77 protein-coding genes and 5 pseudogenes (1 of these 82 only partly in view) are annotated in these 115,343 nt (G+C 44.6%); 46 read left to right on the top strand and 36 right to left on the bottom strand.

The window, feature by feature from the left end; translation table 11 throughout:
* The 5 genes from PTE_RS11350 to ada form a co-directional block, all read right to left on the bottom strand.
* A protein-coding gene (locus PTE_RS11350; RefSeq protein ID WP_036846401.1) for a restriction endonuclease subunit S crosses the window boundary here: on the bottom strand, positions 1-183 show its 5' portion. Its footprint begins 1,113 nt before the window's first position; the window shows 183 of its 1,296 coding nt (coding positions 1-183); it begins with the start codon at positions 181-183; its stop codon lies beyond the left edge, outside the window.
* 2 nt (positions 184-185) lie between these two features.
* Positions 186-2,600, bottom strand: coding sequence for a type I restriction-modification system subunit M (locus PTE_RS11345; protein WP_036846399.1), 2,415 nt, complete (start codon positions 2,598-2,600; stop codon positions 186-188).
* Positions 2,601-3,124: 524 nt separating this feature from the next.
* The gene (locus PTE_RS11335; protein WP_036846397.1) at positions 3,125-4,369 is read right to left on the bottom strand and encodes a cytochrome P450; all 1,245 of its coding nucleotides are present in this window, start codon (positions 4,367-4,369) and stop codon (positions 3,125-3,127) included.
* Between the two features lie 45 nt (positions 4,370-4,414).
* Positions 4,415-5,317: a DNA-3-methyladenine glycosylase family protein gene (locus PTE_RS11330; protein ID WP_036846597.1), complete on the bottom strand. Its 903-nt coding sequence runs from the start codon at positions 5,315-5,317 to the stop codon at positions 4,415-4,417.
* Positions 5,318-5,334: 17 nt separating this feature from the next.
* The gene (gene ada / locus PTE_RS11325; RefSeq protein WP_110742878.1) at positions 5,335-6,417 is read right to left on the bottom strand and encodes a bifunctional DNA-binding transcriptional regulator/O6-methylguanine-DNA methyltransferase Ada; all 1,083 of its coding nucleotides are present in this window, start codon (positions 6,415-6,417) and stop codon (positions 5,335-5,337) included.
* Between the two features lie 152 nt (positions 6,418-6,569).
* Here ada and PTE_RS11320 point away from each other — a divergent pair, with 152 nt between their 5' ends.
* From PTE_RS11320 to PTE_RS22845, 10 genes are all read left to right on the top strand, one after another.
* Entirely contained in the window at positions 6,570-7,502 is a 933-nt protein-coding gene (locus PTE_RS11320; RefSeq protein WP_036846395.1) for an alpha/beta hydrolase family protein, read from the top strand.
* Between the two features lie 664 nt (positions 7,503-8,166).
* Positions 8,167-8,472: a hypothetical protein gene (locus PTE_RS11315; protein WP_036846393.1), complete on the top strand. Its 306-nt coding sequence runs from the start codon at positions 8,167-8,169 to the stop codon at positions 8,470-8,472.
* Between the two features lie 700 nt (positions 8,473-9,172).
* A complete protein-coding gene (locus PTE_RS11310) occupies positions 9,173-9,463 on the top strand; it encodes a hypothetical protein (RefSeq protein WP_036846391.1) in 291 nt (96 codons plus the stop codon).
* 587 nt (positions 9,464-10,050) lie between these two features.
* Positions 10,051-11,151 carry an amidinotransferase gene (locus tag PTE_RS11305; RefSeq protein ID WP_051477372.1) on the top strand — a complete coding sequence of 367 codons (1,101 nt, stop codon included), beginning with the start codon at positions 10,051-10,053 and terminating at the stop codon, positions 11,149-11,151.
* Positions 11,152-11,158: 7 nt separating this feature from the next.
* Positions 11,159-12,118 carry a fatty acid desaturase family protein gene (locus tag PTE_RS11300; RefSeq protein WP_239002472.1) on the top strand — a complete coding sequence of 320 codons (960 nt, stop codon included), beginning with the start codon at positions 11,159-11,161 and terminating at the stop codon, positions 12,116-12,118.
* A 62-nt stretch (positions 12,119-12,180) separates the two neighbouring features.
* The gene (locus tag PTE_RS11295; protein WP_198539114.1) at positions 12,181-13,035 is read left to right on the top strand and encodes a 2OG-Fe(II)-dependent halogenase WelO5 family protein; all 855 of its coding nucleotides are present in this window, start codon (positions 12,181-12,183) and stop codon (positions 13,033-13,035) included.
* Positions 13,036-13,367: 332 nt separating this feature from the next.
* Positions 13,368-14,249, top strand: a complete 882-nt coding sequence (locus tag PTE_RS11290; RefSeq protein WP_036846386.1) for a DMT family transporter — start codon at positions 13,368-13,370, stop codon at positions 14,247-14,249.
* Between the two features lie 257 nt (positions 14,250-14,506).
* The gene (locus PTE_RS22850) at positions 14,507-16,102 is read left to right on the top strand and encodes a serine hydrolase domain-containing protein (protein WP_051477371.1); all 1,596 of its coding nucleotides are present in this window, start codon (positions 14,507-14,509) and stop codon (positions 16,100-16,102) included.
* A gap of 142 nt (positions 16,103-16,244) precedes the next feature.
* On the top strand, positions 16,245-17,840 hold the full coding sequence (locus PTE_RS11280; protein ID WP_036846383.1) for a serine hydrolase domain-containing protein: 1,596 nt from the start codon (positions 16,245-16,247) through the stop codon (positions 17,838-17,840).
* A 122-nt stretch (positions 17,841-17,962) separates the two neighbouring features.
* Positions 17,963-19,561: a serine hydrolase domain-containing protein gene (locus PTE_RS22845; protein ID WP_051477370.1), complete on the top strand. Its 1,599-nt coding sequence runs from the start codon at positions 17,963-17,965 to the stop codon at positions 19,559-19,561.
* A gap of 152 nt (positions 19,562-19,713) precedes the next feature.
* Here PTE_RS22845 and PTE_RS26515 read toward each other — a convergent pair whose 3' ends face one another.
* The 4 genes from PTE_RS26515 to PTE_RS11255 form a co-directional block, all read right to left on the bottom strand.
* Positions 19,714-20,730: a hypothetical protein gene (locus PTE_RS26515; RefSeq protein WP_051477369.1), complete on the bottom strand. Its 1,017-nt coding sequence runs from the start codon at positions 20,728-20,730 to the stop codon at positions 19,714-19,716.
* A gap of 629 nt (positions 20,731-21,359) precedes the next feature.
* On the bottom strand, positions 21,360-22,550 hold the full coding sequence (uxuA, locus tag PTE_RS11265; protein ID WP_036846380.1) for a mannonate dehydratase: 1,191 nt from the start codon (positions 22,548-22,550) through the stop codon (positions 21,360-21,362).
* 88 nt (positions 22,551-22,638) lie between these two features.
* Positions 22,639-23,397 (bottom strand): FCD domain-containing protein, encoded by a 759-nt coding sequence (locus PTE_RS11260; protein ID WP_036846377.1) that lies wholly within the window; start codon positions 23,395-23,397, stop codon positions 22,639-22,641.
* Between the two features lie 119 nt (positions 23,398-23,516).
* Positions 23,517-24,497 (bottom strand): TRAP transporter substrate-binding protein, encoded by a 981-nt coding sequence (locus PTE_RS11255; RefSeq protein WP_036846374.1) that lies wholly within the window; start codon positions 24,495-24,497, stop codon positions 23,517-23,519.
* A 297-nt stretch (positions 24,498-24,794) separates the two neighbouring features.
* Here PTE_RS11255 and PTE_RS11250 point away from each other — a divergent pair, with 297 nt between their 5' ends.
* From PTE_RS11250 to PTE_RS11220, 7 genes are read left to right on the top strand one after another with little or no spacing between them, the layout of a single operon-like run.
* On the top strand, positions 24,795-25,301 hold the full coding sequence (locus tag PTE_RS11250; protein ID WP_036846371.1) for a TRAP transporter small permease: 507 nt from the start codon (positions 24,795-24,797) through the stop codon (positions 25,299-25,301).
* Positions 25,302-25,328: 27 nt separating this feature from the next.
* Entirely contained in the window at positions 25,329-26,630 is a 1,302-nt protein-coding gene (locus PTE_RS11245) for a TRAP transporter large permease (protein ID WP_036846367.1), read from the top strand.
* Between the two features lie 37 nt (positions 26,631-26,667).
* Positions 26,668-28,125, top strand: a complete 1,458-nt coding sequence (locus tag PTE_RS11240) for a fructuronate reductase (protein ID WP_036846364.1) — start codon at positions 26,668-26,670, stop codon at positions 28,123-28,125.
* A 20-nt stretch (positions 28,126-28,145) separates the two neighbouring features.
* Positions 28,146-29,570 carry a glucuronate isomerase gene (gene uxaC / locus PTE_RS11235; protein WP_036846361.1) on the top strand — a complete coding sequence of 475 codons (1,425 nt, stop codon included), beginning with the start codon at positions 28,146-28,148 and terminating at the stop codon, positions 29,568-29,570.
* The gene (locus tag PTE_RS11230) at positions 29,567-30,511 is read left to right on the top strand and encodes a sugar kinase (RefSeq protein ID WP_036846360.1); all 945 of its coding nucleotides are present in this window, start codon (positions 29,567-29,569) and stop codon (positions 30,509-30,511) included. The genes uxaC and PTE_RS11230 overlap by 4 nt, the downstream gene beginning before the upstream one ends.
* Positions 30,512-30,528: 17 nt before the next feature.
* The gene (locus tag PTE_RS11225; RefSeq protein ID WP_036846358.1) at positions 30,529-31,158 is read left to right on the top strand and encodes a bifunctional 4-hydroxy-2-oxoglutarate aldolase/2-dehydro-3-deoxy-phosphogluconate aldolase; all 630 of its coding nucleotides are present in this window, start codon (positions 30,529-30,531) and stop codon (positions 31,156-31,158) included.
* 51 nt (positions 31,159-31,209) lie between these two features.
* Positions 31,210-33,258, top strand: coding sequence for an RNA-binding domain-containing protein (locus PTE_RS11220; RefSeq protein ID WP_036846356.1), 2,049 nt, complete (start codon positions 31,210-31,212; stop codon positions 33,256-33,258).
* 428 nt (positions 33,259-33,686) lie between these two features.
* Here the strand turns inward: PTE_RS11220 and glpD are convergent, their stop codons facing one another.
* The 6 genes from glpD to gntX all read right to left on the bottom strand — a co-directional run bounded on the left by glpD (position 33,687) and on the right by gntX (position 38,824).
* Positions 33,687-35,180, bottom strand: a complete 1,494-nt coding sequence (glpD, locus tag PTE_RS11215) for a glycerol-3-phosphate dehydrogenase (RefSeq protein WP_036846354.1) — start codon at positions 35,178-35,180, stop codon at positions 33,687-33,689.
* A gap of 247 nt (positions 35,181-35,427) precedes the next feature.
* The gene (locus tag PTE_RS11210; RefSeq protein WP_036846352.1) at positions 35,428-36,186 is read right to left on the bottom strand and encodes a DeoR/GlpR family transcriptional regulator; all 759 of its coding nucleotides are present in this window, start codon (positions 36,184-36,186) and stop codon (positions 35,428-35,430) included.
* A gap of 18 nt (positions 36,187-36,204) precedes the next feature.
* The gene (glpG, locus tag PTE_RS11205; protein ID WP_036846349.1) at positions 36,205-37,059 is read right to left on the bottom strand and encodes a rhomboid family intramembrane serine protease GlpG; all 855 of its coding nucleotides are present in this window, start codon (positions 37,057-37,059) and stop codon (positions 36,205-36,207) included.
* A gap of 9 nt (positions 37,060-37,068) precedes the next feature.
* The gene (glpE, locus tag PTE_RS11200) at positions 37,069-37,407 is read right to left on the bottom strand and encodes a thiosulfate sulfurtransferase GlpE (protein ID WP_036846345.1); all 339 of its coding nucleotides are present in this window, start codon (positions 37,405-37,407) and stop codon (positions 37,069-37,071) included.
* Positions 37,408-37,505: 98 nt separating this feature from the next.
* The gene (gene nfuA, locus PTE_RS11195) at positions 37,506-38,081 is read right to left on the bottom strand and encodes a Fe-S biogenesis protein NfuA (protein WP_023044402.1); all 576 of its coding nucleotides are present in this window, start codon (positions 38,079-38,081) and stop codon (positions 37,506-37,508) included.
* Between the two features lie 59 nt (positions 38,082-38,140).
* Entirely contained in the window at positions 38,141-38,824 is a 684-nt protein-coding gene (gene gntX / locus PTE_RS11190) for a DNA utilization protein GntX (RefSeq protein ID WP_036846342.1), read from the bottom strand.
* A 39-nt stretch (positions 38,825-38,863) separates the two neighbouring features.
* Here gntX and bioH point away from each other — a divergent pair, with 39 nt between their 5' ends.
* From bioH to PTE_RS11175, 3 genes are all read left to right on the top strand, one after another.
* Positions 38,864-39,640, top strand: a complete 777-nt coding sequence (gene bioH / locus PTE_RS11185) for a pimeloyl-ACP methyl ester esterase BioH (protein WP_036846339.1) — start codon at positions 38,864-38,866, stop codon at positions 39,638-39,640.
* A gap of 131 nt (positions 39,641-39,771) precedes the next feature.
* Entirely contained in the window at positions 39,772-40,104 is a 333-nt protein-coding gene (locus PTE_RS11180) for a type II toxin-antitoxin system RelE/ParE family toxin (RefSeq protein ID WP_036846336.1), read from the top strand.
* Positions 40,097-40,402 (top strand): helix-turn-helix domain-containing protein, encoded by a 306-nt coding sequence (locus PTE_RS11175; RefSeq protein WP_036846333.1) that lies wholly within the window; start codon positions 40,097-40,099, stop codon positions 40,400-40,402. Before PTE_RS11180 ends, PTE_RS11175 begins: the two co-directional genes overlap by 8 nt.
* Positions 40,403-40,568: 166 nt before the next feature.
* Here PTE_RS11175 and PTE_RS11170 read toward each other — a convergent pair whose 3' ends face one another.
* The 5 genes from PTE_RS11170 to greB form a co-directional block, all read right to left on the bottom strand.
* Complete coding sequence (locus tag PTE_RS11170) at positions 40,569-40,808, bottom strand: FeoC-like transcriptional regulator (RefSeq protein ID WP_036846329.1); 240 nt, start codon at positions 40,806-40,808, stop codon at positions 40,569-40,571.
* 9 nt (positions 40,809-40,817) lie between these two features.
* Positions 40,818-43,130, bottom strand: a complete 2,313-nt coding sequence (gene feoB / locus PTE_RS11165; protein WP_036846326.1) for a Fe(2+) transporter permease subunit FeoB — start codon at positions 43,128-43,130, stop codon at positions 40,818-40,820.
* A gap of 47 nt (positions 43,131-43,177) precedes the next feature.
* Positions 43,178-43,411, bottom strand: coding sequence for a ferrous iron transporter A (gene feoA / locus PTE_RS11160; protein WP_036846324.1), 234 nt, complete (start codon positions 43,409-43,411; stop codon positions 43,178-43,180).
* Between the two features lie 269 nt (positions 43,412-43,680).
* On the bottom strand, positions 43,681-46,005 hold the full coding sequence (locus tag PTE_RS11155; protein ID WP_036846321.1) for a Tex family protein: 2,325 nt from the start codon (positions 46,003-46,005) through the stop codon (positions 43,681-43,683).
* A 259-nt stretch (positions 46,006-46,264) separates the two neighbouring features.
* Entirely contained in the window at positions 46,265-46,738 is a 474-nt protein-coding gene (greB, locus tag PTE_RS11150; protein WP_021323370.1) for a transcription elongation factor GreB, read from the bottom strand.
* 291 nt (positions 46,739-47,029) lie between these two features.
* Between greB and PTE_RS11145 the strand changes: the two genes are divergently transcribed.
* Together PTE_RS11145 and PTE_RS23695 are read left to right on the top strand one after the other, a co-directional pair.
* Entirely contained in the window at positions 47,030-47,290 is a 261-nt protein-coding gene (locus tag PTE_RS11145) for a type II toxin-antitoxin system ParD family antitoxin (protein WP_036846318.1), read from the top strand.
* A pseudogene (locus PTE_RS23695) lies at positions 47,290-47,574 on the top strand (type II toxin-antitoxin system RelE/ParE family toxin). Before PTE_RS11145 ends, PTE_RS23695 begins: the two are co-directional and overlap by 1 nt.
* Positions 47,575-47,823: 249 nt before the next feature.
* On the opposite strand, the gene PTE_RS11140 reads toward PTE_RS23695, so the two are convergent.
* Together PTE_RS11140 and PTE_RS11135 are read right to left on the bottom strand one after the other, a co-directional pair.
* Positions 47,824-48,984, bottom strand: coding sequence for an FAD-dependent monooxygenase (locus tag PTE_RS11140; protein WP_036846315.1), 1,161 nt, complete (start codon positions 48,982-48,984; stop codon positions 47,824-47,826).
* A complete protein-coding gene (locus tag PTE_RS11135; RefSeq protein ID WP_051477367.1) occupies positions 48,981-56,201 on the bottom strand; it encodes a non-ribosomal peptide synthetase in 7,221 nt (2,406 codons plus the stop codon). The genes PTE_RS11140 and PTE_RS11135 overlap by 4 nt, the downstream gene beginning before the upstream one ends.
* Positions 56,202-56,878: 677 nt before the next feature.
* On the opposite strand from PTE_RS11135, the gene PTE_RS27255 reads away from it, so the two are divergent.
* The 16 genes and pseudogenes from PTE_RS27255 to pttC all read left to right on the top strand — a co-directional run bounded on the left by PTE_RS27255 (position 56,879) and on the right by pttC (position 86,481).
* On the top strand, positions 56,879-57,034 hold the full coding sequence (locus PTE_RS27255) for a GreA/GreB family elongation factor (protein ID WP_081738206.1): 156 nt from the start codon (positions 56,879-56,881) through the stop codon (positions 57,032-57,034).
* A 145-nt stretch (positions 57,035-57,179) separates the two neighbouring features.
* Positions 57,180-57,899, top strand: a complete 720-nt coding sequence (gene ompR / locus PTE_RS11130) for an osmolarity response regulator transcription factor OmpR (protein ID WP_036846312.1) — start codon at positions 57,180-57,182, stop codon at positions 57,897-57,899.
* Entirely contained in the window at positions 57,896-59,227 is a 1,332-nt protein-coding gene (envZ, locus tag PTE_RS11125; protein ID WP_036846309.1) for a two-component system sensor histidine kinase EnvZ, read from the top strand. Before ompR ends, envZ begins: the two co-directional genes overlap by 4 nt.
* Before the next feature lie 214 nt (positions 59,228-59,441).
* Positions 59,442-60,482: a phosphate ABC transporter substrate-binding protein PstS gene (gene pstS, locus PTE_RS11120; RefSeq protein WP_036846307.1), complete on the top strand. Its 1,041-nt coding sequence runs from the start codon at positions 59,442-59,444 to the stop codon at positions 60,480-60,482.
* Positions 60,483-60,580: 98 nt separating this feature from the next.
* Positions 60,581-61,537, top strand: a complete 957-nt coding sequence (gene pstC / locus PTE_RS11115) for a phosphate ABC transporter permease PstC (RefSeq protein ID WP_036846305.1) — start codon at positions 60,581-60,583, stop codon at positions 61,535-61,537.
* Between the two features lies 1 nt (position 61,538).
* A complete protein-coding gene (gene pstA, locus PTE_RS11110; protein ID WP_036846302.1) occupies positions 61,539-62,423 on the top strand; it encodes a phosphate ABC transporter permease PstA in 885 nt (294 codons plus the stop codon).
* A 32-nt stretch (positions 62,424-62,455) separates the two neighbouring features.
* Entirely contained in the window at positions 62,456-63,226 is a 771-nt protein-coding gene (gene pstB, locus PTE_RS11105) for a phosphate ABC transporter ATP-binding protein PstB (RefSeq protein WP_422615328.1), read from the top strand.
* A gap of 14 nt (positions 63,227-63,240) precedes the next feature.
* Positions 63,241-63,960 carry a phosphate signaling complex protein PhoU gene (gene phoU / locus PTE_RS11100; protein WP_036846295.1) on the top strand — a complete coding sequence of 240 codons (720 nt, stop codon included), beginning with the start codon at positions 63,241-63,243 and terminating at the stop codon, positions 63,958-63,960.
* 152 nt (positions 63,961-64,112) lie between these two features.
* Positions 64,113-64,949, top strand: coding sequence for an ABC transporter substrate-binding protein (locus PTE_RS11095; protein WP_036846292.1), 837 nt, complete (start codon positions 64,113-64,115; stop codon positions 64,947-64,949).
* An 80-nt stretch (positions 64,950-65,029) separates the two neighbouring features.
* On the top strand, positions 65,030-65,767 hold the full coding sequence (locus tag PTE_RS11090) for an amino acid ABC transporter permease (RefSeq protein ID WP_036846289.1): 738 nt from the start codon (positions 65,030-65,032) through the stop codon (positions 65,765-65,767).
* Between the two features lies 1 nt (position 65,768).
* Positions 65,769-66,512, top strand: a complete 744-nt coding sequence (locus tag PTE_RS11085) for an amino acid ABC transporter permease (protein ID WP_036846286.1) — start codon at positions 65,769-65,771, stop codon at positions 66,510-66,512.
* 371 nt (positions 66,513-66,883) lie between these two features.
* Positions 66,884-67,045, top strand: a pseudogene (locus PTE_RS26510) (ISKra4 family transposase); the annotation flags it as partial.
* A gap of 258 nt (positions 67,046-67,303) precedes the next feature.
* The gene (gene pttA / locus PTE_RS11080) at positions 67,304-67,507 is read left to right on the top strand and encodes a phototemtide A NRPS accessory protein PttA (protein ID WP_231398182.1); all 204 of its coding nucleotides are present in this window, start codon (positions 67,304-67,306) and stop codon (positions 67,505-67,507) included.
* 99 nt (positions 67,508-67,606) lie between these two features.
* Positions 67,607-68,393: pseudogene (locus tag PTE_RS24540) on the top strand (IS30 family transposase).
* A gap of 77 nt (positions 68,394-68,470) precedes the next feature.
* A complete protein-coding gene (pttB, locus tag PTE_RS11070; RefSeq protein WP_036846283.1) occupies positions 68,471-79,345 on the top strand; it encodes a phototemtide A non-ribosomal peptide synthetase PttB in 10,875 nt (3,624 codons plus the stop codon).
* Entirely contained in the window at positions 79,327-86,481 is a 7,155-nt protein-coding gene (gene pttC / locus PTE_RS11065) for a phototemtide A non-ribosomal peptide synthetase PttC (protein ID WP_131601488.1), read from the top strand. Before pttB ends, pttC begins: the two co-directional genes overlap by 19 nt.
* A gap of 105 nt (positions 86,482-86,586) precedes the next feature.
* On the opposite strand, the gene PTE_RS11060 is transcribed toward pttC, so the two are convergent.
* A complete protein-coding gene (locus PTE_RS11060) occupies positions 86,587-88,050 on the bottom strand; it encodes an ArnT family glycosyltransferase (RefSeq protein WP_036846279.1) in 1,464 nt (487 codons plus the stop codon).
* 190 nt (positions 88,051-88,240) lie between these two features.
* Between PTE_RS11060 and yihI the strand changes: the two genes are divergently transcribed.
* The 3 genes from yihI (at position 88,241) to ltaE (ending at position 91,801) form a co-directional block, all read left to right on the top strand.
* Positions 88,241-88,753, top strand: a complete 513-nt coding sequence (yihI, locus tag PTE_RS11055) for a Der GTPase-activating protein YihI (RefSeq protein ID WP_036846275.1) — start codon at positions 88,241-88,243, stop codon at positions 88,751-88,753.
* A 193-nt stretch (positions 88,754-88,946) separates the two neighbouring features.
* Positions 88,947-90,320, top strand: a complete 1,374-nt coding sequence (gene hemN, locus PTE_RS11050; protein WP_036846273.1) for an oxygen-independent coproporphyrinogen III oxidase — start codon at positions 88,947-88,949, stop codon at positions 90,318-90,320.
* 422 nt (positions 90,321-90,742) lie between these two features.
* Positions 90,743-91,801 carry a low-specificity L-threonine aldolase gene (gene ltaE / locus PTE_RS11045; protein ID WP_036846271.1) on the top strand — a complete coding sequence of 353 codons (1,059 nt, stop codon included), beginning with the start codon at positions 90,743-90,745 and terminating at the stop codon, positions 91,799-91,801.
* A gap of 294 nt (positions 91,802-92,095) precedes the next feature.
* On the opposite strand, the gene PTE_RS11040 is transcribed toward ltaE, so the two are convergent.
* From PTE_RS11040 to glnA, 10 genes and pseudogenes are all read right to left on the bottom strand, one after another.
* A complete protein-coding gene (locus PTE_RS11040; RefSeq protein WP_036846269.1) occupies positions 92,096-92,392 on the bottom strand; it encodes a hypothetical protein in 297 nt (98 codons plus the stop codon).
* Between the two features lie 1,229 nt (positions 92,393-93,621).
* Positions 93,622-93,900, bottom strand: a complete 279-nt coding sequence (locus PTE_RS11035) for a hypothetical protein (RefSeq protein WP_070974558.1) — start codon at positions 93,898-93,900, stop codon at positions 93,622-93,624.
* Between the two features lie 451 nt (positions 93,901-94,351).
* A pseudogene (locus PTE_RS24535) lies at positions 94,352-95,116 on the bottom strand (IS5 family transposase).
* A 152-nt stretch (positions 95,117-95,268) separates the two neighbouring features.
* Entirely contained in the window at positions 95,269-95,769 is a 501-nt protein-coding gene (locus tag PTE_RS11020; RefSeq protein WP_036846263.1) for a contact-dependent growth inhibition system immunity protein, read from the bottom strand.
* Positions 95,769-98,720, bottom strand: coding sequence for a DUF637 domain-containing protein (locus PTE_RS22830; RefSeq protein ID WP_051477364.1), 2,952 nt, complete (start codon positions 98,718-98,720; stop codon positions 95,769-95,771). The genes PTE_RS11020 and PTE_RS22830 overlap by 1 nt, the downstream gene beginning before the upstream one ends.
* A gap of 1,221 nt (positions 98,721-99,941) precedes the next feature.
* Positions 99,942-101,183, bottom strand: a pseudogene (locus PTE_RS27250) (filamentous hemagglutinin N-terminal domain-containing protein); the annotation flags it as partial.
* Between the two features lie 61 nt (positions 101,184-101,244).
* Complete coding sequence (locus PTE_RS11010) at positions 101,245-102,924, bottom strand: ShlB/FhaC/HecB family hemolysin secretion/activation protein (RefSeq protein ID WP_036846262.1); 1,680 nt, start codon at positions 102,922-102,924, stop codon at positions 101,245-101,247.
* Positions 102,925-103,755: 831 nt separating this feature from the next.
* Positions 103,756-105,180, bottom strand: coding sequence for a nitrogen regulation protein NR(I) (gene glnG / locus PTE_RS11005; RefSeq protein ID WP_036846261.1), 1,425 nt, complete (start codon positions 105,178-105,180; stop codon positions 103,756-103,758).
* Between the two features lie 9 nt (positions 105,181-105,189).
* On the bottom strand, positions 105,190-106,239 hold the full coding sequence (gene glnL, locus PTE_RS11000; protein WP_036846259.1) for a nitrogen regulation protein NR(II): 1,050 nt from the start codon (positions 106,237-106,239) through the stop codon (positions 105,190-105,192).
* Between the two features lie 135 nt (positions 106,240-106,374).
* The gene (gene glnA / locus PTE_RS10995) at positions 106,375-107,784 is read right to left on the bottom strand and encodes a glutamate--ammonia ligase (protein WP_036846256.1); all 1,410 of its coding nucleotides are present in this window, start codon (positions 107,782-107,784) and stop codon (positions 106,375-106,377) included.
* 426 nt (positions 107,785-108,210) lie between these two features.
* Here glnA and typA point away from each other — a divergent pair, with 426 nt between their 5' ends.
* The gene (gene typA, locus PTE_RS10990) at positions 108,211-110,049 is read left to right on the top strand and encodes a ribosome-dependent GTPase TypA (RefSeq protein ID WP_036846254.1); all 1,839 of its coding nucleotides are present in this window, start codon (positions 108,211-108,213) and stop codon (positions 110,047-110,049) included.
* Positions 110,050-110,104: 55 nt separating this feature from the next.
* On the opposite strand, the gene PTE_RS10985 is transcribed toward typA, so the two are convergent.
* Positions 110,105-110,674: a disulfide bond formation protein B gene (locus PTE_RS10985; protein ID WP_036846250.1), complete on the bottom strand. Its 570-nt coding sequence runs from the start codon at positions 110,672-110,674 to the stop codon at positions 110,105-110,107.
* Between the two features lie 14 nt (positions 110,675-110,688).
* Positions 110,689-110,841 (bottom strand): DUF5993 family protein, encoded by a 153-nt coding sequence (locus PTE_RS26505; protein ID WP_036846581.1) that lies wholly within the window; start codon positions 110,839-110,841, stop codon positions 110,689-110,691.
* A gap of 174 nt (positions 110,842-111,015) precedes the next feature.
* Between PTE_RS26505 and PTE_RS26845 the strand changes: the two genes are divergently transcribed.
* Positions 111,016-111,141, top strand: coding sequence for a hypothetical protein (locus PTE_RS26845; RefSeq protein ID WP_269149774.1), 126 nt, complete (start codon positions 111,016-111,018; stop codon positions 111,139-111,141).
* A gap of 469 nt (positions 111,142-111,610) precedes the next feature.
* Here the strand turns inward: PTE_RS26845 and PTE_RS10975 are convergent, their stop codons facing one another.
* Positions 111,611-113,065: a carbon starvation CstA family protein gene (locus tag PTE_RS10975; protein WP_036846247.1), complete on the bottom strand. Its 1,455-nt coding sequence runs from the start codon at positions 113,063-113,065 to the stop codon at positions 111,611-111,613.
* Between the two features lie 155 nt (positions 113,066-113,220).
* Between PTE_RS10975 and yihX the strand changes: the two genes are divergently transcribed.
* From yihX to fabY, 3 genes are all read left to right on the top strand, one after another.
* The gene (gene yihX, locus PTE_RS10970) at positions 113,221-113,838 is read left to right on the top strand and encodes a glucose-1-phosphatase (RefSeq protein WP_036846244.1); all 618 of its coding nucleotides are present in this window, start codon (positions 113,221-113,223) and stop codon (positions 113,836-113,838) included.
* A gap of 47 nt (positions 113,839-113,885) precedes the next feature.
* On the top strand, positions 113,886-114,323 hold the full coding sequence (dtd, locus tag PTE_RS10965; protein ID WP_036846241.1) for a D-aminoacyl-tRNA deacylase: 438 nt from the start codon (positions 113,886-113,888) through the stop codon (positions 114,321-114,323).
* Between the two features lie 72 nt (positions 114,324-114,395).
* The gene (gene fabY, locus PTE_RS10960; RefSeq protein ID WP_036846238.1) at positions 114,396-115,313 is read left to right on the top strand and encodes a fatty acid biosynthesis protein FabY; all 918 of its coding nucleotides are present in this window, start codon (positions 114,396-114,398) and stop codon (positions 115,311-115,313) included.
* Positions 115,314-115,343 lie beyond the last annotated feature (30 nt).

Below are 115,343 nucleotides of genomic sequence, written 5' to 3'. Positions count from 1 at the left end.
TGATACAAGTTCATTTGCTTTGATTTCCTTTTTAGAGAATTGGGTTTCAAATAAATCTCCAAAATCAATAACCTTCCAATCCTCTGGAATCATCCCCACTTCTGTCTGCTTATAGCCAACCGGTACGCTGTGCTTTGAGGCATTTAGCGAATGAATTTCCACAGCCTGATCCCTATCTACCATTATCACCACGCCAGCCCCATCGCTTTCAAATGCTCTGCGACTTTGTCGCTTAATGTTTCCACGGACTGGGTTAACGTTGGCAGTGGTTCGGCATAGCGCTCTTCCAACTCTTTAACCCGGTTAGCTAACTGTTGGATAATATGCTCAATTTCGGCTTTGATATTGGCTTGCAGTGTCGCCAGCCATTTATCTTGTACGACTAACATCTTGATTTCGTCGTCTGTCAAAGTGGGGTAATGTTTAGCCACGGTGATATCCAGCTTGTCCTGTGCTTCTTTGAGCACTTTTTTTGCATCGGCTTCCTGCTCAAACAGAGATTTAGCCTGTTTAAGCACAGCTTTTTCTTCTTGATCGTTGGTCATTTTCAAGCGAGCGGTAACGCTGGCTTTTGTCACTTTATCTTTATCGTTCAGAGCATCATTCAGTAAGCCGTCATCACCGGAGTGCTCTTCGATAAAGCTTTCTAGTTCTTGTGTGGCGGTATCCATATCCGCTTGAAGTTGGTTGATGTGGTTCTGCTGTTGCTGGAAGTAATGAGTGACAATCAACGCTGGTGGAATAAGTTCTGCTTTATATTTAGTTTTATTGATAACCAAATCTGGGGTTTCCTTCAGCTTTTCACCTTTCTTCGTCATCAGTTCACGCAGCACTTTACCTGCACACCAGCCATCCTGTATCAGCACATAGATATCGTCTTGCATGGTATCTGCCCAGTAGTCCATCAGAATCTGATAGACATTGTATTTGTCCAGCAGATCGGTATTGGCGTACTTTTCCAGCAGCACTTCAGAGGTTTCATCAATCAACTGCTTGGGATTATCACCCCTGCGGATCTCCTGCAATGCAATTTGAGCGATCCAGGATTTGAAAGGCAGCAGGCTGCGGGCAGCGAAATCTTTAAACTCCTGATGTTCCAGAATGGTCGATTTGATCTTATTGGCAGCGATCAGCGCCTGACTATAGCCTTCGCGGGCATCGCTAAACAAAGTGGCGCGGATGCTTGGGAATACCTGCCAGTAATGTTGTAGCGCATCAATATCACGGTTTGGTATTCCACCTTGCAGATGGGCACTGAGATCGTGCAAATCTTCCGGTTCGCTGGAATCGATATAACGCGGAATATTCAGGTTATAATCGTTATCAGCAATCTCGTTCAGAGGCACCATGCGGCTAAAACGTGGCAATTTTCGCTGGTGATTGAAGACATCCACAATTTTGTGAATGTCCTGACTACGCAGACGGTTTTTGTTGCCATCCTTCATAAAGCCTTTACTGGCATCAATCATAAAGATGCTTTTGCGACTGTGCGCATGCTCTTTATCAATCACGATGATGCAGGCTGGGATGCCGGTACCGTAGAACAGGTTGGCAGGCAAGCCAATGATGCCTTTGATATAGCCCTGCTTAAGCAGGTTTTCGCGGATACGGGCTTCTGCGTTACCACGGAACAACACGCCATGAGGCAGAATAACCGCGCCCTTACCAGTGCTTTTCAAACTTTTAATGATATGCAGTAAAAAGGTGTAGTCGCCGTTCTTCTCCGGTGGAATTCCCCAGGTAAAACGGTCAAATTCATCTTCTTTCGGGTTAATCCCACTGGTCCAATTTTTGTTGGAGAAAGGCGGGTTAGCTACCGCAAAGTCAAAGGTCTTGAGTTTACCGTTGGCGTCTTTCCACTGTGGATCGCTGATGGTGTTGCCCTTCCAGATTTTTGCGGTGGCATTGTCATGTAGAATCATGTTCATGCGCGCCAAAGCACTGGTGGCGTTATCCATCTCCTGACCGAAGATCGACAATCCGCGGGGTGCTTCATCGCTGGCTTTTAACAACAGAGAACCAGAACCACAGGTGGGATCGTAGACCGTTGCATCCTGAGGTGTGTTGGCATTGATGCCAAGAACTTTGGCCAGAATACGCGAGACTTCTGCCGGAGTGTAAAATTGTCCTTTGCTTTTCCCTGATTCTGTAGCGAAGTGGCGCATCAAATATTCATAAGCATCGCCCAGTAGATCGTCGCCGTCTGCACGGTTGGCTGAAAGGTCGAGACCTTCAAAAATCCCGATCAGCTTAGACAGGCGATCGATTTTTTCCTTATCTTTGCCAAGCCGGTCTTCATCGTTGAAGTCCGCAACATCAATAACACCTTTCAGATCGTTTTCTTCGGCGAGTGCATTGATAATTTTGTTAATCTTATCGCCAACCTCTTTGTCGCCCTTCAGTGCCACCATATCGTCAAAGCTTGCTCCCTTCGGCACTACAATCATGCCGTAGGGGTTGCCTTTGTATTTGTCAGAGACATATTTCATGAACAGCAGGGTGAGTACGTAGTCTTTGTACTGGCTGGCATCCATACCGCCACGCAGTTCATCACAGGAGGCCCAAAGGGAGGAATAGAGTTCAGACTTTTTGATTGCCATTGTTGTGTCCGTTAAATTGCATATCTTACTGAATTATTTGCCAAAGCTTTGGCGTACGTAGGTCTACTCCTTTGCAAAAGTCTTTCTACGGTGTACTGATCACGAGGGCTTCTTGCAAGGGTGAGTTTGATGCTGTTGTAGATTCCTTGTTCGCTTATATTGCACCTGATAATACAGGCGTGATAGATAATCTAGCTAAATTAGATAAAAAGAGGCTGGATATCAAGAAGTGTCTATGCATAGGGTTGAAGAGAGGAGAATGTTTCGTTATGTCACCTGCCTTGGGGATAGGAGAACTATTTGTAAAGTCGTTCTAAATGGCTGCGTCAAATAATAGATCATTTGAGGGAACTCAATCCGGTTTGAGCGATCTAATCAACGGCTAAAAAGAAAACATCAACCCAACCGGACTGAGTTATACCAATCATAGCATTTACTATCCCGTGATGAACGACGACTGATGCAAAACTCAGGATAATCACTGCACTCTGTAGATAGCTCCTGCCTATGATAAATAGTAATATCTATCCTTTCAAATAGCCGAAAGACGTTGTCAGTGGCAACACATCCAATGCTCGCAACATCCGGTTATTTTGTTGCCATTGCCCTGGTGCGGCCATGACAAATGGCGGCAAAATACGGAGCATAGCTTCACATGTACTTTCTGCTTGAAATTGAGCCAGTAATTGCCCAATACACTGGTGTATACCAACACCAAATCCCAAATGTCGCTGACCGTCTTTTCTTCCCATAATAAAACGTCCTGCGTCATTGAATTGTTGCTCATCACGATTTGCTGCCCCGAGACAAAGTAATACGCTATCCCCCTCTTTCAGTGTTCTACCGTGGAACGATAGAGGCTTAAGAACAGTACGGCGTGCCATTTGTAGAGGTGACTCATAGCGCATGGTTTCCTGAACGGCGAGTCGTATCAATGCCGGATCCTCACGGAGACGTTGTTGAAGGGTTGCATCCATTGCGACCTCCTGAATCAGGTTACCAATAAGCGCCTCGCCCGTTTCACTTCCGCCTATTATGAGCGTGATGCAATCTGTACTGAAGAAGTGCCTCAATGCATCGTGGTCTTGGTGATACCCTAATGAGAGGGCTGTAAAAAACAGCGATTCTCGGCCTGCAAAATGCATGTTCAACAACTGGTTGAAGAGATCATCTAATGTTTTCATTGCTTTCATCATCGATTGCAGGCTTGCAAATGTAATCTCACTGGGGTCCAACAATAGACGGATACTTTGCTTTTCTTGAGCGATGATCTCCTGTTGTTCACTTGTCAGGTTAAGCCAACGAGCAAAAGTGCGGGGCCAAATCAGATTGGCTAACTGCGCGATACCATCAAATTGGTTGTTCCCCTTTAGCGCTTGAACAACCCGTATTATTTCCTCTTGAATCAGTTGCTTTAGCGATTGGTAACATGTGCCGCTGAACAGTGACTGTAATGCCTTCCTATGCACATGGTGGGCATTCCCCTCCTTGAACAGTAAAGACCTCTGTAATAAGTTTTGTAGTGATTGGTTTAACATGATTTGTTGGCGCTGAAGCTCAGTCAGCAAATGCTGTAGAATATCAGCGTTACCTAAGCGAGGTTCTTTCATCGCATAGCTGACATCCTGATAACGAGTGAGTACCCAAGTATGTCCAAGCCGCAAGATAGGCTGATGCTGTTGCATATGCCGATAGATTTGATACAAATTCTGAGAAAATGTTGGAGAAGCAGGGTTAAATCGTATCTTATTTTTAGTTGCAATATTCATCAAAGTGCCTTCCTCCTCTGAGTTGAACGGTCATATCTATCATTATCAATACCCTGCACTCAACTCTTGCCGCCATAAATGTGCGGCTAATAGGGCTTTCCAGGGAACGAAATTTGCCAGCCATTTTTCTGCTTGTTCTGCGGAAACTTTCTCATTCTGGTTGATTAGCCTCTGGATATTACGTCTTACTGCGACATCACCATGTAATGAACCGTTCAGGTAATTAAATCCCCGCAATAGGGCATAATTAATGGTCCACATACCAATGCCTTTTATCGCCAGCAGATTATGGGTTAATTGTTGAATATTCTGTTCACTATCAGAGATTTCTAATATTAATTCGCCAGATTCAATTAATTGACTTAAAAGGAGTAGCGCTTTGGCTTTGCTGACAGAAAACCCACATTGGCGTAATTCATCTTCTGAACGGTTGATTATTTGTCTGGGGGTTGGAAAGCACCATAACCCGGAAGAATGCTGAACCCCCATTGCCTGAATAAATCGTCTGCGAATAGATATAGCAGCACTGACGCTGATCTGCTGACCAATAATAGCCCAGCTTAATGCTTCAAATGGGGTTGCTGACTGATAAATTCTTAAACCTGATTGTTTGGAAATAAGTGAACCAATAATCGGATGTTCTTTATATAAAAGCTCAAATAGATGAACAGGTTGTAAAAGCCCTAACATATGAGAGGCTAAAGCCGGCAGGCGATCATCTGCGTTTGTTATTGTGTCGCCATCAATATCGAGTTGTATCTGTGCGATTGTCGAATCAATCGCTATGATTAATTCAGCCGGTTTTCCATCCCAGCAGATCCCTTTTCTGACCTTATTCTGTTCGACAATTTCAGCGATATTTTGTTTATCCCTTTGGTGAAAAGCGAAAAAATCGTGGGTATGATAATTATCGGGTAATGTGATTTTTGTTGATAAAGTGGTTTTCATTTTAAAAATCTCAAATGTCACAGCAATTGTTTTTTCTCATATGCCAGCAGTACTTTTTTACGTTCAATCCCCCAACGATATCCCGATATTGAGCCATCAGTACGTACTACCCGGTGGCATGGAATCGCCACAGCAAGTTTGTTGACGGCACAAGCATTTGCTACCGCCCGAACAGCTTTAGGATTACCAAGGTAATCAGCTAATTCCTGATAACTTATTGTTTGACCCATTGGGATTTTCTCTAGTGCCAGCCAGACTTGTTTTTGGAATGTACTGCCTTGAATATCCAGGGGCAGGTTAAATCTTGGTTTAGGCTGTGCAATAAAGCCGACGACGTAAGCCATCGTTTTTTCAAAATGACTGTCTCCACCAATCAGTTCCGCTGCGGGAAACATATCCTGTAGTTTATGGATAAGCTGCTCCGCATCATCACCCAAGGATATAGCACATATTCCTTTATCGGTCTGCGCAACAAGAATTTCCCCAAGGTGACAGGTGCCGATAGCAAAACGGATAGTATAGCCTTTGCCCCCTTTTTTATATTGAGAAGCGCGCATGCCTAATATATTTTCAGCCTTTTCATAAAAACGGCTATTAGATCCATATCCGGCATTGTAGATAGCATGAGTAACGGAATCCTTTGCTGCGATGAGGTTATGGCGCAGCCGTTTTTCTTGGTGTAAGTTGGCATATTGTTTGGGTGTCAGGCCCGTCTGTTTTTTAAAAAGCCGGTGAAAATGAAACTCACTGAGTTCAACCTGAGCAGCCAAGACTTTTAAACTGATAGGTCTATCTGATTCTTCAATTAATCGGCAGGCTTGAGCAACTTTTTGAATATTCTGCTCGTCAAGCGATTCTGAGTTTGGATGACAGCGTTGGCAGGCTCTGAAACCAGCTTGTTCTGCTGCCTGCCATGTATCCTTGAATAGAATATTTTCAGGTTTGGGAAAACGGGCAGGGCAGGATGGGCGGCAATAGATACCTGTCGTCAATACGCAATAAACAAACGGAATATCGGGTTCAGGGCTTTTATTGAGAATGTCTTGCCAACGGGGATCATCTAATGTTCTCTTTGCCTGAGGGCATTTATCGCTTTTCATTACGTATCTCCAGGAAGTTGGCGTTGTAGTCATTATAGTTAGGAATTAAGGTAAGAAAACTCTGAACCTTGCTTTCAAATTCTAAAAATTTTTCTGACGGGAACAATATTGACAGTTTGTGGTCTTTAATATGTCAGCTAAAGGAGAGATTAATGAAAGCATATGGTTTTAATTTACGACAGCGAATCCTGGCGTCTGTTCTGGTTTTTTTATGTTGTATAAGCTCTGTTTACTCAGATTCGCATAAACAGTTTTTCCGTCATGATGGTAGTGAAATAACTTACTATCTCAAGCAAAGAGGTGGAAACAACTTATTGGTACTGATACAAGGTTCTGATTGTAACAGTATCGCTAATAATAAATTTGTGAATGAAACATTCAGTGATATTTATCCGGATACTGATGTCTTAACTGTAGAGAAATATGGCATTAATGCCTCTCTCCCCTGGTCTGATGCGGTGGAACGTTCGGATTGTCCTAAGGCTTACATAAGATCAGATACGCCAGAACAGCGGGTAAAAGATTATATTCAGATTATTGGTTATCTAAAGAATCAAGATAAGTATAAGAAGATCATTGTTTTAGGGGGAAGTGAAGGGGCTATAGTCGCCAATTTAATGACATCACAAGTTAATTATATTGATAGAACGATTGCGCTGAATGGGGGTGGTCAGTATTTCGCTGATGATGTTATTCATAGTATGAAGAGTGAGGTCCCACCAGAGCATATCAATGAGGCTATTAAGGGATTTAGAGCGTTCCAGAAAGAAATACGTACCGATCATCATGTTGGTGAACTGGAAATGAGTAATCATGGCGTTAACTGGTGGAAAGTCTCGCTCGGTATTAATCAATATAAAGTATTAAGTCAGACGAAAAGACCTATTTTGATTATTCAAACACTGAATGATAATTCCGTCAGTGTGAGTGCAGCTATAGAAATGGAAGCGCAATTAAAGAAAAATAATATTACCTTCTATCAATACCCGGGACTAAGCCATAGATTTAAAGATAGAGAGGATGTTTTGCAAGTCACTCCTATCGTTGAAGACATCAGAAATTGGTTATCCAGGGCTTCTGGATAAGCGTTTGTGATTTAAAGGGTGTTAGTCAGGCCGTCTTGTAATAAAGCGTGGTATAATTAATATTGATACCACGTTCTGATAGTATTATCTTGGGATTGTATTCGTTATTAATTCTATATTTATTTTGAGTCCAAAAAACTTATCTTACGACAGATAATTGTATTTAATGCAAAAATTAAATTAGATATAAATAACAAAATGGTCATTGATAGGCTGTAATCAATTTAATAATATAACAATTGCATGATCTTTATTTTATCTTCTTGTTATAATCACAGAGTGAGATGTGATATATAATATTGCCAATAAAACACCACATTATTAATTTCCCGCTTGTAATTCCCATGAAATATAATATTAAAATGTTATGAGCTATTTGTTGTTTGTTAATAAAATATTGATTTTAAATAATTAAATTTATTTTTGTATTTTATTGACAATACATTAATGGCATCTATAGTTATATGTATTAGATAAAGCGTTAATATGGCATCAAAAATGCTGTGTATATTATCTAAATGCTGGATAAATTCCTGATGGGCACTTATTTTCTAGTGGAAATGGTCACAATCTTATATTGCAAAAATGAATAGCTTATTGTTTGTATCCTGAAGTCATATAAGTTATTTATCAATTAGTTACATTAAATTTTGGAGTTTATATCATGATAATTAAGAAAGATATTTTGTTACATGAAGAGCTGCTTGTAGATGATGAACTGAAAGTGGGTAAAGTAGAGAAGGTCTTAGTTGATATTCTGTCACCCAGTTCAGTTATCGTTAGTCTTAATATTTTAGGCGTGGTTGAAGATTTTCATCTATTACTGGTTGATGGTGACAAAGATAAAGAGAAGATTGTGCTGCTCTATCTGTCTCTTTTACGTGTTCTTCATGAAAAATTAGATATAAAAGTAAAAGTCGCAAAAAGTAAGCTGGCGAAGCTGAAATATATAGTAGGTGTAGAGATTTAATAAGTATTGATTAAACCTCTGAATGAGTGCGTGGAATCACAGATTCTGTAGAATAATTTAATTTAGTTTGAAAGATATAATCAGATAGAGCTGGTTTTATTCAAATTATAAATATGTTTTCTACTAAATGCACTTAGTCAAAGGCAGAATGGTAATATTATCGTTCTGCCTTTTTCTATTTGGATTTATCATTAGGGAATAAAATAATAATTTTTGGTGGATTTGTATAGTAAGTAAAATATAACTCCACGAACAATACATTGTTTATAATTTCTATGATTTATTTTTTAATTCTGTGATTGTACCAATAATTTTACCTTTTTAAGGAAGATAATAAATATCTAGGTAGATTATTATAATTTATACATGTAACTATTAGATGTGGAAAAAGTTAATGATATATCAATGTTTTAATATGAAAGATCTGCATTTCTGTTTTTTGTGACAATGTAGACGTATTTTTAAATTAAGCTATCACTTTTATTTGACAACGTATGAATGGCATCTATAGTTATATGTGTTAGATAAAGTATTAATGTAGTATTAAAAATGCTAACTACTATATCTGATGCGTAGATGACCTATCAAGCATATTGATTTTATAGTAGAAGTGTCCTCTATCTTATATTCCACAAGTAAACAGTTTGTTGTTCTGTATCTTGGGTAATATAAATTCATTTATTACATTATGGAGTTTGAAATGAGCGAGCAAACGCTAGATTCGAGTCAAGTAGCTGCTGTCGAATTTGATAATCAAAAAAATCCAAGAGTTATTGTAACTACAAACCTAGTGGGCCAGACAGCCAAGAAAAAGTATAGTATATATTGGGAAGACGATAGCGATCCTAAAGCCAATGATCATTCGTTAGTAGTTTATAACATATTGTTAGCGGCTATGTCTAATCAGAATCTTCATATATCAGGAAAATATGAGTCCTCTAGTATTTTAGGAGTTGACGGTATGATAAAAACTTTAACTATAAAAGCATAAAATCCGTAATAATTAACTAAAAGCAGGCCAATAATATTATTGGCCTGTCTTCCTCTATTGGAATCCATCATTAGAAAATAAAACAAAAATATCTCATAAATAAACCCTATTTTATTTACATATGGTAATATTTTATAAGTAAATAATAATGTAGCAAACAATAACATGTGCTCTATTTCACAGTGCTTAAATCTAATACCTTTACAAATTTGAATGTCTATATATTATTGTGGGCAGGTAAATTTATAGCGTCAGTTTAGGTTTATAAAAGCACGGTGGAATTATAATGTTGTTGTCGTATATTATTGCAGTGATTTAATATTTCATAATGAAAAAATAAAATTTTTAACTGTGTATTACCGTTTTTAATAAAAAAATTATAATTTGTTTCTGGGTTTATTAAACCTGAAAAAATCATAGCCATTTAATTTTTCAAACTGTAGGGATAAGTAGAGCCATCATATTAATCATTACTCATATTTAAACTAAATTCTTTCTGAGAAGTCACCATTGATGGCGATAGGGTCGCAATTAATACAGTTGTTACAGTTTTAAGGCGACATAGTATTAAAATATCAGGAGACGACATGCTTGATTCAAATTTAATAGATAGTAACAATAAAATTTCTTCCCCAGTTAATTCTTTTAACGAATGGGATCCTCTTGAAGAGGTGATCGTCGGTGTTGTTGATGGTGCCAGATTCCCTTCCTGGCATATGTCTCTGGAGTCTGTACTACCAGAAAATCAAGTTGCTACTTTTCAACGGCATGCTGGCCGGTCATTTCCACAAGAGCAAATTGAAGCAGCTTCCAGGGAATTAGAAGAGTTTGTTCATATTCTTGAAAGCGAAGGGGTAACAGTACGTCGGCCAGAACCTCAGGATCAATCTCTGGTATTTGGTGCACCGGGCTGGAGCAGCACCGGGCTATATTGTGCAATGCCCCGTGATGTGCTGTTAGTTATTGGTGATGATATTATTGAATGCCCGCTGGCGTGGCGCTCCCGTTATTTTGAAACGGCGGCGTATAAGACTCTACTTAAAGATTATTTTAAACAGGGCGCGAAATGGAGCTCTGGCCCAAAACCACAGTTGATCGATGAACAATATAATTTCGAATGGGATCAACCTAATGGCAAAGATCGTGTTCCTCTTGCTGTGACCGAGTTTGAACCGACATTTGATGCTGCGGATTTTATCCGGTGTGGGCGCGATATCATTGCGCAAAAAAGCCATGTCACGAATGAATTTGGTATCGAGTGGCTTCGTCGTCATTTAGGTGATGATTATCGTATTCATGTTTTTGAATTTAATGATGATAGTCCTATGCACATTGATGCCACATTTGTTCCTATGGCGCCAGGGAAACTATTAATTAACCCGAAAAAGGTGTTAAAAGTTCCTGAGCTGTTTAAAGGATGGGATGTGCTGCATGCGCCTGAACCGGTTATTCCTGACAACCATCCTCTGTATATGACCAGTAAATGGATCAACATGAATATTTTAATGCTGGATGAGAAGCGGGTGATTGTTGAAAAGCAGGATGAACCCATGATCGCGGCGATGAAACGTTGGGGCTTTACGCCGATTCCATGTAATTTCAGGAACTTTAACTCCTTCGGTGGCTCCTTCCATTGTGCAACAGTGGATGTAAGGCGGCGCGGAAGTTTACAGTCTTATCTTGACTAGGAGAGTAATGATGGCTATCTGGAAATATTCCGCTTGGGATGCAGTCATGTTTATATTAAGCATTTCGCATACGGTAGCCACGGTTACACTCGTCATGTATTGGGATCATTTCACTATTATGGGGTGGTTAGTCAACATTGTGCTTCTTACACTGATGACAACTTACAACATAATAGTGATATCGCATTTTTTCACCCATACTCCCTGGTTCGTTTCTCGTGTAATGAATGGGTTTGTGTCGATACTGAATTCAATGAATATTGGGCAGTCTGTACAGTCTTATCACCTGTCCCATGTTCGTAATCACCACAAATATAATAACGATCGGGGAGTAGGTGAAGGCGGACCTTTGGATACCTCTTCTACCTTTATAAATGGCAAAGAAATTGGGGAGCATAGTACTCTTTGGAACTATTCTGTCCTTGGTGCAGCATCTACCTTTTATAGTAGTTTTGTGCGTATGTGCTGGTCTCTATTTATCTGGCACAAACCACTTAGTAAAGCCGATAAAGGGTATGAAAAACTTCTTTCTAATGCCAGAACCAGTAAAATTAAAGAGTTATGGCAATTGAGGTTAGATAGATTGTTCCAGGTGGTGTGGATTATTATCTTATTCACTTTGTCCTGGAAGTGGGCTTTATTTTGTTATTTACCCTCTCTCTATTTTGCCTTTGTCCTGGTTAATATTCAAAACTACTACGAACATTATGGTGCACAGCCGGAGAACAGATTTGCAAACTCAGTGAGCTATTATGGACGTATCTATAATTTATTCATGTTTAATGATGGTTATCACCAAGAGCATCATATCTCAGGTGGCACCCACTGGAAGCTGTTACCTGATTTACGCAGGAAATATTCAACCCAGCTCGCTGCGCAGAAGAGGATTATTAGTCCAGTACCTGCGATATTAGGTTTTTTACATAGGCGTAGATCTCTGCTGCACAGATTTATAAGGCAAAAATAATCCTGGTTAATCAGGACAGGTTTGATGGATAGCCCGACGAATTTACTATTGGGGAGTCTGTTATGATGCAAGAAAGATCCGGCATTAGAGGAACAAAGCTGGCAGAATCAGAATTTACTGTACACGAAACGTTGAACGATATATCAATGGATGCGGTTTCTGATCTTTTGAATGGTCACCTTGCGGCTTGTCGAGTTCGTCATTTTCTTCCACCAGAACAAAGAAAGAAAATAGTTGAAAATTTTTGGCGTTCTCCAGCTCGCACTCCCCGTTACGGCAAAGGTATTGATGGTGTTGAAGGGTATTTTATTGGGGCATCTCATATTGAAAAAGATACCCGTCAATATATAGAAGAAGCCGAAAATTTCCGTCCGACAATTAGTGAGATGTTTCAGGATACAATCAATCCAATGGATAATTTTATTAAGCAATTCACTAATAACTCACAGGTAACACGTCCTGCCATGTATCATGGTGTCGCTGCGGGTAATGTAAAAATTGTGTATTGGAATAATTTCGGCGAATTCCTTTTATTACCTCATGATGATCTTGCACCGTTGAGTGATCCGCGCCAGAGTGATTTTGAGATCCAACAAATTAATCGTGTCATGGCGGTAAATTTTTACGCTGACGTTCCTCAAAATGGGGGGCAATTAAAAGTATGGAACATTCAACCCGATGACCAATCACGTCGTGCCCTTGGTTTAACTTACAGCGGTTATCCATATCCACCTGAATTATTGGAAGATCATGCAAGTATGGTGATTAATATCGAGGCGGGGGATTTGGTATTGTTGAATGGGAATTTAGTCCATGCGGTATTGAATGGTAATGCTACCTCTTCACCGGAACGGCGTTTACTGGTGACCTGTTTTATGGGATTACAGCAAAATGGTGATCTTATTTGGTGGACATAGGTATGTTCATGACGTTGAAAATTTTTCATGGCTATTTGACCATAGTGGAATATTCGTCTACATTTAGAAACGACTAATGTAAGTGTTAGAAGATGAAGACAATGCTATTACCCGCATGCACACTGATTTCACCTGCCAGGCTAGTATTAGCCGAAGCATATGTGTGCATGCGTTTTGCTTTCATTTCTCCTCCTGCTGCTCCACCACCCCCGTTATTATCCATAACTGTGTAATATGCCCATCTTTGAGAGAGGGTTTATATTCAAGTGTTGCCAGATTTGGCTGGCTGCGTTGGTTTGAGTACGTTAAATGTCAGACAGGTGTAAATTCCTATGATTTCTAAAGCTCAATGGATCTCTTATAGCTCGACTTTGCTGTTTGTCTTATTGTGGAGCAGTGGTGCGATTTTTTCTCGATGGGGACTTGATCACAGTACCGCATTTGCCATTCTCACGATGCGCTTTGCTATTGCGCTTATTTTTTTGATATTTCTGGGATTATTATTCAGGCGTAATCGCCATTGTCTGCCTGTACACGGCACACGCAAACAGATAGCCGGTACCGGTGTTTTATTAATTGGCGGCTATTCTATTTGTTATTTTTTTGCTTTGGATAATGGGATCACGCCTGGGGTTTTGGCGACAGTGATGGGAATTCAACCGATTATCACACTGCTGGTGATCGAACGCCGTTTTTCGATTGTACGTTTAGCGGGTTTATTATTAGCGTTACTGGGCTTGATATTAGTGGTGTATCAAAGCCTGGTGTTGTCTCGGTTTTCCTTTGCAGGTATTACTTTTGCCTTAGCAGCATTGGTTTGTATGAGCTTTGGTGCGATTTTACAGAAACGAATTCATCAAGCGCCTTCAGCGGTTTTACCTCTGCAATATAGTGTTAGCTTACTGCTTTGCTTACTGTTTGTTCCTTTCCAGCCTTTTGAATTTCAACTGGTGCCTGGTTTTATTATTTCATTATTATGGCTTGGGTTAGTGATTTCCGTTGTCGCTCAACTATTACTTTACCGGCTTATTCAGCGTGGTAATTTGGTGAATGTAACAAGTTTGTTTTATCTTGTTCCTGGTGTTACCGCCATAATGGATTATTTATTTTTGGGAAATTCGTTACCGGCTCTAAGTCTGCTGGGTATGGCTGCTATTTTGTCAGGACTTGTATTGGTCTTTCGTACCAAGAAAATATCTCTTTCCACTCAATAAAGCTGTGTCGCCGGGTCGCAATTAGCCCGGCAATAGCCTTTTCCTTGATGCCATTATTAGTTCCAAAATAATTGCCAATATGATTTCGCTGATCTGGATGAGTGTCCGCAGTCACTTTGTATTGCTCCTTATATATTAAATGATAATGGCTATCACTTGGATATTGACTATTTCCGTCTTACAGTATTGCTCGCATGCGTAATCTAACAGACTGCATATATATGCTCTGTTTTTATAACCTTGAAATAAGGAAATTAATGATGGAATCGGCTATATCTACAGATAATATTAAATTATTTATCGATGAAATAAATAAATTGGTTGATATTGAAAATAAAAAAAAGGGTGGAGCCCTCGCGGTTGCTATCACCCACGGACATGAAACAATTTATCAGCGCTATATTGGGCAAGCTAGTTTTGAACATGCAGTAGCCGCACATTCCGGAACTAAATTCTATTTAGCAAGTGCTTCAAAACAATTTACCGCTTTTTGCATTGCGTTGTTGGAAAAAGAGGGAAAGCTCTGTGTCAATGATAAGGTTAGACAATATTTGGATTATTTACCTACAGATTTCTCTGACATTACCATTGCACAGCTTATCCACCATATCAGTGGGTTACGGGATGAGCTTTTGCTTTATAATCTGGCGGGTAAAAATACAAATTTTGACCACAGGAATATTGATTTAGCGAGCAAGCTAATTCAACGGCAACAAGTGCTTAACTTTACTCCGGGGGAATACCATCTGTATTGCAACACGGGTTATAATCTGCTGGGGGAAATAGTCAAAGTGGTTTCAGGTAAATCACTGAGAGAATATGCCGAAGAAAATGTTTTTGCCCCATTAAAGATGAAAGATACCAGTATCTATGATGACGCCTCCGAGATTATCTTTGATCGGGCGATGGGTTATTCCTATAAAAATGAGTCGAATCAGTGGGTAAGAGATGACCTCAACGATTCGGTGGCCGGTGCAGGGGCCGTTTATTCTACGGTGAATGATTTATGTCACTGGATGAGAGCGTTTTATTCGCCATCTATTGTTCAGGATCTACTGCCTCAGTTATCCCGTACACCACATTTAGCCAATGGCAATATTAGCAATTATGCTTACGGCCTTGTTATTGACCAACGTGAAGGACAAAAGGTAATACAACATAGTGGTAACTACGTTGGCTTTAGAGTTAATATTTACATGTTGCCTGATGCCAAATTGGGTATTGCTATTACTACCGCAATGAGTATTGATGTTGTTAAAATGGTTAATCAATGTCTTGATGTATTGTTTAATCCTGACGGTGCTAAACCAGAAAAACAGCCTTGTCGGACCAGTAATGTCGATATTACCGGTATTTTTAGAGGGGTGAAACCCTATCCTTATATTATTACCAAAGAAGATTCATATTTATTGGGTGATTTATTGAAAGAAGGTAACCCGATTGTCTTTAACCATGATGGTACATTTCAACAGGAGGGTGGTAAAGACAAATTCAGACCTATTATTAAAAACGATCGTGTTGTAGCACTGGAACAAACTGATGAAGATAGAAATACTTTTTATTTAGATAAGAAGATTGATGAAGGTAGTATCGATATTCAGCAGTTATCAGGGAGCTATTATAGCCACGAAACAGAGGCGATTCTTACTATCACAGCTTCTGGAGATGGAATTTATATTGATGGAATTATCTACCCAGGGAAAAAAGAAGTCTTACGGCGGGTTTACGGGAATTGTTATTTCTCTCCCAGTACTAAATTCGTTATTGATTTTGCATTAGATTCTAACACGAATAAACCTCACCTTTTTATCAGTAATTCACGTTGCTGGAAGATAGAATTTGTCCCGATTTAATTGGCATTGTTGCAAATCAGATAAGAATTGAGAATAGTGTTTTTATGGCAGGATGGTGTGGATTTTATCGGGATCCTAAAGATATTATCTACCAGACTGCATCTGTATGCCCTGTTTGTATAGCCTTAAAGTAAGGAAATTAATGATGGAATCAAATATATCTACAAATAATATTAAGTTGTTGCTTGAAAAAATAAACGAACTGGTTGATATTGAAAATAAGAAAAATGGTGGAGCCTTTGCTGTTGCTGTCACTCATGGAAATAAAACCATTTATGAGCGCTATATTGGGAAATCCAGCATTGAATATGCAGTTGCTGTACATCCCAGAACTAAATTCTATCTGGCGAGTGTTTCAAAACAATTCACCGCTTTTTGTATTGCTTTGCTGGAAAAAGAAGGAAAGCTTTCTGTCAATGATAAAGTAGGGCAATATTTAGATTATTTCCCTGCTGGTTTCTCTGATATTACCATTGCGCATCTTATTCATCATACCAGCGGGTTACGGGATGAGTTTTTGCTTTATAGTTTGGCGGGTAAAAACGCAGATTTTGATCACCGCCGTATTGAGTTGGTGAGGAAATTAGCTCAACGGCAACAAGCGCTTAATTTTACTCCTGGGGAATATTTTCTGTATAGCAACGCTGGCTATAATTTGCTGGCGGAAATAGTCAGAGTGGTTTCAGGTAAATCGCTGAGAGAATATGCCGAAGAAAATGTTTTCATCCCATTAAAGATGAAAGATACCTTTTTCTATGATGATATCACCGGGATTATCGTTGATCGGGCAATGGGCTACGCCTATGATGAAAATTTAAACCGGTGGAAAAGAGATGATCTTAATGATGCAGTGGTTGGGGGTTCAGGGCTTCATTCTACAGTGAATGATTTATGTCGTTGGATGAGAGCGTTTTATTCGCCATCCATTGTTCAGGATCTATTACCTCAGTTATCCCGTACGCCAGATTTAACCAATGGCAATCGTAATAATTATGCTTATGGTTTTATTATCAACCAACGTGAGGGGAAAAAGATAATACGACATGGTGGTAGTTATAGTGGCTTCAAATCAGAAGTTTTGATTTTGCCTGATGATAAATTAGGGATTGCTGTGACTTCTGCAACAAATACTGATGCCTTTCAATTTATTCAACAGTGTATTGATGTATTGTTTAATGTCGACGGTGCTAAACCAGAAAAACAGACTTGTCGGACCAGTAATGTTGATATTACAGGTATGTTCAAAGGAATAGAACCTTATCCTTATATTATTACCAAAGAAGATTGCTATTTATTAGGTAATTTATTCGAAAAAGGCAACCCGATTATCTTTAATTCTGATGGTACATTCCAAGAAGAGGGAGGACAAATCCGGTTTAGACCTGTCATTGAAGATGACAGTGTTATTGCACTGGAACAGATTAATGAAGATGGCAATGTTTTTTATTTAGATAAGAAGATTGATAATGGTGGTGTCGATGTTCAGCTACTGTTAGGGCGTTATTATAACCACGAAACAGAAGCGATTCTTACTGTCGTGGCTTCTGGTAATGAACTTTATATTGATGCGATCATCTCTCCTAAAAGTAAAGAAGTCTTACGGCGGGTTTACGGCAATAGTTATTTTTCTCCCAGCACTGAGCTTATTATTGATTTTGAGTTGGATCCTGATACGAATGAACCTCGTCTTTTTCTCAGCGATAGTCGTTGCTGGAAGGTAGAATTCGTCGCAGTTTAATTGATATGGCTGAAAATAGCGTTTATCTGGCAGGATGGTGTGGATTCTATTGAGATTATAAAGATATTTTCTACTAAAATTCATGTATATACCTTTTTGTATAATTTGAAATAAAGGAATTAATGATGGAATCGAATATATCTACAGATAATATTAAGTTATTTATCGATAAGATAAATAAACTGGTTGATATTGAAGATAAGAAAAATGGTGGGGCCCTTGCTGTTGTTGTTACCCACGGAAATAAAACTATTTATGAACGCTATATTGGTAAAGCCAATATTGAACACGCGGTTGCTGCACACCCCAGAACTAAATTCTATTTCGCGAGTGTTTCAAAACAATTTACGGCTTTTTGCATTGCCTTGTTGGAAAAAGAAGGAAAGCTCTGCGTTAATGATAAGGTCAGACAATATTTGGATTATTTCCCCGCCGATTTCCCTGATATTACCATTGCGCATCTTATTCATCATACCAGTGGGTTACGGGATGTGTTTTTGCTTTATAGTTTGGCGGGTAAAAACGCAGACTTTGACTACCGCAATATTGATTTAGTGAGAAAACTGGTTCAACGGCAACAAGCACTTAACTTTACTCCTGGGGGATACCATCTGTATAGCAACACTGGCTATAATCTGCTGGCGGAAATAGTCAAAGTGGTTTCAGGTAAATCACTGAGAGAATATGCAGAAGAAAATGTTTTTGCCCCATTAAAGATGAAAGATACTTTTTTCTATGATGATATAACCGAGATTATCTTTGATCGAGCAATAGGCTACGCTTATGATGAGAGTTTGAACCAGTGGAAAAGAAATGATCTTAACGATGCGGTGGTAGGGGCTTCAGGGCTTCATTCTACGATAAATGATTTGTGTCGCTGGATAAAAGCATTTTATTCGCCATCTATTGTACAGGATTTGTTGCCTTATTTATCCTGTGCGCCAGATTTAACGAATGGCAATCGTAATAATTATGCTTACGGTTTTTTTATCAGCGAACATGAAGGACAAAAGATGATACGACACGGTGGCGATTATGGTGGCTTTAAATCTGATGTTTGCATTTTGCCTGATGTCAAGTTAGGTGTCGCTATTATCACTGCAACAAATATTGAAGTCACTAAATTGATTGGTCAGGGGCTTGATGTGTTGTTTAACACCGACATGATTGAGCCAAAAAAACCGTATTGCCAAATCAGTCATATCGATATCACTGGTATTTTCCGAGGGGCGGATCCTTATCCTTATATTATTACCAAGGAAGATTGCTATTTATTAGGGAATTTATTCGGAAAAGGTAACCCGATTATCTTTAACTCTGATGGCACATTCCAGGAAGAGGGAGGTAAAATCCGATTCAGACCTATCATTAAATATGATCGTGTGATAGCACTGGAAGAGATTAATAGGAATGGCAATACTTTTTATTTACATAAGAAGATTGATAAAGGTGGTGTCGATATTAAGCAGTTATTAGGGAACTATTATAGCCATGAAACAGAAGCGACTCTGACTGTCGCAGCTTCTGGTGATGGGATTTATATTGATGGTGTTGTCTATCCTGGAAAAAAAGAAATTTTACGGTGTATTTACGCGAATAGTTATTTCTCACCAAGCACTAAATTTATTATTGATTTTATATTTGATCCTGAAACGAATAAGCCTGATCTCTATATCAGTGATTCACGTTGTTGGAAGGTGAAGTTCGTCTCAGTTTATTGATGTAGTTTCTGATAATGGTTGATGGACTTCAGTGCATTTTCCTTTGGAAAAGGAAAGAAGCTAAGGTAATAGCAACTAACCGCCCTTCCTGAAAATGCACTTATTAGTTTAGTCGAATCCATTTGTTATTAATCATCCAAGGTGTTAAGAATTTATTTCTTCAATAAAGCAACTTCATCCGCATTTTTCTGGCACAGCAGAGTAAGATTAGTAATAGAACGGGTAAGATCATCTATAATACTCTCCAGCTTTTTAATATCCATTTCCAGTTGATTATTTTTTATATCCAATGCACTTATTTTTGTCAATTTAGCATATAATTGCTGACCATTCACCGCCTCCGTACTGTTACTGGAAATATCCCCGGCAGCAACATTCACAATCTTACGTTGATTACCCGGTCTTCCTACAGAAACAACATTCGATTTGCTGGCAACAGAATTTGCACCTAATGCAATGCTCCCACTTGCTGTTACAGAGGTGTTTTGGCCAATCGCAATTCCCTGAGATGCACTAACATTAACTTTTTGCCCCACGATAATAGAAGACGAAGAGTTGGATCTAGAGTCTGATCCTAATACAATACTTCTACTTCCTGTTACAGAGGCGTTTTGACCAATCACAATTGCCTGAAGCCCACTGGCAGAAACCTTTTGCCCCAGAGCAATAGAAGACGAGCCGCTGGATACAGAGCCTTCCCCTAATGCCACACTCGCATTTCCTGTTGCAGAGGCGTTTTGGCTAATTGCTACTGCCTGACTCCCCCTGGCAATGGCTTTTTTCCCCAGAGCAATAGCAGCCGAACCGCTGGATATAGAATCTGATCCCAATGCCACACTCGCATTTCCTGTTGCAGTGGAGTTTTGACTAATTGCTACTGCCTGAACCGCACTAGCAACAACCTTTTGCCCCAGGGCAATAGACGCTGAACCACTGGATACAGAATCAGCGCCAATCGCAATTGGCCATATGATTTTGTCATCCTGATCCTCTTTTCTACCCGCCAGTTGATTTTGCCCAATAGCAATAGCGGCCTCACTAATTGATTTAGAAATTAGTGGTGAAGCACCAATTGCTATAGCGTGTATTGCTGGTGCTTCTGCATTCCCAACAACAACTGAATCTTTACCAACTGTTTGATCAGTTGTATTCATATTCTCTGTAGACATATATACCTCTTAATTTAGAAATTAAATTATTATAACTTATTGCTAGATTAATAATCTCAGTAATATAATTTAGTATTTTTCATTAAAAATAATCAAATAATACATAATAATTTCTTTTCAAATTTTTCATCATGAAATATTAAACAAACTTAACGATAAAATATCACTATACCCTCCCATCTTTTTACGCGAGCCTAAATTAACACTGCAATCGTTAAGTTGAAACATTATACGAAAAATTAAATTTGTAAACAAATTAAAATCATGTGGTTATGAAATATATTTCGTGGGGTTTATTTAATGTATCAAACAGCTTAATTAACTATGATAACTTGTTGAGCCAGTTAAATGAAAACTAACCGACACTATGTTATTTGTATATATTTCATTACCCTCAACACAATTATTTATATAATTTACCCGAGTAAATGCAGTTAGTATGAAAAATCGAAACTTATTCTTACTTATTGGAAAACAGAGAACTTGCCAAGATTTTTCTGCCGTTAGCAAATTAATTAAAATAATAAAGTAAAGTTTTATTTCAATATCCTGATAGTAACGTCAATGTGGATAAATATAAAAAGTAACCCTTTATAGGGTTACTAATAAATATATCCAGTAACTTGGGTTTATTGTTTTTTCTCAAAGAACGCGCGTTTCAAACCTAATTCCAGCCCACGAAATTCTGCCAAACCTTTTAATCGGCCAATACAGGAATAACCGGGGTTCGTCTGTTTTTTCAGATCATCAATTATTTGGTGACCGTGATCAGGACGCATTGGGATCAAGCGGTCATCTCCGGCTGCTTTGCGGCGATATTCTTCACGCAGGATTTCCATCACCACACTATACATATCTACATCACCTGCCAGATGAGCGGCTTCATGAAAAGTTTTACTGTTTTCTTCCCGTTGGGTGGAACGCAGGTGAGTAAAATAGATCCGGTTGCCGTAGCGCTGAATCATCTCAACGAGATCATTATCACCACGAACGCCGTAGGAACCGGTACACATCGTGATGCCATTAGCTGGGCTTGGTTCAATGGTTGTCAGCCATGCAATATCTTCAATAGTGGAAATGATACGTGGTAAGCCCAGAATAGGACGAGGTGGATCATCCGGGTGAATTGCCAGACGTAAACTCTGTTCTTCACACACAGGAATAATCTGGTGCAGGAAATAAGCCAGATGCTCACGCAGTTTATCGTGGCTAATATTTTTGTAGAGATCTAATTGTGCCTGAAATGCTTCCAACGTATAGCCTTCTTCGGCGCCCGGTAGACCGGCAATGATATTAGCAGTGAGTTTATCAATATCAGCATCAGACATATTGTCGTAATAGACTTTTGCCTGAGCTTGTTCTTCAATGGTGTAATCGGCTTCTGCGCCAGGGCGTTTGAGGATGTGGATCTCAAATGCGGCAAAGGCAATTTGATCAAAACGCAGGGCTTTAGAGCCATTTGGGAGTAGATACTCAAGATCGGTACGTGTCCAGTCTAACACCGGCATAAAGTTATAACAGATGGTGTCTATGCCGCATTCAGCCAGATTTTTCAGCGAAGTTTTGTAGTTATCAATCCATTGCTGATAGTGACCTGTCTGAGTTTTAATTTCTTCATGAACAGGCACACTTTCAACAACCGACCAGATAAGCCCTTTATTTTCGATTAGGGTTTTACGGGCCAGGATTTCATCTTTGCTCCAAACTTGCCCGTTAGGAATATGGTGTAATGCGGTGACGATACCCGTTGCACCAGCCTGACAGATATCATCTAAGGAAACAGGGTCATTTGGGCCGAACCAACGCCAGGTTTGTTCCATTATTATTTACCTTTGCATAAATTCAGAATGAAAAACAGCCACCAGAATAACTGGATATAAAAACGTATTTATAAATTATCCTGCTGAATTAATTACGCTGCTTTGCTATTTCAAAGGGATATGAATTAAACAGATAACCATCGAAATAGGGATCATCAATATCAGACAATTCCAGCAAACGTAATTTCACATTCTCCAGGTGTTGCCACATTGCCTGTTTGGCTGCCGCCGGATCTTTCTTGATCATAGCGGCCAAAATGATCTGATGATCATGCAGCCATTCTTTACGGTAATCTTTGTCGGTGATTCGGCTATGGAGTTTTAGCCACATGGGATTATTTTCCCGCCATGCCCAGGATTGTTTAAGTAGTTCAACTAACATGCTGTTATGTGTCGCTTCCGCAATTGCCAAATGGAATTCTCTGTCGCCGGATTCATCTTCACCGGCAGCCAAATCTTCCGACTCTCTTTTCAGTGCCCGGCGCATATTAGCAATATCGTTGGGTGTGACTTGCATTGCGGCAAATTCAGCAATATTACTTTCCAGTAATTGACGAGCCTGTAATAGTTCAAAAGGTCCTGCCGCGTTGACTGAGCATGAAGACGACGACACGTGAGGGAGGTTAATAATATAAACCCCGGAACCTTTGCGAACTTCAATCAGGTTTTCCAGTTCGAGCATGATCAAGGCTTCACGGACAATGGTTCTGGAAACCCCTAATAAATCAGCAAGCTCTCGCTCTGGTGGTAAACGATCCCCGATACGATATTGCTGGTTGGCAATCATCTGCCTTAATGAAACGCCAACTTCTTGGTAAGGGCGTTTTGGCTCAAGTAAATGCTTCATTACATCGCTACCATTACGATAATTATTATTGTATTGCATAGATCATAGTCAAAAACAGGAATTGGTCAACCAAAAACGCCACTTAAGGGTGAAGGCCGTTTGACTTTCACCAGGGATGATTATCTTACTGCGCGAATGCGTTCTACCATACGGTAAAGCATTGGATCAGTTTTCTTGATGTTGTCGTACATAGGTTTGACGGCTTCTTCAAACGATTTTTTATCAACATCAACAAACTTGACCCCAATTTTTTCTGCGTTCTGGCGCTCCTTTTCTTCTGACTTTTCCCATAATTTCGTCATATATTCGGAAGAGTTGGCTGCCGCATCCATGAGGATTTTTTGTTGTGCTGATGACAGTTTATTTAGCGATTTATTAGAAATCACCAAGACATCCGGCACCATAGTGTGCTTATCCAGTGAGAAATACCTTGCAACTTCACTGTGACGGCTCAGGTTGAAAGAGGGAATATTGTTCTCTGCGGCATCCACGACCCCCTGTTGCAGGGCGGTATACAGTTCGCCGTAAGCCAATGGTGTCGGATTACCACCCAGGTTTTTCACCATTGAAATGGCGGTTGGGCTAGGTTGTACTCGGATTTTCATGCCTTTTAAATCCGCAGGAGTACGAATCGGCTTTTTGGCGTAAAAGCTGCGTGCACCGGCTTCATAATAGGTTATACCGACAAACCCGCTGTTTTTGCTGGAAGCGAGGATCTCTTTACCAATCTCACCGTTTTTGATTTTTTCGTAGTGTGCTTTATCACGGAACAGATAAGGTAAATTAAAAGCGGAATAGGCAGGTGTAAACGCTTCCAGTTCCGCAGCATTAGATTTGACTAAATCCAGCGCCCCATTTTGCATCAGCTCCATCGATTCCCGCTGGTTGCCCAATTGTGCATCTGGGTAGATCCGAATACGAACATCACCATTTGTTTTTTGGCGAACTTCATCAGCAAACTGAGTCATTGCCTTGTGTACTGCGTGATCGCGGTTATGGTTATGACTGAGTTTTAATGTTGTCACTGCCATGACTTGTGATGCTCCCAAGGTGAATATTGCGCCGATGACAGTAGATAAAATACGCTTAGAATTGTTCATTGTTCGTTCTCCAATTGCTGTAAATAGGTTACGGGCACAGCTGAACTGACGGTCAAACCATAAGCATCACTTTGGTTTTCGTCAAAAAGTAAAAATCATTTGGTTGACCAAGATCTCAAAATAATCCGGTTTTTTGGTCAACCAATCAGTTTGTGATCCCGCTCACTGGATGTTTTTTTGACCTTAATCTTATAATCCGGGTGACGTAAAGTGCCCTTTACTTATTTGGTCAGGCAGTTTTCTGACATCTGGTCAACCAGAAATGGCATCCGTAAAGGCCTATAAGGACAAAGCCCCATGAAAAACCTTGTGGATTGCATCAATAAAGGTTTGGCATTTTTTACCATCTGCCTTTCCACTTTTTTGGTGTTTTGTGTCATATGGCAGGTGGTTTCCCGGTATGTGCTTGGTACGCCGAGTACGGTAACGGATGAACTTGCCCGTTATCTGTTTATGTGGGTCGCCATGGTTGGCGCGGCATATACCACAGGCCAACACCGTCACTTAGCTATCGACCTGTTAATGATGAAACTTAAAGGGGCAGGTAAAAATATTGTGGGTTTGGTGATACAGGCGGCGATAGCGTTGTTTGCTGCGGTCGTACTGGTGTATGGCGGATCAGTACTGGCTATCTCAACGCTTGAAACCGGGCAAATTACACCGGCGTTAGGGCTACAGATGGGATATGTCTACTTATGTTTGCCAATCAGTGGAGTGTTGATGATTTTCTATGTGCTGGCAGACATTGTTTCTCTAATTCAGAATTTTTCAGGTAAAGACACCACGGTTTCTGAAAGTCATTAACATCACCAAACAGAAGAGGATAAGCTTATGGATTGGCAAGTGGTTTTAGCTTTGTTTGGTAGCTTTGCTGTGTTGTTAGCGCTTGGTATACCGGTATCCTTTGCGATTAGTTTGTCGTCATTACTGGCAATTATGATGACGTTGCCAATGGAAGCGGCAATTACCGTTGTCGCTCAACGTATGGCTGTGGGTGTCGATAATTTCTCTTTACTGGCGATCCCGTTTTTTATTCTGGCGGGAAATATTATGAATCAGGGGGGGATCGCTGCCCGGTTGATTAATCTGGCAAAAGTCATTGGTGGCCGTTTGCCTGGCTCTCTGGTTCACGTCAATATTATGGCGAACATGTTTTTCGGGGCGATTTCAGGTTCAGCGGTGGCATCGGCTGCGGCAGTCGGTGGAACGATGGCGCCAATGCAGAAAAAAGAGGGCTATGAGCCGGAATATTCTGCCGCTGTCAACATTGCTTCCTGTCCTGCTGGTTTGTTAATCCCGCCCAGTAATACCTTGATTGTTTATTCACTGGTTTCTGGTGGTACATCGATTGCCGCCCTGTTTCTGGCAGGTTATATTCCCGGCATTCTGATGGGAGTATCCCTGATGATTGTGGCGGCGATTATTGCCCGGCGCCGTAATTATCCGGTATCGCCAAAGCCGACATGGAACGAGTTTTTTACTACCTTGGTCCGCGCCTTGCCTTCCCTGATGCTGGTTGTGGTCATTATGGGCGGTATTATTGCCGGTATTTTTACCGCGACAGAGGCTTCGGCGATTGCGGTGTTGTACAGCTTTGTTTTAGCCGTACTGATTTATCGTGAAGTCAGTATCACTAAACTGCCAAAAATCATTCTCGATTCTGCTGTGACCACCTCGATTGTCCTGTTGCTGATTGGTGCATCAATGGGCATGTCATGGGCAATGGCGAATGCTGATTTGCCCTATTTGATTGCTGATGCGCTGATGGAAGTTTCTGAAAACTCGCTGGTTATTCTGCTGGTCATTAATCTCATTCTGTTGTTGATCGGGATCTTCATGGATATGACCCCGGCGATTCTGATTTTTACCCCGATTTTCTTGCCGGTGGCACAGAATATGGGGGTTGATCCGGTACACTTCGGTATCATTATGACTTTCAACCTGGCTATTGGTATCTGCACGCCGCCGGTAGGGAGTGCGCTGTTTGTTGGCTGCTCTATCGGTGAGGTCAGCATTAATAAGGTACTGAAGCCTTTGGTGCCTATGTACTGTGCTTTGATTATCGCTCTGATGCTGGTGACCTTTATGCCACAACTGAGCTTGTGGTTGCCTCAGATGTTACTGAGTTACTGATTATTCAGATAATCTGCGTCGTTAAAGGAATTATTCCATGATCCGTAATATCGCCAACGGTGAAATCAGTTCTGTTGCTTCTTTTCCTGCCTATGATCGCCAGAAACTGGTTACTCGCATTGTTCATCTGGGATGTGGCGCTTTTCACCGGGCGCATCAGGCGGTTTTTACTCATCACATGCTGGAAAAAACCGGCAGTGACTGGGGCATTTGTGAAGTCAGTTTGTTCTCCGGTCAGACACTTATTCAGCAACTTAACGATCAAGATTGCTTGTGTACCATTGCGGAAAAAGGGGCAGAACAAACTGAGCTGAAAATTATCGGCTCGATGATTGATGCTTTACACCCTGAATTTGTTGGTCAGCAAGGTATTCTGGAAACTATGGTACAGCCGCAGGTGGCGATTATCTCGCTGACAATTACCGAGAAAGGCTATTGTACCGATGCCGCCAGTGGCAAATTGGATGTGAATAATGCGCTGATTCAACAGGATTTAGTTAATCCAACCGCGCCAAAATCGGCTATTGGATATATTGTTGAAGCGCTTCGCTTACGCTATAAACGTGGCTTATCGCCGTTGACGGTGATGTCCTGCGATAACGTCAGAGAAAATGGCAAAGTGACCCGTGAAGCGGTGATCGGTTTTGCCCGTTTACGAGATGAAAAACTGGCGCAGTGGGTTGAGGGGAATGTGACGTTCCCATGCACTATGGTTGACCGCATTGTTCCAGCGGCTACGCCAGAATCGCTGGAGGAAATAGCTGAACAATTGGGTGTTTATGACCCATGCGCAATTGCCTGTGAGCCTTTCCGCCAATGGGTGATTGAAGATAATTTTGTGAGTGGCCGTCCAAACTGGGATGTGGCGGGAGCACAATTTGTTGAAGATGTGGTGCCTTTTGAAACCATGAAATTGCGAATGCTCAACGGCAGCCACTCATTTTTGGCTTATCTGGGCTATTTGGGAGGGTATGCGCATATTGCTGACGCAATGATGAACCCCGATTACAGGCAAGCCGTTTTGGATCTGATGCTGAAAGAGCAGGCTCCAACTCTGACGATGCCGGCAGGAACGGATCTTTTCCAATATGCGCACCTCCTTATTGAGCGTTTCAGTAACTCCAGACTTAAGCACCAGACCTGGCAGATAGCAATGGATGGCAGCCAGAAATTACCCCAACGTATGCTTGATTCTGTCACTTATCATCTGGCGAATGGCCGTGATTATTGGTATCTGGCCTTGGGCATTGCTGGCTGGATGCGTTATATCAGCGGTAAAGATGAGCAAGGCGAATTGATTGATGTACGTGATCCGTTGGTTGACCAATTTAAATCTATTTATCGGCAACATGGATTATCTGTTGATGCAGTTCCCGCATTGTTGGCTGTTTTTGGCAACCCATTGTTAGCCAACCCGCATTTTGTTCGGGTAGTGAGTAACGCTTACCAACAATTATTAGACTACGGCGCACGTTGCGTTGTGGCGATACGCTGATCTGGGCACCGGAAAAAGACATGAAAAATTTTATGTGTGAAGATTTTCTGCTGAACAATGAAACAGCCCGTCAGCTATATCATGAACACGCCGCAGCTATGCCGATTTATGACTATCATTGCCATCTTAACCCGCGTGAAATTGCCGAAAATCGCCGGTTTGATAACCTCGGTCAGATTTGGCTGGAAGGGGATCACTATAAATGGCGGGCAATGCGTTCCGCAGGGGTTGATGAATCACTGATTACCGGCAAACAAACCAGTGATTATGAAAAATATCAGGCGTGGGTGAAAACAGTGCCACTGACGTTGGGAAATCCGCTTTATCACTGGACTCATCTGGAGTTACGCCGTCCGTTTGGTATCGCCGGGAAATTATTCGGGCCGGAAACTGCTGATGAAATCTGGTATCAATGCAATGAAGAGCTGGCGACACCGGAATTTTCAACTCGTGGCATTATGCGGCAAATGAATGTGCGTATGGTTGGAACGACGGATGATCCGGTGGATTCTCTGGAATATCACCGTCAAATCGCCGCAGATGACAATTTCGATATCGAAGTATTACCCAGTTGGCGTCCTGACCGTGTATTTAAAATCGAGCTGGCAGGTTTCACGGATTACATCAAACAGCTTGAGGCGGTGGCTGACGTGTCGATCTCTGCTTTTGCTGATGTGTTGTACGCGCTGGAGCGTCGTCTTGATCATTTTGCCGCGCATGGTTGTCGGGCTGCTGATCATGGCATAGAGAATCTGTGCTATACAGCGGTTCCTGATGAAGCTGTATTGGATAGGATCCTGCAAAAACGGCTGATAGGCGATATTCTCTCTGAACTCGAAATTGCGCAGTACACAACGGCGGTTCTGGTATGGCTTGGTCGTCAATATGCAGCTCGTGGTTGGGTAATGCAGATGCATATCGGCGCTATCCGTAATAATAATACTCGTATGTTTCGTTTGCTTGGTGTGGATAGTGGCTTTGACTCCATTGGTGATAGCAATATCGCCTGGCCGTTATCCCGCTTGCTGGATAGTATGGATGTGACAGATGAATTGCCGAAAACAATTCTCTACTGCCTAAACCCTCGGGATAACGAAGTGATTGCCACGATGGCAGGCAACTTTCAGGGGGGCGGTATTGCCGGTAAAGTGCAGTTTGGTTCGGGCTGGTGGTTCAATGATCAGAAAGATGGCATGTTGCGCCAGCTTGAACAACTTTCCCAACTTGGGTTGTTGAGTCAGTTTGTTGGTATGTTGACCGATTCCCGTAGCTTTCTTTCATACACACGACATGAATATTTTCGTCGAATTCTGTGTAACTTGTTGGGGCAATGGGCAGAAAACGGAGAAATTCCTAATAACAGAGCAACGTTAGGGCAGATGGTTGAGAATATTTGCTTTAATAATGCCCGCCGTTATTTTGCCTTGCCGGGAGAAAACCAATGAAGCGGATTGCATTTCTTGGTGAATGTATGATTGAGCTTAATGGCGCGCCTTTCAGTGCTCTACATCAGACTTTTGGTGGTGATGCGCTGAATAGTGCGGTTTACTTAGCACGGGCAAGCCAGCAAAAGATTGCTGTGAATTTTGTTACTGCGCTGGGAATGGACTCACTCAGCGAAGGTATGATCAAACGTTGGCAGGATGAGGGTATCCATACGCATCTGGTGTTGCGTGATCCGGCTCATCAACCAGGGTTGTATCTGATTCAACTTGATGAGCAGGGAGAACGCACTTTTCTGTACTGGCGTAATGATTCCGCCGCTCGTTATATGGTTCGCCATCCTGATTTCTTTTCTGTTATTCAATCGTTGCAGCAGATGGATGCTATTTATCTCAGTGGCATTAGCCTGGCTATCTTGCCTGCCGATGATCGTGAAATATTACTGAATCAATTGGCTGAACTGGCTGCGCAAGGAAAAACGGTGGTTTTTGACAGTAATTACCGTCCGGCATTATGGGAAAGTGTGGTAGAAACCCAAGCCTGTTATCAGAAATTACTCTCTTTTACCTCATTAGCACTGGTGACAGATGACGATGAAGGCAATTTGTGGGGTGATAAATCAGTGACAGAAATCATGACCCGCCTCAAATGGGCAGGGGTTAAAGAAGCTATTGTTAAAGTGGGTGCAGCCGGTTGTTATTATCAGAATTTGGTGCAGAGTACGCCGATTGAGCAGATCCCAACTGAGCCGGTTGGTAAAGTGGTCGATACCACAGCGGCGGGAGATGCTTTTAACGCCGGGTTTTTGGCCGGCTATTTGACAGATTGCTCAGTACAACAAGCGGTAAAAATGGGGCATGGTCTTGCGGGTATCGTTATTCAGCATAAAGGGGCGATTATTCCAATCAGTGCTACTAAAACGATGATTGACAGCTTCTTTTAAGGGCAGGAGAAAAAGTGATGAAACAAATGATTGAGCAGTTACGCCAATTAAAAATTGTTCCTGTGATTGCTGTTGATCGTGCGGAAGATATTATTCCGCTGGGTAACGCACTGGCTGACAATGGTTTGCCGGTAGCAGAAATTACTTTCCGTTCCGCAGCGGCGGCAGAAGCGATTCGTCTGCTAAAAGAATCTCGGCCGGATATGCTGATTGGCGCAGGAACTGTTCTGAATCGTGAACAAGTGGTTGCTGCCAAAGAGGCAGGGGCGACTTTTATCGTTTCTCCGGGGTTTAATCCAAATACGGTTAAAGCCTGTCAGGAACTGAATATTCCGATTATTCCAGGTGTGAATAACCCAAGTGCTATAGAAGGTGCAATGGAATTGGGGCTGAAACTGCTGAAATTCTTCCCAGCAGAACCTTCCGGTGGTTTGCCGATGATTAAAGCGATATTAGCACCTTATACTGAACTCCAGATTATGCCTACCGGAGGTATTGGGCTGGAGAATATCCGTGATTATCTTGCGGTGCCGCGTATTGTGGCGTGTGGTGGCTCATGGATGGTTAGTAAAGCGCTGGTGGATAGCCAGAATTGGCAAGAAATTGGTCGCTTGACTCGCGAGGCGGTGGATTGGGTTAATGCTTAAGGCATAATCGTCCCTGCGTTTTGAGAAAATATGTAGGCAGGAAATTATTTGATGAGTGTAACTTTACAGGAAATCCTTGATCTTCAAACGTTGGTCGAAACGAGTGAAGTTGAGTTCAAACTAGCCAACGGCAGAGATGGCAAAGGCGAATTGCCCCGTGATTTTTGGCCAAGTTATAGTGCTATGGCGAATAGCGGCGGAGGTTGGGTTATTCTTGGTGTGAAAGAAAAAAAAGGTAAATTCACTCCGGTTGGTGTTGAAAACGTAGAAAAAATAAAATCCGATTTATTTAATACTGTTAACAATCCATCTATGGTCAGTATTAATTTGCTAACCGATAACTGTGTTCAATCTGTAAAATTACAGGGAAAAAATGTTGTTGCTGTTCGTATCCCTGCTGCGCTACGTAAACAAAAACCTGTATTTATAAAAGGGGAGCCTTTAAAAGGCACCTATCAGAGAAGAAATGAGAGTGATCAGCTTTGCGATGCTGAGACAGTGAAACGTTGGTTGGCAGAGCAGGTTGAAGACGAGCGAGATGCTCGTGTTTTGACTGGCTTCGATATGTCTGACCTTAATATGGATAGCCTGAAGACTTTTCGACAACTACTTGCTAGTGCAAAACCTAACCATCCTTACTTGGAACATGAGCTTCCTGAATTTCTGCGTTTAATACGAGCATGGCGTAAAGATCGAGCAACTGGACAAGAAGGTTTAACACTTGCTGGTGTTTTGATGTTTGGCAACTGGGATGCCATTATGGAGGCTGCTCCACATTACTTTGTTGATTATCAGGAAAGACCAGAGGCTAAAACTGAATTACGTTGGATTGATCGTATTTATCCGGATGGTACGTGGTCTGGGAATTTGTTTGATTTCTATCGTAGAGTCTACCGGAAATTAATCACTGATCTTAAAGTTCCTTTCGGGATCAAACATGGTCAGCGTCAAGATGACACACTGGTCCATATTGCGTTACGTGAAGCATTGGTTAATACATTAGTGCATGCAGATTTTACAGGAAGGGTCTCCATATTGGTTGTAAAACGACCTGATATGTTTGGCTTTCGTAATCCTGGATTAATGAGAGTACCGATTGAATTTGCCATTAAAGGTGGAGATAGTGACTGCCGGAACAGAATCATGCATCAAATGTTTTTGCTAATTGGTTTAGGAGAACGGGCGGGGTCTGGGTTACCTAAAATATATAGCGGATGGTCTTCTGCTGATTGGCGTCGGCCTAATTTACATGAGCGTCAGATACCTGAGCAAACCTTGTTGGAGCTACCTACTGCTAGCTTGATCCCTGAAAATATCTTAATGCAGTTGAGACTCAGGTTTGGAAGCGAATTTGAACAATTAGAAAATCTTGATCGAGTGATTTTAGCTACAGTTGCTGTAGAAGGGTGGATTAATCATCAACGGGCTTGTGAGCTAACAACTCTACACTCCCGGGAAGTCACTTTGGCTTTCCCCCGGCTTGAATATAAAGGCTTTTTGGTTGCATCAGGTGAAAAACGTAATAAGTCCTACACATTACCGGGTATGTCGTTACCGAACCCAGAAGAAATTTTTTCATCTGTAATAATAAATAGTGTTAATAATGGATTGGGCTTGCTTCATATGGACTCTAGCTTGCCTCATATGGACTCTAGCTTGCCTCATATGGACTCTAGCTTGCCTCATATGGACTCTAGCTTGCCTCATAAGGACTCTAGCTTGCCTCATACAGCTTCAGATGCTCAAATCACTCGGGATGAGTTAGGGCGGCTCACTTCTTCTTCGTTTAGCTTGCCATTTGTTGATCACTTAGAGTACATAAAGTTAGATTTAAGAAAAAAACTGCAAGAAATTGCTAAACCCGCTTATGAGAATCGACGATTAGAACCGGAGCAAATGCAACTGCTCATCACGAAACTTTGCTATTCTCACTATATCTGTATTGATGTGTTGAGTACGTTATTAAATCGTTCAGCGAAAAATCTTAGACAGCGTCATATAAAACCATTGATTGATAAACAATGCTTGATTATGGCATTTCCCCAAACACCGAATCATCCTAATCAGGGGTACACTGCCAGAATGTCATCACAGGGGTAACACCTTTTGCTAAATTAGGTGGCGATTCTTTAAGGTACAGTCCTACCTAAATAATATGGATGGAAATTATGGCAGAAAGGTACGGGAGGATATTTAGTTTCCTGTATATGGAAAAATAGGTTTATATATGCAATATTTTATTATTATTTTATTTTCATAGGATGAGAAATATATACATCATAAGAAAGAGACTTAAAACCTCCATGATTGTTTGTCTGTAATTACTCTATTAACCACTCAGTTATTTTTTTGAGTGATTAATAAAGTAGATTGAATATTGGTATTTTAATGTTTCTGTTAAATAATAAATTTTTATTAATGACTGGCAGATTCGACTAATAAGTGCCATTTGATTGAGCATAAATAGAGAATAAAAACAGGCGTAGTATATATTTTGCGCCTGAAGTTTACGTCAATTTAATTTTTGTTCACAATGGCTTCGCATTCTCTGCTAGCCATACTGCAATGCGCTGTTTCTGCTCTTCATTCAGCCACATGCCCAATTTGGTACGGCGCCATATCGCATCATCCAGTTCAACAACCCATTCATTGTTAACCAGATAACAAAGTTCTGCTTCATACAGACCTTGGCCGAAGAATTCACCGAGATCCGCCAGATTGTTAGCACCTTGCAGAATCAGTTCGCTGTTACTGCCGTAGGTACGAGCATAACGCACAGCAACACCTTCCGGTAACCAGTTGTAGCGTTTACGCAGTAAGCGGGCGTAACCGTCGCGGTCGCAGCCTTCCAGATTACCACCCGGTAATTGACCATTTTTGCTCCAGGCTCCTCCGGCATTTGGATAGTATTGAATCATCTTCTCCATTGCGTGCTCCGCCAGCTTACGGTAAGTGGTCAATTTACCGCCGAATATAGACAGCAATGGTGCTTTGCCCTGCTCATCATGAATATCGAGTGTGTAGTCACGGGTAATTGCCTGAGGCGAATCAGATTCGTCATCACACAGTGGACGTACACCGGAATAGGTCCAGACGATATCGTCACGGCTAATTTGCTTCTTAAAGTGATTGTTATAGACTTCCAACAGATAGTTTATCTCTTGATCGTCGATCTTCACCTCTTTTGGATCACCGTTATATTCCACATCGGTTGTACCAATAATGGAGAATTCATCCATCCAGGGAATAACAAATACGATACGATTATCTTCGTTTTGCAGAATATAAGCTTGCGGCTCATCATGCACTCTTGGTACCACAATATGGCTGCCTTTGATCAGACGAATACCATAAGGTGATTTCAGTTTCAGACCATCGTCAAAGAATTCTTTAACCCAAGGACCGGTGGCGTTAACCAGACCTTTTGCACGCCAGGTATGAGTTTTACCTGTCCGCAGATCTTCGGCTTCAACCATCCAGCCATCTTGTTCACGCCATGCACGGGTAACTTTTGTTCGGGTATGCACTTCTCCACCGTGTTTTTTGACTTCTTGAGCGTTAAGAACAACTAAACGGGCGTCATCAACCCAGCAGTCGGAATACTCAAAGCCGCGGACTAATTCTGGTTTCAGTACGGAATTAGCACCGAATTTCAGTCCTTTACTGCTCGGCAGGCTGACACGTTTGCCTAAATTGTCATAAAGGAACAAACCAATGCGGATCATCCATGCCGGGCGCAGGTGTGGCTGGTGCGGTAGACGAAAACGCATCGGGAAAGCGATGTGTGGTGCAAGATTTAATAAAACTTCACGTTCTGCCAGCGCTTCGCTGACCAAACGGAATTCATAATGTTCCAGATAGCGCAAGCCACCGTGGATCAGTTTTGAACTGGCGGATGAAGTGGCTTTGGCTAAGTCTTGTGCTTCCAGCAGCAGAACAGAAAGTCCTCGGCCAGCGGCATCTGCCGCGATACCGGTGCCGTTGATCCCACCACCGATCACAATCAAGTCTTTGGTTTCCATGCATCCCCCGTAAAAATGTTCGAAACAGTTCTTTAATGTTCGTTTTCGCTCGTGATTGTAATCGGAAATCCATAAATAGCCAACTATATTACTAAGAAAAAACATATTCGCGTGATATAGATAACAAATATTGTCACACCCATATAATTCACATGGCATTAATAAGGAAGCTAAAAGATGGCATAACTGTGGAGTGGCAAGAAGAGAAGATAGGGGATAGTGGTATCCCCAAATATAGAAAAAACTATTAGCAAAGTTCGAGCTGCACGTTATGTTGCTCAATCACTTTATGGATGCTTGGAGGGGGAAGCTGGTCAGTAAATAGGTAATCAATGAGGTTCATATTACCCAAATTGACCATAGCATTGCGGCCAAATTTAGAATGGTCAGTGACTAACATAACGCAACGGGAGTTTTCGATAATGGCGCGTTTAATACGTACTTCATGGTAATCAAACTCCAGCAGTGAGCCATCCATATCGATACCACTGATGCCAAGAATGCCATAATCGAGCCGAAACTGGGAGATAAAATCCAGTGTGGCTTCACCGATAATCCCCCCATCACGGGTACGAATCTCCCCACCCGCCAGGATTAAACGGAAGTCTTCCTTTGTCATCAATAGGGTTGCTACGTTGAGGTTGTTAGTGACAATCCGCAGATTTTTATGATTTAGCAGTGCGTGAGCGACGGCTTCTGGTGTCGTGCCGATATCAATAAACAGTGTTGCGCCGTCCGGGATATGGCTGGCAACATGTTGGGCAATACGGGCTTTTTCTTCTGACCACATGCTTTTGCGGTCATTATAAGCGGTATTGACTGAACTTGATGGCAATGCGGCACCGCCGTGATGTCGCTGTATTTTGTTTTTGTCTGCCAGGTCGTTCAAATCACGGCGGATAGTCTGGGGGCTGACATTAAAGTGTTCAACCAACTCTTCAGTACTGACATAGCCCTGAAGACGTACCAGCTCAACTATTGCATCATGCCGTTGAGTTTGCTTCACGATAGTCCCCTATTGTTCTTAAGAATGCCGGTTGTGAGTGTTATTTTTGAAGGTATGACGGTTATCCCACAGCGCCATCAGTAAGCCGATAATTAAACCGGAAAAATGGGCCGCGTTGGCAATGGCGAGTCCAAATGTGTCGAAATAGCCAATAATCAGCCAGAGGATCGAAAAAGCCATCAAACCGCGGGGAACGCTAATGCCGCGCTCAGGTGCACGTTCGCCGGTTAACCAGACATAACCAATTAAGGCGTAAACAACACCGGAAAGACCGCCAAAATGAGAGCCACTGAATAATGATTGTCCCCAGCCACTGAAAACAGCGGAAACGATAGTGATAACAAACAGCTTTCCTGTACCAAGGCGCTTTTCTGTTTGTCCGCCAAGATACCACCACCACATGAGATTAAAGATGATATGCAGTAGTGAGAAATGCAGTAAACCGTGAGTCACCCAACGCCATAGCTCCAGATGTTGACTGTTGTCTGGCCAGGCTAGCCAGGACATAACCTGATAATCCCCGGTGAATTGCATCCAGAGATAAACGGCGATATTCAGGATCAGAACGGTCATTGTTAACGGGCCAGCCTGACGACTCAAATATTGCCAATTCAGATTGTTATGATATTTCAATGAGTGATTCACATTGCCGGATTGCCAACTGGCCGCCTGATAACGTTCGTTCAGTGGGTCACGGGTAAATTGCTCCAGCTCTTGTTGAACGATGGCGAGTTTAGTGTCATCTTCCAGCCACAGTTCTACGTGCTGCCCATCGTGACTCGGACGCATGGTCAGATGTACTTGATGGGTTGCCATATAATCGATAAAAGCTTGTGCCAGGCGCGGGTTTGAAATAGCGATTACGTGGATCATGAGGTGTTGTTATGCCAGATTATGTAATAAGGAATCAACAGCTTGAGGATAGTCTCTTTGCCAGGCTTCAAAGCCACCATTAATGCTGTAAACCGCTTCAAAACCCATGTTCAGTAAGTACTGAGCGGCGCTCTGGCTGCTGTGACCGTGGTAACACATGACCATGACAGGTTGCTCGAAATGGGTCTGCAACATAAATTCATTTAATGTGTCATTGGTTAAATGAAAGGCCCCGGATGCATGGCCGCCCCGGAAACTTTGTGGATCGCGGATATCCACCATAATGGCGGATTTATCTTGCCAATGTTGATAAGCCTGCTCAGGGCTGATTGTTTGAAAATGTTCCATATATATTCTGACTTGCTCTTAGAATTTAGAGATTATCCCATTAGGTTATTATTGTAGTGACATTTTCCCGACGGTTATCCGAACGGGAAAGTCAGTTGTCAGTAATAAGAGTGTTCACCGCGTTGATGTTCAGTCAAGTCTCTTACACCTTTTAATTCAGGGAACATGTTCAGCAACTCTTTTTCAATCCCTTCTTTCAGGGTGACATCGACCATTGAACAACCATTGCAACCGCCGCCGAACTGAAGGATAGCGAAACCATCATCAGTGATTTCCATCAGGCTGACACGGCCACCGTGACCCGCTAATTGTGGGTTAATTTGTGACTGTAAGACATATTCCACCCGTTCGATCAGTGGAGAATCATCAGAAACTTTGCGCATTTTGGCGTTAGGGGCTTTTAGTGTTAGCTGAGAGCCTAACTGATCAGTGACAAAATCGATTTCTGCTTCTTCAAGGAACGGCGCGCTCAGCTCGTCAACGTAAGCTGACAGTTTCTCAAATTTCAGCTCAGTATCCGTTGCTTCAACAGCGTCAGGTGGGCAGTAAGACACACCGCATTCTGCGGTAGGTGTACCCGGATTGATGACAAATACGCGGATTTGAGTACCAGGTTCTTGGTTTGCTAGTAATTTGGCGAAATGGGCTTGCGCTGCTTCAGTAATATTAATCATATCATTTGCTCAATAGTTGACTGCTATAGTTGGTTATAATACGCCCATTCTCATCTTGACTACAAGGTTCGGCAAATCGCCCAGACCTGCACTGAGCGGGCGCCAGCACGAATTAACAAACGGGAAATTTCGGTCATCGTCGCACCGGTAGTAATCACATCATCAAGTATGGCGATGTGTTGTCCTATGACGGGGCCACAGAGCCGGAACGCTTTCCTGAGATTGGTTTTACGACGTACCGCTGATAAATTTCTTTGCGGTAGTGTAGCACGCGTCCGTTGCAGAATGCTTTGCTGATAATCGCATTGTAGCCATTCTGATAGTTGCTTTGCGATTAATACACCTTGATCAAATCCCCGTTTCCAGCGCCTGTGCCGATGCAGTGGCACACTGAGCAGAATGTTGGGTTTATACCATCGCCCAGCACGATAGCCTTGTTGCCAGTGCAGCAGAAACAGACGCGCCAGAACGGATGCGAGTTGTGGCGTGCTGTGATATTTATAGCGGCGAATCAGGCCGCTCAATGGTGGGCGATAATCGGTAATCGCGATCATATGTTCCCATAGCGGGGGGTTCTTGATACAGCGCCCACAAGGCAGTGAGGTTAATTCTGAGGGCAGTGCACAACGAGGGCACATATTTGTCAGACGTTTCAGCCGCTTGTTGCAAAAGCTGCATATTCCATGATGTGGAAACCACAGAGGCTGATGGCATAGCCAACAGTACCCAACCATTGTTAGCATAGGTTTCTTCCTTGATGGTAAATAAAGTTGAGAATAACAATGGCTGATCTGTTTTGGCAGACTTCTGCGGGGGATTCGCGTGATCTTGTGTTGCTGCACGGATGGGGGTTGAATGCGGAAGTTTGGCGTTCCATTGAAATGCGATGCGCTCCGCATTTTCGTTTACATCTGGTGGATTTACCGGGTTACGGCCGCAGTCAGAAATACGGCGCGATGAGCCTTGATGATATGGCGGATGAAGTCTGGCGGTATGCGCCTGAAAATGCGTTGTGGCTGGGTTGGTCGTTGGGTGGGCTGGTTGCCAGCCGGATTGCGCTTAACCATCAGGATAAGGTTGCCGGATTAATTACTGTGGCGTCTTCACCACATTTCAGTGCAGAAGGTGATTGGCCGGGGATCAAACCTGAGGTTTTGAGCGGTTTCGAACATCAGCTTAGTGAAGATTTCCAGCGCACAGTGGAGCGTTTCCTTGCTTTGCAGACATTGGGTACAGCCAGCGCCCGTCAGGACGCGCGGTTACTGAAATCCGTTGTATTGGCGCAGCCGATGCCTTCTGTTGAAGTGCTTAATGTTGGTTTGGAGATTTTGCGGACTGAAGATTTAAGAGAACCTTTGGCTGAACTTTCCATACCGTTTCTGCGTATTTATGGCTATCTGGATGGTTTGGTGCCAAGAAAAGTTATCAGTATTCTTGATGAGAAATGGCCGCGTTCAGTTTCAGCTATGATGCGTCATGCCGCCCATGCGCCTTTTATTTCTCATCCTGATGAATTTGTTGATTTATTGACTGATTTTGTTAGTAGAGAAGCGTTTTGAGGTTGATAATATAACGAACTTATTATTGGCGTGGTTTGGAATAGTCAAGCGTTCGCCGCATGAATGCGGCGGTTCGATGACTTTTGGTGTGCATGCTAAAATAATCTATATAGGTTAAATGGATTAGTTTTATGTTTTCAGCAAACATTATAAGAGCGGCATTCAAGGAGCTTTCTAAGTTACCTGTTGGTCTCAAAGTTTCAATGATTGAAGCTATTGAAGAATTAGAAGCTGCTGGAACAGACTTAAAAGAGCCTAAAGTCAGAGATATTGGAAACGGGCTTAAAGAGTTAAGAGTGAATGCATCTGAGGGTATCGCGAGGGGGTTTTTCTTTTTTGCCGTTGGACAACAGTTTTATGTTGTTCATATACTGCAAAAGAAAACCCAAAAAACGCCGAAGAAATCGCTTGATCTGGCAAACCAACGAATGAAAGAGATTAAACGGAGTCTTAACAATGTCTGATAATGATTATGATATTATCCCATTTTCTGAAGCTAAAGCGCTTCTCTTAGAAGATACCGCGACTCTGGAAGCATATAACGATATTCAGATCCGCAAAACATTGATGAAACAGCTTAAGGATGCACGTAAAGCGTTGCGTCTTACTCAGCAAGATGTTGCTCAGAAAATTGGCACTCAAAAGCAAAACATCAGCCGTATGGAAAATGGCAAGAGTGTGCCAAATCTGGATACTTTAAGTCGCTATGCTGCCGCGCTTGGCGGAGCATTTGTTTTCCAAAAAATGCCTGTAAATCAATAGAGTGTGTGTTTGAACTAAGAATTTTTATTTTTAAATGAGTAATGGTAGGGTCCACCTGTGATTTATAACCCTTTGGGCCAACAAGGTTGTTGATAAACCCCACTTTAAAAAAGTAGGGTTTATCTCAGACTCATCAATATATGATGAGCTGTTCTATAAGTATGATTCAGTATTTCCCTGTGATCCGATAAACCGCCGTATCACATTTCTGTGTTTCAGGGCATTGTTTGCAACTGCCACTCAGGCAGGCAGTTGCATCAACCTTTTCCAGTTTGCCCATCACTGTAAGTTGTTCAAGCATAGCGGCAATCATCTGTACGGACGCACGAAGCTGGCGGCTCAACAACCTGGCATCTGCCCGTCCATTCAGAGCGACTGTATCCCTTACTTTTAACAGGCTAATCATTCTTAACTCCTAGTGACAGCTTCCACTGGAGCAGTGGCAACTATTTCCAGTGTTGCTGCTCAGTTTCATCGTCACGCGGCTGCGTGTGCGCCGCAGGAAGGAAAACACCAGTGCGTTAAAGAGGGTTACTGCCAGAATGATGATCAGGCTGCTTTGTGGATGCTGTGAGAAAGTCACCATCTGATAGAACAAGGCTGAGATTGAGTAAGCCACATTCAGCCCCCATAGAATGGAGAATGTCATCCAACCGCGGCTTGTTTCACGGGCGATAGCGCCCATCACAGAAACACAGGGTACATACAACAGGACAAAGATTAGGTAGCTGTAAGCTGAAATAGCGGAGCCAAATTTTGTACTCATTATTCCCATAGAACCGCTATCCATCTCTCCGTCGCCTTTACTGGCTTCGATTGGGTTGGAAAGCACACTCAAAGTGAAGGTGTCTTTCAGGCTCCCCCAAGTTTCACCAACAGCCTCTTTCAGTTCACCAAGCAGGTTGAACCCCTCTGCGTCAAATGGCTCATTTGTAATGCTTTCTGCGGTGTACAAGGTATTCAGTGTCCCGACAACCACTTCTTTTGCCATCGCGCCGGTTATCAGTCCCACGGCTGCCTGCCAGTTATCTGCGTGAACGCCAATTGGCTGTAACAGTGGTGTAATAACTTTGCTGACCGAAGCCAGTGCTGATTCGTTGATGCTATCAACGGCTTTACCAGAGAAAGAGAAGCTATTGAGCGCACCAATAAACATACTGGCGATAACGATAACTTTACCTGCACGGATAACAAAACCTTTCAGGCGTTGCCATGTTTGCAACAGCAGGGTTTTCAGATGTGGAATATGGTAAACCGGAAGCTCCATAACAAATGGCGAGGCTTCACCACGCATAATGGTGTATTTCAGCATCAGGCCAGTCAAAATCGCGACTACAATGCCCAATATATAAAGAGAGAAAACAACGGTTGCCCCGTTTTTGCCGAAGAATGCAGCGGCAAAAACGGCAAAGATTGCCAGCCGTGCACCACAAGACATAAATGGTGCCATCATAATCGTGATCAGACGCTCACGCGGTGCATCCAGCGTTCTCGCGCCCATAATTGAGGGTACGTTACAACCAAAGCCAACGATCAATGGGACAAAAGATTTACCTGGCAGACCCAGAACCTGCATCAGACGGTCCATGACAAACGCCGCCCGCGCCATATAACCGGAGTCCTCAAGGAAAGAGAGGAACAAATACATCATGCCGATTTGTGGTACCAGTGGCAGAACCGTGTTGATACCGCCGCCAATACCTTGCGCGAGGAAAATAGTCAGCCATTCAGGAAAATGTAACGTATGACCAAGCCATTGAACGCCATGAATGAAAATAGCGATAGAACCTGCGTCGAAAATAGGCTGTAATGCACCACCGATATTAATCGCCAGTACGAACATTAAATACATAACCGCCAGGAAAATGGGTACGCCCAACCAGCGGTTGAGGATGATGTTATCAATTGCCTGGGTGAGTTTGTTTGGCGTTGCTTTTTGGCTGTCGATCACTGCCATACATAAGGTGTTGATGCTTTGATAGCGTGCATCGGCAATAACCAGTTCAGGTTCTTCGTATTGCTGTTGTTGCAGGCGTTCTTTGGATTCAGCCAAGATTGAGGCCGCAAGGCCAGAACGTTCCAGGCTGTAAATGTCCCCTTCAAGTATCTGAAGTGCTAACCAACGGCGTTGTTGAGCATTAAAATCGTCTGAAATTGCACCAAATAGCTGATCAACTTCTTGCAACAGGTTGTCAGGGTAGCGAATCAATGACTGCCCAGAATTCTGTTTATGGCGGTCAATCGCTTGTTTCAGTTCATTGAGTCCGGTTGCTCGGGTTGAAACCATTGGAATGACCGGACAGCCAAGGCGTTTCTCCAACTCAGCAATATTGATTTGAATATGCTGGCTTTTAGCGATATCCAGCATATTCAGCGCAACAATGCAGGGAATGCCTAATTCCAGCAGTTGTAATGTCAGATAGAGATTTCGCTCAAGGTTAGCAGCGTCTACGACGTTAATCAGCATGTCAGCATCACCGCTCAGGATGTAGTGACAGGCTATCTGCTCATCGAGTGATGTTTGTTCAGAAATCGTGGTCAGAGAGTAGGTTCCCGGCAGGTCAACCAGCTCAATTTTATGGTCTTCTGTGATAAAACGGCCAATTTTGCGTTCTACCGTGACGCCTGCCCAGTTGCCTACACGTTGACGGGCGCCGGTAAGTTGGTTAAATAATGTCGTTTTGCCGGCGTTGGGATTGCCGATTAAGCCAATGGTCAGTGCTTTCATGTTTTTGATGCCAAATTAGAAGTAACAGTTTTATTGCTTGCAATGGATTATGCGTTGCATTGGGCGTCGTCTAATGTGAGAAATTCCAGATCTTTTTTTCTCAGAATCAGGTTAACTCTGCGGGCCTCAATTTGTATCGGATCACCTAAAGGTGCTAAACGGACAACATGAAAAGAGGAACCGGGCAACATGCCTAATGACAGTAATTTCTGTCGGTAAGCTGGGCTGATCTTGGGAGAAAAGCCAATGATCTTGTAACTATGGTCTGGAAGAAGTTGCATATAACCTTCCGGGATGTGTGATAAGTGAAAGAATCTTGAGAACTAAAGTTGTACTTATATTAGATAAAGTACGATTTTCATCCTATGCATGTTAATTGCAAATAAGAATAATAACCAACATTAATTTCAATATTAATCGCATTTTCAATAATTGGATGTTCAGTAAGTCACCCAAGTTGACAAGGATAAGTGGATTTGGATTTTGCCTGATGGCAGAGATGAGATATGCACTGCCAAAGCAGTGCATATTGTTTGCAATTATAAGACTATCAACGTTTTTTGCCGAATGCGGCGGCCAGCGCATCACTCATGGCACTGTTTCCGGCTGGAGTTGAAGCGCGTGGAGTAGCACGGTTTTTGTCATTGCGTTCAGGGCGGCGGTCAGTTTGAGGATGGCTACTGCGGCGTGAGTGGGTTTCTCCCGGTTGTTCATCAAGACGCATGGTCAGCGCGATACGCTTACGGCTCAGATCCACTTCCAGCACTTTGACTTTGACGATATCACCTGCTTTTACTACGGTGTGAGGATCTTCCACAAAGCGATCGGACAGCGAAGAGATGTGCACCAGGCCATCTTGATGAACACCGATATCGACAAATGCGCCGAAGTTAGTTACGTTAGTGACCGCACCTTCCAGTATCATCCCCGGATGCAGGTCATTCATCGTTTCCACACCGTCAGCGAAGGTCGCGGTTTTAAACTCCGGGCGTGGGTCACGGCCTGGTTTTTCCAGCTCTTTCAGAATATCGGTAACGGTTGGAACACCAAATTGTTCTGTGGTGAAATCCTGAGGCTTCAATCCACGCAGTGAGGACGGATTGCCCATCAATTCCTGGAGTTTTTGTTCAGTGGCTGCCAGAATTTTCTCAACCACCGGATAGGCTTCCGGGTGAACAGTCGAGGCATCCAGCGGGTTATCACCGTGATTGATACGCAGGAAGCCGGCGCACTGTTCAAACGCTTTTGGCCCAAGGCGGCTGACTTTCAGTAATTGTGCTCGGTTATTGAAGCGGCCATTCTCATCGCGCCAGTTTATGATGTTCTGGGCAATCATACGGGTCAGCCCGGCAACTCGGGTCAATAGAAGAACAGACGCGGTATTCAGATCCACGCCGACGGCGTTTACACAATCCTCAACTACCGCGTCCAATTTTTTGGCAAGTTGGGTCTGGCTGACATCATGTTGATATTGACCGACACCGATAGATTTCGGATCGATTTTCACTAATTCAGCCAGTGGATCTTGCAGGCGGCGGGCGATAGAGACTGCACCGCGCAGTGAAACGTCCAGGTCAGGAAATTCCTGTGCTGCCAGTTCAGATGCAGAATAAACAGAGGCTCCTGCCTCACTGACAATCACTTTTTGGGCTTTTATCTCCGGGAACTGTTTTTGGACGTCCGCAAAGAAACGTTCTGTTTCGCGGGAAGCGGTTCCGTTACCGATAGCGACCAATTCCACCTGATGTTTGATACACAACGCGGCCGTGCTTGCGGCTGCTTTGGCGGTTTGCCCAGTGTGCGGATAGATAGTGTCTGTGGCAATCAATTTGCCGGTTGCATCAATGACGGCAACTTTAACACCGGTACGCAGACCTGGATCGAGCCCCATTGTTGCGCGCATACCTGCTGGTGCGGCCATCAACAGGTCTTGCAGGTTACGGGCGAATACCTTGATAGCTTCATCTTCTGCTTTTTCACGTAAAGTGCTCATCAATTCTGTTTCAAGATGCAGCAATACTTTGACACGCCAGGTCCAGTTTACGACGGCTTTGCGCCAGCTATCCGCCGGTGCATTGTTCAGGCGCAGATTAAGATGTTGGGTAATAATCTGTTCGCAGTAGCTCTCTTTGGGGGGTTCATCAAACTGGGGATCTGCATTCAGAGAAAGTTGCAGTATGCTCTCATTACGGCCACGGAACATGGCTAATGCGCGGTGAGAAGGGACCTGTGCGATAGGTTCATGGTAATCAAAATAGTCGCGGAATTTAGCACCTTCTTCTTCTTTTCCGGTGGCGACTTTGGCGACCAAATGGGCATTTTTCCATAAATAGTCACGAACTTTTGCCAATAATGTTGCATCTTCGGCGAAACGTTCCATCAGGATATAACGAGCGCCATCCAGAGCGGCTTTAGTATCGGCTACACCTTTATCGGTATCAACAAAAGTAGCGGCAACCAATTCCGGTTCTTGTTGTGGATCTTGCCACAGAGAGTTCGCCAAAGGTTCAAGACCTGCTTCAATCGCGATTTGCCCGCGGGTACGACGTTTCGGCTTGTATGGCAGATAAAGATCTTCCAGTTCGGTTTTGCTCAGGGTGCCATTAATGGCTTCGGCCAGTTCTGGTGTTAGCTTGCCTTGCTCGTCAATGGATTTAAGAATGGTTTGGCGGCGGTCTGACAGCTCGCGCAGGTAACCAAGGCGGCTCTCAAGTTGGCGAAGTTGGGTGTCATCCAGACCGCCGGTGGCTTCTTTACGATATCGTGCAATAAAAGGGACAGTATTCCCTTCATCAAGCAGGCTCATCGCTGAAAGGACTTGTTGTGGCTGGGCCTGTAGCTCACTGGCAATAATTCGGCTTAAAGATTCATTCATGTTGTGTTTTCTTCTGGTGGATAGGCTTCAAATATTCACAAAAACCCCTTTATACGTTCTGAGAGAAACAATTTCCAGTTCGCGTCTGATCTTATTCTGACGGGTTACAACATGATTCAACGAATTTATTGTCAGTGATGTTATAGCAACGGTTGCTAAATCAAGCCCTTTCATTAGATAGACAAAAGTGACCATATTCCCCACAAAGGCTGATCTACTCTGAATCACGGGATACAGCTATGTTGAAATAGTTGGTATGTTATTTCACATATTCGATCTCATTCACGTACCACAAAACTTCTCCTGTTGGTGTATAAACGATTGCACTGTCTCCGACCTCTTTCTTTAGTAGAGCACGGGCCATTGGAGAATCGATCGATATGTAGTCTTTGCGACCAAAAATCTCATCGTACCCAACAATACGGAAGCGTTTAATCTCCCCTTGATCATTTTCGATTTCTACCCATGCACCGAAGAACACACGTCCGTCTTGTTGAGGGGAGTAATCAACACACCGTAGTTCTTCCAGACTCTTGGTCAGGTATCTGACTCTTCGATCAATCTCCCGTAGTCTCTTCTTGTTATATTGATAATCTGCGTTTTCGCTCCTATCTCCGAGACTTGCCGCCCAAGTGACTTTTTTAGTGACTTCCGGGCGTTCTTCGCGCCATAGATAATCCAATTCTTCCTTTAGTTTGTTGTAACCTTCGCGGGTTATAAGCTTAGTCTTCATTTTATGTTGTAGATACAGTGAGTTGCATTGATAAACATCATTATAATTAATTATGGCAATTCTTATATAGTCGGCTTTAAAAGTTTCAACTACCTACTCGTTTAGGTCATTTTCGACTATGAAAAGCTGGATATGATACAAATCTATACGAAATTGACCACCGATCGGTCAATTGCAGATAGTGCACGCGCAGATGCACTCGGCAGAACGGTGATAGATACAACACCTTGACGGTAGTAAGAAAAAGGAAAATACTAATAGATAGTAATAGATAATAGTGGAGAAAGTATCATGGCTACAAGTGTTGCTTTGAGTCCTCACTTCAAGGGGTTTATTCGTGAGCAAATCAACAGCGGACGTTACAACAATGTCAGTGAAGTGATCCGGGCTGGGTTACGCATGTTGGAAGAGCATGAACAGGCGCAGAAGCTCGCAGAGCTACGTGCTGCGGTGAGTGCCGGCATTGAAAGTGGAGAAGGTCTGGCAGCAAGTGAAGTGTTCGGAGAATTAAAAAATAAATATCAACGGATGAACGCAAACGGACAGGAATAATGAGGTTAAGCATATCGCCACTGGCGGCGCAGGATATCGAAGAGATAGGCGATTATATCGCGTAGGAGAACCCGGTTAGGGCAGTTAGCTTTATGGAGGAACTGTATCAGCAATGCTGCCAGATAAGTGAAGCGCCGCAGATTTACCGGCAACGCCGGGAGTTAGGCGAAAGCATAAGAAGCTGTACCTACGGGAAATACCTTATCCTGTTTTCAAGCTCAGGAAACCAGACCCGAATACAAAGAGTGTTACACGGTTCAAGAGATATAACTTTATTACTTTGACAGCCAGGAACATACAGGCTGGATGTCACAATGTTGCTGGGTAGGTAACAGGTGAATAAACTGTTACCTATTAAGGTCACCGGGGTGAGGTGCAGGGCAAGTTTGTTACCAGCTTGCACGCTTGCTATTAAAAGCATGATGACATCGGAATGTGTTCGATGATCCGATAAGCATCTCAATAGTGGTCTGAACCTGTATCAGTATGTACTGGATTCGTTGACGTGGATTGAATTGCCGTTTTGTCATGTCTCAACTGTCCAGGGTAAATATCAGGGAACTTTTGATATTCTGTTTCAATGCGGATTTAGGCGCCAGGCGCAGTGCCAGATCTCGTTTCAGTCGAGGGAAAAAACGATCCTCCTGCTCAATATCACTCATCGATCTTGAGGCATTGACCATCATTTCTGCTCTTGGGATGCGTGTTTTTTCATAAAAACGCAACGCAGCTATAGGATCAGCTTTCTGCATGATAGCGTGAGCCAGAACAGCAGCATCTTCCATTGCCATTCCGGCTCCTTGCCCTAGGCTGGCTAGCATGGGATGCGCTGCATCGCCTAATAATGTGATGCGACCTGTCCCCCAATGTGGAGAAAAAGGACGATCCTGAGCGGGAACAGCGATAATGTCTGTCGAAGGCGTTTTTAAGATGATATCTGAGACAATATTCGGCCAGCCTTGGTAGAAATCTGCAACATCTTGGTTGGAGCCTTGCCAGGTTCGCGCTTGTTTGTCTTTCATATTGGCTGTTCCCCACCAATAGACTTCTCCCCCGCCAATGTCAATTAAACCAATCCGTTTACCGGCCCCCCAATAATGCACGATATAACCTGGCGTAATTTGTTGATGCTGGTAACGAGTGATAGCTAGCCAGCAAATATAATCAGCAGTGCGGATAGGTTCTGAACTCTGCATTAGAGACCGCACAGTAGAATAAATACCATCGGCACCGATGAGTATGTCTCCTTGGGCTTCACGGCCATCAGCAAACTTCACAGACACACCAGTGGCAGATTGATTAATTTCAACTGCCCTAGCGGATACTTTGACTTCAATATCAGGCAACTGTTGCAACAGTGCTTGCTGTAATGCTTGACGCGAAATACACACGCTGGCAGCGCCGTTTTCTGCGGAAACCTCTGCCAGAGGTAGTCGCCTTAACAAACGATCGCCAGCAGTACGTATTTCAAAGGTTTTGGCAGGAGCACCGAAGTGCTCCAAATTAAGATTGATACCCAGAGTACCAAGCGCAACTGAAGCATTAGACATCACGGATAACCCAGAACCACGGGTCCTCAGCTCCGGTGCTTGTTCGTAGATCTCAACGGTGCAACCGATGTGTTGCAGAGCGATGGCGGTCGTCAACCCACCAATTCCTGCACCTATGATAATGATTTTCAAAGATTTGTTCATTTTATGCTCTTAATTGATGTTGCGGTTAGAGAGGAGGAGATACGCATTTCATTCAAAATTACTTTTGCTACCTCGGCAACGTAGGGTTCTTCCATTATTTCCAGATGATCGCCAGGGACATCAATGACATTTAACTTACCTGTAGTCTTATTACCCCAGCCATTTTTGGGATCACGATATTCACTGCGGATCGTGTCATGCATCGAACGCAATACATCCGGTAAAGGTTGGGTTGCATGCAACAATGTCATATCAATATCAGCAATATGGTGAGTTGAATAATCCGCGGCAGCCTGCCAGTTAGTCTTGTAGACTTCAAACAGTCGCTGTACCACAGCTCTTGAACTCCCCTGTGGAATGGCTCCGGTAGCAATGGCGTGTTCGGTAATATATTCAAAACGCTCCTGTAAGGTGGTGATGTATTCAGGAACAATTTGTTCAGGTAAATTCGCGCCTTGGTTAAGCCATAGCAGTTCCCAGAAGAACCAATTCAACAAGGCGTTATCATCTGTTTTGCCCCGTGATTGCTCATTCAGCGCCGTTGTATCCAATACAAAAAGGTCTGCTATTTTTTCGCCTGCTTCTTTCAGTTGCCGGGCCATTTCGAAAGCGACAAAGCCGCCATATGACCAGCCGCCCAGTGAATAAGGCCCTTGTGGCTGTATCTGCTGGATAGTTTGAATATAGTTAGCTGCCTGCTGTTGTATCGTGGCGAGAGGTGTTGATCCCGCTTCAACGCCATGAGCCTGCAATGCATAAAATGGCTGGTCAGCCGGGAAGTGTTTAACTAAACGCAGGTAAGACAGAACGTTACCGCCCATGGGATGGACAAAGAATAGTGGGCGGCGTTTACCGGTGGTACGCATCGGCACCAATGGGCTAAAGTGCGCTTGTGCATCACTGTGGCGCACCCGCAGCGCTAACTGAGCAATTGTTGGATCACTGACAAATACCGATAGCGGAATATTGACGGCAAAATGTTTTTCAACCAGTACCACCAAACGCATGGCTGTCAGAGAGGTTCCTCCCATATCGAACAGATTCTGATGTACAGAAATCGATGGGATCTTTAATAAATCGGCAGCCAGTTCGCATAATATACGCTCATAGCTATCGTCAGGTTTCCCATCATGACGGTCGATAGGTTGTCGGGTGATAACGGTTTGGCTTAATTGACTGTCATCCCTTTTGCCACTCGGTGTTTTAGGCAGGGAATCCAACCATTCGATATGGCTGGGGATCATATATTGCGGCAGAGTGGCAAGCAGATGCTCAGATACCTTATCAACTATATTGTCACTCTTTTCTCCCACTAGGAATGCCACCAGAAAACGGTCATTGGTGTTACGTTGTTGAACAACAACGGCGACGTCTTTGATGAATTTATCTGCACCTGGTGTATTGGCAATAGCGAGTTCCACTTCGGCCAGCTCGACCCGGTAACCGCGTACCTTAACTTGGGAGTCTTTACGTCCCAGGCACAATATCACACCATTATTCAATTTGATGCCCAGATCGCCGGTACGATACCATTTCCTTGGGGAGTTTGTGAGTGTAATAAAACGTTCAGCGCTCAGTTCCGGTTGATTGTAATATCCCAGGGCTAATAAGGGGCCACTGACATAAATCTCACCACGTACTCCAGGTAAAACTTCCTGTAGCTTATCATTCAGGATCAATACGTTAGAATTGTCAATCGCGGTTCCGATAGGCGGCAGTGCCGGGAAAGTTTCAGGATTACCGCTCATGGTAAATGAGGTAATAACGTGTGTTTCCGTTGGTCCATACTGGTTTTCAAGGAGCCCATCTTCGAGTTTGCCAATGAGCTTCCTGATTTCATCCGTAACGCGTAACTGCTCTCCTGATGAAATCACCACTTTTAGCTTTTCAGGGTAAATATTCAATGTATCCGCTGTTTCTGCCAATTGTTGCAGGGCAACATAAGGCAGATAAATGCGCTCGATTTGGTGCTGATGAAGCAATCGGAGCAGGTTAGCTGGATCTTTGCGCTGTTCATCGCTGACAAGATGTAATGTTCCGCCTGAGGCTAATGTGGAGAAAATTTCCTGGAACGAAACATCAAAACTCAGTGGTGCATATTGCAGTGTCGATGATGCCCGGATTCCACTGGTTGTTGTGTTTTGCCATTTCACTAAATTAGCCAGACTTCGATGCGGCATGGCAACGCCTTTTGGTATACCGGTAGAGCCGGAAGTGAAGAGTAAATAGGCTATCTGCTCAGGAGCAATAGTAACGGCAGTCGGTTGTATTAATGAATCTGGCCCTTGAAGCAACTCATTCACATCAATTAATGGCGTAGAGGAAAGTAGAGGGCTTGTTGGCTGCTGCTCTGTATTGGTAATAATGATCAAGGGTTTTACCTGCTCAATCATTGCTTCAATACGTTGGGCTGGATAACTTAAATCCAGCGGCAGACAGATCCCTCCTGCACGTAATACACCGATCAATGTTGCAATCAATTCCGGGGAACGCTTCAGAGCAATCCCTATTGGCATTTCTGCGTGAGCGCCCCGTTTTACTAAAGCATCAGCGATAAGTGCCGATTTATGCCAAAGTTCATCAAATTGCCATTTTTCATCACCATATTTCAGCGCGATTGCCGACTTATGCTGGCTGACAGCCCAACTGATCGCATCAATAACAGATGTGAAAGTTGAAGAAGCAGTAATAGCATGAGTGGGTATTTTGGGTATGGTGCTAAGTGAGGCTTCTTCGTCACTTTGGTTGACAATATTTCTGAGAATAGCTAAGTAGGCATCAATAAACATATCAGCCTGAACCGATGAGAATACCGTACCATCAAAGTCACAGCGTAATACGTTACGGCCAGTAGCAAAATCCGTCATAACGTTGACCAGGATTTCAAAGTTGGTTTCTTCCCAGGGCGTGAATGAAATCAAATGCAAATCAGGGGAATTAAAGACTTCTGCTAACGCATGGAAATAGACATAGTTAAAAGCAGTGCTGATTTTTGCTCCATCACCCGCAGCTTGCTGGATAGCATTCAGAGGGTATTTTCTATGTGGTGAATGACGTTGCTCTGTGATAAAGACGTCATTGACACATTCTATCCAGGTTTTACCTGTTGCTGAAAAACGAACCGGTAATGTATTAAGGAATAACCCCAATAAATATTCTGAGTTCTGTACCTCAGGCCGACTATGAGTGATTAAGCCCGTTGCAATTTCATCCTGTTCAGCAAATAAGGCAATTGTGACGCAATGCGCAGCGAAAAATACGGATTTAGTTGATACACGTTTTTGTTGTACCCAGTCTTTTAGCTGTTCTTCTATATCATCAGGTATTGATACTGATTTCGATATCAAAACTTCATCAGATGGAACATCATAGAGTCTATAGCCTGTGACCTGTGTTCGGGATAATCCGGAAAGTTCATTCTGCCAATAGATTTTGTCCTCTACGGATGTCAACGATAGTCGCTCATTCCGTACAGACAATGCGGGTGACGGCAGACGGATATCAGTAATACCATTTCCATCACTATCAATATAGTGATGCAGTAATTCGCGTATCAGATTAGCCACACTGCTGCCATCCAGGATTGCATGGTGAAAACTCAGAATGAGTTCAAGCGCTTCTGCTGTTTTAAATAATCTGATGTTAAATAGTGGTGCACGATCGAAGAGGTAATGATGGCGTGTCTGCTGATGCATATATTGGATAATTTGATATTCAGCGCGGACAATATCAATTTCACTGAGATCAGTAATTGCAACGACTGAATCAATATCAATAGATTCATTCACAATTTGCAGAGGTTCTTTAAAGTCAGCCAGATTAAAGTGTGAACGTAGGGCTGGGTGCCTTTGAATCAATACCACCGCACTTTTCCTGAAGTGATTGGGGTTCCACTTCGTTTGAAGGGTATAGCGGAAAACATCTTTGTATTTTGCTGAATCATTGGCCTGCTGGCTATGATAGATCAAACCCAGTTGTAGTTGTGTCGCCGGATAGGCATCTGCAAAACCAGATAATTTGGCCTTTTCAGCTTCATCAATCAGAGCAAATGGCAACAGATCCAACGTATCTGCGATAGGTTGTGAGAGTTCAACCTGATGGCTCAACTCAGCAATGGTCAGGTATTGTGTTAACTGCGACAGAGTGACTTTGATACCTGCTTTTTCAGCTTCGGAACGGATTTTCAGCATCAGGATTGAATCACCACCGATAGCGTAGAAACTATCCTTGATACCAACATTGCTGATGTTCAGAACGCTTTGCCATATTTTAACCAAGGTTTTTTCAAGTTCGGTCGAGGGTATATGTGCCGCCTCAAGAACTTTATCCTGCGTTAGCTGACTCAGCGCATTGCGATCCGCCTTACCATTCGGCGTCAGGGGAATAAAGGGTACAGCAATAAATTTTGCGGGTACCATAAATTCAGGTAAGGAATCTAACAGGCGGTCACGAAGCGTATCAGCGGTATAATTTTTACTGGCGACATAATAGGCGCAAAGATAGGTGCCACGTTGTTCATCATGCTCAGGCAGGACTTCTGCACTGGTAATGCCCGACATTCTCTCTAGCGTGTTCTGTATTTCGCCCAGTTCGATCCTGTTTCCACGGATCTTCACCTGATTATCAATACGCCCAAGATATTCGATGCTGCCATCAGGCAACCATCTGGCCAGGTCCCCGGTGCGGTACCAACGCACTGTTGCTAAACTGGATATATCACGGATAAACTTCTCATCAGTTAATTCAGGCTTGTTTAGATATCCACGAGCCAGGCCCACGCCACCAATTTGTAATTCCCCTGCTACACCAATCGGCTGTCGGGTGTTGTGAAGCGACATAATACGCAACGCGGTATTATTGATAGGATAACCAATTGGCACCCGGGTAATTTCGTCTGTCGAACTGGTCGGGATCTCATAATAGGAGACATCGACCGTTGCTTCGGTTGGCCCGTACAGATTAACGAATAACGGTATGTCCTTGCCAAACTGCGTAAATATTCTTCTGAATTGATTTACCCGGGCGGGAGATAATGCTTCGCCACTGGTGAAAATTCTGCGCAGACTGCCGATCTGAGTGATCAGCTCAGGTTGCATTTCCAATGCATTAAGGAAAGGTAACAGCATTGAAGGAACAAAGTGCACTGTCGTGACATCATGTTCTTCAATCGCTTTAATGATCTCTAAAGGATCTTTTTGTGCTCCGGGTGGCAACAAAGCGACCGAGGCGCCAGTCATTGACCACCAGAATAGCTCCCATATGGAAACGTCAAATGAGATGGGTGTTTTTTGCAAAATAACATCGGTTTCATTTAACAGATATTTTTCCTGCATCCATTCCAGCCGGTTAACAACTGATTTGTGTTCAATCATCACACCTTTCGGCCGCCCGGTGGAACCTGAGGTATAAATGATATAAGCCAATGAATTGGGGGCAGAACGGTTAAGTAACGGTAATGTTGCGGTATCAGATGCATCCCGGCTGTTTAGCACTTGATAGTGTTCAGCAAATGTTTCATTTATTGGGCGTTCTGTCAGAATGACGGAAACGCCGCTGTCTTGCAGAATATACTCTATTCTTTCAGCAGGATAAGAAATATCAATGGGCAGGTAAGTCGCCCCCACTTTCAGAGTGGCAAAAATGGAAGCTAACATTTCCTCGCTACGTTCCATCATAACGGCAACAACATCCCCGGATTGTACCCCATGCCCGATAAGCATGGATGCGATACTATCGGTATGTGTCTGTAATTGTTGATAGCTCCAGGATTGTGGCGTGTGTTTTGCCGACTTAATGGCAATTGCCCCAGGATGTAAAGCAGCCTGTTTTTCAAATAAGGTATAAATGGTTTCTCTGTCAGAGAAAGAGATATTTGGCCCCTGCTCAAAGGCTTGCAGTTGTTGTTGCTCCTCTGTCGAAGAGATATCAATATGTGAAATCCAACTGTCCGGTGCTGTGATGATTTGTAAAATTATCTGTGAGAGTGATGCGGTAAACTGTTCAAATGAATAGTCAGTATTAAAAACATCAGCGGCACCCCAGAAATTGATAGCGACATCATTGTTATCACCGTTGGTAATCATATAAATGGCTAAAACATCTGTTTCATGACCATTGGCGTAAGCATTTGCATGGTGTTCAATCTCTTCGAATGCAGGAATCTTCTGTAACTGAATATAGGAAACGGTGACATCAAATAGCTGGCGGGAAATATTGCCGGCTCTATTGCGTGTTTTTATTAGTTGGCTCAGAGGAACATGTTCATATCGTTTCAGAAATTTGATTTTTTTCTTAATTTGCTGTGCTAATACCCGCAAGCTCATCTCGGAGTCAACTGTCACGGAAATTGGCAGCGTATTGGCCCATTCACCAATGATATTGATATTACTTTCCTGACGGTTAAATAGTGGGGTGCCGATAGTGATATGAGAATTGTTGTGTATCCGTGCTAATAAAATAGCAAGTGCTGTATTCATAACAACAAGAGGGGACATTCCAGTTGCTAATGCACTTTCAACCTGAGAACGGGTTAATGTCATCTGTTGTTTTATAAATTGGGTATTTTCGGCTGGCTTCTTACGGGTAAATAAAACGGGTTCAATCCCCTCAATAGTTTTCGCCAGCTCAGAGACATCATTCACCATAGAATGATGTTTTAGCTGTTCTAACGAGCGGGTAATAGCTGCCAGATACTCTTTTTGAGTGTTAACATATTCTGGGACGGGTTCTGGACTTTGATATTGCTGGAGGATTTTTGTGCTGAGTAAATTCATCCCCCAACCATCGCAAACAATATGATGGGTACGTAACAAAAGGGCAACATAATTAGCCTGGTTCAGGGGGACAATGGCGACTTCTAACAAAGGAGCACCAGTTAAACTGAAAACTTTAGCCGGCCATGCTGAAATAAAGTCTTCACCAGTTTGAGATTGTGATTGTAAATATTCGTTATTGATTACCTTGACTCTAACCTTAGCCATATAATGATTGATACGCTGAGTTAGTAACTCATTCTCTTCCAAAATTTGTATTTTGCCGATGATTTCCTGATTAAGAACGTTATTTGTCGCCATAACGAGCTTATCAAGATTAATATCACCAGAAAGGTACCGTATCTGTGCCAAAGTGTATTGCGCGCTTTGTGGGTTGCGCTGATTTTCAAAAAAGATATCTTGTTGATACGGAGTAAGAGATATTACTTTCTGTGATTGTTTCATATCGTAATCCTTGAAGATGAAAAGGAACACTTTATGTCATTACAATTATGTCGACTTTTCATCGTCAAACAAAAAAATGACGTAATTTATTGATTTATATTGATTATTTTCATGTCGTTGATTCTTGTTTGGTGATCCCTGTATTATTTTTCATATTTATTGATAATAACCATAATTTGTCATCTGTGACATGAAGTGTAAATTATATTTATGTTTTTTAACCACTAAAGAGTAAAGTTTTCGCTCCGGAAATTGGTGAGTCAATAAATTCTTCCCATTTTGCAAGGTCAGCACATTGACTACATTTGGGTGGTCAAGACATCGTCGTTCCTTCTAGCCATTACCAGTGAAAAAGTGAGTAGCCATTCAGTTGTCTGGGTAAATTTATTTGTATCAGCGTTGAAGAATTGCATTGGTTGCATGACAACAAATGTGACGCGCCTCCTGCTTTACTGATAATGAAAACAGGCCAGACGGTTCAACCGGAGAAAAAGCGAGCTAAATTGTTTATTATGGTAAGAAAAGATTAAGGGAAACCTATCCGGGTAGTTTCTTGTCCAAATATTGGGATGTATTTAAAATGGTCGATCCAGATCCTCGTCAGGAAGGAAAGGTTTACGCAGGCGTGTGGATCAGATGGGAAGATGATATGAAGCGGAAAGCATTGTTCGTTTAGCCTGCCTGATGAATTTGATTCAGTTAGCGGGTGGATTTCGGTTAATTCCCCGGTAGCCAGGATACTGATGAGTAAACCAACTGGTGACAAAATTATCGTAAAAAATCAATGCTTAACAGCCAGTTACTGGATTTTGACTGTCATGGTAAGTCATTGAATTAATCATTCAGATTAATAACGTACGAAAATAAGTCTCATAAGAAATTATCTTAAAATATATATATCTGGTTTCTATCTTTGGTTTAATCTTCTTCATAATGATAAATTTAGCAAAGCATGTAGTATTTATTTGGAGTTCAATAATGCAAGAAGGTAACAAAATCCTTGTGGTGGATGATGACATGCGTTTACGAACGTTGTTAGAGCGTTATCTGACAGAACAAGGTTTTCAGGTACGTAGTGCTGCTAATGCGGAGCAGATGGACCGCTTATTGACACGAGAATCCGTTAACTTAATTGTATTGGATTTAATGTTACCTGGGGAAGATGGGCTTTCTGTTTGCCAAAGACTGAGAAAACAAAATAATCCGGTGCCGATTATTATGGTGACGGCACGAGGGGAAGAAGTAGACCGTATTGTTGGGTTGGAGATCGGCGCTGATGATTATATTCCTAAGCCATTTAATCCTCGTGAGTTATTAGCACGCATCCGAGCGGTATTACGCCGTCAGGCGAATAAGTTACTGGGCATACCCGCTGAGGATGATGCAATTATTAATTTTGGTAAGTTCAATCTTAATCTGAGTACCCGAGAAATGTTTCAGGGAGATGAACATATAATGCTGACCAGTGGTGAATTTGCCGTACTGAAAGTGTTGGTTTCTTATCCTGGTGTGCCGCTGTCTCGTAATAAGCTGATGAGTTTGGCCCTCGGCCGGGAATACAGCACCATGAAGCGATCTATTGATGTTTTGGTTTCACGTCTGCGCCGTGTGATTGAAGAAGATCCTGCGCACCCTCGTTATATCCGGACCATCTGGGGACTGGGTTATGTCTTTGTGCCTGATGGAAGCCGTGTATGAAGCGATTGCGATTCTCCCCTCGCAGCACTTTTACCCGTACTTTATTCCTGGTCATGGCTATGCTGTTTATCAGTCTGGTAACCAGTTACCTGGTCGTTGTGAATTTTGTTATCATGCCAAGCTTGCAGCAGTTCAATAAAGTGTTAGCGTATGAAGTTCGTACTTTAATGGCTGAAAGATTGAAGCTGGAGGACGGATCTTTTCTGGTGATCTCACCAGTAGTACGCCGGGAGATTTATCAGGAGTTGGGTATTGCGCTGTATTCTGAGTCTGATGCGGAGATACAAGGTTTACGCTGGGCCAGGCATTATGATTTCCTGAGTGAGAAGATGAGTCAATACCTTGGTGGCAAAGCTGATCTGCGTCTGGAGATAAACAAAGAGAGCCCTATACTTTGGCTTAATTCTTATTTGGCTCCTGATATTTGGGTCAGGGTTCCTCTGACTGAGATCGAGCAAAATCAATTCTCACCCATTTTCCGTTATACATTGGCAATTTTATTACTGACGTTTGGTTGTATCTGGCTTTATATCCGTTTTCAGAACCGGCCTTTGCTGGAAATGGAGTATGCTGCCAGACAGACGGGTAAAGGTATTATGATGCCCACGGTGCGGGAAGCCGGTTCGTCGGAAGTTCGCGCTTCTATTCGTGCATTTAACCAAATGTCCGCAGGAATAAAGTTATTGGAAAGTGACCGGACGATATTAATTGCTGGGGTAAGCCATGATTTGCGTACTCCACTGACACGTATCCGGTTGGCAACAGAAATGATGAGTAAGGAAGATGCTTATTTGTCTGAGTCTATCAATAAAGATATTGAAGAATGCAATGCCATCATTGCGCAATTTATTGATTATCTTCGTACTGGGCAGGAAATGCCAATGGAATTCTGTGAACTTAATTCTATTCTCAAAGAGGTTATTTCCGCAGAGAATGGCTATGAGCAGGATATTGAAAATAATCTGTCTCTGCCCCCAATAACCGTTAACGCGAATCCGATTTCTATTAAACGGGCATTGGCTAATATGCTGGTTAATGCCAATCATTATGGTAATGGCTGGATTAAAGTCAGTAGTGGTCAGACGCATGAATTTGCTTGGTTTCAGGTAGAGGACGATGGAGCAGGAATTAAGCCGGAAGATTTGCCGCGGTTATTTCAGCCATTTGTTCGGGGTGAAAGGGCGCGTAGCAACAGTGGGACGGGGTTAGGTCTGGCTATTGTTCAGCGGATTATTGATGCTCATGATGGGAAAATTGAAATTGGCACCAGCCCCAGAGGGGGATTATCTATTCGTGCTTGTATTCCTGTTGTGGAAGATAATTTTTAATGGCCTGAGAAGATAATCTCCGGCTTTAATTTCATAGCCTGTGGAGATGACAGTTTTATGTCAGCATCAAGCTGAATTTGCATTGCGCTGTCATAAAAATGTCATAATTAAGACATTTTGCTGTAACTAAACTGACCTATTTTCCCTTCTGCACCTTTTTTAATCTGGCGAACACATTTCTTTATTGATTCTCAATATCCCATTAGGAGGGATTATGAAACTGATGCGTACCACCGTAACCGGCATAATGGCAGTGACATTTTCTTTGACAACCCTGTCGGTATTCGCTGCTTCCAGCTTGACGGGGGCAGGTGCGACATTTCCCGCACCGGTGTATGCCAAGTGGGCAGATTCTTATCAAAAAGAGACAGGTAATAAAGTCAATTATCAGGGCATCGGTTCTTCCGGTGGCGTAAAACAAATTCTGGCAAATACCGTTGATTTCGGTGCTTCCGATGCGCCCTTATCTGATGAAAAATTAGCGGCTGATGGTTTGTTTCAATTCCCGACGGTCATCGGCGGGGTCGTGCTGGCGGTTAATATCCCAGGTATTAAATCCGGTGAATTAACACTGGATGGTAAAACGTTGGGTGATATTTATTTAGGTAAAGTGAAAAAGTGGAATGATCCGGCGATTACTAAATTGAATCCGGGGGTAAAACTGCCGGAGCAGGATATTGCGGTGGTACGTCGTGCGGATGGCTCCGGCACCTCTTTTGTGTTTACCCGTTATCTCTCTAAAGTGAATAGCGAGTGGAAAGAAAAAGTCGGTGCAGGTTCCACGGTAAGCTGGCCTGTTGGTTTAGGTGGTAAAGGCAATGATGGCATTGCCGCATTTGTTCAGCGCCTGACGGGTTCCATTGGTTATGTTGAATATGCCTACGCTAAACAGAATCATTTGGCTTATACCAAACTGGTCTCTGCTAATGGCAATGTTGTCAGCCCGACAGAAGAGAGTTTCAGTGCCGCAGCGAAGAAAGCGGAATGGCACAAAACGTTTGCTCAGGATTTGACACACCAGCAAGGTGAAAACGCGTGGCCGATTACTTCCACTACATTTATTCTGGTTCACAAACAGCAAAAAGACGCCGCCAAGGGGGCAGAAATACTGAAATTCTTTGACTGGGCTTACGAGAAAGGCAGTAAACAAGCGAATGATCTGGATTATGCAACCCTGCCAAAAGAAGTGGTTGAGCAAGTTCGGGCGGCCTGGAAAACCCATGTGAAGGATAGCAGCGGTAAAATTCTGTATTAAATCGTGTTGATGGCAACGGTTTGAAGTATCGATTAAATTTGTAGTTTTGATTTCTCCCCCCGTTAAAGGGGGAATTTACCCGGATGAGAATAAGCTCTATGGCCGAACAAAAAACGGCAATAAAAGCACCCAGTAAAAACGGCGATATTATTTTCAGCGCACTGGTTCGGCTAGCTGCGCTGATGACTTTGTTTTTGCTGGGAGGCATCATTATCTCGTTGATTATTGCCTCCTGGCCCAGTATCCAGCAGTTCGGCATCTCTTTCCTCTGGCATAAAGAGTGGGATGCCCCGGCAGAACAATTTGGTGCATTGGTGCCTATTTACGGTACGTTGGTCACTTCGTTGATTGCTTTGATCATTGCGGTGCCTGTCAGTTTCGGGATTGCACTGTTCCTGACGGAACTGGCGCCTAACTGGCTGAAACGCCCGCTAGGTGTAGCAATTGAGTTGCTGGCTGCAATTCCAAGTATTGTCTATGGCATGTGGGGGTTGTTTGTGTTTGCACCTCTGTTTGCCACCTATTTTCAGCAGCCGGTCGGCAATGTCCTTTCCGGTATGCCAATTGTGGGTGAACTGTTCTCCGGTCCTGCCTTTGGCATCGGCATTCTGGCGGCAGGTGTCATTCTCGCTATCATGATTATTCCTTATATCGCCTCAGTTATGCGTGATGTGTTTGAACAAACACCGGTCATGATGAAAGAATCCGCTTATGGTATCGGTTGTACTACTTGGGAAGTTATCTGGCACATTGTGTTGCCTTACACCCGCAATGGCGTGATTGGTGGGGTCATGCTGGGCCTTGGCCGGGCGCTGGGGGAGACAATGGCAGTGACTTTTATCATCGGTAATACTTACCAGCTCGACAGTTTCTCACTGTTTATGCCGGGCAACAGTATTACTTCTGCGCTGGCGAACGAATTCGCTGAAGCTGAATCTGGCTTACATACCTCAGCATTGATGGAGCTTGGTCTGGTTCTGTTTGTGATCACCTTTATTGTGCTGGCGTTGTCAAAATTAATGATCATGCGTCTGGTGAAGAATGAGGGGCGTTGATATGGCAGCAATGGATGGGAAAAAGCCTGTTGATGCAAATGTACGCAGCCGTAAGCAGGCATGGCGCCGTCAGAAAAACCGCTTCGCTCTGCTGTTATCAATGGCAACCATGTTGTTTGGTCTGTTCTGGCTGGTGTGGATTCTGTTCTCCACAGTCACCAAAGGCCTCGATGGTATGTCGCTGGCGTTGTTCACGGAAATGACACCGCCACCGAATACCGAAGGTGGTGGCCTGGCAAATGCCATTGTGGGGAGTGGCTTGTTGATTTTATGGGCGACGATTATCGGTACTCCGCTGGGGATCATGGCGGGTATCTATCTGGCTGAGTATGGCCGCCGTTCATGGTTGGCAGAGGTGATCCGCTTTATCAACGATATCTTGCTGTCAGCGCCTTCTATTGTCGTCGGCTTGTTTGTTTACACTGTCGTTGTAACGAAAATGCAGCACTTTTCCGGTTGGGCTGGGGTGATCGCCTTAGCGTTGTTGCAAGTGCCGATTGTCATCAGGACCACTGAGAACATGCTGAAATTGGTTCCTGATAGCTTACGTGAAGCAGCCTATGCCTTGGGAACACCTAAATGGAAGATGATTTCGGCCATCACACTGAAAGCCTCAGTATCCGGCATTATCACCGGTGTGTTGCTGGCAATTGCCCGAATTGCCGGGGAAACAGCGCCGTTGCTGTTCACCTCTCTTTCAAATCAGTTCTGGAGTACTGATTTGAGTCAGCCAATCGCCAACTTGCCGGTCACTATTTTTAAATTTGCGATGAGTCCATTTTCTCAATGGCAGCAACTGGCGTGGGCAGGCGTATTATTGATAACCCTGTGTGTATTGCTGATTAACATTGTAGCGCGTGTGCTGTTTGCTAAGAAAAAGCACTGACTGATATTTTCAACAGAGAGAAGTAGATGAACATGGCTAATGATATCGCTGGCAGTAAAATTCAGGTACGTGATCTGAACTTTTATTACGGCAAATTTCACGCGCTGAAAAACATTACGTTGAATATTGAAAAGAATAAAGTAACGGCTTTTATCGGTCCGTCTGGTTGCGGTAAGTCTACGTTGCTACGGACTTTCAATAAAATGTACGAATTGTATGGTGAGCAGCGGGCAGAGGGAGAAATTTTGCTGGATGGCAATAATATCCTGATTGATAAACAGGATGTGGCGTTGCTGCGTGCCAAAGTGGGAATGGTATTCCAGAAGCCGACCCCATTTCCGATGTCTATTTATGACAATATCGCTTTTGGTGTCCGCCTGTTTGAGAAACTCTCAAGAGCAGAAATGGATGAACGTATTCAGTGGGCTTTAACCAAAGCTGCATTATGGAATGAAACCCGGGATAAACTGCATCAGAGTGGATACAGTCTGTCTGGTGGTCAGCAACAGCGTTTATGTATTGCCCGTGGAATTGCGATCCGTCCGGACGTTCTATTATTGGATGAGCCTTGCTCTGCACTTGATCCGATTTCTACCGGTCGTATTGAGGAGCTGATCAGCGAATTGAAATCTGAATATACCGTGGTAATTGTGACTCACAATATGCAGCAGGCCGCGCGTTGCTCAGATCATACCGCGTTTATGTACCTTGGTGAATTGATTGAATTCAGTGACACAGACATATTGTTTACCACACCAAAAATGAAACAAACTGAAGATTACATTACCGGTCGTTATGGTTGATTACGGGGCGTAACATGGACAATCTGAATCTCAATAAACATATTTCCGGTCAGTTTAATGCTGAACTGGAGCATATCCGTACGGAACTGATGGTGATGGGCGGGCTGGTGGAGGAACAGCTCTCCAAAGCGATTACCGCGATGCATAATCAGGATGCGGAGCTGGCGCGTGAAGTGATTGAGGACGATCATAAAGTCAATATGATGGAAGTCGCTATTGATGAAGCATGTGTTCGTATCATTGCCAAGCGCCAGCCGACGGCCAGTGATCTGCGGCTGATTATGTCAATCTCGAAAACCATTGCTGAATTGGAAAGAATCGGAGATGTGGCAAAGAAAATTTGCCAGACGGCACTTGAGAAATTTTCACATCAGCATCAGTCACTGTTGGTGAGTTTGGAATCGCTTGGCCACCATACCATCCAGATGCTGCATGATGTTTTAGATGCTTTTGCCCGCATGGATCTGGAAGAAGCTATTCGTATCTATCACGAGGATAAAAAGGTGGATAAAGAGTATGAAGGTATTGTCCGCCAACTGATGACTTATATGATGGAAGATCCCAGAACCATCCCAAGTGTGCTGACAGCCCTGCTTTGTGCGCGTTCTATTGAACGGATTGGCGATCGTTGCCAAAACATCTGTGAATTTATTTTCTACTATGTCAAAGGGCAGGATTTCCGGCATGTAGGTGGTGATGAGCTGGAAAGGTTGCTGACTAAAGATAACAAGTAACTCGCTGACAATGCTGGCATTTTTTGCCGGCATTGTTTTACCTTATAATTCTTAATAGTTATAAATATAGTTTTTTATATTATTTCCTGCTCTATAGTGAAATTGATAGCTTGTGGTGATTATAAACATTTAATTACCGTCAGGAGTTTTCAATGAAATCCCGCGTTCTTGTCACGGCGTTGCTGGCTGGGTTAGCACTGGTTACTGGTGTTGCGAAGGCCGATAAACTGGATGATATTAAAAAAGCCGGTACAGTGCGGATCGCTGTTTTTGACAGTAATCCCCCGTTTGGTTTTATTGACCCGCAAACTAAAAAACTGGCGGGTTATGATGTGGATATCGCAAACGCGATTGCTAATGATCTGGGTGTTAAACTGGAACTGCGTCCGACTAACCCGGCAAACCGTTTGCCACTGCTGGCATCAAAGAAAATTGATCTGATTGCTGCCAATTTTACGGTAACGGATGAGCGTGCTAAACAAGTCGATTTTTCAATCCCTTATTTTACCACTGGGCAAAAATTTATTGCCCGTAAAGGCGTTCTGAAATCCCCTGATGACATTAAAAACTTACGTATCGGTGCTGATAAGGGAACAGTACAGGAAATCACTCTGCGTGAGCATTATCCGACAGCGAAAGTCATCTCTTATGACGATACGCCTCTGGCATTTGCTGCGCTGCGTAACGGCAATGTACAAGCAATCACTCAGGATGACGCTAAACTGGTCGGTCTGCTGGCTAACGTACCGGCAGCACAAAAAGCGGAGTTTGAGATCTCTCCTTTCAGCATCACCCGTGAATATCAGGCCGTGGCTGCGTCAAAAGGGGAAGAGCGCTTAGTTGAAGCGGTGAACCAAACGCTGCTGAAATTGGAAAAAGAGGGTGAAGCAGAGAAAATTTATAACCGCTGGTTTGGCCCGGAGACCAAGTCGTCTCAGCCGCGAGGTGACTTTAAGTTTGCGCCTTTGGAGCAGCAAGCTAAGTCCTGATGAGTTATAAACCTTGGTAATCAGCCCCGCGCCTTGTGTTGCGGGGTTTTATCATTGGTAATGTTTGGTAATCGTAAGATATGTTTGAGTTATTTGTTACAGAACACTTGCTTGCTCCCCAATATCTGGAGTGGCTTTGGCAGGGTTTCCTGATTACGTTATGGATATCCGCCTGTACCGTTGTGGCTGCCACGTTGCTGGGCTTTGTTCTGGCTGCTGCCCGTGACAGCCAACTAAAAATTCTCCGTTGGCCGGTGACGGCTTATACCACCCTGTTTCGCAATACGCCTTTGCTGGTGCAACTGTTTTTCTGGTACTTTGCATCAGGGCAAATACTGCCGCAAGAGGTGATGTTCTGGCTGAATACACCTCATGAAATCAATCTATTAGGTCTATCATTGGCATGGCCTTCGTTCGAATTTCTGGCTGGATTTATCGGTTTGACCCTCTATTCAGCCCCCTTTGTCGCGGAAGAATTACGGGCAGGTATTCAGGGTGTAGGGCGTGGGCAGAAATATGCGGCTCATGCATTGGGGCTGACCGGCTGGCAGGCGATGCGTTATGTCGTACTGCCGCAGGCGTTGAAGATAGCAATGCCGCCATTACTGGGACAGTATATGAATATTGTGAAAAACTCGTCGCTGACAATGGCGATTGGTGTGGCTGAACTGTCATACGCTTCTCGTCAGGTGGAAACCGAAACACTGAGGACATTTGAAGCATTTGGTGTTGCGACGGTGCTGTATATCGCCACGATTGCGGTCATGGAAGGTTGGGGACAATGGCGTCAACAACAAGCTATAGCAAGAGGATATTAAAATGGATTTTTCAGTCATTGCAGAAAACTGGCGCTACCTACTATTAGGAACCTTTCCTGATGGCCCTCTTGAAGGCGCAGCGTTGACATTAGTTATTAGCCTGATGGCGGGTGCGATTTCTATTGTATTAGGTACAGTTGCAGGCGTTGCTTTGGCAATGTTGAAAGGCTTCTGGGTTAACCTGTTAGCCGCAGTATTGGGTTTTTTCCGTGCAATTCCCGTCATTATGCTGATTTTCTGGACTTACTTTCTGCTGCCTGTAATGCTTGGTATGGAAATTCCTGAAATTACTACAGTGGTTTGTGCTCTGGCGTTGATCACCTCCGCTTATCTGGCTCATGGGGTGAAAGCGGGAATTATTGCGATTGGTGCGGGTCAGTGGCAGGCAGGGTTATCATTAGGTTTTAACCGTTGGCAGGTACTTTGGTACATTGTTTTGCCACAGGCATTACGTATGATGGTACCTTCTTTTATTAATCAATGGATCGCTCTGATAAAAGACACTTCCCTGGCTTATATTGTTGGCGTGGCAGAACTGTCATTCTTGGCAACTCAGGTTAATAACCGCAGTATGGTGTATCCGACAGAAGTCTTTTTATTTGTCGCGTTGATTTATTTTGTGATGTGTTTGACACTGGAATTGACAGCAAACTATATTGTTCGCCGTTTTTCTCTGCAACGCAGAAAAATATCTATTTTCCGTTTTTGGCGGAAAGAAAAATTAATCTTGGCTCCTCAGTGTTAATTTTTTATTTAATTATTTTTACTTACGGTATAATCTCCCTATTTTAATTATAGGGGGATTTTTAATATTAGTCTATTTTATCTGATTTTATATTATTAAGTTAAATAAAGAGTTTTGTGAAAATAAGAAAAATCTGTTGAAATAACAGAATAATAATCTTTTTAGATAATCTATGGGCAAGGATGCCGGCATCTCAACATAATGCATGCTGATGAGGCTACGACAACCAGAGATATCCGTCCTTTCATAGACGCTCTTGACGCAGTTAGATTTAACCGACCAAAAGTTAACCGCTAAGGGAAGCATGCGTTATACTTACATCAGAGTCAGCTCAACTGACCAAAGTATAGAGAGACAAAAAGAGGCTTTATCAGCAACAAATGCAATGGAGTCAACAAGGCGCTCATTATTTATTGCAAACGTGCCCGGCCGTATTAAACGGTGAGCTAGAGGCACGATTTGAACGCTGGTATCCGGAAGTAAAATTGGGAGAGGAAACAGAAAACCATTTAACCGCAGCGATTACAGCATAGAATAATGCCCCACGCTTTTTTATGCTATCCTTAATCAAATTAATCACAAAAGAGAAAGCTAATCACTAGATTATATGATACGAAAAATGTGTTATTCAATATGTGTCTTTGCAGTGAGTTTGTTATTTCATTGTTTATTTCAACTTTTTTTAAAATAAAAAATAATCATAAATGTGGTTTTTGTCACGAAACAAATATTTTTTATTGACTTGTCACAGTTAATACATAAGATTTTTTAAATCATGAACCAAACTGAGGATTTATGTTTTGAGCAATCCATTTGAAAATGAATCTCTTGATTTCTTTGTATTAATAAATGATGAAAATCAACACTCACTATGGCCTGTATTCATCGCAGTACCTGCTGGTTGGCAAGTTATCTACGGACCAGAAAAACGTGAGAATTGTTTGAGTCTTGTAGAGAGTAACTGGAAAGATATGAGGCTAAAAAGTTTACAGTGAAATAAATTAGAAAAGGCGGATTCGACTAATAAGTGCAATTTTTCAGAAGGGTGGTCAGTTACTATAGTAGGCATATTTCCCGCCACAGAAAAATGCACTATGATTTATAAACAGCTGACCGAAGCAGAAAGATACCCGATTTTTAGTTTAAAAAAAGCGGGTTTTTCACAACGTTTCATTGCTCAATCACTTAATCGAAACTTATCAACCAGTAGCAGAGAGCTGAAAAAAATCAGAAAGTAAAAGAATATTGTCCGAAACAGGCTCATCTTCAGGGGGATCTTGCTGTTATTTTGCTAAGAAAGTCACAAAAGTGACCAAAGAAATAAAAAAATGGATAAAGCGGCTAATTTGTCAAGATTTAAGTCCTGAACAGGTGGTTGACTATCTAAGGAAGTATGAAGGGATATCCTTGCATCATGAGACCATTTATAGATTGATTTATAGAGATCAAATGGATAGAGGTGACTTATGGCAATATCTCAGAATTGCCAGTAAACCGTATCGTAAACGGTATGGCTGTTATGAAAGAAGGGGAAAAATTAAAAACAAAGTCAGTATTAATGAACGCCAAGAAATCGTTGATAAAAAAGCATGAATTGGTGATTGGGAAGGTGATGTGATAATAGGAAAAGATAAAAAAAGTGTATTATCAACGCTGGTTGAACGTAAGACACGCTATATAATCATTATCAAACTGAACGGAAAACAAGCATCAGAAGTAACTGAAGACACAGTGAGGGCTTTATACCCGTTAAAACAAATGGTTAAAACAATGACGTTTGATAACGGTTTAGAATTAAATAATCGTCCCCGAAAGACTCATGGTGACAAAACCCCAAATGGACTATTTAAAGGGATACGAACTTGTTTACTCGTAGCTTAATTATGTTGCGCTTACTATGCGAAACCACCAAACAAAAACATTATCCCTATAACATTTGTAGCTAAGGTAGACTATATATGAATAAGGATGGGTATTGTAATTTAACATCTGCGCAGTTCGGAATTTGGTCATTCAACGAAATTATAGAAAATAAGTCAATAAATAATATAAGCGAATATTTTATAATTGATGGTGATATAAATGTTGAATATTTTTCTGAGGCGGTTAGAAAAACAGTAGAAGAAGCTGAGGCTTTACACTCTCGTTTTTATAAATTTGATAATTGTATTAAACAGAAGTTTTTTTCTATAAATAACTATGAACCAAAAATTATTGATTACAGCGATTTTCGAGAGGAAATTGCACTCCAGAAAGCTAAAAATTGCTTAATGGCAAGAACGGAGAAATCTTTTGATATTTGTGAGAAGCTTCCATTCGAAATATTAATAATAAAAATAGCAGAAAATAAATTTTTGTATTTCCACTGTTATCATCATATAGTTATGGATGGTTTGGGGGCATCACTCATTATTCAACGTGTCATAAGTTTATATAACGCTTCTTTTATTGATGGTTCTCCTCCTCCTTCACCATTCGGTAAATTTAAGGAACTTATTGATGGTGATATTGATTATCATAATTCTTCCAGATTTATTTGTGACCGTGATTACTGGTTAAATCTATTTGCTGATATTCCTGCTCCTGCTAGCCTAGCGAATCGAATAGCTCCTCCTTTAAGAACTATAATACGTCATCGTGTGAGTTTGGGTTATGAATTAACTGACCTGCTGCATAAAAAATCAAAAGAAATGAATTGCACATTACCTAACTTGCTTATTGCCATAACTTGCGTTTACTTGCATCGCATGACGGGACTTTCTGAAGTCATAGTCGGTTTACCAGTAACAGGAAGGCTTGGAAGGAAAGAACGTATTATACCAGGATTGATGGCAAATATACTTCCAATGCGATTAATACTTTCGCCAGATTTGGATTTGAAGACGGTTTTAGCCAGAGCAGCGAGACAAATCATGACGGTCTTACGTCATCAAAAGTATAGATATGAAGATCTGTGTCGTGATTTAAAAATAATTAATAGTGGTGAATCATTATATCGAATAAGTATAAACGTTGAAAGCTTTGATAATGGTGGATATTTTCATCAAAGTAAAATACTACCTTGCAATATTGCAAATGGACCTGTTTCTGATCTCAACATTTTTTTCTTTGATTATAATAAAGAAGTTCCTTTGACCCTTGGATTTGATGCAAATAGTGAGTTGTATTCTCCAGAACAGTTGTCTGAACATACCTCTCGGATGTTGAAAGTTTTTTATGATTTGTTAACAAATCAAGATGCTACCATTGGTTCGTTGTTATTGTTAAATGATAATGAATATAGAAATTTAGAAATTATTAATAATAAAACTCTGGCATCAATCCCTTCGTTAACACTTGCTGATCGTTTTGAAGATCAAGTAAAAAAATCCCCAAATAAATCAGCGTTATATTGTGGTGATATTTCTTTAACTTACGCTCAACTTAATGAAAGATCAAACAAGCTGGGTCATTATTTATTAAGTCAACATTTTCTCCCTAATGACACCGTAGCGTTACTATTACCTCGGACCGTTGATTTAATTGTAGCATTGTTAGCTATATCGAAGATAAGTGCAACATATATACCGTTAGATCCTGATTATCCTGAAGAACGTCTGAAATATATTATTGAAACCGCAAAACCGAAAATTGTATTGACGTCAATTAATGTTAATTTTAACTTTTGTTTAGATGCTCTTCAGATACAATTAGATGATATCAATATCTCCTTATTAGTCAATTCTCAATCAATTCACAACCCTATTAGAGTAGTCACTACTGCTAATCAAGCTGCGTATATCTTGTTTACATCAGGATCGACAGGGAATCCTAAGGGAGTAGTGATTACACACCATTCGCTTACTAATTTTCTTTACGCAATGCAAATGTCACTGCAAATAAAACCTAGCAACCGAATACTCGCTGTTACAACGATTGGTTTTGACATCGCAGGTTTGGAAATATTCTTACCATTAGTTAATGGAGCTTCAATAGCGTTAGCGTCTCATGACACTACACGGGATCCTAATCTATTGGCATCGGAAATCGTCCGAAATAACATAACTCATTTGCAAGGCACGCCCGCTTTGTGGCAAGGATTGGTTGAGTATCAGCCAAACTCATTGAGTAACCTCACCGCAATCGTTGGTGGTGATTCGTTGCCTAAGAATCTGGCTGAACGTATGGTGTCTCTAGCACATAGAGTCATTCAAGTTTATGGTCCTACTGAAACCACCATTTGGTCTACTTTACATGAACTGACGGCAAAGTCTGTGCAGCCAAATTCTATTGGTTTACCAATACTAAATACGCAGATCTATATCCTTGATACGGCTCTTCAGCCTGTGCCAGTAGGATATCCCGGAGAACTATATATAGCAGGTGATGGATTGGCTCTTGGCTATTTAGACCTCCCCGCTATGACCAGCGAGCGATTTGTCGCAAATCCTTTTGGAACCGCTGGGCAGCGTATGTATCGTACCGGCGATCTGGCTTGCTGGGGAAGTGATATGAATGTCAATTTCTTGGGGCGTGTCGATAATCAAGTAAAAATTCGTGGTTATCGAATTGAGTTGGGAGAAATTGAAAATACATTCCTGAAATCACCATTAATAAAGAATGCGCTAGTCATTGCGTACGGAAAAGAAAGTATCAGCAACAAATATTTGGTAGCCTACGTTGTTTTGCGCAAACCCAATTCTTGCTCGTCGGAAGAATTAAATAAATGGCTGAAAAAACATCTACCTGACTATATGCTGCCGGCAGTTATTATGATAGTGGATAGTTTTCCACTGATGCCGAATGGTAAAATAGACCGCCACGCTTTGCTAGCACCGATATTCAAGTCAGGTGAGCGAGTTTTACCAGAATCATCCCAGGAAAAAATCTTATGCAAAATCTTTGAGGAGGTTTTAGGATTTGAGTCGATAGGTATTAATGATAGCTTCTTCAATCTTGGTGGAAATTCTCTACTAGCAATACAGTTACTTATTCGTTTACGCATTCAGTTAGATATTGAATTACCTCTAAAAGCTATTTTTGAATCTCCAACGGTTAAAGCGCTTTCCAAGGTTATAGCTGACACAGACAAAAAATATTCTCTACGAGAAAAACTGACCCCCCAGTCACGACCAAATATCTTGCCAATGTCATTTGCCCAACAACGTCTGTGGTTACAGGGACAGATTAATGAGAGCAGTGCATATAATATGCCTATGGCATTACGCATCTATGGTGAATTGGATACCATCGCACTTTCAGCAGCGCTGTCTGATGTAGTGAAACGGCACGAAAGTTTGCGTACTTATCTGACCTTACAGGATGATATACCATGCCAATATATTGTATCGACGGAAGAAATCTCGTTCTCATTGCATGCTCACGAGTTGGATGAGTCTCAAATTACAAGAGAGTTAACTCAGCAGGCTGGTTATATCTTCAGGCTTGATAAAGAATTGCCTATTAAAGCTTGGTTGTATCGGATAAAACCCGAGCAGCATATATTCTTGCTATTAATCCATCACACTGCGGGAGATGGTGGTTCTATCTCCCCCCTACTACATGATTTGGGCCATTACTATCAGGTTCACTTGAAAGGAGAAAATTCTTCACTGCCGCCTTTGCCAGTGCAATATGCAGATTACACATTATGGCAACATATATTACTATCTGATGAGCAAAAATCGGTAGGTTTGTATGCGGAACAAATGCATTACTGGTGTAACCAGCTAGCGTTATTACCAGAAGAGGTAACAATAGCTAGTGTACAATCTAGGCCCACGAAACCAAGTAACAAAGGTGATTGCTATAAATTCTCAGTTCCTCCGGATATATATCAGGGTCTAAAACGCCTGGCTTTACAAGCGGAAGCCAGTCTGTTCATGGTTCTAAAAACGGCTCTTGCTGTGTTGCTTCATCGAATGGGGGCCGGTGATGATATATCGGTAGGCACTCCCGTTTTGGGTCGTACAGATGAAGCCCAAATGCCATTAATTGGCCTTTTTTCCAATACATTGGTATTACGTACCAACCTTTCTGGTAATCCTGATTTTGTCTCCCTGATAGCACAGGTTCGTAAAACAGTACTTGATGCTTATATGCATCAGGATTTGCCTTTTGAGCAAGTTGTCGAGTTTTTAACCCCACATCGTTCCGCGTCTAAGCATCCATTATTTCAAGTCATGATGGTGCTGGAAGAGGAATTTTCGTTGGGCAATATCTTTTTGCCGTTACGTATTGAGCAACAGGAGTTATTAACTAAAACGGCAAAGTTCGATCTCCTGTTTGTTTTCAAAGAGGATGTACAACAAGGTCTTTTAAGAGGACATATTGAATTTGCGACTGACCTATACGATGCGCAAACCGTTGCGGGATTTGTAGACCGCTTATTCAGTGTATTGAACATTATGACAAACAGGCCCACTGAGAAAATTAGTGAAATTTGCTTGTTAAATACGTTTGAACGTCAACAACTGCTCAAAACTTGGAACAATACGCTCGTAGAATTGCCAAACCTGTCGTTGGGTGTACTGTTTGAACAGCAGGCTGCCCGTTCACCAAACGCTATTGCTGTTAAAGAAGGCAGCAAAACGTTAACCTATGCCCAGTTGAACATCGCGGCCAATCACCTTGCACACCGGTTACGCGAACTCACCGGGGCGGAAGCGTTTTGCGCCGGGTTGCTCATGGCGCATTCGATCGATCAGGTCATTGCCACGTTGGCGGTGATCAAGGCTGGTGCAGCCTATCTGCCATTGCGCGCCAGTGATCCTCTGGAACGGCAGCAAATGATGCTGGATGACGCAGGTGCAGCGGTATTGATTACTGATGTCGATAACCACCTGCCAACGGCGCGCTTTGTGATACGCAACGTGGCCGATTCTGCTGGGAAACGCTGGTCAAAAATCAACCCGACAACCAACGCCGGACCCTCCAGCCTTGCTTACATTATGTATACCTCTGGGTCAACCGGTAAACCTAAAGGCATTGCGATAAACCAGGAAAGCGTTATAGCACTAGCTTGCGATCGCCGCTGGGTGCCAGAAGATCATCAGCGTGTGCTGCTGCATTCCCCTGCTGCGTTTGATGCCTCGACCTACGAGTTTTGGGTGCCGCTATTGTGCGGTGGGCAATTAGTGGTGGTGCCAAAGGGTGAGCTGGATATTGATGTGCTGGCGCAGACCATCGCCAATGAAAAAATAACCGCCCTGTGGCTAACGGCTGGCCTGTTCCGGCTGATGGCGGAAAACCACGCCTCTTCCCTGGCCAGTGTGCGCCTGTTACTCGCCGGTGGCGATGTATTGCCAAAATCCGCTATCGAAACCGTTATGCGGCGCTGCCCTGGACTGGTAATGATGAACGGCTACGGGCCAACCGAAACCACTACCTTTGCAACAACCTATGCTATGTATAGCGTACCGGATAGCGCTTCGGTGCCTATTGGTACGCCGTTGGACAATATGCAAGTGTATGTGCTTGATACCTACTTGCAACCCGTGCCTGTCGGCGTTTCTGGCGAGTTGTATATCGCCGGTACTGGGCTTGCGCACGGCTACCTTAACCAACCCGGCCTGACGGCATCACACTTTATCGCCAATCCTTTCGGCAGCAGTGGCGATCGCATGTACCGTTCTGGCGACTGGGTTCGTTGGCGGCAGGAAGGGGTTCTGGAGTACTTAAACCGTGGCGATCAGCAGGTCAAAATACGCGGTTTCCGCATCGAGCTTGCCGAGATAGAAGCGACATTGCTGGAGCAGGAAGGCGTTGCCCAGGCGTTCGTGTGCATTTTCGAACCGCAAAAAGGAAATAAACAGCTGGCCGCGTATGTCATTGCCGAAAAAATCGGACAGTGTGAACCCACATTGCTGCGACAAACGCTGAGCGCCCGGTTGCCAGATTTTATGGTGCCGGCAGTTGTGAGCGTAGTAGAGAGATTCCCGCTGACTGCCAACGGGAAAGTCGATATGCGCGTGTTACCCGTTCCAGAATTCAACGTTGGCCACGGACGAACCGCACGCAATGAGCAGGAAAGCAAACTGTGCCACTTGTTTGCCGAGGTCCTCGGTTTGTCCCAGGTTAGCATCGACGATAATTTCTTCGATCTGGGTGGTCATTCCCTGTTGGCATCGCGCTTTGTCAGCCATGTTCGCAAAGCGCTAAAGGTGGACCTCAGCATCCGCGATCTGTTTGAAGCACCAACGGTAGCGCAGTTTGCGCAGCGCCTGGGGCAAGGGAGCACACTGCGCCCAGCGTTGCAGGTGAAACCAAGGCCAGAATGCCTGTTGTTGTCTGCGGCCCAGCGCCGGCTATGGATGGTTGACCGCATTGAAGGGGGTAAATCCCTTTATAACATGCCGTTGACGCTGGAGTTGCAGGGGGAATTGAGCGTTCCTGCCATGGCAGCAGCGTTGAATGATGTGGTGGAACGCCATGAAAGCCTGCGCACACGCTTTCAGGAGCTGTCAGATGGTAACGTTTATCAGCAGATTGCCTGCGGGGAAGACGCGCGGTGCGAACTGACGCTGCACCACGTCCTTGCTGAGAATTTAGATGAAGAGGTGCTGGCAGCGTCAGGATATATCTTTGATTTAGCGAATGAAAACCCCTGCCGGGCTTTGCTGTTCCATGTTGAACCGAATTATCATGTGCTTTTATTCCTGATGCACCACATCGCCAGCGACGGGGCATCGCTTGTTCCTCTGCTGCGTGATCTGGCGCTGGCGTATCATGCTCGGTTGCAGGGGCAAGCGCCGAACTGGGCACCACTTCAGGTGCAGTATGCCGATTACACTCTGTGGCAACACGAACTGTTGGGCGATCCCCGTGATACGGGCAGCCTGCAAAGCCACCAATTGGCGTATTGGCGCGAAGTGCTGCATGGACTGCCGGAAGAGTTGCAGTTGCCAACCGACAGGCCACGGCCACAAAGCTCAAGCTATCAAGGTGGGCAATGGCGTTTTGACGTTGATCCAGAGGTCTATGCACGTTTGCTTGAGCTAGCAAGGCAGCAGAATGCGAGCCTGTTTATGGTGTTGCAGGCGACCTTGGCGGTGCTGCTGAGCCGGTTAGGCGCGGGCCATGACATTCCACTGGGCGTGGCTATTGCTGGCCGTACCGATGAAGCGCTGGAACCTCTAATCGGCTTTTTCACCAATACATTGGTGTTGCGCACCGATGTTTCTGGGAATCCGACCTTTGATCAATTGCTGGCGCGCGTGCGCGATAGTGCATTGCAGGCGTATGAACATCAGGATTTGCCGTTTGAAAACCTGGTGGAAGCGTTGAACCCAGAGCGTTCCTTGGCGCGCCATCCGCTGTTCCAGGTGATGTTGGTATTGCAAAACAACGCCCGTGGCGAGGTCCATTTTGATGGCCTGAGCACCCGCGTTGGTACACCGTTGCTGCCGGTGGCGAAGTTTGATTTGACATTCAACTTTGAAGAAACGCCAACCTCATTAAACGGCATCTTTGAATATGCTACCGACTTGTTTGATGGCGAAACTGTTGAGCGCTTGGCGGGCTATTTCGCTAATATGCTGGCGGCCATCAGTTGCAATACATGCTGCAATATCAATGAGCTGGAGCTATTTAGCGCGCACGAACGCCAACAGATTGTCAACGAATGGAATAACACTGCCCGGCAATTGCCGGCCAAGACGTTTGCCGAACAATTCGAAGCCCTTGCCAAAGCAACACCGGATGCGCCTGCCCTGCTGGGGGAAAGCGAACGGCTGACTTATAGCCAGTTGGATCAACGGGCTAACCGGTTGGCGAATCTGATGATGGAAAGGGGCGTTGGCACAGAAAACATCATTGCCATCGTACTACCGCACTCGGTTGATCTGATTGTCGCGCTGATTGCTACGCTGAAAACCGGCGCTGCATATTTACCGCTTGATCCTGATTATCCTCAGGAACGCCTGAATTATATGTTGGAACACTCGCAGCCTGCGCTGGTCATCACGGATTCTGCGTTCGTGCAAAAACTGGGGGCGCAGTATTCCAGCTTGCAGATTGACCAACCGGCGCTACATACGCAATTGGCCCGGCAGCAAGCGGAAAGCATTACTTTGCCAAGGAAGTTGAGCATCGATAATGCGGCCTACATTATCTACACCTCTGGTTCTACCGGTTTGCCGAAAGGCGTTCTGGTGACGCACCGGGGTATCAGCAACCTGGTTGCCAGCATGGTCGAGCGATTACATGTCACGCCGCAAAGCCGCGTGTTGCAGTTTGCTTCACCGAGCTTCGATGCCTCGTTCTGGGATATCAGTATGGGGCTGTTAAGCGGTGCGGCGCTGGTCGTTGCAGGCCGTGATGCGCTGTCACCGGGGGAGCCGCTGTATGAACTGATGCTGGCCCAGGGCGTGACGCACGCCACGTTGCCACCGGTGGGGTTGGCGGTTATGCCGCGTAAGCCATTGCCTGCGTTGGAAACGTTGGTGGTGGCGGGCGAAGCCTGCCAGCCGGAGCTGATCGACTATTGGGGCCAGGGGCGCCGGATGATCAATGCCTACGGGCCAAGTGAATCCACGGTCTGCGTCACCATGAGCCAACCGTTGGCGGCTGGAAAAGCGCCGCCTATCGGCACGCCGATCGTCAACATGCAGGTCTATGTTCTGGATGAGCGTTTGCAACCGGTCGCGCCAGGGGTAAAAGGCGAGTTGTATATCGCAGGTGAAAGCCTAGCCCGTGGCTACGTGCGGCACCCGGATTTAACAGCGGAACGCTTTGTAGCGAACCCGTTTGGCGTGGCAGGTAGCCGAATGTATCGCACCGGCGATGTCGCCTATTGGCAAACCAACGGTGAGCTGATGTTTGCTGGGCGTGTGGATCATCAGGTCAAGATCAGGGGTTTCCGTATTGAATTGGGTGAAATTGAATCCCTGCTGCTGAGGCATCCTCAACTGAGCCAGGCCACGGTGATCGTGCGTGAAGATAAGCCGGGGCTTCGCCAACTGGTTGCTTACGCCGTGGTGAGTGAAGGGGACGTTAATACCGCAGAACTACGCGAATATCTGCGTAGCCACCTGCCGGAATATATGGTGCCTGTGGCCATCGTCATGCTGCCGGCAATTCCGGTTACGCCGAACGGTAAAGTCGATCGGCACGCATTGCCGCAGCCTGATTTCCATCAGCCCCATCACCGTGGCCCGCACAATACGCAAGAGCAACTGCTCTGCACGCTCTTTGCCGATTTATTGGGCGTGGAACAGGTTGATATTGACGGCAGCTTCTTCGAAATGGGGGGTGATAGTATCACCGCGATACAGCTGGTCGCGCGTGCGCGCCAGGCTGGTTGGATATTCACACCACGCCAGGTCTTTGAGCACAAAACCGTTGCTTCCTTGGCCAGAAAAATGCAGGCGAACATTACCACGGTTGCTGAAACGCGGGTTGGCGCGGTAGGTGAATTACCCGTTACACCAATTATCCATTGGTTGATGGAAAACCCCGGTAACATCAACGGGTTCAGCCAGGCAACGTTGTTGCAAACGCCGGAGCATCTGGATGAGAAACAACTCAGGCAGATGCTGACGCTGCTGTTAGAGCAGCACGATGCCTTGCGCCTGGTGGCGAATCGCTCCACGAGCGGTGATGTCCTGCTGACCATTCCGCCAATGATGTCAGTCGTGGATGGTGCATTGAGCATTGTGGATTGCCAGGCGTTCACGCTGGCGGAACTACAACGCTGCATCAAGGCAGAAAGCCAACGCGCAAAACAGCGCCTCGATCCGGCGGCGGGCAAAATGCTACAGGCGGTTTGGTTCCGTGCATCAGCCGGGCAGCCTGGTCGGCTGATGCTGGTATTTCACCACTTGGTGGTGGACGGTGTCTCTTGGCGTATTTTAGCGCCGGATTTGCAAAACATCTGGGCAGCCCTGAGCGCGGGGAAAACGCCGGATCCGTTGCCGGTGGGTACCTCTTTCCGTGCATGGGCGTATCAATTGCAGCAAGAGGCCAATGCGCGGCGTAACGAACTGAATCACTGGCTAACGGTGCTGGCGAAGCCGGATACGTTGCTGACTTCCCGCCCGTTAGACGGGACGCAAGACACCGTTGCGGCCAGCGATTCACTGCGGCTCGAGTTACCGGCGGCATTTACCCAACCGTTGCTGGGGACGATACCGGCGCTCTTCCATGCCGGTATCAACGACGTGCTACTCTGCGCCTTTGCTCTGGCCGTTAATGACTGGCGGCAAACTTCACAGACGGATGTCCTGCTGGATCTTGAAGGGCACGGGCGTGAAGAACTTCCCGGCACGGAGCTGTCGCGCACTGTTGGCTGGTTCACCAACATGTATCCTGTGCGGCTCGAACCGGGCGCTACGCAGATGGCAGACCCTTATTCATTAGGTCATGCGCTAAAACGCATCAAAGAGCAGCTACGCCAAGTGCCTGCGAACGGCCTTGGATATGGGTTGCTACGCTATCTGAATTCGCAAACACGGCCAATCTTGTCACAGCAGCAGCAGGCCCAGATTGGTTTCAACTATCTGGGCCGCATGGCTGCGGGTGGCGATCGTGACTGGCAGGTGGCCGCAGAGGCGAATCTGCTGGATACAACGGCTGATGACAATTTTGCGCTCCCTCATGCGCTTTCACTCAATGCGTTGGTAGAAGAGCGATCGGAAGGGCCGGTTCTGGTTTCCAACTGGTCATGGGCCAGAGCGCTGCACACGGAAAAGAGTATTAGCGTGTTGGGTAACCATTGGTTCCGTTGGCTAAAAGCAATGTCGCAGCTTTCTACGGTGCCTGACGCGGGGGGATTCACACCATCGGATATCACGATGCTATCGCTTAAACAGAATAGCTTGGAAAAACTTCAAGCCAAGTGGAAGAAGAAGAAATAAATATGGAAATTAAAGAGATACTACCATTATCGCCATTACAGAAAGGTCTGTTGTTCCATATGTTGTACGATACCCAAGGCAGTGATGCGTATCAGGTGCAACAGGTTTTCCAGTTTGCTGGCGTTTTAGATAGCCAAAAGCTGAAACAGGCTGTCACAACCTTACTGCAACGTCACCCGCACTTGTGCGCGGGGTTTGAGTACGAAGACGTAGAAACGCCGGTGCAACTGATCTTGGTGGGGCTACCGTTGCCGTGGCGTGAGGTGGATTTGAGCCATCTATCACCAGAGCAGCAACAGCCAGCATTCGCCGCGCTGTTACAGACCGATTATGATGAGCGCTTTGATCCGCACGATCCGCCGTTGCTGCGATTCACCCTGGTCAAACTGGCGGTACAGCAGCATTATCTGGTCTTTACCAACCATCACCTGTTGTTGGATGGCTGGTCAATTCCTATCCTGCTGCAAGAGTTATGCACTCTGTATCTGGGTGATGCGCAAGGCAGCACCTTGCCGCCGATCACCCCCTATTGCAACTATCTGCAATGGATTGCGGCGCGTGATGTTGACGAAATGCGAGCCGTATGGCGCGAAACGCTAAGTGGCCTGGCGGCACCAACTTGCCTGGCAAAGGGGCGCACCACGGAAAATCTGCAACCGAATCTGTTGCATAAGCATCTGGATGTGGCATACACGCAGCGGCTGAACTTACGCGCCAAACAGCTTGGCGTGACGGTAAATACATTGATCCAGGCCGCATGGGGCGTGCTGCTGGGGGGAATGACGGGGCGCAGCGATGTAGTGTTCGGCGTCACGGTTTCCGGCCGGCCAGGTGAATTGCCCGGCGTGGAAAGCATCGTTGGGTTGCTAATCAATACCGTGCCATTACGCCTGACGTTCAGCCTGGCGGAGACGTTTACTACGCTTTTGCAACGCCTACAGGCAGAGCAAACCCGGTTGCTTGATTACCAATATCTTGACCTGACGACCATCCAGGCGGATGCCGGTTATGGCGAGCTGTTTGATACCTTGATGGTGTTCGAGAACTACCCGCTCATAGAAGGCAGCAGTGAGCAATCTGATACCGCGCTGAACATCTCGCTAACGGTGCACCATGGCGGGGATGCCTCGCATTACCCGCTTGGGTTGGTGGCGGTTCCGGGTGAAACGCTAGCCCTGCGCTTCAGCTCATTGCCAGACCTGTTTGACGATCAAACTGTGGCAAACCTGGCCGAGCGCTTCATGCTGATACTGCATGCCATCATTGACGATCCGCAGACGATTATTGGCAGCGTACCGCTGCTGCTGGCGCAAGAAGTTCAGGCCATGGTTCAACCTTACCCTGTGCTGGCATCATTGCCAGCCGATACGCTCCACGGAATGTTTGAAAAACGCGCGTGCGAAACGCCGGATGCGATTGCGCTGAGCCTGGGCAACGATCGCCTGAGCTATGGCGAACTTAATCAGCGGGCCAATCAGTTGGCTCGTTATTTGGTGAACCGCGGCATTGGCACTGAGGATGTCGTGGCATTGGCGTTGCCACGTTCGATGGAGACACTGATTGCGTTGTTAGCCGTATTAAAAGCTGGCGCTGCATATCTACCACTGGATCTCCATAACCCTGCCGAACGGCTTGGTTTTATCGTGTCAGATGCCAAACCGACGCTTATCATCACCAACGCAGAAAATGCCGGCACGTTAAGCGGCTCCACGTCTGATTTGGTGGTTGATATTCCTGAATATCAGCAGCGCCTGGCACCGTTCAGCAAACGGGATCTTCAACCCGATGAACTTTTACGCCCAGTTAGTACGGCAAACCTGGCCTATATCATTTACACCTCTGGCTCTACGGGGAACCCGAAAGGGGGGCTGATCCCGCACGAAAACGTGTTACGGCTCTTTACAGCAACGCAATCGTGGTTCGATTTTGGCCGTAATGACGTCTGGACCCTGTTCCATTCGTATGCTTTTGATTTTTCAGTGTGGGAAATCTGGGGGCCATTGTTATATGGCGGGCGGCTGGTCATCGTACCGTTTATGGTGAGCCGCGATCCTCAGGCATTCCTCAAGCTACTGAGCGAAGAGAAAGTCACGATATTAAACCAGACGCCCTCTGCCTTCTATCAATTGATAGAAGCGGATCAAAGCGATCGCGAGAAGAAATATCCACTGACGCTGCGCAAAGTGGTATTCGGTGGGGAAGCGCTGGATCTCAGCCAGCTTGAACGTTGGTACCAACGCCACGATTCGGCAGCGCCTGAATTAATCAACATGTATGGCATTACCGAAACAACCGTGCACGTCAGCTATCAGGCGCTGACTCCGGCAATGATGCGCAGCCAGTCGGGTAGCCCGATTGGTGTTGGGATCCCCGATCTGCGTATCTATGTGTTGGATAACGCTTTGCGCTATGTTCCTATAGGTGTTGAAGGGGAAATGTACATTGCTGGTGCCGGGCTAGCGCGCGGTTACTTGAACCGCGCGGGGTTAAGCGCCGAGCGCTTTGTCGCCGACCCGTATGGTGAACCGGGTTCCCGTATGTACCGTTCGGGCGATTTAGCTTTCAGATCGCCAGAAGGCGGGCTGATCTATATAGGCCGAGCCGATCAGCAGGTGAAACTACGTGGTTTCCGCATTGAGCTGGGCGAAATTGAAGCGGCTCTGGCGGATGACCCGCAGGTCACCCAAGCCGTGGTGCTGATGCGTAAAGATCAGCCTGGCAATCCACAATTGGTGGGGTATATCACCAGCGACAGTGACGCTGCTATTGACACGGCGGCACTGCATCACCGCGTGGCGGCAAAACTCCCTGACTATATGGTGCCTGCGGCCATCCTTCAGATTGAGCGTTTCCCTTTAACGGTCAATGGGAAACTGGATAAACGCGCATTACCGGTACCAGACTTCAACCATGGCGGCAGACGGTGCCAGCCGCGCACGGCGCAGGAAGAAATTCTGGCAGGGTTGTTTGCCGAGGTGCTGGGGCTGGAAACGGTAGGCATGGACGACAACTTTTTTGCGTTGGGCGGCCACTCGCTGTTAGTGATGCGCCTGATTAGCCGTGTATCCAGAGTATTAGCCATTGAGTTACCGATCCGCACACTGTTTGATTACCCAACCGTGGCGCAGTTTGCCGAGCAGTTGGCGATAAAGGGCACTCAACGCCGTGAAACGCTCACGCGCCAGGCCCGTGAGGAATATTTACCCCTTTCCTTTGCCCAGCAGCGAATGTGGCTGTTGGATAACATTGGCAACGATCATGCCGCGTATAATATGCCGCTTGCCTTGAAGCTGAATGGGCCGCTCAATGATGGAGCATTGCGCCAGGCATTGGGCGATCTGGTACAGCGCCATGAGGTTCTGCGCACGCAATATCCTCTGCATCTTGATCAGCCTTATCAGCATATTCTAGCGCCTGATAGCGTGGTGCCGTCTCTGATCATCGGCAATGTGACACCGGAGGAGCTGCAGGAAAGCATCGACAAAGCTGCCGCCTGGCAGTTCGATCTGGCAAATGATTTACCGCTGCGTGGGTGGTTGTTCCACTTACCGGACCAGAACGAACATGTGCTGCTGCTGGTCATTCACCACATTGCCTGTGACGGCGGTTCGTTAGGGCCAATGTTACACGATCTGTCTTTGGCCTATCAGGCGCGTTGCGTGGGCCAGGAAGCGAAGTGGGCGCTACTAACCGTGCAATACGCCGACTACGCGCTATGGCAGCGCCAACTATTGGGGGATGTGCAGGATGCCTCCACACGCGGCGTACAGCAAATCGAATTCTGGCGTAGCGCGCTGGCAGGATCGCCCCAGGAAATTTATCTACCTATCGATCGCCCGCGTTCATCTGTACCGAGTCAACAAGGTGCCCGGGTCAGCTATGCGATTGACCAAGCGCTTTATGGCCGCCTGAAAAAACTGGCGCGTGATGAGGGCGTAACGCCATTTATGTTGCTGCAAACCGGAGTCGCCGTCATGCTTAGCCGGATGGGGGCTGGCGATGATATTACGCTGGGCACAGGTGTTGCCGGGCGAGTCGACGAAGCTATGGCCAATTTGATTGGCTTCTTTGTCAATACGCTGGTGCTGAGAGTAAATTGCGCGGGTAACCCTGAATTTAATCAGTTGCTTGCCAGCGTGCGTGAGTTCATGCTTTCTGCCTATGCAAATCAGGATGTGCCTTTTGATCAGGTGGTAGAAGCGCTTAACCCTGAGCGTTCTGCCTCACGACATCCGTTGTTCCAGGTAATGTTGGTATTGCAAAATAACGGCGACAACACCCTGCAATTTGCCAATTTACAGGCAAAACCGCAGCCGGTTGGTTTTGTCCCTGCCAAATTCGATCTGACGTTCAATTTTGATGAAGTCTATAGCGATGATGGCGAGGTGTGTGCACTCAATGCCCAGATTGAGTATGCTGTCGATCTGTTTGATTGCGATACGGTGGCGGCGCTTGCGCAGTACCTTGTTCGATTGCTGTCGTTCATTGCAGAAAAACCAGACACACCAGTGGCGAACATTCCACTATTAACAGCCGAGCAGCAATGCAAAATGATAACCGAGTGGAATGCCACGGAACAGAAAGTGCCGATGGTGTCGCTGGCCTGCCTGTTTGAAAAACAGGTGGCGGTGGTACCAGAACACATTGCTCTGAGTTGTGGTGATGAGCAGCTTACCTATGCACAACTGAACGCGCGCGCAAATGATTTGGCACAACGCCTGCAACTGCTTGGCGTGAAAGCGGAACATGGCGTTGCATTGCTGATGGAGCGCTCGCTGTCGCTCGCGATCGCCATATTGGCGGTAATTAAGGCCGGAGGGTTCTATGTGCCGCTGCGTACCAGCGATCCCTTGGAACGCTGGCAGCATATAGTGGATGAAGTTGGGATGCAGGTTGCGTTGGTGGATGATACACATAGCCACGTGGTTTTGCCGGCCAGTTTACAGGTGGAAATCGTAGTCAACGCCAGTACCCAGAACAATGTTGCGTGGGTCAGCGAGCCGGTAAGCGCCCAGAATCTGGCCTACGTGATGTTTACCTCAGGTTCCACGGGGCAGCCCAAAGGAATCGCCACCACGCAAGATAACGTCATTACCCTGACTCTCGATCGGCGCTGGCGCAGCGAGCATCACCAGCGTGTTCTGTTGCATTCCCCCTACGCATTTGATGCCTCAACCTATGAGCTGTGGGCCACTCTGCTTAACGGCCATCAGGCCGTCATCGTGCCGGGCAACGATCTCGATCTGGATCTGTTGACATCGACCATCGTTGAACAACAAGTAACCGCCGCATTTCTGACATCAGGGTTATTCAGGCTGATTGCGGAAGAACATCCGCAATGCCTGGGTTCTTTGCAGAAGGTATTCACCGGTGGTGAAAAGATATCCGCCAGCGCGGTGCAGGCGGTGCGGGAACATTGGCCCAATCTTGAATTGATGAATATCTATGGCCCAACGGAAACCACCACCTACGCCACGGATTACCCCATCGCCAAAACAGATGCCCCTTATCTGGACGTCCCTATTGGTGCCGCGTTGGATAACACCAGCCTCTATGTATTAGATGAATTTTTACAGCCGGTGCCAGTTGGCGCGCCAGGGGAGCTATACATTGCCGGCCGCGGCCTGGCGCGTGGCTATTTTAAGCGTCCGGGGCAAAGTGCGGCACACTTTATCGCCGATCCCTTCGGGCCTGCGGGTAGCCGCATGTACCGCACCGGGGACGTGGTGAAATGGCGGCGTGATGGCGTGCTCAACTTTGTTGGCCGCAGCGATCAGCAGGTGAAAATTCGCGGTTTCCGGATTGAACCGGGGGAAATCGAAGTCGTGCTGAAGCAGCACTCCGCCGTGCAGCAAGCGGTGGTCATTCCGCGCGAGGATCATTCGGGCAATAAACAATTAGTTGCCTATGTGGTGCCCTTTGCAAGCCCCGAAGATCTACCGGTGTTACTGCAACAGCATGCGCGTGAGCATTTACCTGATTTTATGGTGCCTGCTGTGGTCATGCTGCTGACAGAACTGCCATTAAACGCCAATGGCAAGTTGGATGTTGTCGCGTTGCCACACCTAAACTTGGGTTCGCGGCAAGGACGCCAACCACAGACTGAAAGCGAGAAATGGCTTTACGCGCAGTTCTGCGAGCTATTGAGTGTTGGACACATCAGTATTGATGACAGCTTCTTCGTACTGGGAGGGCATTCACTGCTGGCAGCACGGTTGATTGCGCGTATCGAAAAAGAATTGGATGAGAAGCTAACTATTCGTGACCTGTTTGAATCGCCCACCGTTGCACTGCTGGCGCGGCGTCTTGAAAGCAATCCGTGTGGCAATATTCTGGACGTCATGCTGCCATTGCAACCGGCTGGTGAAAAAACGCCGTTGTTCTGTTTACACCCCGGGGGAGGATTGAGTTGGTCTTATGCGGGGTTGATCCCGTATCTGGGCGAGCAGCAGCCTCTTTATGGCATTCAGGCACGCAGGTTGAGCACCGGCCTTGTACCAACATCGATTTATGACATGGCGAAAAATTATCTGGCAGATATTTATAAGATCCAGCCAGAGGGGCCTTATTCATTGTTGGGCTGGTCTTTCGGTTGCCATCTCGCTCATGAAATAGCCACCTTGCTGCAAAAGGATAATCAAGTGGTCAATGTCCTGATCTTTATGGATGGTTATCCATTGTGGAAGACTTACAGAGACATGGTACGCACCGATCGGGAAAGCCTGCGTGCAATGTTTGAGGCATTTACCGGTTCGGTACCTGAAAACGAGCGGCAGTTTAGCGTGGTTGGCTTGAAAAAACGGCTGTCTGAGATCGAGCATCCATTAGCAAGCCTCGATCAGAATATTTTCGAACGTATTCTTGCTGAGTTCCGAGATGCACCGCATTTGCTCAGCGAATTTTCACCCAGCCGGTTCCAAGGTGACCTCGTATTCTTTAGGGCACTACAAAGCCATAGCGAAGCCGATAATGTTAATTACGATCCGCACTTATGGGGGGAGTATATTGAAGGAAACATCGCCTTGTATGATATTAATTGTTCCCACGATAGTATGTTAAGCGAAGGCCCGCTTAAAGAGATTGGGCCAATACTTCAACAACGATTCGGTATTCTTACAGACAGCTGCGTTGAGTAAGGTTTTACATATAACTCTGTAGACAATACTGTATATTGCCATTATGTTAACGGCGTATGAAGAGTTGAAAGCCTGTTAAATCAGGCTTTCAAATTTCAGAGAAAACTACTGATATTTTTCCGGTGACACAAAACCTACGCAGATTGGTATTGGTTTCGTTTCAGGTTCAGGCTGGAAAAGAAACTCCTCAGTGCTGTTTATTTTCAGTTTGGGCCAGTCTTGTAAAACGCTGTGAAAATCTTCCTGTTCACAGGTTTTACCTTTTCCTCCGATCAAAATAGCGCCGTCGCGTACAATATCGCTTGCTTTAACATGGCGGTTATAGACATTTGGCGTTTGCCCTTCCAACGTCCAGGGTTGGATCGTTTCCGGTTGACTTGGTGCGTAGAACGTTAGCCACTGATGCAAGTATTCGCCCCCGACATAATGCAATGGTGTTGAATAGAGCTGTTGCCAGCGTTGATCCAGTTGCCAGGAAAAATCTTTGATACCTTCAAATTCATGGCCGGCGCCACGGACATTAGCGGCCATAACAAAAACATATCCCATCAAAACCAATACTGCGGTGACTGCCAACCCTCGCAGGGTACTGAGTAATGATTTTTGTGGAAAACGGGTAATGGAACCGACCAACAGCGCTGACGAAACAGACATAAAGGGTTGCAACCATTCAGTCATTCTTCCGCCCTCATTGAATGAGAACCAGCAATAGATAATCAGTAATGGCAACAGAATAACCATATTTGCCAGTCGGCCCGGTTGCTCTTTTGGCCAGCCAATACGGCCTCCAAGCGTGTAGATAATGATGCCAACAATCATCAGTGGATAAAACACGGATAATAACGATCGGGTGGTGTGCAGATTAAAACCGCTATCTATCTGTGAATCTACCCATTTGAAAGCAGCAAAATCATTGTTCCACAGCCACCAAACGTTAGGCAGTACCAGCATAAACCAGATAACCAGTGCGATATAAAGAGCCGGTTGGCGGTAACATTGACGAACTCTGGGTACAAACAGTGTCAGTAGAAAAACTGAGCCGACCAGTGCTAGGGAGGAGTATTTCCCCATTGTTGCCAGCCCGGAGCTGAGTGCAAATGCTATCCACCAGTATGGGTTGTCATACACTGCCCGCAGAAAGAACAGCATACTCCACGGCCATAGCATAATCAGTAGATAATTATCGTTGTAAGGAATAATATCAAAGTTAATAATACCGGATAGGTTCAATGTCAGCATGGCAAGCCATGCCAGCTCTTTTTTCTTTGTTAGCCGGAACGCCAGATGCCATACACCGAGCATACCAATAGCGATAGCGATAAAGTGTATGAAGTACCAGTAAAAACTTAATGAAATACCGCTTATATAGATAGCCGGCAGCATCATTGCGCCCACCAGCCACGGATTTTTAGGTGAGCCCCATTCTCCGTTTTTACCCCAGTTTAATGCTTCGACGGCATCATAGGGGACGGTTGGGTCAAATGAATAACCCACTATAATCCATAACAAAGCATAACCAATTACCCATAAATAGACGGGCTTGTAGGAAGAAGTATCAGAAAAAAGCATATCAATTCATCACTTATTGAAAGCCAAGATTAATAGAATATTCGCTGATGGTTAAACCAATCATGAATAATAAAGGACTTTGACTAGATTTTTAAAGAAAAAGAATTATCTGTGGCGCTTTTCTATACGTGTGGTTTCTGCTAGATTCCGCCGCAGCAATACCCTGATAAACCAAACTGAGTAACAGGCTATGAACCAGTTAAAGAAAAAAGCACCTGCGAAAGCATCTGCTGGTAAACAGAAAAGAAAAAGCCGCGAAGAATTGAATGCGGAAGGTCGTGAGCGTAAGCGCCAGAGAAAGCACAGTGGTAATCCGGCAGGTAGCCGTCATAAGGAGCAAGATAGCGACAAGCATCGGTCAGGCAGCAAGCAGCGTGATCCTCGTCTTGGCAGTAAAGTGCCTGTTCCACTGATTGTCGGAGAGAAACCGATGAAACCCGTGGCGGCCAAAGCTAAAGCGGAGACAAAACCTCGTCTGTCGCCACAGGGAGAGCTGGCAATGTTGGAAAACGATGATCGTTTGGATGCATTGTTGGAGCGTCTGGAAAATGGCGAAAAACTGTCTGAAGAAGATAATGTCTATGTTGACACCACACTGGATCGCATTGATGTCTTGATGGAAGAGTGGGGGGTTGAGCTAGGTGAGGAAGAAGGCGAAGAAGAGAAGCCAGATGACATTATGCAACTGCTGAAAGGCAATTAATTTAATCTTCCATGATCAAAGGCGGGTTAACCCTAATAACCATACTATTAGTATGTTATTTGTTGTGGTTATTGGGTAAACTATGGCGATTGTCGCGGCGTAAAACCCGGCTGCGCAGAGTCACCACGGCGCAACACATCAAACATCTGCAAACATTGCGCTTTGGTAGACAGAAATATCGGAAGGAATAAGAATGTCTGAGCAAGCCATAGTTTGGGATCTGCCTTTGATCCAGAAATACAATTACTCCGGCCCCCGTTATACTTCATACCCTACGGCGCTGGAATTCAATCAACAGTATGATAATGCAGCATTTATGCAGGCTGCTGTCCGTTACCCTGAACGACCGCTTTCTCTTTACGTCCATATCCCGTTTTGCCATAAACTCTGTTATTTCTGTGGTTGCAATAAACAGGTGACTCGCCAGAAGCATAAAGCAGATGAATATCTGCAACTGCTTGAACGTGAAATCCGTGAGCGTTCGAAACTGTTTTCTGGCCGTAACGTTAGCCAGATGCATTGGGGTGGTGGTACGCCAACTTATCTTGATAAAAACCAAATCAGTAAATTGATGGGAATGTTGCGTAACCATTTTAATTTTTTGCCGGATGCTGAAATTTCCATTGAAATCGATCCGCGTGAAATTGAACTGGATGTGATTAATCACCTGCGCAGTGAAGGTTTTAACCGTTTGAGCATGGGGGTACAGGATTTTAATAAAGAAGTACAACGTTTGGTTAATCGTGAACAGGATGAAGATGTTATCTTTGCTCTGGTAGCACGTGCTCGTGAAACTGGTTTCAATTCTACCAGTATTGACCTGATTTATGGCTTGCCGAAACAGACACCTGAAAGTTTTGCTTTCACTTTGAAACGAGTATTAGCGTTATCACCGGACAGAATGAGTGTTTTCAATTATGCTCATTTGCCGAATCTGTTTGCCGCCCAACGTAAAATCAAAGAGCATGATTTACCAAGCGCCGAACAAAAGTTAGATATTTTGCAGGAAACCATTGCAACACTGACGGGAAATGGTTACCAGTTTATTGGCATGGACCATTTTGCGCGCCCGGATGACGAGTTGGCGGTTGCTCAGCGGGAAGGAAGGTTGCACCGTAATTTTCAGGGTTATACCACTCAGGAAGAGTGTGATCTCCTGGGAATGGGTGTTTCTGCTATCAGCATGTTGGGCGATAGCTATTTTCAGAACCAGAAAGAGTTAAAAGCCTACTATGCACAGGTCGAAAAACAGGGGCATGCCCTGTGGCGTGGTTTAACCTTGTCTCAGGATGATTGTATCCGCCGTGATGTGATTAAGACGCTGATCTGTAATTTCCGGCTGAATTTTGCCGATATTGAGCGACAATATAATCTGAGTTTTACCAAATATTTTGCGGAAGATTTGCAATTATTGACACCATTAGTCGCAGATGGTCTGGTGGAAATAGATGAAAAACAGATCCGGGTGACACCACGAGGCCGGTTGCTTATCCGTAATATCTGTATGTGTTTTGATATTTATCTGCGCCGGCAGGTTCACCAGCGACAGTTTTCGAGAGTGATTTGATTATTCAACTAATTATGGGGCCGGGTGATTGTCCCTGTCCCTATATCTTGAAAACATCAAGATCCTGAAACCCATATGGTGCTTGCAGCAGCCCGTTGATAACGTCGTCACAAGCAATCAATTCTAGGCTCATTGCCACCCCTAACCCGGCCATCGCAGCTTCAACTATCAAGAAATGATGATCAGAATAGCGCTTTTATTTTGGCGGAGAAACGTGTGTTTTGACTTTGTTGATGTTTTATACTTTTCAGTAAATTATACCGGTGATATTTATGGCAGAAATTATATTATATTTACGGTTAATACAGACAATCTGACCAAAGCATAAGTAGATATAGTTATGGCATTGTCAGATATGAAAAAGATTATCCTCTGGCTATTTAAGCAAAATAATTTTTCAAAATAATATACAGGAGCCACCTATGATCGATTTACGTAGTGATACTGTTACCCAACCCAGCGAGGCTATGCGTGAGGTCATGGCATTAGCAGAAGTGGGTGATGATGTTTATGGCGACGATCCTAATGTTAATCAGCTTGAACACGAAGCTGCTGTATTGGCTGGCAAGGAAGCTGCGCTGTTTCTGCCTACTGGTACGCAAGCTAATTTGGTGGCGTTGCTCACCCATTGCCAGCGAGGTGATGAATATATTGTGGGTCAAAATGCGCATAACTACCTGTATGAAGCGGGTGGAGCTGCCGTATTGGGAAGTATACAGCCGCAGCCGATTGATATGGCGGCGGATGGCACATTGCCTCTGGATGTTGTCGCCAGTGTTATCAAGCCAGATGATGCTCACTTCCCCCGAACCCGTTTACTCAGTATAGAAAATACACACGGTGGTAAGGTGTTACCACTGGCATATTTGCAGCAGGCCAGAGTTTTTACGCAGGAGAAAGGCTTGGCATTGCACGTTGATGGGGCACGTATTCTCAATGCGGCTGTGGCGTTAGATGTGCCACTGAGTACTCTCTCTCAGTATTGCGACACTCTGACCCTCTGTCTGTCCAAGGGGTTGGGAGCGCCAGTGGGTTCTTTACTGTGTGGTGATGCAGAATACATCAAGCAGGCACGGCGTTGGCGCAAAATGACTGGGGGTGGAATGCGTCAGGCGGGAATATTAGCTGCCGCAGCGCGTTATGCATTGCAGCATAATGTTCAACGGTTACGTGAGGACCATGATAATGCCCAGTGGCTGGCTGAACAATTGAGTGCGCTGGGTGTGGAAGTTTTGGCGCCTGGGGCACAGACTAATATGGTATTTTTACGCATACCAGCGCATGAAGCCGCGCAGTTGGGACCTTGGATGAAAGAACGAGGTGTGATTCTGAGCGTAGATTCTGTCACTCGCTTAGTGACACATCTTAATGTTTCCCGTGCTGATCTTGAGCGACTGATTACGTTGTGGCGTGAGTTTCTTACTGTTGCTGAATCTGATAAGCGTGAGAATGTGACTGAAACTCGTGCTATTTATGGTTAAAATTCTGGTTATAAGTAGTTAAGTAAAGTCAGCTCTGAGGTACGTAGATTCAAATGGGTTTTTGGGGGGAAGGAGTAGGTAATTAACACTACTTGCTACGTTTAGCAAAAAGCCTACTGAACTGCGTGCCTTGAGTGTTTCATAGTCCTGATTGAGCAGGCTCTTAATAAGTTTATCTGTGCTTATCAACGAGGCAGGGAGGGATTTCACTTTGTTTTCCCTACCATATTTAATTCGTTTATCGGCAATACTATCCTCGGCTTATTTTACATTTATCTAATCTGCCATAACCATTTAAAAACACGAATTCGGCCATTTAAACTCATCTGACCAAGCCATTTTCTCTATATCTTCGAATAGATTTTCAAATTGATTCATAATTCCTAAAGCTATACCTCGTGCAACAACAAGAGCCGCAATTTGTGTAACTTTATCATTTTTTTCTAATGCTTGTTTCAACAAAGATATCTCCCGATTTAAGAGAGCGACACTTTGCCAATGATCATGCAATTCTTGAACTGGGATATGTTCTTTTTTGGCGAATAGCATTATTATTTCTTTAATGCTATTCAGATTATTTTGGTTGCTCATTTAAGTTTTCTACCTTGTGCGGCTTGGGTTTTATCTGGGTTAATTGACTACTACACAACAACAACCTGGAATGAAAAAGATGAGTGTACTACCATTATGAAAGCTTATTTATAAGCATTAATAAAGCCAATTCTTTTTCTCATTTTCACTGATAGATTTATGATAAGCAGGTTTTAAACGGTTATTAAAAGCCATTTTTTTAACCTCTGGTTTTAATCGGTATAATCAGGTTTTAACCGTTTTTTTACTGTTTTTAACATCTGCTTTTTATTAAGTTTAATCGTCATGGTATAGTGTATTTTACGTTTAATCAACGTTGATTATACTCATTTTTTATCTTTATTGGTGCTGTTTTATTGGCAATCCTGAGCAGTTTTTATAAGTTATTACCCTTTATTTTTTCTTCATAAATCAACCCGTAAATAGCTTGATAGTATAAATATACCTTTTTATGTTTTTCAGATAATATTATTTCTCTCGCCGATTTATTTTAAACTCTCCTTTAATGGTTAATGTAATTCGATTAAGTTTAATTAACGTCATTTTAAAAAGTTGCAAAATCCATCTTTTATATAAAAGCTTTAATACATCTATTTTCGTGATTTTAAATGGTTATGACAGGACAGGTAAATGTAAAATAAACGAGGGATAACATCGTTGATAAATACATTAAACATGATAGGGAATAAGCTGTTTTAGTTACTTCTGTACCTTTTAAAAATCTGGCATTAATGGGCGTCTGTTTTTTTATCCTCAGCTAACTAATCATCGAAAAAAACAGCTTGCCGATCGATATCTATTTAAATGATGTTTAAATAAATTGGTAAACTTATTTAATAACGCCTTATTATATCAACAATAGTGAAAAGTCTGACGGATTAATCAGCCAGAAAGGTTATAATGATTAAATCGGTATTTAAGCATTAATAAAGAACTAAAATAGCTTGAAAAAATAACGATATAAATTGATTTTATTATTAAATCACCTTATAAAGGTATTAAAAGAGGCATGATTTAAATAAAACCGTAGAAAAGCAATGCTATTTAACGGGATAAAATAGTGTAAAACAAGTTTAAACAGGCGTATTTAATGTATCGTGTTTTTGCATAAAAAATGCAATATAATAACGCTAAAAACTATCCAGTTCGTATTCGGTTAAATTATTTATTTGCAGGTTTTGTTATTCATGTTTTTCATGGGTGATTATTTAACTGGCTTATGAAAAATTTTATTTGCCGGTTGAAAACGTTATTAAAGTCGGTTCCTTTTGGAAAATAGATTGTCTGATTAACCGATTGATAATTTTATTTGTCCTTTTTTTACGGGATATATAAGCATTAATAAAGTCTATTTTTTTCTCATTTTCACTGATAGATTTATGATGGGCCGGTTTTAAACTGTTATTAAAAGCCATTTTTTTAACCTCTGATTTTAACCGGTATAATAAGGTTTTAGCCGTTGTTTTTACTGCTTTTAACACTTGCTTTTTATTAAGTTTAATCATCATGGTATATTGTGCTTTACGTTTAACCAATGTTAATCATACTCGCTTTATCTTTACTGACGTTGTTTTACCAGTAATTATGAACAGTTTTCACCTGATAGTATAAGAATACCCTTTTATGTTTTTTTCGGATAATATTCTTTTTCTCGCTGACTTTTTAACTCTCTTTTAATGGTTAATGGAATTCGATTAAATTTAATTAACATCCTTTTAAAAAGTTGCACTTATAATTAAATCCGTATTTTATATAAAATCTTTAATACCTCTGTTTTCGTGTTTTTAACGTGCTTTTAAATAATCATGGCAGGTTAGGTAAATGTAAAATAAGCAGAGGATAAAATCGCTAATAAATGAATTAAACATGGCAGGGAATAAGCCGTTTTTAGTCACTCTGTACCTTTTAAATCTGGCATTAATGGGCGTCTGTTTTTTTACCCTTAGCTAGATAATATCGTCATAAAATATTTAACCAAAGAGCGAGACAGCGGATCTGAACGGCCGCAAGAAGTGAGGCACTATTTTTGGCATAACGGGTTGCTATACCACGCCAGCGTTTAAGATGGAGAAAAGCATTTTCAACTAAGTGCCTGAGCCGATAGAGTTCCCGGTCATATTTTCGTTTCACTTTGCGATTTTTGCGGCTGGGAATTTGCGCTTCCATGCCTTGTTTTTCTGCTTGTTCAACAACGGTATTGCTGTCATAGCCCCGATCCGCCAATAAATGTTCCGCCTCTATTCCTTCAATCAAGACCTCAGCTTGTGAGCAATCCGCTGTGGTACCGCTTGTAATAATCGCTCTGACCGGCATATTATGCGCATCCACGGCCAGGTGTATCTTGGTATTGAGCCCCTTTTGTACGCCCCATATCTTGATTGCCGCCTTCCGCCCCGGCGGCATGAGGATGTACCTTAATGTGACTGGCATCAATCATCAACCATTCGAAATCCGGTTCAGAGATGAGCTGTTCAAGCAATCCTTCCCTATCCCTTTGTCACGCCACCGACAAAAACGGCGATGTGTATTTTTCCAGTCGCCATAATCGGGCGGTAAATCTCGCCAGGGTGCGCCTGTCCGTAAAATCCAGAATACCGCATTAATAAATAGTCGCTTATCATAAGCGACACGTCCCCAGGCTCCCTTACGTCCTGGTAGGTGAGGTTCAAGTAAACTCCAAACATAATCAGAGATATCGTGACGACGGTGGGCGGGTGTGCTCATGGTTAAGTAATCCATTCGTGTAATGAGGGGGTTATTATTACATAAATTACTTCATGACGACACTATCTAACTAATCACCGAAAAAAAAGCAGTTTGTCGATCGCCCAAAAAGGGAAAAAGAATCCCAGCTTTTTTATGGCTGGGATCTTGATTTAACCGATACAGCGACTAAGAGCTAATCTAAGAGCTGCTCCAATTTCCTCCGAAGAACTATCTATCGGAAGAACAACATAATCAGATTCTTTAATTCTATCACCGCTCCAAGCTTCAAGCTTTTCGTGGTAGCTAGGTCTCATGGTTATTAGGCTATTAACACCATGAATTGAACAGCTTTTCATATTCTTGAATAACACTCGTTTAGTTTTATAACCATATTGTTCCATCAACATAGCTATCCATTCAGAATATTGCTCTTTGTTTCTTTCAAGATCGAAAAAAGTGGCACATTCTCCTATTGTCAGTGTTCTACTATCAGATAAAGCCTGCAATACTTTCTCGCCAATACTCTTATCATCAGCATCAGGTAAGAGTAAATGAGAAGGAAAAATGGGATCTCGTCCAGATCTTCCTAATCCCGAATATGTGTCAATACCCAAGAACTTGTCTGTCATATAAGCTCTGGCACGATAATCTTGATTTTCTATAAACATCATCATTTTACCTGTGTCACTGTGACCTTAACACCCTGATTTTTCCCGTATTCAATAGCCCGATTTATTTCTGTCCATTGAATTTTTGTTGTATTTGCCGGAACCGCTAATCGGATTTCTTTATTAGCAATCATTGTTGAATCTAAAATCATATCAGAAAGTGTATATTCCTTGAATTTCGTAGCAGCATCAATATTACCTTTTATAGAACTGTATATTTGATTAGGTTTAGTTAGCTTTGACAGCGTTTGTGTATCCATGGTTTTCACGCTAATTGCTGTTTTAGTTGATTCGTCATAGTAATCAAAAGTTTTAAAGTTCTTCGGTAAGCGGGAGCCTACAGGGAGTTGCGTACCCACATAGTCTTCCCAAGGCATACCTTGCTTCATATTGCCTTTGCCCCATTGGATACCGGTTTCTGAGGCGCTGACAGTCGCTGTTGCCGAGTTGCGCTCTATATACAACGCTTCTTTTTCCATCAAGCCAGTTACAGTATGGGTATCGGGCTTGGCATTCCTCAAAAGTGGTTTTGAGACATGACTCAATTCTCCTGCCAGATTTTTCGCACCTTCTTTGGTGTTACCTAATACTTTTACGGCTCCAGTCGCTAAAACTCCTGTTCCAACAGCCGCTTCTGGCGCAATGGCATCTGCAACAAAAATGCCCACGTTGTTCAGACACAGAGCCGGATTAGTTTTACAGCCTTCAAGAGCAACACGCCCTGCCGCTGCCATTTCCGCAGATCCTGCCAGCAATATATAACCGCCATAAGCCAGTGCATATCCGCCTGCTGCCACTGCGGTCACGGTTATCGCGGCATCACGTCGCGCAATAACGCGTTCTGTCGCCGATTTATCCCCTTTCTCTGCCGCCAGGATATCTTTTTGATTATCAACCGATAACTGATGCAACATATGCTCAGTCATGTTGTTACGATAGACAAGCTCTGCGCTGTTCGCCGCACTATAAGCGCCTTCGGGTGTATGACTAATCAGGGCCCCTGACAACGCCCCGATAAATTTGGCTGTCTGAGCCTTGGCTTCATTACCCGTCAACGCTTCCTGAAGTTTATGAATTTGCCGTTCAGCTTCATTTTTGTACGACGGTTCAAATAGCCGGCTTTCCATTGTGATAGTGGCTAATTCAGCGGCCAGCGCCCCCACAGCTGCCCCTTTGGCATCACCGCCCGCTATTTCCGCCGCCAGGGCAGAAACCACTGCATGGCTGAGGGCTTTACCGGGCACACCCAGAATTTCCCCGTTATCCCCAATCAGCCCGGCTCCTTCCGCATTAATCTGACTGCCAATATTAGACAGCAAAGCCGTGGTGAAGTTATCTTTAAAGCTGCCGCCATTAATCGTTGTCCCCAGACTGGCACCGATAATGGACTGGCCCGCGACTCGTTGAGCCACTTTGCTCCAGTCACCGTTGCTCAAGGAAGGTAATTTTGCCTTTGATGGATCCAGTTTAGTGCCATTCGCCGCTTCATCCCATCCCATTACCGTGTCAAAGCCCGCCAATGCGCCACCGATCGCCATTGAAGTCAGGGTGGATTTAACCGTCTCGCTGCTTCCCATGGCTTTTAAGGTTTTGGACAGGTCACCCTGATTGTCCACCAGGGCGACCGCCGCCTGAGAGGCCAGCGCTGCCATGCCGGAAGCGGTTGCGCCGTAAGCCACTGAACTCACGGTAGCGGCAGTGCTGGCAGCAGCTCCCGCTGCCGTCGCCGCTGAACCTGCCGTGCCTGCGGCTGACCCGGCCACCGACGCCGTTATGCCTGCGCCTGCCGTCACCGCGGCCACGGCAATCGCTATCACCGCCGAAACCACCGGGTTCAGGTGCTGGCTTTTATAATCCCAGCTATCATACGCATCGTTGACTAAGTTCCATTGCACATCCTGACGGTCACTCAGTCCTTTCAGCCAGGCGGTTTCCGGGGTATTACCGAAAACAGCGACGGCATTGTGTAGTGACTGACCATGTTGAGCTTTGATATCCGCGTTGATCCCGTTGGCTGCCTCTACGGTGAGTTTTCCACCGAAATGGATTGCCGGCAGTGCCCACTTATCTTCAATGTAGCCTTTATCACTGTGGGTAATAAAAAAACCGCTGGAATCGGTAAGGGTCTGTTCAAACGTGGTGTTCTTCACCGCCTTGAAATTCACCTGACCGGTCCGGCTGGTGATGCCGGCATTTTTCTGCGTGTTAACCTTGGCGGCTTCCAGTGTCACATCGTCTTTTGCCAGCAGATTAATATTGCCGCCGGCGGTAAATTCGGTGACTTTATTCGTCGCACTCTCTTTTCGCCGGGTTTCCGTCCTGGAGCCAAAAACCGTGCAGGACTGAATGCCCAGGAATTTTTTGCAGCTTTTCTTTTGTTCTTCCCATCGATAGGTTTCTTCCATGGCCTGGGCGTACAGGAACCCCCCTTGCGCCGCAATGTCCATCGCGCCTTTCGCCATCAGTGTTGTCGCCTGGAACAGAATACTCCCGCTGGCGAGTATCGTCAGATTGCCGCCACTGTTTATCCCGGTGCCTTGCTGGGTGTAGCGTTCGGTTCCGCCGCCGCTGGTATGGTTACGCACCGATTCAACGCGCATATTGCCCCCGCTGGCGAGCATGATGTGACCGGCTGAGTTCAGCGTGCTCCCTTGCATGGTCAGGCTGCCATTAGCGGCCAGCGTCAGCCCTTTTTCCCCGCGGAGGTCTGCCCCCTGATGGCGTTCATCCTGATGTTCATCCGACGGATGGGCGAGGGCGGAATACGGCAAGGCCGCCAGGGTCATATTCCGGCCCGCCAGAACGGTGGCCTGATTGTTGGCCCGGAGGTTGGTGCCCTGCAAGTTGATATCCCGGGCAGCATTTAACGTGAGATGGTGACCGGCCAGCAGCTGTGTGCGCATTTCCGGGCGGCGTTGCGTTTTAAAGGCGTTATCGTCGTCTTTATTCAGCACACGGGGGGATAAATCGATATCTTGTCCGCCATGCAGACTGATTGATTGACCGGCCTTGAAGGTAAGTCCCTGAATTTACAGGGTGTGACCCGCAGAGAGCACCATATCCCCGCGACTTTCCCACTCTCCTACCTGTTTCAGTCGGGATTCATTATTGGCGGGCGGCTTGCCGAGGGGCGCGTGGGTGAGGCGGCTTTCATTGCGGACCAGCTGAATATCCTGACCGGCATACAGCCCCAGCTGGGTGTTTTTGGCGACCGCCACGTTTTCCAGTTGAATATTGTTGCCCGCCTGTAACGTCACTTTTTCACCGGCATTCAGTTGGGAAACGTGCGGCTGGCCGTCACTGTCGTAATAGCGAATATCAGGTTCACTGAAGCGAATATCGCCCTGACGGGCAATCAGGCTGATGTCTTTACCGTCCAACACGGTTTGCGTGGCACTCAGGTTATTAACCGCCAGCAGGGAGAGTGAATGACCGGCCCGGAGGTCGGCATGTTGAAGGTTGAGATTATTTTCGGCAATGGCGGAAAAATCCTGTTTTGCCTGAAAACCGCTGTCACCCCGGATATTGTTGGCGTGCAGCACGATGTTCCTGGCGGAGACCACGGTGTTGACGCCGTTATACCCTCGCTCCTTAAGCGAGGCATCCCCCCTGAAAGACTGGGCGTCAAATGTAATCTCATCGTTGAAGTCCGCGACAAAATTCTCTCCGGCCGAAACTGTGCCCATCACCGCCCCGGAGGGATAAAAAGCGGTACTGTTATCCTGTTTAATCAGGTCGACATAAACCGGCTCAAGCTCCATGTCGGGAAATTGCTTTTTAGCATCGTCTATCGAGTGACCAATGCCATTTTTCCATCTGAAATGCTCATTTATTGTTGGAAAAGAATATGACGTAAACCCATACAGGCTGCCGGGGGAGACACTGCTATTGAGATAACGGTTCCCGGTCATGATAAGATTTTTATTCGCCGCGATTTTACTCCGGGCATTCAAAACCTGATCGCCGTTCAGATACAGGTTGTTACCCGCCAGTATTTGGGCTTCCGGGCTCGTCCCGGTGACGGTGAATGTTTTTTGACTGTCATTGACATGGGGATTGTCTTTAATGTTGACATGGCCGAACCATTTTCCCGCCGGCGGATTGTTCAGATAAGGCTCAATGATGATCAACAGATTAGGATCATCTTTCCAGCCGTTCCCCAGCACATTGGCGGTGAATGAATGTGAATCCGGTTTCTTTTCCTGCCACTGGGTAGTAAAAACATCGCGCACGTTATTCAATTGATGCGTGCGAATAACCATATCGCCCCGCTGGGTTTTAATGGTCGCCGATCTATTCTCGACTAATTGACCTTTATTCCCCTGCGCATCTTTTTGTATCCACAGATTATCGTTGGCTTGCAGTAAAGCTTTATCCCCGCTATTACGCACGGTGTCACCCCATACCCGCATATCCCGGCCCGCAGTTACGCGGCCTTTATTCTCCAGGGTGGTGTTGGCCAGGGTCATATCCTGTCCCGCTTGCACGGTAATATTCGGAGCAATATAAGTTTCTTTGCCCATAATATTTAAGTCGGTTTTAGCTTTGGTATTGCCTAATTCAATTTTGCCATTAACGTTTAAAGTAATATCACGCTGGTCGCTGGTTAAATCTTTCAAATTAACCCCAACACCCTCTTCGGTCGCCACCAGCCGGATTTTATTGGCATACATGCCGCCTAATGCTTTGGTATCAATGGCTAATTGCGGTTTAGCACCTTCGCCGGCAATGGATTTAACCGTGCCGTCTTTTAAGCTGATACGGTTGGCCCCTTGCGTCAGCGACAGGGTGTTAGCCTGAATTTTTCCATTCAACTCCGTCGCCCGGCTGATGATATCGACATAATCTGTCGCCTTACCATCCAGCCCTTTGCCGCCAAGGGTAATCTGGCCTTGTTTAACCTCCAGGGCTTCCAATGCACCCTGTTTGTCAAACTGAGGTTTACCGGTGGTCAGGGTGGCGCCGGCGGTATTGATAAAACCACAGCCATCACAAGTAATGCCATTGGGGTTGGCAATCATCACATTGGCTTTATTGCCGACAATTTCCAGCTGGCCTTGCAGCTCAGAGCGCCCGCTGCCGGTGACTTCATTAATAATCAGTTCAGCCGCGTTGCCGTTCAGATTAGGGTTGGCGTTAAGTTGCCCGGCCAGTTGTGATTGCGCCGCCTGAGTGGCGTTGTTGAGTACGGCCCCCTGAGTGGCAACGTTAAACTCTTGATAGGTGTTGTGGGATATCCCGGCGCTATTCGGTGTGGCGATATTGACAACCGGCACATTGCTCTGATTTTGTACCTGTGTTTGGCTATTATCCGGCGTTATTCCGGCTGCAATCGCGGGATGAAGGGGATAGACGGCGGTCAGGTAAATTAAAAGATAACTCGTAGCCCTTGTCAGAGGGTTGTTGCGTTGACTCATGTATCAGTCCTTGTTTGTTGGAATAAAAATGTTTTTTATCAATAGATTGTGTCTTACATCGTTACAGTGTCAGTGATGCAGACCAGTAAGCCACCCAGTGATCTGGTTTCAGGTGATCAGGGTGAGCTAGTGGTGTCCCAATCGTTATCGCCTGATTGAACCTGCGGTGAGCCAGTGAGAGGCCAAGAGCGGTGCCGGTAACATTACCGCCCTCAATTTGCCCGGTTTTTCCTCGTAACCAACCCGTATCCAGTGCTCCGGTTAAGGTGAGTTCACCCAGTACAGGATGTTCTGCAATCCGCCAGTTCAGCTCATTGCGCCAATATCCGCCACGATTGCCGGTGAGAGATTGTTCTTTAAATCCCCGAACGGAATATTGCCCGCCGAGTGAGAGGCGTTCGCTGGCGTAAAGGTTGTCGGGTGTGGTCTGACCGTAAATGGATGAGAGGTAATAAATGGAATCCGTGACCGGCATAAAATAGCTGGCACTCAGGCTAAATTTACGGAATTGACTCCGTGGCGCATCCGGGAAATGGGGATCATCTTTTGTCGCACCGAACACCGGTAAACCGTGGCTTATTGCCGGGTTAAACGTGATATAGCTACCCGCCAGCACGGAACTGTAGTTAACGCCAAAGCTGATAGCGCTGAGTGTCGGGCTGCTGATGGATAATTTCTCTCCTGCCAGCAAATTGGTCGTTTGGCGGCGCGTCAAGCCCATATCCAGCGCCAGCTTCTGTTCACCGTCACGATATAACGCCCGGTTTATTGCCAACCGGTGAGTCTGGCTGTCGCCTTCGTAGCGATAGATTTGTGAGTCAACCGGGATATCCTGAAAAGAGTCGTTCCACGCATACTGATAACTGAACAACCAGTTGCCATAAGGGACTGTTACATTAGAAGTGAGGCTTCGGTTTTGGTGGCTATTGCGAAAATCACTGTTATGGCTGGCAGACAATGACCACTGATCAGCAAGATGTAATGGATTATCCAGGTTCACACTGGCATTGGTTTGTCCGGTGCCGGTACTTTTTTGACCACTGTTATCTGCACCTAAACTGGCATTGATCGGTAAACGCGTCGAGGTTCGTTTTAAGGTAACCGCAGAATAGCCAGGTTGTTTTCCCGGCTGAATATCAATGGTCACCTGCTGAGAGGGAAGGCGGTTCAGGCGTTCCATGCCTTGTTCAATATCCCGCAGATTCAGTGTTTTTCCAACCATGCCCGGAAAGGCCATTTTGAGTGAGAGTGGTGTTCCATTATCAAGGCTGATTGATTCAATTTTGCCTTCATTCACAGTAATAATGAGGATACCGGTGGATAAATCCTGCGCTTTGAGGTCGGCACGGGATGTGACATAACCTCGTTCGATATAGGCATTCGATACTTTACGCACCAGTCCATTAATATCCTGCAAAGTTAAACAATGAGATAAGTAAGGGTGAATCAAGTTCTGTTTGACTGACCTTGACAGGTTTTCCGCCCCTGCAAATTCAATCCGATGAATGGTGTGGCAAACAGATTCTGATGCATCTGGTGTTAAAGCGGGTGGTGGGGATAAGGTGAGATTGTGACGCAGTGCTTCCCGTTGCTGTTGGGCTTGCTGCAACAAGGCTTTTTGTTGTTGCGTGATGGTTTCTTGATCCGCAGGGCTGACAGGAATTGAAGCCTGTGCCAGTGCGGAGATTGCCAGCAGAATAAGCCCTGTCAGGCTTTGGTGATGAAGTGGTAATTTTCCCATAGATAATAATTAATAATTTGATAGTGACATAATCAAACTATTCTAATGTGGGATTAATTTCCTGTCTGAATGTATAGTATAAAACTTGATCAAGATCTGGTTCTTTAGCCCTGACAATTGGGAATGCGATATATTAAATGCTGGAAAGTGGCAATAAGGATGAAAATACTCTTTTTTACATCAATGGCAATTCTTTCAGTTTCTTAATGGTATTGCGTCCCCAATCCAGCAGATGTGCGGTATCCTGCTTATGTCTTGGGTATGTTTAAATAGACTGACTGGCTAAAAGTCTGCAAAACTTTACGGACTTTTAATTGTTCAAGGCACAGATTTAAATAAATATACCCTTCATCTTTCAAGTTGCTGCTTTGTTGGCTGCTTTCACTCACCCCAGTTACATCGTTATCTATGCTCTTGGGGAGGCGTTCACTTGCCGCCGCGCTGCAACTTGAAATCTATTGGGTATATGAAAAGCCGTTTTTTAACCTCTGGTTTTAATCGGTATCATAAGGTTTTAACTGTTGATTAACCCTGTTTGATTAAGCCTTTTAAAATCGGATCATACGGTTGATGCCATGATTGTTCAGGTTCATAATTGGGAAAATTTTTACACCGATTTACAAGATGGTACGTAATGAGTCAAGACGCATACGAAGCTATTCAGGAAAAGCGCCTAAAGTTATCAAAAACTTATGTGATAGTGTATGGGGTTTTGATTTGAATCCGCTCGCTGTTCAGACTGCTCGTCTAACGCTCGTAGAATAGCTGACAATGGGGAATGAGATATATTAAATGCCAAAGAGTGGTGATAAGGCTGGAGATATTATCTCCTTACTCCAACCCCAGTTCTTTTAGTTTCCGTGTAATGGTATTACGCCCCCAACCCAGTAATCGTGCAGCGTCCTGCTTATGTCCTTGGGTATGTTTAAGCGCACAGTTAAGTAAAGTACGTTCCAGCAATGGTAAGGCTTCAGATAGCAGGTCCTGCTGACCATTCGCCAACGCATTTGTTGCCCAGTGAGCGAGTAGTTGCGGCCAGTTTTCCGACATTGTTGTTGCCAATGTTGCCGTGCTGGTTTCAGGGTGATGAGTTTCAAATAATTCAGACGGCAAATCTTGTACCAATACTTCCTGACTTGCCGCCATGACAGTCAGCCAACGACAGATGTTTTCTAACTGGCGAACATTGCCCGGCCAGGGTAAACGCATTAAGGCAATTTCTGCGTCAGGATGGAGCATTTTTGCTTCTACGCCCAGCTCTTTGGCAGTTTGTTGCAGGAAATGGCGGGTCAGGCGAGGGATATCTTCCACTCTGTCACGCAGGGGAGGTAACTGCATACGAATAACATTCAGGCGGTGATACAGGTCTTCTCGGAATTTGCCTTTTTCTACCAAACGTTCTAGATCCTGATGAGTTGCAGCGATAATCCGCACATCCACTTTCACGGGGGCATAGCCGCCAACCCGGTAAAACTGGCCTTCAGCCAATACCCGTAATAGTCGGGTCTGAATATCCAGTGGCATATCGCCAATTTCATCAAGGAATAGCGAACCGCGATTGGCCTGTTCAAATCGTCCATGACGTATTTGGTTGGCACCGGTAAAAGCCCCTTTCTCATGACCAAACAGCTCTGATTCAATTAGATCTTTGGGAATCGCTGCCATGTTAAGTGCAATAAATGGCTCATTGGTTCTTGGACTGTGGCGGTGCAAGGCATGAGCCACTAGCTCTTTTCCTGTACCGGATTCGCCATTAATCAACACACTGATCGAAGAGCGGGAAAGGCGGCCAATAATGCGGTAAACATCTTGCATAGCAGGCGCTTCACCTATCATGTCGGAAACCGGTGTAATGACCTGTGGGTTTTTAGCGGGTTGATTCTGTTCGCGGGAGTGGCTAAGCGCGCGTTCCAGCAGTGCGACAGCTTCATCAATATCAAAGGGTTTTGGTAAGTAATCAAAAGCGCCTTGTTGATAGGCACTGACTGCGGCATCCAGATCAGAATGGGCTGTCATAATAATGACCGGCAGCAACGGGTGACTCTGCTTAATGTTATTCAGCAGGTTCAATCCGTTCATTCCCGGCATGCGGATATCAGAAATCAGGACATCAGGTGTGTTTTGGACCAGTGCAGTCAGTACACTGTCAGCGTCTGCGAAACTGATGCATTCCATCCCCGCGCTACTTAGCGCCCGTTCAAGTACCCAGCGGATTGAGTTGTCATCATCAACGATCCAGATTTTTCCTCGTTGCATAGCTATCCTCTATTTCTTGATCGGTAAGTAGATAGAAAATTCTGTGTGCCCCGGCCAACTGGTAAATTCTATTTTACCAGAGTGCTGATCTATCAAATTGCGGGCAATGGATAGACCAAGACCCGTTCCGCCTTCATGAGCACTAACCATCGGGTAAAACAGTGTGTCCTGAATCTGTGGCGGGATACCTGGTCCGTTGTCTTCCACATCTATTCTGGCGGCCAGACGATAGCGCTGACCATGCAGGGTGATTTGGAACGCGGTCCGGGTACGCAGGGTAATGGTGCCACCCTGTGTGCCCAGAGCTTGCAAGGCATTACGGGTGATGTTCAGCAGCACCTGCTCAATTTGATCCGGGTAGTGAGCCAGTTCCGGCAGACTTGGATCGTAATCTTTTATCAGTGTGACATTATCCGGCATTTCCAGCGAGACTAATTGATAGACCCGTTCAGCAACATAATGAATGCTTTGTTTAATTTGTTCGCCCGGATGTTGTGGGCCAAGTAATCTGTCTACCAGATGACGCAACCGGTCCGCCTGTTCAATAATCACCTGGGTGTATTCCTGCAAAGCAGGATCAGGCAGCGCTCTTGAAAGTAATTGCGCAGCTCCCCTCAGCCCGCCGAGAGGATTTTTAATTTCATGTGCCAGCCCCCGAATCAATTCCCGTGCTGCTATCTGCTGGGCTTGTTGTACCTGCTCTTGACTTAACCGGCGTTGACTATCCATAGGTGCCAGTTCCAGCAAAATAAACTGCCCGGAAATGGGTTGGGCACTGAGCGACATAATATGAGAGCGGTTATTAACCACTAACGTCACTTCGTTGTCAGTAAAACTCTGACCGCTGACTAAACTGGCGTGCATCAGCTCTGTATCCAGTGAAAAGTAACTGAACAGCACCGGAAGAGGTGTACCTAATAGTTTACGGGCGCTCTGAGCGAATAGTTGCAGCGCTGCATGGTTGGCATAGCGGATCACGAGATCGGTATCCAGCACCAGTACGCTGTTAATCAGTGAGTTTAATATTTGCCCGGTATCGGGTAGGTTTTCCGTTTTCATTTACACTCCCGCACCTTTTTGGTGCACTGTATCATATTCGAGCGTAAAACCCAGGGAATAGGAAAAAGGCCCATCCGAAGATGGGCTAAAGGTTTCACGGCAACAAAAAATGATCAGCGGGAACGGCGCTGGTAATTACACACTGTAATACAGTTCAAACTCCAGTGGATGTGGTGTCAGGCGGACACGCTCCATTTCACTGTTTTTCAATTCAATATAAGCATCAATGGCGTCATCGGTGAATACGCCACCACGGGTCAGGAACTCGCGGTCAGTATCCAATGCTGACAGTGCTTCATCCAGAGAAGAAGCGACGGTTGGGATCTCTTTGGCTTCTTCCGGTGGTAGGTCATACAGGTTTTTATCCATCGCATCACCCGGATGGATTTTATTGATAATACCGTCAAGGCCAGCCATCAACTGAGCGGCAAATGCCAAATAAGGGTTAGCTGCCGGGTCAGGGAAACGTACTTCAATACGGCGGGCCTTGGTGCTGGCGACAACCGGAATACGGATGGATGCAGAACGGTTACGGGCAGAGTAGGCCAGCATAACCGGTGCTTCGTAGCCCGGAACCAGACGTTTATAAGAGTTGGTTGTCGGGTTGGTAAATGCGTTCAGTGCACGGGCATGTTTGATAATACCGCCGATGTAGAACAACGCCAGTTCGGACAAACCACCGTATTTGTCACCGGCAAACAGGTTGGCGCTGTTTTTAGACAGGGACATATGGCAGTGCATGCCGGAGCCATTATCACCAACCAGTGGTTTTGGCATGAAGGTGGCGGTTTTGCCAAAATTGTGCGCCACATTATGTACGACGTATTTGTAAATCTGGGTTTCGTCAGCCTTTTTGGTCATCGTGTTGAAACGAGTAGCAATTTCATTTTGACCGGCAGTGCCAACTTCATGATGGTGAGCTTCCACAACCAGTCCCATCGCTTCCATTGTCAGGCACATGGCTGAACGTAAATCCTGAGAAGAATCAACCGGAGGCAGCGGGGCGTAACCGCCTTTTACCGCAGGTCGGTGGCCTTTGTTACCGCCTTCGTATCGAGTTCCGGAGTTCCATGCTGCTTCAATATCATCGATATGGTAATAGGAACCCGACATAGAACTGCCGAAGCGTATGTCGTCAAACAGGAAAAACTCAGGTTCAGGCCCACACAAGACGGTATCTGCAATGCCGCTTGAGCGCAAAAAATCTTCAGCACGTTTGCAGATGGAACGTGGATCACGTTCATAGCCTTGCATCGTGCCGGGTTCCAGAATGTCACAACGCAGTATCAGAGTGGCATCATCAAAGAACGGATCAAGCATCGCTGTACTTGGATCTGGCATCAGCACCATGTCGGATTCGTTAATACCTTTCCAACCGTGAATTGAAGAGCCATCGAACATTTTGCCATCTTCAAAGAAGTCCGCATTAACCTGATGAGCAGGAATGGTCATATGTTGTTCTTTGCCTTTGGTATCAGTGAAACGCAAATCAATAAACTTCACCTGATGCTCTTCAATCATGGTTAAAACATGTTCAGCGGACATACTCGGTTTCTCCTGGTTTGTGTCGGTCTTGGTAAAATGGTTTTAGATTAAGACTTAAAGAAAACACAGTTACATTGTTTTACCTTAACAAGGCTATTTACGCGTTTGCAAACTTGTTGTTGTAAAAAACAATCTTATTAGATGAGGAAAACAATTGCGAAAAGCGTGCCAACTTTCTGACACCTTGCAATATACTGTGTTATGGGTATCCCCATGGGGGAATACTTTAATATTCAGGAAAATTGCACTGTATTAGTGCGATTATGTTACTATCCTGCACCCTGTCGGTGCATTTTTATCAATAGTGCATCTTTTATAGGCGTGAAAGGGATCACAATTCCATTGGTATCAAGTTGTTAAGAACAGATTCTTGTGATCCTGTTTAGTCCCTCGACCAATGTGTGTACAATAGCGCGCTATTTCTAAATGCCTGAGGCAAAGTTTGTGATCGAAAAATTGCGTAATATCGCCATTATCGCGCATGTTGACCATGGTAAAACTACCCTGGTTGACAAGCTGCTGCAACAATCCGGTACTTTCGGTGACCGTGCGACAGCGACAGAACGTGTGATGGACTCCAATGATCTGGAGAAAGAGCGTGGAATTACTATCCTCGCAAAAAATACCGCCATTAAATGGAATGACTACCGTATTAATATCGTAGACACTCCGGGACATGCTGATTTCGGCGGTGAAGTAGAACGTGTTATGTCTATGGTTGACAGCGTATTGTTGCTGGTCGATGCCATGGATGGGCCAATGCCTCAGACCCGTTTTGTAACTCAAAAAGCGTTCGCTCATGGTTTGAAACCTATTGTGGTTATCAACAAAGTTGACCGTCCTGGCGCACGTCCTGATTGGGTTGTCGATCAGGTGTTTGACCTGTTTGTAAACCTGGGTGCGACTGACGAGCAACTGGACTTCCCAATTATCTATGCATCTGCACTGATGGGAATTGCCGGTATTGAGCATACTGATATGGCCGAAGATATGACTCCGTTGTATCAGGCGATTGTCGATCATGTAGAGCCACCGAAAGTTGACCTTAATGGTTCATTCCAGATGCAGATTTCTCAGCTGGACTACAACAACTATGTTGGTGTTATCGGTATTGGTCGTATCAAGCGCGGTACGGTTAAACCAAACCAGAACGTGACGATTGTTGATAGCGAAGGTAAAACCCGGAACGGCAAAATTGGTAAAGTTCTGGGCCACCTGGGTCTGGAGCGTATTGAGAGTGAGCAAGCGGAAGCGGGCGACATCGTTGCGATTACCGGTTTGGGTGAGCTGAATATCTCCGATACCCTGTGTGACACCAATTCAGTTGAAGCGTTGCCGCCACTGGCTGTTGATGAGCCGACGGTAAGTATGTTTTTCTGTGTTAACACTTCTCCTTTCTGTGGTCGTGAAGGTAAATATGTTACTTCACGCCAGATCCTTGAGCGTTTGAAGAAAGAGCTGGTTCACAATGTCGCGCTGCGTGTTGAAGAAACCGAAGATCCAGATGCGTTCCGTGTTTCTGGCCGTGGCGAATTGCACTTATCTGTTCTGATTGAGAACATGCGCCGTGAAGGTTTTGAATTGGCGGTATCTCGTCCGAAAGTTATCTTCCGTGAGATCGATGGCCGCAAACAAGAGCCATTCGAGCAGGTAACTCTGGATATTGAAGAGCAACATCAGGGTGATGTGATGCAGGCACTGGGTGAGCGTAAAGCTGATCTGCGCGATATGTTGCCCGACGGTAAAGGCCGTGTGCGCCTTGATTACATCATTCCAAGCCGTGGTTTGATTGGTTTCCGGACTGAATTCCTGACCATGACCTCTGGTACTGGCCTGTTGTATGCAACATTTAGCCACTATGATGATATTCGTGCGGGTGAAATCGGTCGCCGTCAGAACGGTGTCATGATTTCCAATGGTCAGGGTAAAGCGGTTGCTTATGCGCTTTATAGCTTGCAGGATCGTGGTAAGTTGTTCCTGGGGCATGGTGCGGAAGTGTATGAAGGCCAAGTGATCGGCATTCATTCCCGCTCCAATGACTTGACAGTTAACTGCCTGACAGGTAAGAAACTGACAAACGTCCGTGCGTCTGGTACTGACGAAGCGACAACCTTGTCTCCGTATATTAAGAAAACCCTGGAGCAGGCTCTGGAGTTTATTGATGATGACGAACTGGTAGAAGTGACTCCTGTGTCAATTCGCCTGCGTAAACGCCATCTGACAGAAAACGACCGTCGTCGTGCGCATCGCAGCAAAGAGGCGTAATCTTTCTGCCATGCAAATGCTTAGGGCACCGATGGTGCCCTGAGTTTTTTGGGATTTATTTACCCAGCAATTGATAAAACGTTGGGTTGTCATCACATTGCCCGCCGCCACATTCCAAAATGGTAGAGATCAAATTTGCTGTAATTAATACGACAAATATTCCAATAATAATCTGACCGAAAACAGACTTGCTTTCCTTTTCTTCGGTCGTTTTTACCAGACTTTTCAATATCAGCATGACTGATATGGCGATGATAGCGATAACTGAGGAGATGAGAGCCCAAGTATAAAAATGTATACCAAAAAGTGCAGAGCCATAACCGATATCGCCAGGTGTGATATGTAAAAACACTTGTCGGATTGCAATAATTCCGGTCACGATACTGCCGATAATCGCGATGCCATAGTGTGCGCTTTTTATTCCAAAACGGAGATTAAACAGGAAACCAAATCCTATCATGATCATGCCTGTCCGCTGTAGCAGACATAATGGGCAAGGCAATTCAGAAAGGACTAGTTGATAATAGAAGGCAACGGTAAGTGCGGCACTAATACCAAATAACCCAATGATGTTGAATATCATGCCGTAGCTGATCGTCTGTTTTGTTGTTAATACCTGATTCATCAAATTGTCTCCTGTTAAAAAGATAGATTTAGCGAATCAGTCGCATGATGAATAAACCAAGCTATGGTTGTCACCAGAAGAAGGCTCCATAGGGTATAGCTAATTTTATTCTTTCCAACCAGGGTGGTTATGACTGCAAATAATGCGAGTAAAAATGGTAAAAACATGTACATGGTTCATTCTCCTATTAATGCTAAAAACATTCAAAACCTTCACCTGAGCAGATAGCCTTCTTCAGGGGAGGAATTCATAATACCAAGCTTGATACTGCTTGCTTCGATAATAAGCGAGCAATCATCCAAAGACCGGTTGACCATAAAGAAAAACTATTGGTGCCATTAATGAAGTCAACTATCTGTTGGTATATCTGTAACAACCTGTATTTGAAAATGCGTAAACCTGCATTTATCGCTTTTTCCGACATGGATGCGGCTAAAGCGAAGTTCTGGTATTCGAATGGTGTATAGTTCAACCACTATTCGTACTGTGTTGCAAATAATAATTGTAGTCAATTTTTATTGTATTTGCCATCACCCAGAATAATGAGTGTAATTTCATTTGAAGGGGCTGTTTCTGCTTTAATGAGCTGTTTTTATTTAACCGTTAAACAGGCAATGATTATGGGAGGTGAATTGCATCCTTGCTTGAAGATTCTCCCATTTATTATCATTACTGATAGGTTTGTCTTTAAAACGTTTCGCGTTCTGGTTGGTGTTGGGATGCCCTTTTAGATAAGAAATCATTGGTTGGGCGTTCATCACTTATAAAGAAGCTCTCCCAGCTATTTACGACTGGGGAAATTCCCCTTTCTTTAAACCAATTGCTCTGACTGTGGTGTTTTTAACATTATCAAGGAACCTAACCTCAGTGGAAATTAAAACCCCTCGACATTTTACCTAAGGGGCTGTTATTAATATTTAATGTTTTCTTTGGTTTTTACTCATTTAGTGCTTCGGCTTCTATATTATCAGAAGCTGATTTAGAGCGGACTTTTGCAAAGAAGATAATCGTTACACTCACCATTGCCGCCAGGCCGATAACGACAGAGATATTCCAATCCAGGGCAAAACCTTCTGGAGCGAATGCCAGATAGGTGAAGCACACCGCTGTCATGAACATGGCCGGCAGGGTGGTGATCCAGTGGAATTTATCGCGGCGCAGCAGCCAGGCAGAGGCAGCCCACAACATAACCATTGCTGTAGTTTGGTTTGCCCAGCCGAAGTAACGCCAGATGATATTGAAATCGGTTTTGGTGATCAGATAACCGACAATAAACATGGGCACACTTAATAACAGGCGTTTGGTCATTTCTTGCTGAGGAATATTCAGGAATTCAGCAATAATCAAGCGGGCAGAACGGAACGCTGTATCGCCGGAAGTAATTGGCAGAATCACCACACCAAGGATGGCCAGAATACCGCCGACAGTGCCCAGCAGAGAAGTGGAAACTTCATGCACAACCAGAGAGGCAGTACCCTGATCAATCACTGCCTGCAATGCGTTAGTGTCTTCATAGAAACTCAGACCCAGTGTACACCAGATCAGCGCGATAATACCTTCACCAATCATTGCACCATAGAAAACAAAGCGGCCATTTTTCTCATTCTGCATACAACGTGCCATCAGCGGGGACTGAGTAGCGTGAAAGCCGGAGATAGCGCCACAGGCAATCGTGACAAACAACAACGGCCAAACAGGAAGGTCTTTCGGGTTAAAGTTAGTGGTGAAATCCAATCCTTGTGAGTAGAAAGGTTTATCGCTCATAGCCAAACCAACCATAAGCGCGACAGACATAAACAGCAATAACGCACCAAATAGTGGGTAAAGGCGACCGATGATTTTATCAATAGGGACCAGTGTCGCGAGAATATAGTAAGCAAAGATAACGCCAACCCAGATAGCAATGCTATCCCAGCCGATAGCCTCTTTTAGTAAGTTGTTCAGTAAGCCTGCCGGACTCAGAACAAATACTACACCAACCAGCATCAGCAGAATGACAGCAAAGATATTCATGAAATGTTTCATGGCTTTGCCCAGTTCATTACCGACGATGACGGGTACTGATGCTCCCCGTGCACGAACACTGAGCATACCAGAGAAATAATCATGTACTGCGCCGGCAAAGATACAGCCGAAGACAATCCACAGCATGGCCAGTGGACCATAGAGGGCACCAAGAATCGGGCCGAAAATAGGGCCGACACCGGCAATATTAAGTAACTGAATTAGCCAAACTTTTGGGGTGGACATTGCAACATAATCGACACCATCTGCCATAGAAAGCGCGGGGGTTTTTCTTTCTGGTCGAATGGTGAATATTTTTTCGACAATCTTGCCGTATATGAAATATCCTGCCAGAAGAAGCCCAATACAAAGGAGGAACCACAACATAAAATAACACCTTACTCTACTTTTTTGATCTGGAGGCTACTTTATCGTTTCATAAGAAAAATACCGTGAAGTAATTCGCTTTTTACTTTTCCGTACTGTTTTCTAATTAGAAATACGATTAAAGTAAAAAGTTACTAATTAACCAGGAGGTGGTCATGCTATATATCTTCGATATGGGTAATGTGATTATTGATATTGATTTTAAAAGAGTTTTAGCTGTCTGGAGTAATTTGAGCGGCACACCTCTTGCGACGTTGACGAAAAGTTTCTCAATGGGAGAAACGTTTGAAAAACATGAGCGTGGTCAAATTACTGATTTGGAGTTCGCTGATACTTTATGTCAGGAAATGAATATTTCACTCAGTTTTGAGCAGTTTGCTGCCGGATGGCATGCTATTTTTATTGATATTCGTCCTGAAGTTATTCAAATAATGAATAAATTACGTGAAGCAGGGCATCGGGTTGTGGTGTTATCCAACACAAACCGTTTGCACTTGGATTATTGGCCGCATAATTACCCGGAAATTGCGGTATCGGCTGATTACCTCTATCTGTCCCAGGATTTGGCAATGCGCAAACCTGAACCTGATATTTTCAAATATGTTCTTGAGGCAGAAGGTTTCTCACCGGATCAGGCGGTATTTTTTGATGATGTGCTGGAAAATGTAGAGGCGGCCGGTGCGTTAGGCATAAATAGTGTTCATGTTATTGACCGGCAGACAGTCCCAGACTATTTCAAAACAATCGGTTTTTCTGAACAGAAGAGTAATTGAACTGATAATGGGGGATAGTGCACGGATGCTAATATCTAAGGAAAAGTATGATTGCGTTAATCCAGCGAGTAACACAGGCAAATGTTGTTGTTGAGAACGAAATGATTGGGGCAATTGGTCACGGTCTGCTGGTATTGCTGGGCGTTGAAAAAGAAGATGATCAACAAAAGGCAAAACGATTATGTGAGAAAGTGATAGGGTATCGGATATTCAGTGATGAGCAGGGCAAAATGAATCTGAATGTCCAACAAGTTGGCGGCAGTTTACTGGTTGTTTCCCAGTTTACCCTGGCTGCTGATACTCAAAAGGGAATGCGCCCTGGTTTTTCTGGCGGCGCAAATCCGGATAAGGCTGATGAATTATATCGCTATTTTGTTGAACGATGCCGCCAAAGTGGTGTAAAAACAGAAATCGGGCGGTTTGCTGCCGATATGAAAGTCAGTCTGACAAACGATGGACCAGTCACTTTCTGGTTGCAGGTGTAGCCACGAAAAGCAGCCAGTAAAGCGCAATTACCCCCGATTACACATCATGATTAAAAGAAAGGGGCAGTTTCTATGTATCATCTGCGAGTACCTGAAACAGAACAAGAACTGGAAGCATATTATCGATTTCGTTGGGAAATGTTGCGTAAGCCATTGCATCAGCCTGTAGGCTCTGAGAAAGATGGTTATGACACCATGGCTCATCACCAGATGGTTGTGGATGAGAAAGGTAACCCGGTGGCGGTAGGGCGTTTATATATCAACGCGGATAGCGAAGGGGCCATCCGCTTTCTGGCAGTACATCCCCATGTGCAAGGCAAAGGGTTGGGGAAACTGATCGCAATGGCCCTGGAATCTGTTGCCCGTCAAGAAGGTGTGAAACGGGTAGTATGCAGCGCCCGTGAACATGCGGTAGATTTTTTCAGTAAACTGGGGTTCGAAAATCGTGGGCCAATTACCAGCCCGCAAACAACACCCATTCGCCATTTTCTGATGATCAAACCTGTTGCGACGCTTGATGATATTCTTCACCGGCCGGATTGGTGCAATGAACTGCAAAAAGCCTGGTACAAGCATATTCCCCTCAGTGAGAAAATGGGGGTGCGGATCTCTCAATATACCGGCCAGAGTTTTATTACCACGATGCCGGAAGCAGGGAATCAAAATCCTCATCAATCTCTCTTTGCAGGTAGTCTGTTCTCACTGGCAACGTTGACCGGTTGGGGGTTGATTTGGCTGTTGTTACAAGAACGCCAACTGGGGGGTGATATTATTCTGGCTGATGCCAATATCCGTTACAAAAAGCCTATCGTTGGCAGGCCAAGTTCTGTTGCGGATCTCAAAAATATGAGCGGCGATTTGGCTCGCCTTGCGCAAGGCTACAAAGCGAGAGTGAAGTTGGAGGTGACGGTCCGTGGTGAGCACGGTGTAGGTGCGGTATTTACTGGCATTTATATGGTGCTGCCAAATGCTTACACGGCGATAGCTTAGCAAGACCCGCCGTAAACCCTCGCCCAGTGC

The sequence above is a fragment of the Photorhabdus khanii NC19 genome, assembly GCF_000517265.1.
GTDB classification, from domain to species: Bacteria; Pseudomonadota; Gammaproteobacteria; order Enterobacterales; family Enterobacteriaceae; genus Photorhabdus; species Photorhabdus khanii.
This window is presented reverse-complemented; position numbering and strand designations above follow the sequence as displayed.

What these genes read in the sequence shown, in the direction of transcription:
- PTE_RS11345 (WP_036846399.1), bottom strand. Translation starts at nt 2,600, where the DNA reads ATGGCAATCAAAAAGTCTGAACTCTATTCCTCCCTTTGGGCCTCCTGT.
- PTE_RS11335 (WP_036846397.1), bottom strand. Translation starts at nt 4,369, where the DNA reads ATGAATATTGCAACTAAAAATAAGATACGATTTAACCCTGCTTCTCCA.
- PTE_RS11330 (WP_036846597.1), bottom strand. Translation starts at nt 5,317, where the DNA reads ATGAAAACCACTTTATCAACAAAAATCACATTACCCGATAATTATCAT.
- ada (WP_110742878.1), bottom strand. Translation starts at nt 6,417, where the DNA reads ATGAAAAGCGATAAATGCCCTCAGGCAAAGAGAACATTAGATGATCCC.
- PTE_RS11320 (WP_036846395.1), top strand. Translation starts at nt 6,570, where the DNA reads ATGAAAGCATATGGTTTTAATTTACGACAGCGAATCCTGGCGTCTGTT.
- PTE_RS11315 (WP_036846393.1), top strand. Translation starts at nt 8,167, where the DNA reads ATGATAATTAAGAAAGATATTTTGTTACATGAAGAGCTGCTTGTAGAT.
- PTE_RS11310 (WP_036846391.1), top strand. Translation starts at nt 9,173, where the DNA reads ATGAGCGAGCAAACGCTAGATTCGAGTCAAGTAGCTGCTGTCGAATTT.
- PTE_RS11305 (WP_051477372.1), top strand. Translation starts at nt 10,051, where the DNA reads ATGCTTGATTCAAATTTAATAGATAGTAACAATAAAATTTCTTCCCCA.
- PTE_RS11300 (WP_239002472.1), top strand. Translation starts at nt 11,159, where the DNA reads ATGATGGCTATCTGGAAATATTCCGCTTGGGATGCAGTCATGTTTATA.
- PTE_RS11295 (WP_198539114.1), top strand. Translation starts at nt 12,181, where the DNA reads ATGATGCAAGAAAGATCCGGCATTAGAGGAACAAAGCTGGCAGAATCA.
- PTE_RS11290 (WP_036846386.1), top strand. Translation starts at nt 13,368, where the DNA reads ATGATTTCTAAAGCTCAATGGATCTCTTATAGCTCGACTTTGCTGTTT.
- PTE_RS22850 (WP_051477371.1), top strand. Translation starts at nt 14,507, where the DNA reads ATGATGGAATCGGCTATATCTACAGATAATATTAAATTATTTATCGAT.
- PTE_RS11280 (WP_036846383.1), top strand. Translation starts at nt 16,245, where the DNA reads ATGATGGAATCAAATATATCTACAAATAATATTAAGTTGTTGCTTGAA.
- PTE_RS22845 (WP_051477370.1), top strand. Translation starts at nt 17,963, where the DNA reads ATGATGGAATCGAATATATCTACAGATAATATTAAGTTATTTATCGAT.
- PTE_RS26515 (WP_051477369.1), bottom strand. Translation starts at nt 20,730, where the DNA reads ATGTCTACAGAGAATATGAATACAACTGATCAAACAGTTGGTAAAGAT.
- uxuA (WP_036846380.1), bottom strand. Translation starts at nt 22,550, where the DNA reads ATGGAACAAACCTGGCGTTGGTTCGGCCCAAATGACCCTGTTTCCTTA.
- PTE_RS11260 (WP_036846377.1), bottom strand. Translation starts at nt 23,397, where the DNA reads ATGAAGCATTTACTTGAGCCAAAACGCCCTTACCAAGAAGTTGGCGTT.
- PTE_RS11255 (WP_036846374.1), bottom strand. Translation starts at nt 24,497, where the DNA reads ATGAACAATTCTAAGCGTATTTTATCTACTGTCATCGGCGCAATATTC.
- PTE_RS11250 (WP_036846371.1), top strand. Translation starts at nt 24,795, where the DNA reads ATGAAAAACCTTGTGGATTGCATCAATAAAGGTTTGGCATTTTTTACC.
- PTE_RS11245 (WP_036846367.1), top strand. Translation starts at nt 25,329, where the DNA reads ATGGATTGGCAAGTGGTTTTAGCTTTGTTTGGTAGCTTTGCTGTGTTG.
- PTE_RS11240 (WP_036846364.1), top strand. Translation starts at nt 26,668, where the DNA reads ATGATCCGTAATATCGCCAACGGTGAAATCAGTTCTGTTGCTTCTTTT.
- uxaC (WP_036846361.1), top strand. Translation starts at nt 28,146, where the DNA reads ATGAAAAATTTTATGTGTGAAGATTTTCTGCTGAACAATGAAACAGCC.
- PTE_RS11230 (WP_036846360.1), top strand. Translation starts at nt 29,567, where the DNA reads ATGAAGCGGATTGCATTTCTTGGTGAATGTATGATTGAGCTTAATGGC.
- PTE_RS11225 (WP_036846358.1), top strand. Translation starts at nt 30,529, where the DNA reads ATGAAACAAATGATTGAGCAGTTACGCCAATTAAAAATTGTTCCTGTG.
- PTE_RS11220 (WP_036846356.1), top strand. Translation starts at nt 31,210, where the DNA reads ATGAGTGTAACTTTACAGGAAATCCTTGATCTTCAAACGTTGGTCGAA.
- glpD (WP_036846354.1), bottom strand. Translation starts at nt 35,180, where the DNA reads ATGGAAACCAAAGACTTGATTGTGATCGGTGGTGGGATCAACGGCACC.
- glpG (WP_036846349.1), bottom strand. Translation starts at nt 37,059, where the DNA reads ATGATCCACGTAATCGCTATTTCAAACCCGCGCCTGGCACAAGCTTTT.
- glpE (WP_036846345.1), bottom strand. Translation starts at nt 37,407, where the DNA reads ATGGAACATTTTCAAACAATCAGCCCTGAGCAGGCTTATCAACATTGG.
- nfuA (WP_023044402.1), bottom strand. Translation starts at nt 38,081, where the DNA reads ATGATTAATATTACTGAAGCAGCGCAAGCCCATTTCGCCAAATTACTA.
- gntX (WP_036846342.1), bottom strand. Translation starts at nt 38,824, where the DNA reads ATGCTAACAATGGTTGGGTACTGTTGGCTATGCCATCAGCCTCTGTGG.
- bioH (WP_036846339.1), top strand. Translation starts at nt 38,864, where the DNA reads ATGGCTGATCTGTTTTGGCAGACTTCTGCGGGGGATTCGCGTGATCTT.
- PTE_RS11180 (WP_036846336.1), top strand. Translation starts at nt 39,772, where the DNA reads ATGTTTTCAGCAAACATTATAAGAGCGGCATTCAAGGAGCTTTCTAAG.
- PTE_RS11175 (WP_036846333.1), top strand. Translation starts at nt 40,097, where the DNA reads ATGTCTGATAATGATTATGATATTATCCCATTTTCTGAAGCTAAAGCG.
- PTE_RS11170 (WP_036846329.1), bottom strand. Translation starts at nt 40,808, where the DNA reads ATGATTAGCCTGTTAAAAGTAAGGGATACAGTCGCTCTGAATGGACGG.
- feoB (WP_036846326.1), bottom strand. Translation starts at nt 43,130, where the DNA reads ATGAAAGCACTGACCATTGGCTTAATCGGCAATCCCAACGCCGGCAAA.
- feoA (WP_036846324.1), bottom strand. Translation starts at nt 43,411, where the DNA reads ATGCAACTTCTTCCAGACCATAGTTACAAGATCATTGGCTTTTCTCCC.
- PTE_RS11155 (WP_036846321.1), bottom strand. Translation starts at nt 46,005, where the DNA reads ATGAATGAATCTTTAAGCCGAATTATTGCCAGTGAGCTACAGGCCCAG.
- greB (WP_021323370.1), bottom strand. Translation starts at nt 46,738, where the DNA reads ATGAAGACTAAGCTTATAACCCGCGAAGGTTACAACAAACTAAAGGAA.
- PTE_RS11145 (WP_036846318.1), top strand. Translation starts at nt 47,030, where the DNA reads ATGGCTACAAGTGTTGCTTTGAGTCCTCACTTCAAGGGGTTTATTCGT.
- PTE_RS11140 (WP_036846315.1), bottom strand. Translation starts at nt 48,984, where the DNA reads ATGAACAAATCTTTGAAAATCATTATCATAGGTGCAGGAATTGGTGGG.
- PTE_RS11135 (WP_051477367.1), bottom strand. Translation starts at nt 56,201, where the DNA reads ATGAAACAATCACAGAAAGTAATATCTCTTACTCCGTATCAACAAGAT.
- ompR (WP_036846312.1), top strand. Translation starts at nt 57,180, where the DNA reads ATGCAAGAAGGTAACAAAATCCTTGTGGTGGATGATGACATGCGTTTA.
- envZ (WP_036846309.1), top strand. Translation starts at nt 57,896, where the DNA reads ATGAAGCGATTGCGATTCTCCCCTCGCAGCACTTTTACCCGTACTTTA.
- pstS (WP_036846307.1), top strand. Translation starts at nt 59,442, where the DNA reads ATGAAACTGATGCGTACCACCGTAACCGGCATAATGGCAGTGACATTT.
- pstC (WP_036846305.1), top strand. Translation starts at nt 60,581, where the DNA reads ATGGCCGAACAAAAAACGGCAATAAAAGCACCCAGTAAAAACGGCGAT.
- pstA (WP_036846302.1), top strand. Translation starts at nt 61,539, where the DNA reads ATGGCAGCAATGGATGGGAAAAAGCCTGTTGATGCAAATGTACGCAGC.
- pstB (WP_422615328.1), top strand. Translation starts at nt 62,456, where the DNA reads ATGGCTAATGATATCGCTGGCAGTAAAATTCAGGTACGTGATCTGAAC.
- phoU (WP_036846295.1), top strand. Translation starts at nt 63,241, where the DNA reads ATGGACAATCTGAATCTCAATAAACATATTTCCGGTCAGTTTAATGCT.
- PTE_RS11095 (WP_036846292.1), top strand. Translation starts at nt 64,113, where the DNA reads ATGAAATCCCGCGTTCTTGTCACGGCGTTGCTGGCTGGGTTAGCACTG.
- PTE_RS11090 (WP_036846289.1), top strand. Translation starts at nt 65,030, where the DNA reads ATGTTTGAGTTATTTGTTACAGAACACTTGCTTGCTCCCCAATATCTG.
- PTE_RS11085 (WP_036846286.1), top strand. Translation starts at nt 65,769, where the DNA reads ATGGATTTTTCAGTCATTGCAGAAAACTGGCGCTACCTACTATTAGGA.
- pttB (WP_036846283.1), top strand. Translation starts at nt 68,471, where the DNA reads ATGAATAAGGATGGGTATTGTAATTTAACATCTGCGCAGTTCGGAATT.
- PTE_RS11060 (WP_036846279.1), bottom strand. Translation starts at nt 88,050, where the DNA reads ATGCTTTTTTCTGATACTTCTTCCTACAAGCCCGTCTATTTATGGGTA.
- yihI (WP_036846275.1), top strand. Translation starts at nt 88,241, where the DNA reads ATGAACCAGTTAAAGAAAAAAGCACCTGCGAAAGCATCTGCTGGTAAA.
- hemN (WP_036846273.1), top strand. Translation starts at nt 88,947, where the DNA reads ATGTCTGAGCAAGCCATAGTTTGGGATCTGCCTTTGATCCAGAAATAC.
- ltaE (WP_036846271.1), top strand. Translation starts at nt 90,743, where the DNA reads ATGATCGATTTACGTAGTGATACTGTTACCCAACCCAGCGAGGCTATG.
- PTE_RS11040 (WP_036846269.1), bottom strand. Translation starts at nt 92,392, where the DNA reads ATGAGCAACCAAAATAATCTGAATAGCATTAAAGAAATAATAATGCTA.
- PTE_RS11035 (WP_070974558.1), bottom strand. Translation starts at nt 93,900, where the DNA reads ATGATGATTAAACTTAATAAAAAGCAAGTGTTAAAAGCAGTAAAAACA.
- PTE_RS11020 (WP_036846263.1), bottom strand. Translation starts at nt 95,769, where the DNA reads ATGATGTTTATAGAAAATCAAGATTATCGTGCCAGAGCTTATATGACA.
- PTE_RS11010 (WP_036846262.1), bottom strand. Translation starts at nt 102,924, where the DNA reads ATGGGAAAATTACCACTTCATCACCAAAGCCTGACAGGGCTTATTCTG.
- glnG (WP_036846261.1), bottom strand. Translation starts at nt 105,180, where the DNA reads ATGCAACGAGGAAAAATCTGGATCGTTGATGATGACAACTCAATCCGC.
- glnL (WP_036846259.1), bottom strand. Translation starts at nt 106,239, where the DNA reads ATGAAAACGGAAAACCTACCCGATACCGGGCAAATATTAAACTCACTG.
- glnA (WP_036846256.1), bottom strand. Translation starts at nt 107,784, where the DNA reads ATGTCCGCTGAACATGTTTTAACCATGATTGAAGAGCATCAGGTGAAG.
- typA (WP_036846254.1), top strand. Translation starts at nt 108,211, where the DNA reads ATGCCTGAGGCAAAGTTTGTGATCGAAAAATTGCGTAATATCGCCATT.
- PTE_RS10985 (WP_036846250.1), bottom strand. Translation starts at nt 110,674, where the DNA reads ATGAATCAGGTATTAACAACAAAACAGACGATCAGCTACGGCATGATA.
- PTE_RS26505 (WP_036846581.1), bottom strand. Translation starts at nt 110,841, where the DNA reads ATGTTTTTACCATTTTTACTCGCATTATTTGCAGTCATAACCACCCTG.
- PTE_RS26845 (WP_269149774.1), top strand. Translation starts at nt 111,016, where the DNA reads ATGAAGTCAACTATCTGTTGGTATATCTGTAACAACCTGTATTTGAAA.
- PTE_RS10975 (WP_036846247.1), bottom strand. Translation starts at nt 113,065, where the DNA reads ATGTTGTGGTTCCTCCTTTGTATTGGGCTTCTTCTGGCAGGATATTTC.
- yihX (WP_036846244.1), top strand. Translation starts at nt 113,221, where the DNA reads ATGCTATATATCTTCGATATGGGTAATGTGATTATTGATATTGATTTT.
- dtd (WP_036846241.1), top strand. Translation starts at nt 113,886, where the DNA reads ATGATTGCGTTAATCCAGCGAGTAACACAGGCAAATGTTGTTGTTGAG.
- fabY (WP_036846238.1), top strand. Translation starts at nt 114,396, where the DNA reads ATGTATCATCTGCGAGTACCTGAAACAGAACAAGAACTGGAAGCATAT.